This is a genomic window from Desulfobulbus oralis (genome assembly GCF_002952055.1).
Taxonomy (GTDB): domain Bacteria; phylum Desulfobacterota; class Desulfobulbia; order Desulfobulbales; family Desulfobulbaceae; genus Desulfobulbus; species Desulfobulbus oralis.
Map to the genome: position 1 here is coordinate 1086079 of NZ_CP021255.1, position 115343 is coordinate 1201421.

Genomic DNA, 115343 nt, shown 5'->3' on the forward strand with positions numbered 1-115343 from the left:
CGCCGGCCCCCGGGAGCCCTCCAGGCTGCCACGCTGGGAGCTGGCGGCCCGGCAGCCGATTGAGAGCACGTCCCGGGCCCGGAGCGGGATGGGGGCTATGGCGGTGCCGGTGGATGCGGCTGCTGTGCCCGCTTCTCGGCAGGCCGCAGCGGCCCCGGCCCACGCGGCGGTCAGGCTTGTGGCCGACGGCGTGTATGCCCGCTGGGAACTGGCAGCGCGAGGCCTCAGCGAGGGCAGTTCCAGGCTGCTCATCACCGAGGCGAAATGGCCGGCGCCACTGTTCTGGCTGGCCAGACCGGGACAGGCCGGGCGGACGAACAATCAGGTCTGGCTTGTGGCCAAATACGAGTTGCCTGCCGGTCAGGTGTGGCCGGCAGGTCAGGCCGAGTTCAGCGTGGATGGCCAGAGCGTGGGCACGGGAGACTTCACTCCGCAAAAGGGCGAAGCCGAACTCTTCTTCGGGCCCGACCCGCGCGTGACCCTCAGCGTGACCGACGATGACAAGAAGCGCGGCCAAAGCGGCTTTTTCGACAAACGCCGTCACTGGAGCTGGGCCTGGACCTACACCTTCACGAATCGCCACGACAAAGCGGTGACCGTAAGGGTCGAGCGGCCTGACCCATTGATCGTGGACGAGAAGATCACGGTCAGCCACGAAGACGAACCCGCAGCCCGGGTGGACGCCAAAGAACACCGTCTCTTCTGGGAACTGGCGGTTCCGGCAGGCGGCACAGCCAGCCTGCGCCACGGTCTCACCGTGTCCGCCCCGGATGACTATGCCTTGAACCCGGCAGTGCCCTGAGTCCGAACAGTTCCTGTGCGGCGGGCGGCGGGCCGGTGGCGCAATTCGTGGCCGCCGTGCCCGCCCAGACTCGTTTCCGGGTCTCCGGCCGGGCCATGGGACCGACTTTTCCGGAGTTGGCGGGCATCATCTTCATCCTGGAGGGGCCTTGTTCAAAAACCCGGACCGTATCTGTACTCGGACAGGATCATCCCCGCCCACGAACCCCGGCCATCCGGGGCCGCCGGCCCGGAGCCATGCCCAGTCCGGGCTTTCGCGCTTCTTTTTTGTTTACCCGCTCTTTTTGACATGAGGCAAGCCGTCATGCCTGTCTGTAGCCCCCGATTACCCTCCTCTTTTTTCCTGTCCCTTCTGGTCATGCCCTGCCTCTGTCCGGCTGCGGCTGAGACCAGATGGCCAGGCATCCGCGCCGGCGTGCCCTGCCTGCGTACAGGCCCCGGGGAAACTGCCAGGCTGAACGGGCCCGCCATGCCGCCCGAAAGCGTCAACGTGCGGCCGGTGCACAGGTCATGAGCCCGGAGGATCCGCTGGCGGTCCACACGGCGGCCTTTGCCGCCTGGCTGGCCACCGAAAAAAACTATTCGCCCCATACCGTTTCGGCCTATTCCAGCGATCTGGCGGCATTTTTCACCTTCTGCCGCCAGAGCGGCGGCGACGCCGGCACCGCGCCCTGCGTGCGCGCCTTCGCCGCCTCGCTCTATGGCCGCAACTCGGCCCGGTCAATGGCACGCAAGCTTTCGGCACTGCGCAGCTTTTTCCGCTATCTGCAAAAAAACGGCCTGTTCACGGGCGATCCGCTGACCGGCCTGTCCGGCCCCAGGCTGGAGCGGCGTCTGCCCGGCTTTCTCACTGTAGACGAGGTGTTCGCCCTGCTGGAAGCGCCCGGGCCGGAGGACAGCTCTTTCCGGCGTGACCGGGCCATCATGGAAATGCTGTATGCAACCGGCATGCGGGTTTCCGAGCTCACCGGGAGCAATCTGCCGGACTACGATCTGGCCGCAGAAATGGTGCTGGTGCGCGGCAAGGGCAACAAGGAACGTCTGGCGCCCTTTGGCAGCGCAGCCAAAGAGGCGCTGCTGCACTATCTGCCGGAACGGGCGCAGATCCTGGCGGGAACAGCCGGCACTGCCGCAGAGGCGCTCTTCGTGGGCAGCCGCGGCACCCGGCTCAGCAGCCGCAGTGTGGAACGCCTGCTGGTCCGCTACGGCCGGAAGGCCGGCATTGCCGCGACCGTAACGCCCCACGCGCTCCGCCACTCCTTTGCCACCCATCTGCTGGAAATGGGCGCCGACCTGCGCACCGTGCAGGAACTGCTGGGCCACGCCAGCCTGTCCACCACCCAGCAGTACACCCACGTGGATCTGGCCCACCTGACCAGGGTCTACGACGCGGCCCATCCCCAGGCGCAAAAGAACAGGGGCCGCTAGGGCGTTCCATCGCTGTCTTTCCGCTCCCTTGCTTGACGGCACGGGGCGCGGTGCTTAACCTTGGCCGAGCCCTTTCATCCATTCAACCACAAAATATCATGCAACAGGTCCGCTCCACCACCATTCTGGCAGTCCGGCACAGGGGCCAGGTGGCCGTGGCCGGTGACGGCCAGGTCACCCTGGGCAACACCATTGTCAAACATCAGGCCAAAAAGGTGCGCCGTCTGTACAAGGACCGCGTGATTACCGGCTTTGCCGGCGCAACCGCCGATGCCTTCACCCTCTACGACCGGCTGGAACAGAAACTGGAGCAGTTCAACGGCAGCCTGCTCCGCGCCGCCACCGAACTGGCCCGCGACTGGCGTACCGACAAGATGCTCCGGCGCCTGGAGGCCATGCTCATTGCCGTGGATGCGAAGTATTCGCTTTTACTCTCCGGCAACGGCGATGTCATCGAGGCGGACGACGGCATTCTCGCCATCGGCTCCGGCGGCCCCTATGCCCTGGCCGCGGCCCGGGCGCTCATCGCCCATTCGGATCTGGATGCAGAGGGCATTGCCAGAGAGTCGCTGGCCATTGCCGGCAATATCTGCATCTACACCAACAGTGCCATTGTGGTTGAAGTGATATGACGGAAAAAAAGCATCTGGACGCCCTGACCCCGAGGGAAACCGTAGCGGAACTGGACAAATACATTGTCGGCCAGCAGGATGCCAAGCGCTCGGTGGCCATCGCGCTCAGAAACCGCTGGCGGCGGCAACAGGTGGAGCCGGACCTGCGCGACGAAATCGCGCCCAAGAACATCATCATGATTGGCCCCACCGGCGTGGGCAAGACCGAGATTGCCAGACGCCTGGCCCAGCTCGCGCAGAGTCCCTTTCTCAAGGTGGAGGCCTCCAAGTTCACGGAAGTGGGCTATGTGGGGCGGGACGTGGAGTCCATGGTCCGGGATCTGACCCATCTGGCTGTCAACATGGTGGAGCGGGAAGCCGAGGCGGCAGTGCAGGAGAAGGCGGCGGAACGGGCCGAAGAGCGGCTGCTGGACCTGCTGCTGCCGCCCCCCCAGGCCGCGGGCAGGGCAGGCCGGGACAAAAACGTCATCGAACTGGGTTATGGCGGGGATGGCCAGCCCGAAACGCCCAGCACCCGTGAACGTTTCCGCGAGATGCTCAGGAAGGGCGATCTGAATGAACGCAGCATCGAACTGGAAATGACGGCCGGCAGCCCCCCCACGGTAGAGGTCTTCACCGTGCCCGGCATGGAGAGCATGCAGAATTCCATGCAGGAGGCCTTTGCCAAGATGTTCCCAGGCAAGAAGGAACGGCGGCAGGTCAAGGTGCCGGAGGCGCTGGAGTATCTGAAACGGGAGGAGGCGGAAAATCTGGTGGATCAGGCCGACGTGGCGGCCAGGGCCATCCGTCGCACCGAGCAGAGCGGCATCATCTTTCTGGACGAAATCGACAAGATCGCCTCCCGTGGCGGCAGCAGCTCTTCTGCCGAGGTTTCCCGGGAGGGCGTGCAGCGCGACCTCCTGCCCATCGTGGAAGGCACCACGGTCAGCACCAAGTACGGCCCGGTCAAAACAGACCACATCCTGTTCATCGCGGGCGGCGCCTTTCATCTGTGCAAGCCCTCCGACCTCGCGCCGGAGCTGCAGGGCCGCTTTCCCCTCCGGGTCAATCTGCAGGCCCTGGGCGAGGAGGAATTCTACCGCATCCTGACCGAGCCGCAAAATGCGCTGATCCGCCAATATACGGCCCTGCTGGCCACAGAGGGCATAGAGCTGGAATTTAGCGACGAGGCCATTCACGAAATGGCCCGCCTTGCCATGCAGGTGAACCAGAAGACCGAAGACATCGGCGCCCGGAGGCTGCATACCGTGATCGAACGCGTGTTGGACGAAATCTCCTTTGACGCGCCGGAGCGCGAAGGCCGCTTTGTGGTGGAGGCAGACTATGTGCGCCAACGGCTGGAGGGCATCTCCGGCAACGAAGACCTGAGCCGCTATATTCTGTAATGGCCCGGGCCGGGAAAGCGGGCCTGACAGGCGCGGCGGAACCCGCGCGGACAGCGGCGGACATCGGCAGGCGCTTTTCATGTGGGAAAGCGGCCTTCTGGACACCTTGACGGCCGGAAGCTTCGCAGCACTTGCCGCCATCCACAAAAAGCTTTTCGCGGAGATCGACGACCTTGCCGGCCAGCTTCGCACGATCAACCTGGGCCGGGGCAATGGCCACTTCATCCCGGCGCTCGAGCTGCGCGCGGCGCTTGTGCACATAGAGCGCATGCCGCAGGCAGGCCTTGACGACATCCTTGCCAAATATCTGGCCATGAATCTGGCCCATCCCTTTCCCAGGGGCAACGGCCGCAGCATGCGCATCTGGCTCGACCTGATGCTGAAGCGGGAATTGGGCCGGGTCAGGAATCTGCCGGGAGAGCGGGGATACAAAGGAGCGCAGCACGCGAAAGCTAAGGACAGTCCCACAGCTCAAATCCAGGGGCAACAGGGCCCTGCAGACGGCATGCGCAGATCTGCTCCCTGCGCTCGTCTTTTGCCACCTCCAGGAGCACAGCTCCGGCAGACATCTGCGCCAGTCGCTGAGAGAAGTGGCTTTGCCAGGGAACATATGCCCCTTCCCCAAAAAAGGGGGCATTGCCAACAGTTCCTTTCCGGGGCGATGAACGAGCGCGCTTCCGAACCATGCCTGCTGGCTGTCGAAGCCCTGCAATGGCAGGCACCAGGCATGCTCCCAGACAGGCGCCCGGAATTGGCAGGCCTGTCGCCATCGCTACCCCGCTCATCGAGGCTGTTCTCTCCATGGCCGGGCCGATTGCCGCCAAGGCGGCAAACAGGCCAAAGCCCATCTCGGGACTGCCATTAACTCCTTGCCGGCTTGGCCCCCCTTCTATATTTTGAATCGTCACAAAGTACCAAGCATGACCTGTACTCCTCTTTCCTGGTCCCCTGACCCAAAACGCCCGGCTGGAGCCGGCGGATGCGGCTGAACGGGCCTGTCTGAAGCAGGCAAAGCCAGTTGCGGCCGGGAAAAGGATCGAGGCCGGCCCCCTGTCCCCACCAGGGCTGCCGCTTGTTGCCCCCATAACCAAGGAGACGCTCATGACTGAATCCGCGACCGTGTATTACTGCGCCCCCGGCGCCCGCAGCCACGACAACACCCGGCTCGCCAAGGTGGCCCGGCTCTGTGACGCCCTGAATTTGAAAAAGATCATCAAAAAGGGGGAACTCACGGCCATCAAGCTGCACTTTGGCGAAGACGGCAACGACAGCCACCTGCGTCCCTCCTGGGTGCGGGTTGTGGTGGAAAAAATCCTGGCTGCCGGCGGCAAGCCCTTTCTGACCGACACGGCCACCCTCTATTCCGGCAGCCGCCAAAACGCCTATGACCACATGCAGACCGCCTACCGCCACGGCTTCGTGCCCTCGGTCGTGCATGCACCGGTCATTCTGGCGGACGGACTGTATGGCGAAAACGACGTACCGGTCGCCATCAGGGGCAGGCACTTCAGAGAAGCGCACATCGCCACCGAAATCAAACGCGCGCCTGCCATGGTGGTGCTCTCCCACTTCAAGGGCCACGAGATGGCCGGCTTCGGCGGAGCCATCAAGAATCTGGCCATGGGCGGCGCCTCGGCACGCGGCAAGCGCGAGCAGCACGACACGCACGTACAGATCGATCACGACATTTGCATAGGCTGCGGCAGCTGCGTGAAAGTCTGCCCGCAAAAGGCCCTCAGCCTGCAGGAAAAAAAGAGCTGCGTGGACAAGAGCAGGTGCATCGGCTGCTTCGAATGCATTACGGTCTGCCCGCCCAAGGCCATTGACATTGACTGGAATGCGGAAATAGTGCCCTTTACCGAGCGCCTGACCGAATACGCCTGGGCCGTGGTCAAGAGCCACCCGAAACGCATCTGCTTCATCAACTTTCTGATGAACATCACGCCGGATTGCGACTGTGCGGGCTGGAGCGATCTGCCCATGGTGCCGGATCTGGGGATCCTGGCCTCGACCGACCCGGTGGCTCTGGATCAGGCCTGCTTGGATCTGGTGAACCAAGCGCCCTGGATCAATGATGCGGAGAAGGGCAGGCATGTGGATCTGAGCAAGCAGGACAAGTTCACGGTCCGCTGGCCGCATACCCGGGGTGAGGTCCAGCTCGTCCACGGTGAGGCACTGGGCATGGGCACACGAACGTACGAACTGAAAAGGATCTGATTCGTAGGGACCGGCAGCAGGCCGCCCGGACGGCTCTGTTCTGCATGAATTTTTTTGCACAGTGCAGAAAGGCCTGCGTCGGCCGAAAGGCTCCGAGAGGGGCTCGGGATCATGGCGCGGCCCTTTTGCCGGAACGCGGGGACGATCCGCAAACTGGACAACAGCATGGATTGGCTCATTCTCGTGGCTGCGGGCTGCATGGAAACGATCTGGGCCGTGCTTTTGAAGTATACGCACGGCTTCACCCGGTTCTGGCCCACCGCGGCAACCCTGGCTGCAATGGCGGTCAGCTTCTGGCTGCTGGCGCTGGCGCTCAAAACCCTGCCCATGGGCACGGCCTACGTCGTGTGGACGGGTATCGGCGCGGTGGGTGTGGTGGTGGTCGGCATTCTGTGCTTCGGCGAGGCCGTCACCTGGCCCCGGCTCGCCAGCATGGCCCTGATTCTGGTCGGCATTGCGGGCCTGAAGTTCTTTTCCGCCTGGGCGGAGCGAAATGGTAGCGGATCCACAGCATTTTGGGTATGGTGCGGGCCACTACAACACCCACCCGCCAAAAGCGGCAATTTTTCCAAGGAGAACCAAGATGGCAAAGCAAGTGGAAATCAATCAGGGCGATTGTCTGGGCTGCGAAACCTGCGTGGAGCTGTGCCCGGATGTATTCGGTTTCAATGAAGATCTGGGCAAGGCCGAGGTACTGAAGGCCGAAGGCGGCGACGAAAAGGCCGTTGAGGAAGCCGTCGCCTCCTGCCCGGCCGGATGCATCATCTTTGAATGATCGCTTACAATGACCGATGACAGGGCAGGCATCTTCCCGATGCCTGCCTTTTTTATAAGGGCCAGGTAGCAACAGGAAGAGCACCATGATTACAGCCTTCATTCTCATGAACGTCAGGCGGGACGCCATTAATGAAACCGCGCAGAAACTTCAGGGAATCAATGGGATCAGCGAAGTGTACTCGGTCAGCGGCCGATACGATCTGATAGCGATTGCGCGCGTGCCGAGCAGCGATGATCTGGCTGCTCTGGTGACGAGCCGGATGCCCATACTCGACGCCATCCTTGCCACAGAGACCATGCTGGCCTTCAAAAGTTATTCCCGCCACGATCTCGAAGCCATGTTCAGTGTCGGCATGGAATAGGCCGGCGGCAGGGCGCAAAAAAAAGCGCCCCGCCCGAAGAGCGAAGCGCTTTTTGGGTACAGCGCGGAGCGCTGGCTGTTTTTACCGGAAGATGGAGGTGCGCTCCAGTTGATCGCGACGGATCTCATACTCTTTTTGGGAGATCCTGCCGGAGCGGTAATCATCTTCCAGGCGCTTCTTTTCCTTGTGGACGTTGTACTCGTATCCGCCCACGCCGGCGGCTGCACCGCCCAAAGCCCCCAGACCGGCACTACCGGCATGACTGTCGCAACCACTCATGGCTGCGGTCGTGGCCAGCAAAAAAAGGCCAATCACGGCATATGTCATTGTTTTCATACGCGTCTCCTTTCAAGCCAGAAGATTCCGGCACGCCCTGCGAGCAGTCGTGCCCTCAACAAAATGCAGGCATATCATAAAAAGCCTGCTTGTCCCTGTCAACTGCCGATGACAGTCTTGCCCTGCCAGGGGGCCCCGATCTGTTCCGGCTGAACGGCAAAGCGCCGGAGCCATCCGGCAAGGGAACTGCCACAGAGAAGAGCAGACAGACGGCAATAGCTTTTGACAGCGGGCGGGAATCTTTCTATTAAACAGCATCTCAATTCCAACAACCGGCAAACAGGAGCAAGCGATGGACGTGGCGGCAGACGAGAAGGGGCGCGAGGAAAAAGGGGAACAGGCCATGGTGGCGGGCATTCTGGAAGGCAGCCCGGAGGCCGTGGGTGTGGCGGTGATCCGGCTGGACTGCGGATGCCGGAAGATGGCTGCCGTGGACATCCACGGCGAGCCGGCCAGCAAGATTCTCATGTACCGGGATCAGGCCGACAGCATTTGTCCGCAGTGTCAAAAGGACAACGGCGACTTCAGCCGCGTCACCAGGCAATTCATCGTCTGGCAGCAGCCGAGTCCGGATTTCGCCACCCAGCAAATGATTATCCGCAAGGTGCTGGGCGAATAGCCTGTGCCAACAGACCCTGAATCCACAAGCGGGTCTGCGTGTCCCGCCCTTTTGGGGCGGGTTTGCCTGCCCCTGCCCCTGCCCGCTGCCCACGCTGTACCAGCCAGCAGCACCGCACAGAGCCGAATGGCCGGACAGCAGCGGGTGCGCGGCATTTCCCGCTCGATAGCGGTTGCCTGAAGACGAGGCAAAGGATGCATTTTGTATACTGGGGCAAACGAAGCCGGGGAGAACAGGGCCACTGGCACCATCTGTGTCATCATGGCCTGGATGCAGCGGCCGTGACCCAGGCACTGCTGCGGAAAAATCCGCTCTGGCAGGCACGGATACAGGCACTTTCGCCGTATGCTCCCGGGCCAACGAAAGCGCTGCTGCTTTTTCTGGCCGCCTGCCACGATCTGGGGAAATTTGCCGATGCCTTCCAGTTCTGCCTGCCGCCCGAGACGATCTGGACACCAGCCCTGCAACGCAGCCGTCCCGTATGTTTGCCGCCAACGCAGCATCATACCGGGCTTGGCCTGACCATTTGGGCAGAGCTCTGCCCGCAGGATTTTCTGCCCCTGCCCGATGCCTACACCCTGGAGCCGCTTCTGACCGCAGCCTTGGCACACCATGGCTGGCCGCGCCCGCCGCTCGCGGCCAGTCAGGGCGCCAGGCTGGAGCCGCGGGTCAAGGCGGATGTACAGGCCTATCTGCAAGAGGTGGCAGCACTTTTTGCCCTGACACCTTTCCCGGAAGTGGACGACCATGCCCTGAACCGGCTTTCCTTGGTGGCTGCCGGGCTGTTTATTCTGGCTGACTGGGTGGCCTCCAATGCCCGCTGGTTTGGACCGGATCACCACTGGCTTGACGCCAGGACCTATTTCCCGAAGGCGCAGCAGAGAGCCGCGCAGGCACTGGATGATCTGCCCTTTCTGAAAGAAGCCGCACCCGGCAGTGCCAAGGATTTTCACACAATTCTCCCCCATCTGGCCGGATGTATGCCCAGCGCCATGCAGCAGGCCATTCTGGATCTGCCGCAACCCGAGGGGCCGGAACTGCTGATTGTCGAGGACCTGAGCGGTGGCGGCAAAACCGAGGCCGCACTTTTGGCTGCCCGGCGTTTTCTGCAGGGCGGCCAGGGCCGGGGCCTGTATGTGGGCCTGCCCACCATGGCCACGGCAGACGCCATGTACAGGCGCCTGGCGGGCAGCTATCGGACGCTTTTTGCCGGTCCGGCCTCCCTGATACTGGCCCACGGTGCAAGCGCGCTCAACGAGGATTTCCAGGACAGCATCATGCCCGATGCGGGCGACGATGGTCACCTGGAGGCCGGAGGCGCACTCTGCGCGCAATGGCTGGCCGACAACCGCAAGAAGGCGCTCTTGAGTCCCTGCGGCGTGGGCACCATTGATCAGGCCCTGCTGGCGGTGCTCAAGACCCGGCATCAGGCCCTGCGACTCTTCGGCCTGGGCCGCTCGGTGTTCATCGGCGACGAGGTGCACGCCTTTGACGAATACACCGGCACGCTTCTGAAAAATCTCTTGACCTTGCACGCTGCCATGGGCGGCAGCGCCGTGCTGCTGTCGGCCACTCTGCCGCACAAACTGCGTCAGTCCTTTGTGGATGCCTGGCGGACAGGCCGGGTGCAATATGGCGAAAAAGCTCGGGCCGCGCCTTTGATTTCCACGGATTTTCCGCTGCTGACCCGGATAACGGACACAGACAAGTGGGAATTGAGGGTAGGGGAGCCAAACAGTAAGGGCCAAGGCCTGCGCCGCAAGGAGGATGTGCAGGTGCGTCTGGTGCACGAGGAAGACGCTATGTACGCGGCCCTGCAAGCGGCAGTGACAGCAGAATCTTTGTAGATATTACGTGAAAGGGACAAGATGTATGCACCAGAAAACATTTTTGCACGATTGGGCAAAAACGCGCGATGGCAAGCCCGGCATTTCCGTGCGCCAACATCTTTTGGCAGTTACCTGCGTGGCGGAAGAACTCTTACGCCACTTTCCCCGTTTCTGCACCATTCACGGCATACCTGGGTCGATTGTACATTTTTTGGCGGCGGTTCACGATGTGGGAAAAATTTCCCTGGATTTTCTACAAAAAAGCCCCGCCTGGCTGCGTGAGCAGGGGCTTGAGGAACAGGCACACGACAAAAACTGGCCGGGCATTTACCATCGCTGGCATCCTTTGATTTCGCAGGAAAGCCTACAGTTGTTTCTGCAAAACTTGCAACTGCCCGTGGAAAGTGCCTTTATGTGGGGTGCTGTTGTGGGCATCCACCACGGGCGCTTGGTGAAAGCATACACCTCCCGGCCTTTCCGGTCTGATTTGCATAGCAAACCTCTGGAAGACGAACGCCAACAGTGCCTGCGTGAAATGTGGGAGCGCTGCGGCAGCCCTGCCTTGCCCGCGGTCAAAAAAGAAGACACTCGTCTGTGGAGCATTGCCGGACTGATCACCTTGGCCGACTGGATTGGTTCAGACGAGCAATTTTTCCCGGCAGACATTGAACTGTCGGAAGACGAACTGCGCCGCCGGGCCGAAGCAGCGGTGCTGTCCACGGGGCTGGGGCTGCCGCCAATGTGCACGGGGCTATCCTTTGCGGAGATATTTTCGGGTAATAAGCCCTATCCCTTACAGCAAATGGTAGCAGAGACTATTACTGGGCCAGGCATCTATATCATAGAGGCGCCCATGGGAATGGGTAAGACTGAAGCCGTCCTATTTGCCGCCAGCCATCTCTTGCGGCAGGGGCAGGCAAGTGGTTTGTTCTTTGCGCTGCCCACCCAGGCCACCAGTAACCGTATGTTTCTGCGGCTTGCACAGTTTGCCCGTATCATTTGTCCAAAAGCAGCCCCGACCCAGCTCATCCATGGCAATTCCTGGCTGCTTGACGACCTGAAGGAGCTTGCCGTGCCGGCTTCGCCCGATGCTGGTGACAAGGGCTCGCCGCTATCCACTGATTCGCTCTGGTTCAACACCACGCGTCGAGCACTCTTTGCTCCTTTTGGTGTGGGCACCATTGATCAGGCCTTGCTGTCTGTACTAGCGGTCAAGCATTTTCCTCTGCGCCGTTTTGCCCTGACTGGGAAAATCGTCATTCTGGACGAAGTGCATACCTATGATGTGTACACAGGCCGTCTCATTCAACACCTGTGCAATGAATTAGAAAAACTGGGCTGCACGGTCATTGTCCTGTCGGCCACGCTGACCGATACAATGCGTTGCAACTTACTGGGACTGTCCGGCGAAAACGAAGATGCTGGCGTACCGAACACTCGCATTACCGGGCGCGTTCAAGACAAAAAGATTAAACCTGTCTGTCCGCCTTCCAGGCCGGATGTACAGGTGTGCATCGTCCATGCCAGCGAAGCCGAAGCCAGGCAGCAAGCTCTGGATCTGGCCAAACAGGGAGCACAGGTGCTTTGGGTGTGCGATACTGTGGCCCACGCCCAAAACGCCTTCCGATCCTTGCGCGAACAGGCAGACACACCCCTGCCGCTGGGACTGCTCCATTCCCGCTTTCCCTTTTTTATGCGAACACGTCTGGAGGAAATATGGCTGACCCGCTTTGGCCCGCAGGGAACACGACAGGGTGGTGCTATTCTGGTGTCCACCCAAGTAGTAGAGCAGAGCGTGGATCTGGATGCCGATGTGCTTTTCTCCGAACTGGCGCCCACCGATATGCTGTTGCAGCGGTTGGGACGTTTGTGGCGTCATGAGCGCGCCGGCAGGCCCTTGCCAGCGCCCTTGCTCTGTCTGCTGCGCGAGTCGGCCAACCTGGAGGAGCTGTGCAGCATGACTGCCAACGACATCAAAAAAACTTTAGGCGACAAGGCTTTTGTCTATAAACCCTATGTGCTGCTGCGCTCGCTGGAGCAGTGGGAGCCGCTGGGATCTTTGGCTCTGCCGTCTGACATTCGGCCGCTGATGGCCGCCACCTACGCAGACAAGGAATGCCCGCCCGGGTGGGAAGACCTAGCCGACGAAGTCCGGGGCACAGCCGCTGCCGCCAAACAGCTGGCAGACATGGGCGCCAACATCTGGCAAGTGGCGCTGGAAGATGATGCGGGCCTGTGTACTCGCCTTTCAGATAACGAAGACTATACTTTTGTACTGTGCCGCGCCGACACAGGCAAAAGCATTTGTCTCTTGGAGGAATCCATTCTCGTTGTGCTGGACAAAAAAGGAATTTCCCTGCAAGCTGCCAAGCACTTGCACCGCAACACCATAAAAATATCGTCCCGACATTTTGCAGTGCCTCCCAATGATACTCGCCTTGACTCTTGCTTCATTGACGGCTGCATTCTGGTGCATGAAGATGGCCGGGCGGAAGTGGCAGGGCTCAAGCCTGGCCGAGGTCTGGCTTGGGACGAGCAGCTTGGTATTATTCTCAACAAAGAGGGCGTATGAATCTTGCATTTTCCCCTTGGATTCCCTGTATTCGGGATGATGGCAGCTCCTGCCTGGCATCGCTTGCCGATTGTCTGTGCGGTGCGAGCCTTGTGGACGTGGCTGTGCGTCCCCACGAACGCGTGGCCCTGATGCGGCTGTTCCTATGCGTAGCCTATGCGGCCTGCGGCATCCCGGAAAATTACGACGCCTGGTTGACCCTACGGCAGCGTCTGCCCGAAGCCGTGACCCACTACCTGAAACAGTGGCACGACAGTTTTGAGCTGTTCCACCCCAAAAAGCCGTTTTTGCAGGTAGCCGGTTTGTGCAGCGCCTCAAAACCGAAAAACGGTAAAAAGAAAACGGCTGACGATGCCGACGTGGATGGCGCTGGGGAAGGCGGGCAGGTTGCTGCCGCCAAACTGGATTTTGCCTTGGCCGCTGGTAACAATTCCACCTTGTTTGACCATAGCGGCAGCGACCAGGCGCGCACATTTCCTCATGAACGACTCGCGCTGGGCCTCCTAACTTACCAGAACTTCAGCCCAGGTGGCCAGATTGGTTCTGTCATCTGGGGGGACGTCATCACATCCCGTAGCTCCAATGACGCGCCCTGTGCGCCATTGTCCATGCTCCACACCTTTCTGCGCGGACACAATCTGCCGGAAAGCATATGCCTCAACATGGCCAGCGTGGATGAGCTGGATGCGTATACGAGCCTGGGCACAGGCTGGCAAGGCCGACCGCTGTGGGAAATGTTTCCGCACGGGCCGAAAGACAAAGATGCGGTACATAATGCTACAAGGACTTTTCTGGGCCGTCTGGTACCGCTGGCCCGGACCATTTTGCTTGCCAGGGATGGCAGAACCATGCTGCTGGGCAACGGCCTGACCTTCCCATCGTTTACCAGCTCCCAAAACCCATTTCCCGCGGAATTCAGTGCCACGGTTATCACCCACAAGAAAAGGAACAAGGAGGAGCAGACGCTTTTGGGCATTCAGTCTGGCCGGGCGATATGGCGGCAATTGCATGCCCTGACGGTCAAGCGCCATAACGGCGTCGGTGGCTGCATCGCACTGGCACACTGCGACGACAGTGATGCCTCGCTGGGCGCGGATATCGTGGTGGACGGTTTCGCTCGTGATAAGGCCAAGATCGTGGATACTGTGGAATCGGTTTTTCATGTACCAGGCATCATGCTTCGGGATATGGGGCACGCCACCTATGAGGAGGAAGTAAAGAGAGCTGAAGAAATGGAGCGCGAGCTGGGCAATGCTGTGGAAACATGGCGTGCTGTCATTGACGGTGGCTGGGCCTTGCGCCTGAAAATTGCCGGCAAAGATAAGAATAAAGTATGCATTCGACTGCGCGCCCTGGCCTGCCGCAATTACTGGACTGCAGTGGAACACGGCCTTCCGCTCTTGTTTCAGATAGTCGCCTTTTTGGACACGCCGGATTTTCGCCCGAAGCAGCTCGCCTGGAGCAAACTTTTGGGGCGAAGTGCCATGCAGGCCTATGCCTCGGCCTGCAGTCAGGACAACGAACGCCAGCTGCGGGGCTTTGTTGCGGGCAAAAAATTCTTGTGGAGCCGAGCGCGCAAGATACTGGAACAACCAGACAAGGAGGGAGCATGAGCGATTTGATGGACTTTTTGCAGCGCAACGCAGCCAACAAAGGGGTGATGGCGACCTTGCGTTATGCCCTGGCAGACAAGACGGAAATACGGGCCTGGCCCCTGCTGGCAGGTTTGAAAGGTATTGGCCCAAGCCAGCAGGCGAGGGCAGTGCGCACCGTGGCTGCGCTGTTTGCCTATCATCCGCAACCCTGCGACGAGGGCAATATGGGTACGGTCTGTCGCCGTCTCTGCGGCGCAGACGAGCACACCTGGGAAAGCACGGACGGACAGGGCAGAACCGTAGCGCCAGGCCCTATGAGTCGGCGTTTCATGTACCTGCTCAGCGCGGATAGAGAGGAAATTTGCGCCCGAACAGCTCGGGTGGTTTTGTACGCAAAAAGCAAGGAAATCCCTGTCAACTATGCGACTCTGGAAAAAGATCTGGCCTCCTGGCCCAGAGCGCGTGCGGCTTGGGCTTCCACCTTTTGGGGCACTGAACAGACTAAGGAAAAAGTCGGGGAGGAAACGGCATGACATGGCTTGCCCGCATGATTTTGCACAAGGAAGATCTAGCTCGTCGCCATATTTCTGACACCTATGCCTGGCACCGGGTAGTGTGGGATTGTTTTCCAGGCAGACCGGATGCAAACCGGGATTTTCTGCTGCGCCTGGATTGGGTGAATGACTGCTGCCGCGTGTATGTGCTCTCCATGACGGAACCCATCAGGCCGAGCTGGTGCCTGCCTGAGGCCTGGGGCCTGAAAGGTGTTGCGCCTTCATTTTTACAGCACAGCATTTATGGCTTTGACCTCCTGGCCAATCCCACCCGCATGGTACATGTCTTTGACGCAAACGGGCAGCGCCGCAAAAATGGTAGGCGACTGGCCCTGCTGCACGAAGATGAACAGCGGCGTTGGTTGACGGCTAAGGCTGAGCAACACGGCTTCCGACTGGAAGAAAACGCGCCTTTAGGGATCGACGAAATCGGTACACTGCCGTTCAGGCGCAAGCAGTCCACCGGCACCCATATTGGTGTGCGCTTTCGTGGTATGTTGCGCGTCATCGACCGGAAGCTTTTTACTGAGGCTTTTCATTGTGGCATCGGCACGGCCAAGGCCTTTGGCTTTGGCATGTTGCTGCTTCAACCGATTTCCTGATTCTCAATTGCCTAGCAAGAAGAGCAACCTATGAAACACCTTGAACTGCATATACTCCAATCCGTCCCTGTGGCCTGCCTTAATCGTGATGACTTCGGCTCCCCAAAAACAGCCTTCTTTGGCGGCGTACCCCGCGCCCGGGTTTCCAGCCAATGCTGGAAGCGGGCGGCGCGGGAATTGATGCGGGAGGATGTGCCTGAGCGTTTTGGTGGCCAACGAACCCGTTTGGTGATCGCACCCTTGCGCAACCATTTGATGCAACGCGGTCTTTCGCCAGAAGAAGCGCAGCAGGGGGCAGAGGCGCTGGGCACGGCACTGAATAAATTGGACACACCGCCAGAACGCATTAAAACGCTGTTCTTCACCTCTCCACAGGAGCTGGAAATTCTGGCTACTACCTATGCGGAAAAAAGGGATGCCAAGAAAGCGGTGAAATCTCTTGCCAAAGCTGGTTTGAAGGATGCTGCCGACATTGCCCTCTTTGGCCGTATGGTGGCAAATGACCCCTCTCTCACGCTGGAAGGTGCGGCCATGTTCAGCCACGCGCTATCCACCCATCGGGCGGTCAATGAAATTGACTTTTTCGCCGCTGTGGACGACCTCCAGCCGAAAGATGAAGCCGGTGCAGGCATGACCGGCACGCTGGAATTCAATTCCGCCACCTATTACCGCTTTGCCGCACTTAATTTGGATATGCTGGCCGATGCTGTCCATCTGGGACAGCTTGACCGGGCAGAGCGGCAAAAAGTGGTGTGCTCTTTTATGCGCGCTACGCTCTGGGCCATGCCCTCAGCCAGAAAAAATTCCATGAATGCCACCACATTGCCGTCTTTTGTGTTGGTGGTAGTGCGTGAAAAAGGCCATCCGGTGCAACTGGTCAACGCCTTTGAAAAGCCGGTGTGGTATCCGCAGGGTGGGTTGATGGCCGCATCACGGGAAAAGTTGGAACAGGAATATGCCACTCTGCAGGTGACTTGGGGTTTGGCGGCGGCGGCCGAATACCGTATTCCCGACCAGCCTTTGACTAAGGTACTGGAGGAGGTGAAACAGTATGTCGTCTGAAAGCGCCTGCCTGGTTTTGCGACTGGAAGGTCCCCTACAATCTTGGGGCGTGGTCAGTCAGTTCAATCACCGCCTGACCAGCCTGCTGCCCACCCGCAGCGCGGTGACAGGTCTTCTTTGTGCAGCCCTGGGTCTGGAGCGAGGTTCACAGGCGGAGGCAGATTTTCTGACTCGCTGCAACCGCCTGCACATGCGGGCCGTGGTGCTGCCGCTCGTCGTGGAGACTGGAGAAACACAAAAAAACCTGCCTGTGCGCCGTCTGGAAGATTATCACACTGTGAAGGATACACTCAAGGCAAGTGGCGCAATCAAAGACTGCCACATTACGTGGCGGCAGTATCTGCTCGACGCTGCTTTTCGTGTGTTCTTACAGGGCGACCGGGTGACACTGGAAGAGACGGCTGCAGCCCTGCAAGACCCGGTGTGGGGCGTCTGGCTGGGACGCAAGGCCTGTATTCCTTCAGCCCCGGTATTCGCTGGCTTGTACGCCAGTGAAGACGAAGCCTTACAAAGTGCTCTGCCCTTGCCGCTGGAGCGTTATACCGCCGTCCTTGACGCCCCATCCTTTGCGGAAGGCGACGACAGTGTGCCAGATATGCCGCTTTCTTTCGATTCAGCAGGCCGCCGCTTTGGCCTGCGGCGCACACAAACCGTCCACGGACACTGAACCGTGTGTTCCTGTTCTTTGACAACCGAATACAGAGCAAGTTTCCCCGCATCCGCGGGGATGAAAAATGGAGTTCATCGCTATGCGTCTCGATTCCGAAGTGATTGCCATCAAGGAGCGCAGCAGCATGCTTGCCCTGGCCTATGGCCGTCTGGATGTGGAAGACGGCGCCCTGGTGCTGGTTGATGTCAACGGCGTGCGCATGCAGATTCCCGTGGGCGGACTGGCCTGCATCATGCTGGAACCGGGCACCACGGTAACCCATGCAGCCATTGCCCTGGCCGCAGATTGTGGCACCTTGCTGCTCTGGATCGGCGAGGGCGGTGTCCGCCTGTACTCTGCCGGGCAACCCGGCGGTGCCCGGGCAGACCGGCTGCTCTATCAGGCCAGGCTGGCGCTGGATCCTGCGCTGCGCCTGAAGGTGGTGCGCGCCATGTATACCTTACGCTTTGGCGAAGAGCCGCCCAGCCGCCGGAGCGTTGAGCAGCTTCGCGGCATTGAAGGCGCACGGGTCCGGGAGATGTACAAGCAGCTGGCCGCGCGCTATCGCCTGAAATGGGGCCGGCGCAGCTACAACCCGCAGGACTGGGACGCCGCCGACCCGCTCAATCAGGCGCTCAGCGTTGCCAATCACTGCCTCTACGGTGTCTGCGAGGCAGCGGTGCTGGCTGCCGGTTATGCGCCTGCCGTGGGCTTCATCCACACAGGAAAACCGCTCTCCTTTGTGTACGACATTGCGGATCTGTTCAAGTTCGAGACGGTCGTGCCCGCAGCCTTCCGCACGATCGGCGAAAAGCGGGCTGATGTGGCCCGCGAGGTGCGCCTGCGCTGCCGCGATCTGTTTCGCGAGCAGAAGCTACTGAGCCGCATCATCCCGGTGATCGAGGAGGTGCTGGCCGCTGCCGGCGAAAACCTGCCGCAGGCACATCCGGAAGCCGTACCGGTGGCCTTTCCCGACAAGGAGGGACTGGGTGATGTTGGTCATCGTCACTGAACTGGCGCCACCCAGGCTGCGCGGATTTCTGGCACGCTGGCTTTTGGAAGTACGGGCCGGCGTATATGTGGGCAATTACTCGGTTCGCGTCCGAGACCGACTGTGGGCAGTGGTGACCGAGCAGATCGAGGATGGCAATGCGGTCATGGCCTGGAGCGCCAACAACGAATCGGGCTTTTCTTTTGTGACCGCAGGTCGAAACCGACGGGAACCGGTCGATTTTGACGGTTTTTCTCTGGTGCGTTTTTTACCCGAGATACCGGAGGGAAATTAGCAGGAAAAGTTGGTGGATTTTTTTGTGCTGTGTAATTTATTGGTATGTCGTTTTTTTATTGGAAGAGTGTTCCCCGCACCCGCGGGATGAACCGGTCCTTCGCCTCCCGGCGAAGACCACGTTATGCGTGTTCCCCGCACCCGCGGGGATGAACCAGGGTCTTGCCCCATGGGGCGGCCCGCCATCCAGTGTTCCCCGCACCCGCGGGGATGAACCGGCGGTCAGGGCGATCTCGATGGTTTCCCGGTCGGTGTTCCCCGCACCCGCGGGGATGAACCGGTCCTTCGCCTCCCGGCGAAGACCACGTTATGCGTGTTCCCCGCACCCGCGGGGATGAACCAGGGTCTTGCCCCATGGGGCGGCCCGCCATCCAGTGTTCCCCGCACCCGCGGGGATGAACCGGCGGTCAGGGCGATCTCGATGGTTTCCCGGTCGGTGTTCCCCGCACCCGCGGGGATGAACCGTTTAAATCCCCCGCCGGACGAACCGGCGGGGGTGTTCCCCGCACCCGCGGGGATGAACCGCTGGTCTATCATCTGCGGGGCCAGCGCGCTTCGTGTTCCCCGCACCCGCGGGGATGAACCGCCGTCTCTGCGCGACATCACCAAATCCCGCCGGTGTTCCCCGCACCCGCGGGGATGAACCGCAGACGGTATTTGCTCAGCTTTGGGGTGTGGAGTGTTCCCCGCACCCGCGGGGATGAACCGAACAGAATGTAAATATGTTTCAGGATTCTTTGGTGTTCCCCGCACCCGCGGGGATGAACCGTCGTTTCTGGTATTCAGGCAGACTGGCTATGCGTGTTCCCCGCACCCGCGGGGATGAACCGTCGTTTCTGGTATTCAGGCAGACTGGCTATGCGTGTTCCCCGCACCCGCGGGGATGAACCGTGTCCAGAAAGCCAGGCTCCCCCCGCCCATGAGTGTTCCCCGCACCCGCGGGGATGAACCGCTCCATATGAACACTATACCCTAATCGAGCCGGTGTTCCCCGCACCCGCGGGGATGAACCGGGAGGTATCAGGGGTGATTTGTTCGACTGAGTGTGTTCCCCGCACCCGCGGGGATGAACCTTCGTTTCTGCTCCAACTCTATAATATGAAGCAGTGTTCCCCGCACCCGCGGGGATGAACCGACAATGCATCAGCTGTCGGCAGCGCCCAGAAAGTGTTCCCCGCACCCGCGGGGATGAACCGATATCTCTGGCTTCATCCAGAATGGTACACATGTGTTCCCCGCACCCGCGGGGATGAACCGATATTTATGCGCAAGAATTTAGGTTCGCCCTGGTGTTCCCCGCACCCGCGGGGATGAACCGTGGGTAACCTGGATTGGCAACGGCTTGGTAATGTGTTCCCCGCACCCGCGGGGATGAACCGCGCCGAGCTAGCGGTTTTGCGTCCACACAAAAGTGTTCCCCGCACCCGCGGGGATGAACCGGGCTGATTATGGAAGAATGAACCGCCTGAAACGTGTTCCCCGCACCCGCGGGGATGAACCGTGTTATCTCCGCCGAGGCCCAGTCGTCCGGCGGTGTTCCCCGCACCCGCGGGGATGAACCGGGCTGATTATGGAAGAATGAACCGCCTGAAACGTGTTCCCCGCACCCGCGGGGATGAACCGTGTTATCTCCGCCGAGGCCCAGTCGTCCGGCGGTGTTCCCCGCACCCGCGGGGATGAACCGGCCCGGTAATATCACTGCCGCCGCGGGCATACGTGTTCCCCGCACCCGCGGGGATGAACCGCAATGGTCGCATTTGACTCGGGGCAGCTTCGCGTGTTCCCCGCACCCGCGGGGATGAACCGCGACCAGGGCGACCCCGCAAGAACGGACCCCAGTGTTCCCCGCACCCGCGGGGATGAACCGGAGGCGCAGCCATGAGCGAGCAGCTCTCCCTCGTGTTCCCCGCACCCGCGGGGATGAACCGTGGGCAACCTGCAATCCCAGGTTGATGTATGGGTGTTCCCCGCACCCGCGGGGATGAACCGCGCCTGTGGGCCACTCTGACCGGTGGGGATGTGTGTTCCCCGCACCCGCGGGGATGAACCGAGCTGGCCGCCGAGTTGAAAAAGCCCCACGAAGTGTTCCCCGCACCCGCGGGGATGAACCGCTGGAATCCGCCATGGATGCGGTGCTGCAGCTGTGTTCCCCGCACCCGCGGGGATGAACCGCATCTTGCCAATGAGTATGTTGCGCGGCAACAGTGTTCCCCGCACCCGCGGGGATGAACCGATTTGCAGAGGGCGAGGCGGCGGTACGAGGAAGTGTTCCCCGCACCCGCGGGGATGAACCGTCGGCAGGCATTCTTCCAGCTGTTTTTCCAGCGTGTTCCCCGCACCCGCGGGGATGAACCGCAGCTCTTCGCGGTCAGCCAGCAGACCGGCACGTGTTCCCCGCACCCGCGGGGATGAACCGTCTGCATTGAACAATGCAGGCTCCCATGTGAAGTGTTCCCCGCACCCGCGGGGATGAACCGCTGGATCGTCTTTCCAGGTCCCTGCGTGATATGTGTTCCCCGCACCCGCGGGGTGAACCGGGTTTGAGGGAAAATCGTGTCCGCTCGGTGCCGTGTTCCCCGCACCCGCGGGGATGAACCGGCGGAATACGAGGGGCTGGCCGTCACCTTCGGGTGTTCCCCGCACCCGCGGGGATGAACCGCACGTCACTTAACCCCTGATGCCGCAAAGCCTGTGTTCCCCGCACCCGCGGGGATGAACCGGACACCGGATCCCATAGCCTGAGCAAACTGCAGTGTTCCCCGCACCCGCGGGGATGAACCGGTTTGCGGGTCTGCATAACACCGGCTACCAGAGTGTTCCCCGCACCCGCGGGGATGAACCGACTGACGGCAAGGGCAGCCCAGAGTGGCACGCGTGTTCCCCGCACCCGCGGGGATGAACCGTCTGTAATGTTGTCTCTATCGGCGGGGTGGAAGTGTTCCCCGCACCCGCGGGGATGAACCGAAATGGTAACAACCCAAAGCCCAAAAGAAGATGTGTTCCCCGCACCCGCGGGGATGAACCGAATCAGGCACACGCTATCATTTCCGAGTTTTGGTGTTCCCCGCACCCGCGGGGATGAACCGCAGATGAATTTGTCGCAACCTTCCCTGATTTTGTGTTCCCCGCACCCGCGGGGATGAAGCAAAATAAGGGGCAAAGACCGCTCCGGCTCACGAAGCGGCCCGCGACGCATTCCCTGGCGGAGTGGCCTCCCTTGGTGCGGCGCGTCCCTTGGAAGCAAGAATACAGCACGTGAGGGTCAACATCAAGGAATGCCTGAAAGTGTTCCCCGCACCCGCGGGGATGAACCGCTACGAGGGCGGCGCGGAGATAGAGGGCGGGCGTGTTCCCCGCACCCGCGGGGATGAACCGTTGATGAGCACAAAAACGATTAAAAAATGCCCGTGTTCCCCGCACCCGCGGGGATGAACCGCTTGTGACGGTCACAAGCAAAACCACCAGGGCGTGTTCCCCGCACCCGCGGGGATGAACCGTCATCAACGGCGATGACTTGGGACAGAGCCCGGTGTTCCCCGCACCCGCGGGGATGAACCGGCGTGGAAACTGAGCATCAAGGCGGGCAGCTCGTGTTCCCCGCGCCCGCGGGGATGAACCGCCAGGTGCGCTCATCTGGCCAGAGCCATTGTCGTGTTCCCCGCGCCCGCGGGGATGAACCGGAGACGGCCCCGCCCGCCGATTGCCAGCTTGTGTGTTCCCCGCACCCGCGGGGATGAACCGGCCCCGGCCTCGTGCACGAATTCGGGGCCGACGTGTTCCCCGCGCCCGCGGGGATGAACCGACTTATCTACTGCATTATAAAGCATACTCAAAGTGTTCCCCGCACCCGCGGGGATGAACCGACCAGGGCCGCGTCTCTGGCGTCCGGGTACTGGTGTTCCCCGCGCCCGCGGGGATGAACCGGCAAGCATCGAGCAGATGAAGACCCGACTGTCGTGTTCCCCGCGCCCGCGGGGATGAACCGTCAACCCGGTCGCAGGCCGGCGGCGACGAGGGGTGTTCCCCGCACCCGCGGGGATGAACCGTGGTGATCGAGTTGAATTTAAAAAACAACTTGGTGTTCCCCGCGCCCGCGGGGATGAACCGGTGCGCGTTATCGTCATGCGGCCGCCATCGTCGTGTTCCCCGCGCCCGCGGGATGAACCGAGTACGACGAAAGCTGGAAGGAATGGTCAAACGTGTTCCCCGCACCCGCGGGGATGAACCGAGACGGAGCAGAAATGTCCAGACTGCGGCGGCGTGTTCCCCGCACCCGCGGGGATGAACCGACGGGCACGGTAATTCCGGCGATGATGATCAGGTGTTCCCCGCACCCGCGGGGCTGAACCGGCGCAGGCCATGGCCGAGAGTGCTCTTGACCCGTGTTCCCCGCGTCTGCGGGGATGAATCGCTTGCAGGCGAATGGAGTGAAGAAAGCAGCGATCTGAACCGCATTATGCAGGAGCTTCGGATCAGGCTGGGATCGATGTACCGTGAGCAGGTGGCGCGGGAAGTATCTGGCGTGCGCAAGCTGGTTGACAAATACTTCCCGGAGGAGAAACAAAAGAACGCGAACAGCGAGTTTCTCGCGGCACTGCAAAAGTTGTATGATGGTTTACTGTCTGGCGCCACCAAAGCGAATAATCGCGTGTTTTACGATCTGGCCGCGAATATTGCGGTGATGGCTGCCCGGCAGTGCAAGGTGTCGCCGGATTCGCTGACCAGGCATTTGCAGGCCACGGTTGCCCGGTATGCCGAGATCGAGGCTGGCGATTGCCTGCAATCATCAGTACGGCAATTGCGGGAGCTGGCTTTGGGCGAAATCGACCCACGGGAAGCCCTTCTGGACCGGCTTGCACAGTGGAATGCCACGCGGGCCGAGAAGCTGAGCAAAGTGGCGGCAGTGCATGGGGCCAACTGGTATGCTCGCGAGGCGTACAGAAAAGCTGGCGTGAAGCGGCTCAAATGGATCGCCAACGGCAGCAGGTCCTGCAATATTTGTCGTCAGTTGAACGGCAAGATTGTGGGGATAGAGAAGGCTTTTGTCGGCAAGGGCGAGGTTATCCCCGGTGGGGCTGGCAAATGGGACTACACCGCCAGACGAGCCAAAATGCACCCGCCTGTTCATGGCGGTTGCGTGTGCGCGATCATCCCGCTGTATGAGGATTATTGGGTCACGGATGAAAAGACGGATGACCTTGGCCATTTGGTGAATGCGGACAGCGCATTTGTTGATGAGCGGAAATTGACCCAATATTCGCTGAATAAGGAGTCTTTAAACCCGGACGCTCGCAGCAAAGCTGAGATGTTCTCCGATATTTTGGGATTTGAAAAAGAAAATTGGCGATTGCTACAGCAAAAACTCGTTGAAGGCGTGCAGGAATATCGGCCTAATCAGATAAAACACTCCAATGATAACGATCATTATACTATAATGATTCCTGTCAGGGGCCTAAACGGAAATGAAGTGGTTTTGGAAACAGCATGGCAATATTTGGGAAAAAATGATTACCCACAATTGATTACTGCTTATATTCCAGGGAAAAACAGAGAAAGACGATGGCTGTTTTTACTGGATGATTTGGAGGTGTAGGTTATGTTGCCTGAATTTTGCACAGTGCGTCTATTGATTGACCCAGATGCAAGCCAATATGACGATGATGGAGAGGGGTATAACGCCAGGAAGGGCGATATTGGCACTGTTCTTTCTGCCAATAAAGGCACGGACGGAAAGCAGGACTGGTATATAGTCAGTTTTTCTGACCCAGATGCCGATAGTGAACGCTCGAGTACGTTGATGCATTTTTGTGAGCATGAACTTGAATTCGTGCGCTCGTATGAAATGAGCTAAAATATAAAGCCGCTTGACGCGGCCAGCAGTACCAGACATTTCCGGCTTCCCGGAGGCCCGGCCAGGCCAAAAGGGGACGCAAGATAAAAAAAGAGCGCTCGTGTGGGAGCCACACCTTCCACATGCGCGCTCTTTTTTTATGCCGGGTTGAGGATGGAAACAGGAGAAAAGACACCATGAAACACACCACCCGTCCACTTGAGATCAAGTCTTTTGAAGAAACGGGCGTTTTTGAGGGCTACGGCTCGGTCTTCGGCAATGCCGACTGGTATGGCGACGTAGTCATGCCAGGAGCCTTTGCCAACAGCCTTGCCAGAGCGTGTGGTCACGAGGCTTGGGCCATAAAACAAGGCACCTGATATGAAGGGTGGCAGGAAGTGACGCCGTATGCTTCGCGTATCCGGTGGCTATGCCACGCCACCCCCTCAAGTGGGGAAGGCCATTGCTGTCAGGTGCCTGACCCATAAAGCTCCCGGTCGTCACCACGCCGCTCTTGGCGTTTGCTTTTGGGTACAATGAGCGGCGACATCCCCTGTCCCGTCAGCGAATAAAACGCCGATGAATATTTTGCTCCATCTGCCGAAGTCGGGCGGCAGGCCCGCCAGGGCGCGTCCCTTCGCATAATCCAGAATACTGCATTGTTTCTGCCAGGCATGGCCCATTTTAAATAGGCTTTTAATTACGTAAAAACAATGAATTATTTTTTTTGGCAATGCCAGTTATGGCTCAAAAATGGAGGAAAATTTTAAAAATCGTTGACAAATGGTTTAGTGAACCATATAAAGGAGTCAATTCAATATGGTTATTTAAACCATATAAATTCATGGGGAGGCTTCGCTATGGGAAAAGACTTTTTAGCAGGCATGTTTGGAGGGGTGCAGCCCGGTTGTTGCAAGCTGTCCGTAACGGGCGGGATCGCTGTAAAAACCGGAAGCGGCGAATACAAGACGTACAACGTGGAAAAGGGCAAGCTCATTAACTGCGACAATTTTGTATTCGGAGGATTTGACAGCCTGTTCTGGATTGTCCCGACCAGGAAAGTCAAACGAGGCGACATTATCATCTCCGGAGGGAAGCCAAGGTGCGTGGTCGAAGTCGGAGGCGAGGAAATAAAGGTCGTCAATTATGAGGACAACACCATCGAAACCATGATCCCTGAAAGGCATGTGTTTCTGGGAAACGCCTTCTTTTATGGCAAGATAGTCTCCCTGTTCGGCAGCAATCCTGGCAAGGGCAAGGGATTCGGCCGGATCATGAAATACATGATGCTCAGCGGAATGTTGAAAAAACCATCCGGTCAGGGAGGCACAGCAGGCGGCTTCATGGGCGCGGGAGATGGCATGTCCTTGGGAAATATGCTGCCGCTTATGCTCATGTGCGGAAAAGGCGGTCTGGATGAGATATTTGCAGACATGTTTGACCTGGACGCAGGTGATGAGGACGGCAACATGGATGATTTTTCGAAAGAGGAGGCATGACTATGGGATCGGGAGCATGGACATCCGACGACTACGAAGCCTTTGCAAAGAGCCGAGGACGCGTGGTCGACAGCAGCGGGGCTGTGGCAGGCAGCTACAACAACCAGGACATATTTAGGAGCAGAGACATCAGCGCGGCCCTCAATCCGCGTGGAGTGATCAGAGAGTGCTGCGACAGCCCGGAGCATCCCGCCACAGTTCCTGTGATACTGGCCCTGGACGTGACAGGAAGCATGGGCAAGGCGGCTGTTGAGGTCGCCATGAAATTGAACGTGATCATGACGAACCTTTACGACCAGGTCAAGGATGTGGAGTTCATGATCATGGGTATAGGTGATATGGCCTGCGACAAAAGGCCGCTGCAGATGTCGCAGTTTGAATCTGACATACGAATCGCTGATCAACTCGAACAGTTGTACTTCGAATTTGGCGGCGGCGGCAATGGTTGGGAATCCTATTCCCTGGCCTGGTATACCGGGCTGCATCATACGCGACTGGATTGTTGGCAAAGAGGGAAGAAAGGCATCATTATCACCATGGGAGATGAGATGTTGAATCCATATATTCCTGTTCGAGGTATGATGACAAGTATACAGAACGTTCTTGGTGGAAAAATCGACAAAGACATTGATACCGCATCTCTGTATGCGGAAGCGTCGAGAATGTTTGAAATTTTTCACCTGCATATACAGGAGGGTCTTCATAGCTTTGAGGATACGAAATATAGTTTTTCAAAGTATCTGGATAATCAACACCTATTTTCTGTAGATATGGAGATGATATCTGCCATAATTACAAAAATAGTGCTGAGGAATATGGAGCAGAAGATGGCTATGGCTGCCGATATTGGGGGAATTCATCAGGTATCGACAGATATTGATTCCCAAAATATACCTATCATCGGATGGTAACCAAGAAATATTCATGTTGTCTTGGGAGCGGAGCAATCCGCTCCATTTTTGCAGGGAGAAAATTATGACAAAACAAGTGCGGATAGTTATGGGCGCCAACTATGGCGATGAAGGAAAAGGCTTGCTGGTTGACTACTTCGTCAAATCTGCTCTTGCAATGGGGGAATCTTGTATAGTCGTATGCAGTAATGGTGGAGCACAGAGAGGACATACCGTCGTTTCCGATGGCATACGGCATGTGTTTCATCATTTTGGCTCTGGAACACTGGCAGGGGCTGCAACTTATATAGACAGGCATTTTCTTGTAAATCCGATCATATTCCGGGAAGAATACCAACAGTTGGAAAAACTGGGAAAATTACCCATGGTATATATAAGCAGTGCCTGCCGATTTGTGACGCCATTTGATTGTATGATCAATCAGATGCTTGAAGAGAGCAGAGGATCTGACAGGCATGGTACCTGTGGACATGGTATATGGGAAACAATACACAGATACCATGCGCAAGATGATATGTGTAGCACAAGCCTTGAGGAAATCTTAATTTATGGACCGCTATTTCTGAAAAGCGTTCTCAGAAATATCCGTGATAGATTCTTTTTCCCAAGACTTGCTGAATACGGCATAAAAAACAAGGAAATGCCATCTGCAAAGTATCGTGAACTGGCAATGTCAGAAGGTCTGATAAACCATTATGTGGATGACTTTTTTTTCATGATTAACCATTGCACGCTCATGGGCGACCCTTCATTTCTCCGCGAATTTGGCCATGTGGTATTCGAGAATGGTCAAGGCCTTCTGCTGGATGGTGATGAAGAGGAGCGAGATGATGGCATGGAATATAAAACCCCCAGCAGAACGGGTATTCATTATCCTCAGGAAACCATCATGCAATCCTTTGGGCCGGAAGTGCCGATCGAATCATGCTATGTGAGCAGAACCTATGTCACGCGTCATGGTGCCGGAGAATTGGCGGGTGAATGCGGCCGCCATGAACTTAACCCCGGAATCGTTGATGTGACCAATACGTATAATCCTTTTCAGGGAAGCCTGCGTTATGGCCATATGGACATGCAAAAACTTGCAGAACGCATTGCATCACAACCCAAGGTGCGGGAAGAAGCGGTAAACGAAAGCGTCAGTATTGCCCTCACCCATGTGAACGAATACCCGGTGGCTATTCCCCATTCAGGCATTTTCAGGTATATGTCGGATAACGAGGCTGTGGTCTGGGAGGTTTAGCGTTTTGGACAGAAGGTAAAAAATGGCAGAGAGCAAACGGACAGCAGGTGGCCTAGAAGGATATGATCCCTCAATGTTTGATAAGCCGTCAGTAACGGTGGATATCCTCGTCGTAACGGCAGGAAAGAGAAAAAAAGGAGGAAGGGCCGACGAAAGCGGGGATGGCTCGGGGATGAAAACCGCCTCTTTACGGCGGCGAGGTTCCGCGAAAGAACGGGTGGAACCAGCCCTGCAATTGCTTCTGGTCAAGAGAGATAATGAGCCCTTTCGTGATTTCTGGGCTTTGCCCGGCGGTTTTGTTGGCATGCATGATGAGCTCGAAGACACGGCGCGGCGGAAACTTGCCGAGAAAGCGTGCGTTGAAGGGGCGTATATGGAGCAGTTATATACATTCGGAGGAGTGGAGCGCGATCCAAGGATGCGGATCATTTCCGTTGCATATCTGGCTCTCGTCCCGGAAGGTGCGGTTCGGTTCGAGCCGGGAAACACCGTGTCTGATGCAGCGCTTTTCAATGTCGAAAGAAGAGAGGAAGGTATTGTCCTGAGTTCCGCCATGGGCGTGGAAATCAAGCTGGAGTCTCTGGCTTTTGATCATGGGCATATCATATCTGTCGGCCTTGAAAGGATGCGGGGTAAGGTGGATTATACCAGCATCATATTTGAGCTCCTCCGTAGCAAGTCGGACTTCACGCTTCTGGAGCTCAAGAGGGCCTATGACTGTCTGAAAGGCGAAGAAAGCAATTTATCTAATTTTCGGAAGATGATCATGAAACGATATCTGGATCAGGGCTTTATGGAAGAAAGCGGGCATACGACGAAACGAAATTCCGTTCGTGAGGCAAAGTGTTACCGGGTGAGAGCGAAGGATTGAATTTCAGCGTGTCCTGGCAGAAATAAAGATGAAGAATTTTTTATCAATTTGGAACTATTTTATTAACAATATCGAGCTCAGATGTATAAATAACAGGCTCTAGACCATCAGGTATTTGTTATTTTTCATCAATAATTTTATATTGGATGACAGTTGAGGTGACGATCGGTTATAGCGATATGCATACTCTTTGGGATGGAGTTCATAAATTCTACTTTATATTATGAGCTTTGCAATACTGCGTTTTATAAAATTCAGGAATGCCTAGATAACGTTGATATAAAGGTAGATTCAAGTTATAACTGCATTAGTAATGATAATAGCTAATTGAAAAAGTTGCATCAATGTGTATTGCAAGTAAAATTGTGTAAGATGGATTATTAACTCGCCGACTCTTCGTTACTTGGTATTTGAAATTCTTGTAGCATGTTACCTGAAGTATAATTTATCAACTGGGTGCTAGTCGAACTATACATTGGCAATGTGAATCTGTGCCTATGACACCTTGCTATATATCAATATAATTTTATAGCGTCATCAGAATGGTTAACCTATAGAGAAGGATGCATAAATCATGATTTTATGAATCATATATCAATTTATCATGCCCAAACAAACAGTAGCGGAGGAGAAACTATGTCAGAATTTTTAAAACTGCAAACAACACGTCGATCTATCTATGCACTTGGAAAAAACGTGCCTTTCTCGACCTCGGCATTGATTGAACTGATAGAAAGGGCTATCACGCAGACACCATCTGCATTCAATTCACAAACGAGCCGGGCAGTGCTTTTGTTCGGTCAGGAATCTAAAGATTTCTGGAGACACCTCACCGCCAGCGCTTTGGAGAAGATAATGCCGGCAGATGCATTTGAACAAACAAAAGAGAAGCTGGCTGGATTTGCCGCAGGTATTGGGACCATTCTTTTTTTTGAAGATCAGGATGTGATCACCACTTTGGAAGAAAAGTATCCGCGGTATGCTGAGAATTTCAAGCTGTGGTCGGAACAATCGCACGGCATTGCCCTCTATGCGACCTGGTTGGCATTGGCTGAACGAGGTATTGGTATGAGCGTCCAGCACTACAATCCTCTTGTTGATGTGCAGGTAGCCGAAAAGTACGCGTTGCCCCAGAGCTGGCGGCTTCGGGCACAAGCTCCTTTCGGCTCGATCGAAGCTCCTGCGGGTGAAAAGGGATTTATGGACAGGGCAGAGCGCTTCAAGGTGTTCGGGGACTGATTCCCTGCCCGTTTAGCCGGAGGAGCGGCTTCTTGCTCTGCCAGTTGGCCCGGCAGGCCTGTTTGTATGGCATGGGGATATGCTGTCCAGTGGGTTCGTGGCTCGTTTTCAATCGGCTGTTTGTCAATGCCTGTTAAAAATTGGTAAAGGTAATGGTGGTATTCGGTTGCTGCCGGATTGCGCCGGCATATCCGTAGGCTGTTAACAGCTCTTTCAGCAGTTGCAGTACCCTGGCCTGCTCTTCTTCGGGAGGAATGGGCGCAAAACGGGGATTGAAGCCAAAAAATGTCCAGGTCACGCTTGGCGCACCAAAATTGGTGTCATCGTCCATAAAAAACTCATAGTAGCGGCCCTGGTCGTAGAGCAGCCATTCCGCGTGGTAGCCGCCGCCCATGCCTGGCCGCTGCTGGCAGAGTTTAGTGAGCCAGAGCTCGCGTTCGGCATCCCGCGTCCAGTTGTAGGGCGGGGAAGGGAAGCCCTCCATTTTGCGAAAAAGATCAAGCGGGGCAATAAACTTTTTTTCGTCCTCTTTTGAGATGTACTCATTCACTAAGGCCATAATGCTGCCTCCTGAGAAGTGATGAAAAATCTTTGCGTTGGCCCATGGACCACCCTTTCAGGTACCTGTACCACATGCTGTATGCCGGACAAGCAAAAAGGAAGGTTGAAATTTTAAGCGCTTATGTATTCGGGCCTGTTTGATGCCCGTGGCAGCGCCGTCTGCGGCGTACAGCTCTCCTCATTTTGAAGGAATCTCGCCCACAAACGGCTCTCCATTTTCATTTTCCGGCATGGCAGCCTGTTGCGGGCCGCCTGCGGTCACGCGGTGCCGCCTTTATCCAACCGGGGGCTTTCCTGTTGTCATGCGGCAGTCGAACCGGTAGAATGCCGCAGATTCCGCAAAAACTGCCGGCACCTACCCTGTGTTTTTGGCAATCCATCCCATTTGAAAGAGGAGAATGGCCATGCGTTTATTTTGCTGTACTTTGACCCTGTTGCTCTGCACCCTGACGGCTGGCAATGCCCTGGCCGAACACCGGCTTGGCGGCGGCGTCAATTACTGGGTCATGCTTAAGGACCTGGATGACAAGGATTTTGACGATAAGGGGCTGTCGTATCTGGTGAGCTATCAGTACTGGAAGGGGCCTTTTGGCGTGGAGCTGGCTGGGGAGCTGCTGCCCAAACGTCTCGATGAAACCGCTCTGGCGCCGCAGGCCTATCTGCTCTTCGGCGGCACCCTGTATGCCGGCGGAGGCATTGGCATTATCTACAGCGACGGCGACTTTGCCAAACAACCCTTCTTTGCGCTCAAGGCAGGGGTCAATCTGGAGCTGATCCCACACACCTTTGTGGATATTTCCGCCAATTACCGCTTCTCAAACAAGGAAGACCTGCGCGACGAGACCAAGGGCGTGGATACGGACACTGTCTTTCTGGGCGCTGCCTTCCGCTTTGCCCTGTAGAGCCGCGGCCCTGCGGAACGAACCAATACTCCGGCGCTCGGCTGTGGCCGGAGTATTGTTTTGACAGCGCCAGCAGGCGCTGTGCCGATACGGGTTTGCCTAGCCTCTCCCGAGCCCCGGCCGGCGGCCTGCCAGCCCTTCTGCCACGCGCCATCCAGCCATGCATACGCCCCGTTGCCTTTTTCCCCTGTGCTGTCTCTTTTTGACGCTCATGTGCGGCGGCGTTTTTGCCGCTCAGCCGCGACCGGAAAAGGCTGCTGCCATGCGGCCGGAAACACCCGAGCCCAAACGTTTTGCCGTTCGGGACAACCGGCTTTTGGATTTGCGGGCGCCGGGCGCGCCCGTTTTTCTCAGGGGCATGGGCTATTCGCCCTTTCTGATTGGCGAATCGCCGCTGCACGGCGACTCGCCGGCGGATGACGGCCGCTATGCGCTGCATCTGCCCATGATGCGGCAGATGGGCGTCAACTATCTGCACCTGTTCCCCCGCCACATGCCTGCCGGCTTTTTCGCGGCTCTGGACAGGGAGAATTTCGTCTACGGCCAGGACATCTGGCTTTCGCCCTACGAGAGCGACTACCTGGAGCCCGGCTATCAGGAACGGCAGATGGCGATCATCAAAGAGGTGATTGACCACAACTATCGGGTGGGTCGTCCGGAGCGGCTGGTGCTCTTTTCCATTGGCGACGAACTGCGGCCTGCCTCGGTTACGGCCACCAACCGGGCGCATCCCGAGGTCACCGCTTTTACCGGCAAACATGTGGTGGTGCGGCACAGAAATCCCAGTGAAGTCGCCATGGCCATGCTCATCGACAGGGCCATTGACTATGAGCTCAGCCGCTATGGTCAGCGGCACCTGTACTGCCACACCAGCTTTTCCCACATCGGCCCGATCAGCGACCGGCCCGACTTGGAGGTGGCGGCTGAAGACGCGATGCTGCCGGACATGGGCGATCTGATCTGCCTGAATCTCTACACCTATGCCAACGCGGTGCGCAGCTCGGGTCCTGGCCGCAGGACCGGCACCAGCTATCAGGGTTATCTGGAGCAGCTCGCCTGGGAAAGCCACAAGCCGGTGCTCATTGGTCAGGTCGGCTTTTCCACCTCGCCCACAGAGCCGAATCCAAAGGTACCCGGCTTTGGCGGCCACAAGGCGGAGGAGGTGGCCAGGCATTTTGTCCAGATCTGGCGGGATCTGCACACGGCACAGGGCAAGGAGCACTTCTGCGGACTGGCCTTTTTCGAATGGCAGGACGAATGGTGGAAGAGCGGCGAAACCTGGGATGATCCTGCCCATCATGCACCGGAAGACCCTGAGGAGTGGTTCGGCATCTTTGAGCTGGGGCCGGACAATAGGTTGCTGCCCAAGGGCAGGGTGCCGGACACGGTGCGGCGCTTGTATACGGAGCAGGCCGATGCGCATTGAGCCCTTTGAGTGCCGGCTGACGCTGCCGGCCTGGGTCTGGGAGGAAATGGCGGCCCTGCCGGATCGCCTGGAAACCCGGGAGGAGCGGGTGGCTGCTGTCATCCGTTTCGCCCGGCTGAACACGGAGCGGGGAACCGGCGGGCCCTTTGCCGCAGGCGTCTTCGAGCGAGATTCCGGGCAGGTGCTGATGCTGGCGGTCAATCGGGTGGTGCCCCTGGCCTGCTCGTCCCTGCACGCGGAGATCATGGCGCTTTCGCTGGCGCAGGCGCGGCTGGGCTGCTTTGATCTGGGGGCGCAGGGCCTGCCGGTCTTTGAGCTGGTGGTCAACTGGATGCCCTGCGCCATGTGCTTTGGCGCCGTGCTGTGGTCTGGCGTCCGCTCCCTGGTGGTGGCCGGCTCCGGCCCGGAGATGGCGGCCATGACCGGCTTTGATGAAGGCCCCCTGCCGCCGGACTGGCAGGATCAACTCGCCCGGCGGGGCATTGCCTTTCATGGCGATGTGGCCAGGGAGGCGGCGCTCGATGCCTTCCGTGCATTCGTCGCCAGTGGTGCAGCGGTGTACAACGGCAGGCAGGGCAGGCTCTGAGGCGAAGCTCGTCGGGCTCCCGCAGAACCTGCGCGCTGGCCCTTGCCCCGGCCGGGGGCTCGCACCCGCGGGCCTGACCCTTTCTGGATATGTTAACGAGATTGAACAGGAAATATGGCCTGTCCGCCCAGCCGCCCGGGCGGTCAACAGACAGGAGTTCCAAAAGCCATGCACGATATTCCCCTGAATGAACGCATCATTTTCGCCCTTGATTTTTCCACGCCGCAGGAGGCCAGAGCCTGGGTTGACCGTCTGGATGGACAGGTCAGATTTTTCAAGGTAGGACTGCAACTGTTTCTTGCCGGCTGGTGGCCAATCATCGACTACATCACCGACCGGGGCAACAAGGTCATGGTGGATCTCAAGTTTTTTGACATTCCGGAGACGGTTGCCCTGGCGGTGGCACAGTTGCGGGACCGGCATGTGACCTTTGCCACCGTCCACGGCAATGACCCCATCATCCGGGCTGCGGTGGCCAGCCGCGGCGATGATTTGAAAATTCTGGCGGTGACCGTGCTCACCAGTTTCGACGAGACCGACATGCGGGCCATGGGCATGCAGGGCAGGGTGGAGGATCTGGTCCTCATGCGGGCGCGCAAGGCGCTGGACCTGCATTGCGACGGCGTAGTCGCCTCGGCCCGCGAGGCCAGGGTCCTGAGCGGGCTTGACCGGAATTTCATTGTCGTTACGCCCGGCATCCGGCCCGGCGCCAACATCGACGTGATTCAAAACGACGACCAGAAGCGGGTGGCCACGGCCAGAGCGGCCATCAGCGATGGCGCGGACTATGTGGTCATCGGCCGGCCCATCAGCCGTGCCCCCGATCCGCTGGCCGCTGTGGCGGAGATTCAGCGGGAAATCGGCGAAGCGCTGGGTGGCAGGCCTTAGGCCTGCTGCGGCACCCGGGACGAATGCCATGCTCAGGTCGGCGGCAAGCGGGGCAGGTCTTGGCCAACTGTGGGCCTGCCGGGGAGGGGGACTCGGGCAAGGCGCCCTTTACGATCCCGCGATCCCGTTTTCTGCCTGCCATGTGATGGGGCAGCCCACACTGGGCTTCTGGTCAGGCGGTGGCGGCGAGCCGGCCAGCAGCGCCTTCAGGGCCTCTCGCAGCAAGCGGCCGCTCACCGGAATCCGCCTGTTTGGCCGGGCCTCGTCAAAGGCGCCGTGATAGAAGAGGCGGCCTGAAGCGTCGAAGAGAAAAATATCCGGCGTGCACACAGCGCCATAGGCCCTGGCCGTATGCCGGCCTGCATCGTAGAGGTAGCAAAAGGGCAGCTCCCAGTCTGCCGCCACCGCGCTGGTGGCGGCCCGGCTTTCCTCGGGCCGCGTACCGGAATTGGCATTGATGGCCACCGCCCCGATGCCCCTGGCTCCGTATTCCCGGCACAGCATCGCCAGTTCCCGGCGAATCAGCCGCACCAGCGGACAGCGGTTGCAGAGAAAGAGCAGTAACAAACCGGCTGGGCCCCGGCACGCGGCCAGCCGCACCACTTTGCCGCTTGTCGCATCGGGCAGGGCAAAGTCCGGCGCTTCCGCTCCCAGAGGGAGGGCATCTGGCAATGTTTTTTTCATGTTGCGCCTCCTGGCGATGAAGAAAGTGACTGGTGCAAGCCGGGGCTGCCGCGGTGCTTGCGCCTTCCGCCTGGAAAGGGTACATTTCCACCCGTCTCGTCGCAATGCGGATTTCTTCCATTTCAGTTGAAGCATGGAGCGTTATATGCGTGCCCATAACGGTCTTTTTGTGGGACAGTGCAGCGTTGAACTGGTCTACTATCTTCCCCATGCCCTGAAGCCCGGCCAGCGGATGAGGGCGGAACGGCAGGTGGCCTTTGCCGGCGGCACGGCCACCAATGCGGCCATCGCCTTTTCGGCTTTCGACAATGTTTCCAGTCTGGTCACCGGGTTGGGCGAGCACCCCCTGAGCGAAGTCGCGCGTGCCGACATCATGGACCGGGCGGTGGCCTTGATCGATCTGGATTCCCTGCCCCACCGGCCGCCCTCGGTCGGCGTGGTGCTGGTGGATCTGGAGTCCCACGTCTACAGTGTGGCCTATGCCACCACCTATGCGCGCAAGCTGCGCTCCCTGGATCTGGGGGAGGCGATTTTCCACGATGTGGAGGTGGTGCTGCTGGACGGCGCCTATATGCCCCAGGCCCTGGAAGCGGCCAGTATGGCCAGGGAGCGCGGCATTCCGGTGGTGCTGGATGCCGGCGTATGGCGGGAAGGCATGCAACCGCTGCTGCCGCTTGTCGATTATCTGATTGCCTCCCGGGCCTTCCGCCTGCCCAAGTGCAACAATGTGGGCGAAATGTTTGCCGCCCTGCACAGCTTCGGCGTCGGGCATATTGCCGTGACCCGCGGGGAGAAGCCTGTTTTGGCCTATGAAGACGGCGTCATTTCGGAGATCCCGATTGCCAGGGTGCGGGTGCTGGACAGCCTGGGCGCGGGAGACATTCTGCACGGCGCCTTCTGCCACTACATCCTCGAGCGCGATTTCAAAAACGCGCTCGAGATGGCGAGCCGAGCCGCCACCCTGTCCTGCACGGCGCTCGGCCCCCGGGCCTGGATAGAGCAGATCAAATCGCCCTGAACCGGAATATGGATACAGGGCGCCCCGGCCCTGTATCCGGGCAATGCGGCTTCCGGTTGCCTTTTACCGGTCAGGCATCTATAGTTCGCCGCTTTGTCGCCGCATGCTGCTGCTGGCAGGCGGCTCTTTTCATTTTTTGCAACGGACACGCTCATGTACAGAAATTTTAGAATCGTTCCCAACATCATCTTTGGCCGCGGGGCATTCAATCAGCTTGGCGACATTCTGAAACCCAAACGCAGCTCCGGCGGCAGCATGGTTTTCATCATGGACCGGGTCTTTTCGGGCAAGCCCCTGGAATCCCGGCTGCCGGTGGCGGAGCATGACCTGGTCATCCCGGTCAATGTGGATGACGAACCCAAGACCAAATACGTGGATGCGCTCACGGCTCAGGTCAAGGCGCACACAGCCAAAGCCTGTGGCGTTATCGGTATCGGCGGCGGTTCCAGCATGGATCTGGCCAAGGCCGTGGCCCTGATGCTCACCAACCCCGGTTCCTCCGTGGACTACCAGGGCTGGGACCTTATCAGGAATCCGGCGGTCTATCACGTGGCCGTGCCCACGCTGGCCGGCACGGGCGCAGAAATTTCCCGTACCGCCGTGCTGACCGGGCCGGAAAAGAAACTGGGCCTCAACTCGGACTACACGCTGTTCGATCAGGTCCTGCTCGATCCGGAACTCACTGCGGGCGCACCGAAAAATCAGTGGTTTTACACCGGCATGGACTGCTACATCCACGACATCGAGTCGCTGCACGGCACCTACCTGAACGCCTTCAGCAAGGCGTACGGCGAGAAGTCTCTGGAACTGTGCCGCCAGGTTTTTCTGGAGGAGCACGAGGACAGCGCCGACAGGCTGATGATGGCCTCCTATTTCGGCGGCATGAGCATCGCCTATTCCCAGGTCGGCGCCTGCCACGCCCTGTCCTACGGTCTGTCCTTTGTCCTGGGGACGCACCACGGTGTGGGCTGTTGCATCGCCTTCAATGTGCTGGACGACATCTATCCGGAAGGCGTGCGCGAGTTTCGCGAGATGATGACGCGGCAGGAGGTGCCTCTGCCGCAGCAGCTCACCCGGGGCCTGAGCGATCAGGACATGGACACCATGGTCAAGGTGGCCCTGGGCCTGGAACCGCTCTGGGAAAACTGCCTGGGCAAGGATTGGCGCAACCACATGACCCCGGCCCGCGCCCGCGAGCTGTTTAGCCGGATGTAACAGCGGAAAGCATGTACGGAAAAGACCGCCCGGGTCAGGTGGCGGTCTTTTTTCAGGCGTTTTTCAGGAGCTACGGCTGCCAATCAGCCCTGGAACAGCAGCTCCGGGTTGATGTCGCCCACCGTGCCGACGCCGGTGAGCAGCATGGCCTGGGCAAGCTGCGTCCTGATGCCTTCAAAGTAGATCCTGACCCCGTCCAGCCCGCCGCCAATGGCCGCCACGCAGACCGGCCGGCCGATGAAGACCGCATCCGCACCCAAAGCCAGCATCTTCAGGACATCCACGCCGCTGCGCACTCCGCCGTCCACGATGATAGGCACCCGGCCGCGTAGCGCCGCTGCAATGCGCGGCAACACATCGGCCGTGCCCGGGCAGTGATCCAGAATGCGCCCGCCGTGGTTGGACACCACAATGGCGTCCGCACCGGCTGCGACGGCCTTTTCCGCATCCCGGGGTGTCATGATGCCCTTGACGATGAAGGCGCAGTCCTGCCTGTGCACGTGCTCGATCACCCGGGTGAGTTCATGCACGGTCATGGGCGCGACCGGCCGGCCCATCTCGCGCAGGCTCACCAGTCCGGCGGCATCCACATCCATGCCCAGAGCCAGCGGCTTGCAGGCCATCATGCGGTCGATTTTTTCGAACAGCTCCGCGCCTTCCCAGGGCTTGACGAAGGGGATGCCCGGGTGGGATTTCAGGCCTTTTTCCGCGGCATCGATGATAAAGGGCGGCACGCCGTCGCCGCTGCAGCCGACCGTGCCCGCAGCCTCGCAGCCGCCCAGCACTGCCTCGATGTAGTCGTCTTCGCTCACTGCGGCCGTCATGTTGAAGGACACCCCGCCGATGGGGGCTGCCAGAGCCGGCACTTTCAGGTTCATGCCCAGAATCGTGACGCCCGTGTCCGGGACCTTCACGTCGTGCAGGGCTGTCATGTTCAGCGTTACCTGGGCCAGCGCCTCATAGTTGTTCTGGAACGTGCTGCCCGTGCCCAGACCGCCCATGCCCGGCACCTCGCCCACGCAGGCGCGGCCGTTGCAGGCCGGGCAAACCCGGCAATGGCCCTTCATCCGTTCGCGGGCTATGCTTCTGTAGTCTTCGCTCATGTGCTTTTCCGCAGAAATGCGACCTCCCTGTGCAGTTTGTGGGTGCGGCGCCAGAGGCGCCAAAAGGCCTGCACTATAGAAAAGGCCCATCGAAAATGCCAGCCGTTCCGGGAGATAAAGTCTGCCGCTTGCGGCAAGCTTGCCCTCCATTGCCAGCTATTCCAGAGCGTTGCAACATCACCGCCCTGGCATGGTCACAGATGTGTCGCTCGACCTGCGTCGAAGCGCCTGACGCAGTCCATGCAGCATTCCCCGCTACCTCATTGCATGTCCGGGTACGCAACACGGCTGCCATGCGCTGTTTTCTGGGCATGAAACTTATCATGCACGGGATTGCCCTTGCCGGGCGCCGAGGCCTTTGCCGTTGCGCAATGCCTTCCGCCATCTCGGAAAAGCACAGGCACACCGAGAGAGGGCAGAAATTTGTTTTTTGTCTTTGTCATATTGCCTATAATATCTTCGGGATTGAGGCAGCGTTCAGGAAGCCACGCCATCCGCCTTTACCGGGTCGACATTATTAACTTACTATATTTGTAGCTTTATTTGAAAAAATTGTAAATTTGTTCAGCATAAAGATGCTATCAAAGACAGCTAACCTTGACATCGTTAAACACTGGAGGAAAAATGATGCAGAAAAAGTCAAACTCTTATTCAGTACTGATAGTTGTTTGTTCATTATATTTATCAGGATGTGCTGTTGGTAATAAATACAAGATTGAAGATAGTAAAATTCAATTTACCTCTACTGGGAGTTCTACGGTTTCCGTTGGTGCTTTGGATCAACGACCATATGTCATCGAAAAAACCAGTCCTGTTACATACATAGGCATGGTAAGAGGTGGTTTTGGCAATCCATTTAACGCAACCACCAATAATGGGTTGCCATTTTCTGATAACATTAGCAAATCAATATGTTTATCGTTAGCGGATAAAGGATACAATGTCAAACAAGTAATCCTTACCCCTGAATTAACAGAAGAAGAATCCATTAAAAGAATAATTGCACAAGGTCAAGATAAGAATATTATTGTTCTTATTAAAAAATGGGAAAGTGATGTGTTTATGAATTTTAATGTATCTTACGAATTATTATTGAAGGTAATTTCATCAAAAGGTGAAATTATTGCAGAGGCAAAAAATAAGGAAGAAATTAATGCTTCTGGAAGTATTTTCAAAGAACCGATAGGACTATCAAAATCAGAAGTTCCAAGAATATATAAGAAGTCTTTAGAAGAATTGATTAATAATCCCAGAATTATCAACGCATTAAAGTAAATTTCCAGGAATATAGCGTAAGTAGTTTTTCTGTCACGATAATGAGTTAATAAAATATGTAACAAATCGTTCAGGCTGCTTCCTTGAAATGTATATATTGTTAATTTTGATTTTGAAATAAATTTTGGAATAAAATAAATCTGACAAAGCAAATTCACTCGGGTGCTACAGAGCGTCGCTGTGCGCTGCTTTTGTCGCCGCTGATTTGCGGCGTTAGCCCGCAGAGGAAATAAAAATGTCATGCATTCTTAGGGTTAGCGGCAAAAATCTGGAAATTGGTCCTCTGCTCAGACAACTGCCCTTCGCGCCATACCGCATCTGGTGCAAAGGCAGCGTAGACGAAATCAGGAAGAAAGTGTCTGTCGACAGTGGCGCAGCGTTCGAGATCAGCGGCGCAGACCTTGACGAATTTGACCTACAAATTGAAGACGCAACGGCATTCCTCGAAAAGCATGGTGCATCCCTGAAGGCCATGACAGAATTCCCAGGAGTCGAATACGCGGTACTCGACTTTGGGATTGAGGTACGTGATGAGTATGTGGTCTACTCTGATTGCCTGCCGGCAACCTTCATTCAGGCTGCCGCAACTTCGGGCCTCGATATCGAGCTATCGCACTACAGATGTCTCGAAGAAGATGAAAAGGCGGAGAAGAGCTAACCAGTCGATCAAGTCAACCCCGGAAAGCACGCTGTGTCAATATTTAAGCCCAGCGGCGGTCAACTTATCTTATCATAATAATTAAAGAAAATGGGACTCGATTATATTGAACTAATCGTAGAGATTGAGAAGAAATTCGAAATTTCCATTAATGAATCTGAGATTTATCATGCTGATACCGTAGGGAAACTTGCAGAGGTGGTCTATAAAAGATTAAAAAAGGATGCATATGACCCATGCCCTACACAAAAGGGATTTTATATCCTAAGACAGTATCTCATCTTTGAATACAAATTATCGCGAAGTGAATTTAAACCTGATACTAAATTAAATGACATAGTCCCAAAAAGGAGAAGATTGAAAATGTGGAGATCGTTGATTAAAACCATAACCAACGATCCAAATAACATTGAGCTGGAGTTGAGTCTGTGGCCAAAGTTCATTTTTCTTTACTTTTGTCCATTACTCGTGCTTACTCTCATCTTATATCTCTTGCCATGGGAAGCATCATGGCTGGCTATTCTTGCCGCATTTACAACATCATGGATTTTTTCTTGGCTTCTTACACCGTTGAGAAATAAAATTCCAGATACTTGTTCTACCGTAAAAGATCTTATACCCTATATCACAACTAGGGGTATCAAGGTATGGGAGAAAGATGAAGTATATGAAGAAATAAAAAATCTCATAGCAGAAATGTTTTATATAAATCAAGTTTTAATCACACCAGATTCACATATAATTGATGATCTGGGTTTGGCTTGAAAATATTTATTATAGTAAGCCAGTACACCGGGATCGTTGACTTCACCGCTGAACTCGACCTTGGGTGTCCCGCACAAATGAAAGCTCTTGCAACAGTCCTTTCGATTTTTAGCCTTATGGTCTCGGGCTTGTTTTGTTGGCTGGGTTTTTCCTGCCTCAAGGGTGCCCCGGATGACTTCCTTGTCCTTTTCATGGGCACCATTGCTCTGCTTTACGGTATATCGAGTGCCGCTTTCCTGGTTGGCGCATGGTTTTCACCTAAATCCAAGCTCCTCTTGTTATCGAAATGGTCGGCTGCATTCATTCTTGTACTGTGGTCTGTGGGCTTGCTCGACTCAGGAATGGTGAGCGGCTTAGAACTGGTTTCAATTTTCTATGTTGCTTTCGTGCTAATGCTCAATGTAGTTAGCGTTCGCTGTGTGCTTCACATGCGGAGCACTGCTCAACCAGGATCCATAGAATGACAACATGGTATCAAGCATATATTGTTAATATTTCACTTTTTCTGGATGCTTTAAAAATGCTGCATTCAGTTTGCAAGTGCCCCAGTGAGGGGGCAAGGCTAAAAACTGCAGTGAGACTCTGGTAGCTTAAACAATTTTTGCCTCGCTTATTCAGCGGTGAGCTGCCCACCCGAGCATTGCTTCCGTGATCGTGTGCAAGCTGCTGCCCCTTGGGAAGTCCTGTCGCAGCAGACCATGACCGTTTTCGTTGGTGCCGCGCTGCCAGGACGAATGCGGCCTGCAAAAGTACACGCGCAGGCCCAAGCTCCGCTTGTACAGGCATTGGGCCGCAGGGCCGGGTGGCTGGACTTCCGGTCCCGCGGTTTTTTGTATTGCTTGTCGTTTTACTTCTGCCGGAATTCCCAGACCCGGTGAATGCGCGGGTTTCTTCTGAAGTCGGGCGGGATGGTGGCAGCGCTGATTTCTTCTACGAGCGCCTCTTGGGCTATGCGCGCTTCCAGCTCGAATTTGCGGAAATTGGTGGAGAAGATGAGCAGCCCGCCAGGACTGAGATGCTGCATCGCCAGATGCAGGAGCTTGCCGTGGTCGCGCTGGATGTCAAAGGTGGCGCGGGTTTCGCGCCCGGCGTCGCGCTCTTCCGTCCGGAACTGCCCCGGCCTCTCTCCTTTGCCGGCCGGGCCCCTGTCCCACTTGCCGGGCCGTCCGTCCTTTCCGCTCCACCGGCCGCCTTTTGCGTCCCGGTCTGCCCATTTGCCGCTGCTTTTGCCGTTTTGCCACTGTCCGCCCCTGCTGTCCGCCCTGCTCTCCGGCAGCTTGCTCTTGCTGTTGGAAAAGGTGGGCGGATCCCCAAAGATCAGACCGTATTGCTCCTGGCTTTCCCTGAGCCAGCTCAGGCAGTCGGCCTGCACCAGTTGGTGCAGCGGTCCGCCCAGACCGTTCAGGGCCAGATTGGCCGCGGCCCGCGCCAGATAGCTTTCCGAGGCATCCACCGTGGTGGTGGCGCTGGCCCCGCCCAGCGCGGCAAAGACCGTGGCTGTGCCGGTATAGCCGAAGAGATTCAGAAAGCTCCTGCCTGCCGCCAGCTCGCGGATGCGGCAACGGATGGGCCGGTGATCCAGAAACAGACCGGTGTCCAGGTAGTCGGTAAAGTTGACCAGAAAGCGGCCGCCGCCCTCCCGCACCTCAAAGAGGCGGCCCGGCTTGTCGTGCTGCCTCTGGTACTGGCCCGGGCCTTTCTGACGCCTGCGGGTCTTGATGAAGATCTGGTCCCGTTTCGCGCCCATGACTTCGCGCAGAACCGCAATCGCCGTTTGCCGTCGCTCCAGGGCCCTGTTCTCGTCAATGCCTGCGGGCGCGCCGTATTCCTGCACCTGAATCCACTCCTCGTAGCAGTCCACCGCAAAGTTGAAATCCGGCAGATCGGCGTCGTAGAGCCGGAAACAGCTCACCTGCTCGCGCTCCAGCCAGTCCGAGAGGGCGGCAAAATTCTTGCGCAGGCGATTGGCAAAATCCTCGCCCGCGCTGCCGGGTGCCAGTGCCCTGGGCTGCCAGATGGCCACGGCGCCGGTCTTCTCCGGCAGGGCGGGCCGGCTTTCGTGGCCCACCAACAGCCGGCATTTGAGCGGGCCGTTGAAGAGCTGGTGCTCCTGCTCCCAGAGGACTGCCGGCACATCGGCAAATTCGGGGTTGGCGGTGAAAAAGGCCAGTCGCCAGCCCGGAAATCTTTCCCGATAGCAGCGGCCCAGGGCACGGTAGAGGTAGCGGGCGCTTTCCCTGTCCGAGAGCCGTTCGCCGTAGGGCGGATTGGTGATGAGGCAGCCGGCGCGGGCGGGACTTTGCAGTCTGGCCAGTTCGCGCTGGTGGATGACAATGAGGTCTCTCAGGCCGGCGGCAATCACGTTTTTCCTGGCTGCGGCCACGGCCCGCGGATCGGCGTCGTAGCCGATGAACTGCGGCATCTTGTCCGCACCGCCTGTGCCCTCCTTTTCCAGCGCCTCGGCCACCAGATGTTCCCAGAGGCTGGCGTCGTGCCGGTTCCAGCCCATGAAGCCGAAGCGTTTGCGGGTCAGGCCCGGTGCGCTGCCCATGAGCATCAGCGCGGCCTCGATGAGGATCGTGCCGCCGCCGCACATGGGATCGAGCAGAACGGGTTCCGCATCCACATGGTCCAGCCAGCCGGAAAGCCGAACCAGCGCGGCCGCGAGGGTCTCCTTCAGCGGCGCTGCACCGGTGTCCTGGCGATAGCCGCGGCGGTGCAGGCTGTCTCCGGACAGATCCAGAGAAAGCCTGGCGGAGCTGCCCTGAATGTGCAGGTGCAGGCGCACGCTGGGGTTCAGGGTGTCCACATTGGGGCGCCTGCCGAAACGCCGCCGGAACTGGTCCACAATGGCGTCCTTCACGCGCAGCGCGGCAAACTGCGAATGGTCGATGGCCGAGTTGACGAGCGTGCAGGACACGGCAAAGGTTTTGCCCAGGCTCAGGTGTTCATCCCACAGCACTTCGCCGGCGTGCGCGTAGAGGGCGTCGGTATTGGTCGCGTCAAAGCGGGCCAGCTCCAGGAGGATACGGGAGGCAAAGCGCGACCACAGGCAGGCGCGGTAAGCGCTGGCCAGCGAGGCGGCCGTCCAGGTGATGGCGCCGGGGCTCACGCGCGGGTTTTCCGCACCGCACTGGCTCATTTCCTGGGCCACCAGCTTTTCCAGCCCGGTGGCGCAGGTGGCGGCAAAGGCGAAGGTTCTGCTTTTTCTGATGCGGGTATCGTGGTTTGGCTGCATGACGAAGAATGCGAAGATTGCGCGGGAATGGAGAAATCGCCAAAAGCGGCCATACTAGCCCCTTGGGGCGGTTCCGTAAAGGCCGGGGAAGGGTTCAGGCGCCTTCATCTGAAACGTCTGGCGCTGCCTGCGCCTGGACCTTGCATTTTTGGGCATGAACGGCCAAAAGAGGCTAGGCGGGTTTGGGTGCTTCGCTCCTTTTGAGGCCGGTCGACATGGAAAATATCCGGATTGCGGAAATCAGCATTGCCGTCACGCGCAAGACGGTGAAAAATTTCAACCTGAAGGTCAGGATCAGGGACGGCACGGTCGCCATGAGCATGCCGGCGGCCGCGAGCCTGGGCGAGGCGCGGGCCTTTGCCGCAAGCAGGCTGGACTGGCTGCGCCGCTGCCTGGAACGGGCGCGCAGACTGCAGGCCGTGCCGGACCTCTGGGCCAGACCGCTTGCCTATGAAGACGGCGCGGAATGCTGGCTTTGGGGGCGGCGTTTTCGTCTGAAGCTGGAGCGCATGGCCTCGCCCGGTTTCCGGGTGGAGCCCAGGGCCCGGCAGATTGTGCTTTTGCTGCCCGCGGACAGCGCCCCGGCCCTTAAACAGCGCATGCTGGAGCAGTGCTACGCCCGGCAGCTCAGGATCCACGCTTCGGCCCTGCTTGCCCAGTGGTCGCCGCTTTTGGGCGTGCAGGTCACTGGCCTCGGCATCCGCAGGATGCAGAGCCGCTGGGGCAGTTGCACCCCCGCCACAGGCCGCATCCGCCTGGCCCTGGAACTGGCCAAGCGGCGCAGGGAGGCTCTGGAATACGTGGTGCTGCACGAAATGGCCCATTTGCTGGAACCCAATCACAGTCCCCGTTTCTACGCGATTCTCGACCGCCACATGCCGGATTGGCGGAGCAGGCGCGCCCTCAGAGACAGGCCCCTGGAGGATGAGAGCGGCTGAACGGCCCGAAACGCCGTCCGGCGCTCCGGGCCCTGTTCACAGGACAGGCTCTGTGCTCACAGCGGGTAGCTCTCGTGCAGCTCGGGCATCACCACCTGGGTATCCTGCAGCAGGCCGGCAAAGCTCTGCATGGCCTTTTCCTCGCCGTGAACCAGGAAAGTGCGTTTGGCGCCGCTTTCCCGATGCCAGGCCAGCAGCTCCTTCTGGTCAGCGTGGGCGGAGAAGCCGTTGATGGTGTGCACGCTCGCGTTGACCGCGATCTGCTCCTGAAAGACGCGCACCTCATCGGCACCGTCGATGATGGCGCGGGCCAGCGTGCCTTTGGCGGCAAAACCCACGAAGACCAGCGCGCTTGTCTTTTTCCACAGGTGGTTGCGCAGATGGTGCAGAATGCGGCCGCCCGTCGCCATGCCGGAGCCGGCCATGATGACCGCGCCTTCCACATTCTTGAGCGCCATGGAATCGGCATTGCCCTTGGTAAACACCAGGCCGGGCAGGCTCAGGGGGTCGCGGCCGCTCATCAGCACCTTCCAGGTCTCTTCGTCAAAGCATTCCTGATGCCGGCGGAAAATTTCGGTGGCAGAGATGGCCATGGGCGAGTCGAGATAGACCCGAAGGCCTGCCGGCAGCCGGCCCTGCTCCATGCCCTCTCGAAGATAGTAGATGATTTCCTGGCTGCGCTCCAGGGCGAAACTGGGGATGAGCACATTGCCCTGGCCTGCGATGGTCTCGTTGATGACCCCGTAGAGTTCAGCCACCGAGGACTGCAAATCCTTGTGCTCCCGGTCGCCGTAGGTGCTTTCCATGATGACCGTGTCCACCCTGGGCGGCCTGGCCGGATTGGGCAGAATGGCCCGGCCGTCCGAGCCCAGATCGCCCGAGAAGAGCACGCGCCGCCTTTCGCCATTTTCTTCCAGATCCAGCAGGATACAGGCCGAGCCCAGAATATGCCCCGCATCGTAGAGCGTGACGCTCAGGCCAGGCGCCAGCTCGTAGGGCTGTTCCCAGCGGGGCAGATCCATGAAGAAATCCAGCGCGGCCAGGGCATCCACAGTGGTGTAGAGCGGCTCCACGGCGGTGAAGCGCTTTTTGTGTTTGTTGGCCTTGTAGTTCTGGTATCTCGCATCCTCTTCCTGGATGTGCGCCGAATCCAGCATGACCAGCTTGGCCAGTTCGCGGGTGGCGGATGAGCACAGAATGCGGCCCCGGAACCCGTTTTTCACCAGGAGCGGAATGCGGCCACAGTGGTCCAGATGGGCATGGCTCAGGATGAGGAAGTCCACGGCAGCCGGATCAAAGCCAAAGTGTTCGGCCTGATTGGCCGCCGAACCGTTCATGCCCTGATAGAGACCGCAATCCAAAAGGATGCGCCTGCCGCTGCATTCGATCAGATGGCAGGAACCGGTGACGTTGCGGGCCGCGCCGTGAAAGGCAATCTGCATGATACACTCCGCGTGTGTTGGTGGATGAAATCAGCTGACGCCCAGGGCCTCGGGCGGGAAGGGCAGCCAGCGGAAGAGCAGCCGTTCCAGAAGACGGCACTGCCCGAAATGCTTTTCAAGAGACCGGCAACGCGCGGCATCGTGCTCGCCGTAGCGCTGCAGCACATAGTCCAGCCGCTCATCCAGAGACACGATGCTGTGGTGCCGCACCCGCTTGTCGGCATAGTGCACCAGCTCGCGTGGGCCGAAATAGCCGTCTTCGTAGCCGGCCTCGTCAAAAGGGTCCAGGCGGACATGCTGGCCCACGATATAGGCCACTTCAGGGAAGCCTTCCGCCAGACAGATCTCCGCCCCCAGCTCGGCGTGGTGGCAGTTGCCGGCCAGACACGGCGTCTTGGCGATGTCGTGCAGCAGAGCGCCTGCCATGACCAGGCCCATGTCCGCCTGCACGCGGCCCGGCTGCATGGCCAGAAGCCCTGCGTGCAGGGTGACGGCCAGACGCGCCACCACCAGCGAATGCCAGCGGATATTGTCCAGCATCCCATACTTGTACGTGAGCCGGATGCACTCGGCCAAACCCGGTACGCGGGCCCTTGCGCTCACTGCACCGGTCTCTGGTAGTTGTGCACGATGTCCACTGCGAGCCTGACGCTTTCCGGGTCAGTTTCCGGCACCACGCCATGGCCCAGATTGAAGATATAGCCGTGGGCCGCCCGGGCCGCATCCAGCATGGCCCTAATGCGGGTTTCGAGTTGCCTTGCCGGCAGAAAGAGGGCCAGTGGGTCGAGATTGCCCTGCACCGCGAGCGGTTTTTCGGCTGCGTTGACCAGGCTGATGGCCGTGGCCAGCGGCACATGCCAGTCGATGCCCAGAACGTCGGCGTCCAGGTGGCTGGTTGTGGGCAGGAGCGTGGCCCCATGGTTGGCAAAGTAGATCAGGGGAATATCGGTATGCCTGCGCAGTTCGGCCAGCACTTCGCGCACATAGGGCAGGGCAAAGACCGCATAGTCCTCCGGCGCGAGCGCCCCGGCCCAGGTATCGAAGAGCTGCAGGGCCTGGGCCCCGGCCCTGGCCTGCGCGGTCAGATATTTCGCGGTGCAGGCCGTGATTTTCTTCAGGATTTCGTGATAAAGCGCAGGCTCCCGATACATCATCTTCTTGGTCAGCAGAAAATTCCGGGAACTCCTGCCTTCGATGACATAGGTGGCCAGGGTAAAGGGCGCGCCGGCAAAGCCGATCAGGGGCACGGTCAGCTGCTGTCGCAGCAGCCGGATGGTCTCCAGCACGAAAGGCATGTCTGCCTCGGGCTCCGGGATGCGCAGGCGCGCCAGGGCCCGCTGGTCACGCACCGGCTCGGGAAAGACCGGGCCCGCGCCCTTGCGAAATTCCAGCGCAAGGCCCATGGCTTCCATGGGAATCAGAATGTCGGAGAACAGAATGGCTGCGTCCACGTGGAGAATTTCCACTGGCTGCAGCGAGACCTCGGCGCAGAGATCGGGCCGCTTGCACAGCTCCAGAAAGCTGTGCCGCCGCCGCACCCGCTGGTATTCCGGCAGGTAACGGCCGGCCTGACGCATGAACCAGACCGGAATCCGGCCGGTGTTCTGGCCCTTGCAGGCCGAAAGGAAGCTGTTGTTCATGAAGCTGATCAGGGTGGAGAAATTTTGCTGTTATCCCAAATTCGCTATTGTACCGGGGGCAGCGCGGCGATGTCAAAGCCTCACTTGTCCCGTTCCGGCCCTGCATCGATGCTGCCTGCCAGGCCGCGTCTGGGCTGGTAGGCGCAGAAGGGTTCGGCCTCCAGATAGTCGCCGCTCATGGCATAGGCCCGCGCCCGGCAGCCGCCGCAGACCTTCAGGTATTCGCAGGGGCCGCACTTGCCCTTATATTCGGCAAAATTGCGGAGTTCCTGCAAGAGCGGCGCCTGTTCCCAGATCTCCCGGAATGCCTGTTGCCGCACATTGCCTGCTGATTTCGGGAAATAGCTGCACGGCAGCACGTTGCCGTCCACATCGATCAGGCAGATGAGCTGACCCGCGAGGCAGCCCTTGGACCCGCCGGTGGAAAATTTCAGACTCCGGCGCCTGAAGACCTTGCCTTCAGCCTTGGCCCGCTGCAAAACCAGCCGGTAATACTGGGGCGCGCAGGTGGGCCGCATGAGGAGTTCGGTCTCGCTCTTTTCCAGATCATAGTGCCAGTTCAGCATGTTTTCATAGGCCTCTTTGGGGATCAGCTCGCCCATGATTTCCTCGCCCCGTCCCGTGGGTACGATCATGAAGATGTACCAGGCGGTGGCGCCCAGTTTTTTGACGAGCGGATACAGCTTCCTGGCCTCTGCCTCGTTGCGTTTGGTGAACGAGGAATTGATGAGGAAGGGGATGCCATGCTCCCGCAGGAGCGCCGTGGCCCGCATGACTCCTTCGAATGCGCCGTCCTGGCGGCGAAAATCGTCGTGTACCCCGGGGCTGGCCCCGTCCAGGCTGAGCGCCACCATTTTGATGCCGCTGGCCTTCAGCTCGCGGCAAACCGCCCCGGTGACCAGCGAGCCGTTCGAGGCCAGGCACATGCGCAGGCCCAGTTCCGTACCGCAGGCCGCAATGTCGAACACGTCGGGTCGCAAAAGGGGCTCCCCGCCGGAGAGCACCATGACCGGATCGGCGTAACTGCTGATGTCCTCAAGAAGACGTCGGGCCTCGTGCAGATCAAAATCGGGATGCCCCTGCACCTCCATTGCCGAGGCTGAGCGGCAGTGCACGCAACTGAAATTGCAGCGCCTGGTGATTTCCCAGGCAATCCATTTGGGTATGAAATCCATGATGGCCAGTCCTTGACCGATATGAGCATGGCCTGAGCGAAGCCACCTGCAGCTGTTGAATCAAGGCTGCGGCCCTGTGCCCCTGCATTCGCCAGACAGGCCTGCAAAATAACCGCGCCGTTCCAGCTTGTCATCCGGAAATGCCTGGCCGGACCGACAGGGAGGGGCGGATTCCCGGCTTTTCGCTCCGGCCCTTTTGTGGTATATCTGCACCATACGCGTTCAGCGTCCATCCCGTCCCCCCAATACAAGGAGGTTTACCATGCAATCGGTCAACAGCGTCCTGACGCCCATCGATTTCTCCGAAAACGCGGACACCGTTTTCAAGGCGGCGGTTTTTCTGGCCAAAACCTTCAAGGCAGAGCTGCATGTGGTTTTCGTGGTACAGAACTTTGAGGATTACACCGGCTTTTTTGTGCCGCCGATTAACTTGCCCAATCTGGAGGAGGAACTGTACGCTTCGGCCCAGCAGAAGATGGAGTCCTTCATTGCCCAGCATAAGGGACTGTGCGACGAAGCCGGGATTTCCGCTGTGAGCAGCAAGGTGCTGTCCGGCGATGTCGGCGAAGAGGTGGTGAAGTATGCCGAGCAGAAAAAAGTGCAGCTCATCGTCATGGGCACCCACGGCTACAAGGGTCTGGAGCGCATCATGTTTGGCAGCGTGGCTGAAAAGGTGGTCAAAACAGCGCATTGCCCTGTGCTGACCCTGAATCCCTACCGCGACCGCGGCGAAGTGCAGGATTGAGACCGAGCGCCAAGGAGCCGGCGCGTCAGGCCGGAGTCCCTGCCCGGGACTCCGGTTTTTTGCATTGAGGTTTCAGCCTGCCGATGCATCAGCAGGTCCAGCCGTTTTTGAGGACGAAAGCGCGGCAGCCGCTTCAGTTGACCTTGAGCTTGCCGCCGGTGCCCATGCCATGGGGGCCGGTGGCTTCCTGTGCCTGGTAGTTTTTGACGGCCACCACCAGATTGTTGAAGGCGTCGGCCATGGAGGCAACCACCACTTTGCCCTCAGGGGTTCTGGTATAGGCGCCCAATGCGCCGCCGCCTCTCCCGCCCAGGAGACCCATGAGACCGCCAATATCCATGCCGCTGCTGCTGCCCTCGGCCACGGCAACCTGTACGCCGGAGCGGTTGTCAACCAGGGCGAGCATGCTCTGACCGCCTTTTACCTCCATGCTGCTGCCAATCGCCGCGCCGACAGAACCCAGCATGCCCCCAACGCGCTGCCGATGCCTCCCAGGTTGTTGGAATTGAAAATCAGGGTTGGGGTCACGGTGTAATCGGCCGATACCATCTGGCCTTTGCCGAAATTGCTTTTTTTCCGGAGCTCCCCCGCCCGTTGCAGTTCACGCTCGCGTTTTGAACTGCAAGTGGAGCGGATCGCCCGGTTTGCAGGGAATGTTCTGGGCGGCGTTGCCCTGATTGATCGCCACTTCCAGATAGCCGTCGCTGTCAACGAGGAAGCAATAGGCGCCTTTTGGCGCTTCGCTGTAGCAACGTACCCGAAGGTTCACGACTATATTGCATAGGACAATCGAGTACAAGAGCGAGGTGTCGATCCGGTCTCTGTGGGGATGAAAGCTCGTGCGCACGTTGCCGAAACGGTCGATCGAGAGCACTGTGCCGGTGATGCCCGCCGCGTTGCGGGCAGAGACTGACGGTGCCGGCAGCCGAATCAGGCTGTGCAGGGGCAGGGCAGGGCCAAGTTCGCCGGGCCGGGCGCCGGCGGCCAGCCGGCCCGCTGCAGGTGCGAGTATGTCCCGGCCGTGAAAGGTCGGGCTGATGTGCTGGCCGGGCGGCATGAGGATTTCGTGGGCAGCCTCGAGGACGCCGTCTGCCAGAAGCTGGGTCAGCAGGCCGTTGTCCGGCGCTGCAAAGAAGTGCCCCTGACCACTTGCGGCAACGAGCCGTCTGGCGCTGCCCACGCCGGGATCCACCACCGCGAGGTGCACCGTGGCTGCGGGAAAAAAATGCCAGCTCGCGGCGAGGACCCGGCCTGCCGCGGCAATGTCCCAGGCCGGAATGTCGTGGCTCAGATCCACGGGCAGCGCCTGCGGGCAGGTCTGCACAAGCCGGCCTTTGAGCTGGCCGACATAGGCGTCCTGCCAGCCGAAATCGGTGATCAGGGTCACGACGGAAGCTCGGGCCATTGTGCCTCCAAAAAGCCAAAACCCGCCTCGCAACGCGCAGGGCGGGTCGAAAAAAGGAAGAAGTCCTGGTCTCAGTCTTTCCGCAACTTGGCGATAAATCTGTCGGCTTCGCGAATGGCATCTTCCATTTCGCGCACGAGCTGATCCACGTTGTGCTCCAGAGTCACCAGTTCACCCTGCAGCGAGGCTATGGCCTGAGCGTTCAGGTTGTGCTTGAGATAGAGTACCTGATCGTGGAACACGCTGAGCACCGGATGAATCTTGCCGCTGGCCCGTTTCATGGCCGCGATCAGTTGCTCGTATTCGTGCCGGGTGCGTGCCAGCTTGCGCTCGCTGTCCTGCCGCAGGCTGGGGCTGGAGTACTGATCCAGTTCGGTCTGCCATTCCCTGAAAAGCGCTTCGGAAACCGATTCCACCGAAGCTATGCGTTGATGCACCTGCTCGGCCCTGCGGTTGCAGCGCTCATACCCGCTGTTCAGCTCCCTGTACTGGGCTTCCAGATCGCCTGGCCTGAGCTGCACAAGTTCGGAAAACTGCTCCAGGGCCGTCCTGAACTGCTCCTTGGCTTCGGCCTGGGCGTCCCGGGCCGCCTGGACCCGGTCCACCATGATATCGCGTTTGTGCACGCCGAATTTTTCCATGGCGCCGTAATAGGCCCTGGAACAGCCGGACAGCCAGAAAAGCGGCACCAGGAGGCACAACAGCAACACCAGACGGCGCGGGTAGCCCTGAGCATTTTGGTTCATGGCTTTCCCCTTGGCAGGAGAAGCGCCACCTGCGCGGGCTTCATGAGGCGTGGCAGTGCGGGCAGGAACCGCCGCCGGAGCAGGGGGATGGACTCGAACAGGACGGCGCGCCCCCGTGTTCGTGAGAGTAGCCGTCTGCGTACCAGCCGCCGCCCCGGAGCTGAAAGGAGGAGGAAGAAATCAGCTTGCGCACCGGCTGGCCGCAGTACGGGCACACGCTGAGGGGCGCGTCGGTGATATGCTGCTCGACTTCAATGGTTTTTTTGCACTGGCTGCATTCGTACTCGTAAATGGGCATGGCGGAACTCCGGACAAAAGAGGAAGAAAAAGGCCGCAAAGGGCCTGAAAAGCTCAACCGGGTGGCATTATAAAATTGCAATTCAATCTGTCAACCGGTGCTGGCCGCAAAAACAGGCGGGTCTCCGCGATGCAGGTGCAGGAGCGGAACCGGCAGGATGAACAAGGGCAGCCCGCAAGCGCTGCAGGCTGCCCGGAGAGCCGTGTTTCACCCCGGCCGGGGGCCAGTTCAGTACAGGCCGAACTTCTTGAGCAGGCGCAGGGCCAGATAAAAGGAAGCAGCCAGGGTGCCGAACCAGCAGATGCCCAGAAAAAGACTCATGATATGCTCCTTGGTCGTGGTGAATCAGTAGGCTGAATGGCCTTTGGTGTCCTCCTCGCGGATCTTGCTCCGATCCATGAGATGCCAGACATAGGCGATGTAGGCCAGCACCAGGGGAATGAACAGCGCCACATAGGTCATGACCGTGAGGGTATAGGGGCTGGACGAGGCGTTGTAGATGCTCAGACTCGACTGCCAGTCCACCCGGGATGGGTAGAACGGCGTGTTGTTGTAGGCCGGGAGCAGCAGCACGGTCAGAGCGATCAGCACTGTCCCCGGCCCGCCGAACCAGATGCCCTTTCTGGAAGCGTGCCGTGCGGTATGCCAGACGCCATGCGCCTCGGTGGCCAGACCGGCTGCCAGCAGCAGCAGCAGCCACGGGTTGGCGAAGAGATTGCGCAGATATTTGAACCACACCTTGTCGATGGTGGCGGCGCTGCTGGCGTTGTCAAGGATGACAAAGCCCGGCATGATGAGCAGGAACAGCAGCACGATGCCCAAAAAGGGCAGGGACCAGCGGCAGTTCTGCCCGCAGGCGGCCCGCAGGCGGGCCTCCAGTTCCGGTGCTTCGTCCTGGGCGATATTGTTGATGAGGTACATGGCGCCCAGCGTGCGGGCGTTCAGGACCAGAAAGAGGCCCAGGCAGATGTTGAAGATGCTGTAGGGGGAAAGGCTGAGCGCTGCTTCAAGGCCTCTCAGGGGGCTCGTCCAGGTGACGGCGTTGTTGGCATCCAGCGTGAAGGACGCGCCGGTAAAAAAGGTGCCGACTGCCGCACCGATGAGAAAAATGCCGACAGAGCCATTGATGAACAGGAAGAGTTCGTAGACCCGGCTTCCGTAGAGGTTGAGGCTTTTTCTGCGGAATTCGTAGCTCACCGCCTGCAGGACAAAGGTAAAGAGGATGAGCATCCACACCCAGTAGGCGCCGCCAAAGGAGGTGGCATAGAACTTGGGAAAGGAAGCGAAAAGTGCACCGCCGAAAAGCACCAGAGTGGTGAAGGTCAGCTCCCATTTCCGGCCCAGGGAATTGATGACCAGGTCTTTTTCCCTGTCCGTTTTGGCGACCTGCCAGAGCAGGGTCTGCCCGCCCTGCACAAAGGTCATGAAGAGAAAGAGCGCACCGACAAGCGAGCAGAGCAGCCACCAGAGCTGCTGCAGGGTTGAATGGTCCAGGTTGTGAATCATGTCAGTTCTCCTCAGGTCCTATGCTGATCTGTTTGAGCATGATGCAGATTTCGGCAAGCAGGAGGGCGACAAAGAGCACCAGGAAGATAAAAAAGGTGGTTTGCACCGTGCCTGCGGTCAGGTTGGTACTGGCCACGGAGCAGGGCAACAGCCCCTGAATCGTCCAGGGCTGGCGGCCGACTTCGGCCACAATCCAGCCGGCCTGCCCGGCCGTGACGCCCATAAAATAGCCGATGACTCCCAGAGAGAGCAGCCACTTCTTGGTTTCCAGCGTCCCCCGGTACAAAAGGTAGAGGCAGGCCGCAAAGAGCAGCAGAATGAGGCCGGCCAGAGACACCATCACATGGAAGGCGTAGAAGGAGAGGGCCACCGGAGGCACGGCCTCTTCGGGCGTTTTGAGATGGCCGTAGCCCAAAAATTCCCGGTTGCTTTCAAAGTCTGCCAGATGGGTGGCAGCCGCCCGCTGATCGCCGTTTTTCCTGGCGCTTCTGAAGGCATCCAGACTGCTCAGCGCCTGTTGGCCGCGCCTCATTTTTTCGGAGGTCGCCATGATGTTCTGCTGCTCGTTGCCGTTAACCAGGTCCTGCACGCCCGGCACGAAGCCGTCAAAGGAGCGGGTGGCCATAATTGAAAGGAGAAAGGGCAGGCGGATCTCAAAGAGGAAAGCGTCCTCGTCGTTCTGCACGGTTTTTTTCCGGTTCATCACGCCAAAAACCGTGATGCCGGCTCTGCTTTCGCCCTTGTAGAGGCCCTCGATGGCGGCCAGCTTCATGGGCTGGACCTGCGCAATTTCATAGGCGCTCTCATCGCCGTTCAGCATGGTGAAGCCCGAGGCGATGAGCCCCAGCACCGAGGCCACCACGATGGAGCGCTTGGCCAGGAGCTGGTGCCGGCCCCGAAGCAGATACCAAGACGAGACGGAGATGATGAAAAGCGACGCGGTCATCATGGACGAGCTGGTCGTGTGGGTAAACTTGTTGACCGCAAAGGGCGAGAGCGCCACGTCGGCAAAACTCTGCATCTCGAAACGGGCGTTTTCCGGGTTGAAGACCTGGCCCACCGGATGCTGCATCCAGGCGTTGGCCACCAGAATCCACACGGCCGACAGGTTGCTGCCAATGGCCACCATCCAGGTGGAGAAGAGGTGAAAGCCCCTGGAAACCCGGTTCCAGCCAAAGAACATGACGGCGAAAAAGGTGGTTTCCATGAAAAAGGCGATAAGGCCTTCCACAGCCAGCGGTGCGCCGAAGATATCGCCTACCATCCAGGAGTAGTTGGACCAGTTGGTGCCGAACTCGAATTCCAGAATGATGCCGCTTGCCACGCCAATGGCGAAATTGATGCCAAAGAGCTTCATCCAGAATCTAGTCAGCCGCCCCCACTCCTCGTCGCCGGTTTTTACGTAAATTGTGTGAAAGAAAGCGATGAGCCAGGTCATGCCCAGCGTCAACGGCACAAAGAGCCAGTGATACATGGCGGTCAGCGCGAATTGTGCCCGCGCCCAGTTCACCATGCTCAGATCCATGCCTGCAAGCATACGTCCCTCCTCGGTTCAATGGTTCGTGCCGTGGACCGGCCTGGTCAGTTGGTCGGCCACATGATCGGCCCGCTTCTGGTCGGTGTCAAAATGGGTCTGTAAGAAATTGGGAAAGAAGAACAGCCTGAGAATGGCGAACAGGACAAACAGCTTGACGAGCACAATTTTCCAAAGCGTCCGGCCAAGGCGCATCTGTCGGAATCCGTCCCGGTAAAAGCGGAAAACCGCTGCGGACAGCCCCTCCTGTTTGCCGGCAGGTCGCATCTCAGTCGCCTGGCGGACCGGGCTCATCCGGGGGCGCTTCGCCGGAGGGATCAGCCGTCTCCGGCATGACGGTCAGTTCGGGGCAGATCCTGCCACGACTCAGTTCCGCCATGCTCGCCGAGGCCAGCGTGGCCCGCAACTGCCTGCGCGCCTCCTGCCACACCTGATGCACGGCGCAGGTTTCGTGGGCCTCGCAGGTTTCGGGTCGCAGAATGCAGTCGTTCAGGTAAATTTCGCCGATCATGGTTTCCACCACCTCGAGGAGGCTGATGTCGGCTGGATTTTTGGTCAGCACAAAGCCGCCGCGGGCGCCCTGCCGGATTTCGATGAAACCCTTTTTGGCCAGTTGCTGGGCGATCTTGGCGAGGAACAGAGTCGGGATATTGGAACGCTCGGCAATTTCATGTCTGCTGACCAGAGTACCCTGTCCCTTGTTGCAGAGGTAGAGGATACAGCGGACAGCATATTCACCGGCACGCGTGAGTCGCATATTGAATTCTTCCCTGGCTTTTCAAGATAAAAAAAATCTTATAAGAAGCTTTGCCTTTTGCTGCAACAGATTTTCCGCCCAATGTCGGGAGGGCTTGCCGGCACCGGCCCGGCTGCTTACTTTTTTCCCACTTTTGCCTGGACAGGAACAGAAAACCATGGGGGTGAAGTCATGGAAAGGGAACCGGGCGCCTGTGAGCGGCTGAAGCTCGAGCTTGCCGTCAAGCAGAGCCAGCTTGAAGAACTGAAGGTGAAGGCCCGCCTGGCTGCGGCCGAGGTGGAAGCCCGCTTTGCCGAAGACATCGACCGGAAGGAACGGGAGGTGCTGGAGGTGAAAAAACGGCTGCTCGCTGCCGGATACGGTGGTGACAGCGCTGCGGTCTTCTGGGCCGAACTGCGTGAGAGCGCCGTTGGTGCGGCCAGGGCTGTGGCCAGTCTGCTGCGGCGCCTCCTGGACAGGATGTAGCCCCGGATCCGCTCTTGCCTCTGGACAATCTCTTGCCTCTGGACAATGCGCCGGCTATCACGTATATAGGAAGGCGGTCTTTTTCGCCCTTTCCGCATGCGCCGGGCCGCCGCAATCCATGCGGATTCACCTTGCCCTATCCTGATGAAACTGCCTTTTTTCACATGCCTGCCAGTCATAGCCGCCCTTTTTTTCCTGAGCTTTGCGCCCATGGCCCTGGCCCGGGAAAAAACTCCGGAGATCCGGCATATTGTGGTCACGAGCGGCGAAGGTTCCCTGCTTTTGTCCGCCTCCATCCACGGCGCCTTCTCCGAGCGTCTTTTTGACGAGCTGGCCCATGGTTCCGAGCTGACCTTCATTTTTATCGTCGAGCTGGTGCGCCAACGCTCGGGCTGGATCGACGAATCCCTGTGTCAGGCCTCGCTGACCCATGTCCTGCGTTATGACCAGGAACATGAGACCTACATCTTCACGCCCCAGAATGATCCGGCACGTATCCGCCGGACCGCCTCCCTCCAGGAAGCGGTGCAGTGGATGAGCACCTTCAGCGGTCTGCCGGTGATCAGTCTCTCCAATCTGGTGGCCGATGCGCCCTATGCCATCCACATGCAGGTGGTGCTGGAGCCGGGCCTGCTGCCCCCGGGTATTGGCCGCTTCGTCCCCATCAGAAAGCTGGGCGGCCTGCGAACCGACCGCCGTACCATCGAATTCAGATACTGACCCGGCCTGTTCATGCTGACCCCGGAGCAACGCCAGGAAAAACGCCGTCTCATTCGTTGGGTTATCGCCTTTTGCCTGCTCGTTATCCCGGTGCTTGGCTACACGGAGTACCGGTTGCTGGGCGGGCAGCTCCGGTTGCAGCCGCGGCTCGATACTGCGATTTTCTTCGCGCTGATCAACTGCAACGCGCTGCTGCTGCTCCTCATGCTGTATCTGGTGCTGCGGCAGTTGGCCGAGCTGTTCTTCGAGCGCAGGCACCAGCTCTTCGGCTACCGGCTGCGCAGCAAGCTGATTGTCGCCTTTATCGCGCTTTCCTTTTTACCCAGCACCCTGCTGTTTCTCTTTGCCTTTGGCTCGATTTCCGCCTCCATGGACTACTGGTTCAATGCCAAGGTGGAGGAATCGCTCCAGTTTTCCAACAACATGAGTCAGGCCATCTTTGCGGACACCCGCAAGCAGGCTGAATTTGTCAGCATGCAGTTGGCCTACCAGTTCGAGACAGGCCTGCTCAACCCCTATGACCAGACGCTGTTGCGCGATCAGTTGGGCCGGCTGATGGCCGGCACCGTTCCCGGCGCACCGGACAGCATTCAGGTGCTGGATGCCCGCCAGCAGGAAGTGATCTCCCTGCGCAGTCCCCGCCTGCTGCCGGTTATGCTGCCGCCGGTGGCCACCGGCGCCCTGCGGCAGGTGGCGTCTGCCGGCGCGGTGGAGGTGCTGGGCGTGCATGCGCCCGTGGGCGAGCTGGTACAGGCCATTGCGCCGGTGCAGCTTCGTTTGCCCAGGCCCCAGACCTGGTTCGTGGTGGTTTCCCTGCTGATTCCCTCGGCGCGACTTGCCGAGATGCAGGCCATTCAGGCCGGTCTGAACGACTACCAGCACCTGATGATTGTCAATGCGCCGATCAAGCTGAGCCTGAACATCCTGCTCGTGGTCGTGACCATGCTGATCGTGTTCGGTTCCATCTGGCTCGGCCTCTATATCGCCCGTACCCTGACCACGCCGATCCACGATCTGGCGCTGGCGACCCGCCGGGTGGCGGAGGGCGACCTCGAATTCCAGCTTGACCGTACGACTGACGATGAGATGGGCACCCTGGTGGATGCCTTCAATGCCATGACCGCCAATCTCGGCAGTTCCAGAAGGGAACTGGCCCAGACCCATTTCGCGCTGCAGCAGAGCAACGAGGTTTCGGAGCAGCGCCGCAACTATCTGGAAACCATTCTGGAACACGTGCCGGCGGGCGTCATTGCCCTGGACGAGGACGGCACCATCACCACCATCAACCGTTTTGCGGTGGAGCTGCTGGCCATAGATCCGAAGCGCTTCATCGGTCACGATTTTCATCAGGTGCTGCCCCGGCAGCACGCGCTTGTGGTCCAGAGTTTCGTGCAGGAACTCAGGGAGACCGGGAAAGCTGTGGTGGAGCGGCATCTGCGCATGACCATCCGGCGGGACGAGGTGCTGTCTTTGCAGGTCAACGTGGCCCGCATGGTGGACGAGCGCGGTCAAGCCGCAGGCTTTGTCATCGTGTTCGACAATCTCACCGGTCTGGAACAGGCCCAGCGGCTTGCCGCTTGGCAGGAAGTGGCCCGCCGCATTGCCCACGAGATCAAGAATCCGCTCACGCCCATCCAGCTTTCGGCCCAGCGTCTGCGCAAACGCTATCTGCCCGTTCTGACCAGCGGGCAGGAGGTGTTCGAGCAGTGTACGGGCACCATCATCTCGCAGGTGGAAGAGATCCGTAAAATGGCCTCCGAGTTTTCCGAATTCGCCCGCATGCCCAAGCTGAAGAAGGCCGCCGGCGACCTGATCGGTCTGACCACCGAGGCGGTGGGGCTCTACCGGGAGGCACATCCGCATATCCATTTTGACCTGCAGCTTGCGGACAGCCTGCCCGAGCTGTTTTTTGACGCGGTGCAGATCAAGCGGGTGCTGATCAATCTCCTGGACAATGCGGTGACTGCCCTGGACAGAGGTGGCATCATCAGCGTCGCCCTGGCCTGTGATCCGGGCAGGGGCGGCATTGTGCTGCAGGTGGCCGACAACGGGGCCGGCATTCCGAACGAGGTGAAGCTGCGCATTTTCGAGCCCTATTTTTCCACCAGCAAGTCTGGTACCGGCCTGGGCCTGGCCATCTGCCAGACCATTGTGCGCGAGCACGGCGGAGATATTCGCGTGACAGACGCCGATCCAGCGGGTACGGTTTTTTCCGTTTTTCTGCCTCTGGGCTGAAGGGTGGATTGCCGCTTCGCCTTTGACGATCTTTTGTGAGGGAACACATGCTGTCCATAATCGCTGCCCATCCGGTGCTGTTCTGGTTTCTCTTCGGCATCTTCTGTCTGGTGCTGGAACTGGTGATGCCCGGCTTTTTCATCTTTTTTTTCGGTCTGGGCGCGTGGTGCGCGGCACTGGCCGGGCTGGTGCCCCATATTTCAATGTCTGCCCAGATCCTGATCTTCCTGGTGGCCAGCATAGCGCTTTTGATCCTGCTCAGGGCCAAGTTCCAGAAGCTGTTCATCGGCGGAGCGCGGGACGTGGATACCAACGACGATTTCGTACCCCAGGGGGATCTGGTCGAAGTGGTGGAAGACATCGTGCCGCCTGCAGCCGGCAAGGTCAAATACGGCGGCTCCTTTTGGCGGGCCGTATCTGCCCGGCCTGTGGCCAGCGGCGAGCGCGTGCGGGTCGTGGCCAAAAACAATCTGATACTGACCGTTGAAGCGGTGCAGGTCGAAACAACAGAAGGAGAATGATGATGGATAGTTTTCTGGTGGGGCTGCTGGTTTTTGCGGCATTTGTTATCCTGGTACTTGTCAAAACCGCGGTGGTCGTGCCGCAGCGCAGCGAATACGTGGTGGAACGGCTGGGCAAGTACCGCGCCACCCTGGCGGCCGGCTTCCACGTGCTGATTCCCTTTATCGACAAGGTGGCCTACCGCCGGAATCTGAAGGAGGAGCCCCTGGATATTCCGTCCCAGACCTGCATCACGGCGGACAATGTCACCCTGGAGGTGGACGGCGTGCTCTACATGCAGGTGGTCGATTCCAGGCTTTCGGCCTACGGCATTGCGGATTACCACTTCGCGGCCATGCAACTGGCCCAGACGAGCCTGCGCTCCGCCATCGGCAAGATCACCCTGGACAACACCTTCGAGGCCAGGGAAAGCCTGAACCGGCAGGTGGTGGACGCCCTGGACGAGGCGGCCCAGAACTGGGGCGTCAAGGTGCTGCGTTACGAGATCCGGGACATCCAGCCGCCGACGAGCGTGTTGGATTCCATGGAAAAGCAGATGAAGGCAGAGCGCGACAAACGCGCTGAAATTGCCCGTTCCGAAGGCGAACGGCAGGCCAAAATCAACCGGGCCGAGGGTGAAAAGGCCCAGGCCATTGCGCTCTCCGAAGGTGAAAAGATGCGGCGCATCAACGAGGCCGAAGGCCGGGCCCAGGAGATTCTGAAGGTTGCCCAGGCCAGCGCCGAAGGCATCCGCAAGGTGGCGGCGGCGCTGAACGAAGTGGGCGGTCGCGACGCGGCCAATCTGGAGGTGGCCCAGAAATATGTCGAGCAGTTCGGCCATCTGGCCAAGGCGGGCAATACCCTGATTATCCCGGCCAATCTGGCCGATGTGCCCAGCATGGTGGCCACCGTGATGGCCACCCTGAAGACGGACGGGAAGCCCGAGTCGGGCCGGCAACGGGAAACAGCCTGATAGGGTTTTGCGGAAGCGACCTATTCGTGTTGCACCTGCCCCTGTTTGCCTGTCCCTGCATACATGACAATCGTGGTATGTTTGCAGGTCTGAAAAGGGGGAGAGCGGAACAGGAAATCGGGCCGTCTGGCCCGCCAGGAGCGGAACAAACCGGACCAACGTGCGCAGGCGGCACTTCGTGCTATCCGTGGCCGTGACTGCATGCCAACAGGGAGGACAACCATGACGCTGCAACGCTCGCCGTACAGGCGCCCTTTGTGGGGGATGCTCTTGCTGGGCTTTTTTTTCGTTCTGGGCTTTGGCCTGCAGCCCGGCATGGCGGCCGCCGAGGCCGGTTCCGTCGCGGTGCCGCTCCAGGTCGCGGCCGGCACCAATCTGATTCATCTTGCCCAGGAGTACTGCAAGCATCCGGAGGACTGGAGGCACATCGCCAGGATCAACCGGCTGTCGCCGCCCTATATCATCTATGCGGACAGTGAAATCGATGTGCCCATGGAACTGCTGCAGCTCGAGCACCTCTCGCTTCAGGTGGTTACGGTGAGTGGGCGGGCCACGGTGCAGAAGACCGATGGCACCCATGCCGTCCTGCAGCAGGGGGCCAGCGTGGCCCCGGGCGAGACCGTGGTCACCGGCCGGGAGTCCTTTGTGCAGCTCCTGTTTCCCAATGGCGTCTACACCCGGGTGGAGCCGGATTCGACGCTCTCCGTCAGCTACCTGTTCTCGCTGGAGGATGGCAAGATCAAGGCCGAGGCCCTGTTGACCCGTGGCGAGGTCATACACAGCACGCTTGGCAAGAAACTCCGCTTCAACGACAGCATGCGCACCTGTACGCCCGTGGTCATCACCGGCATTCGCGGTACGGAATACCGGCTGAAGGCCGAGGGCGGGGGCGCCACCCGGGTGGAAACCCTGCAGGGTGCGGTGACCGTACGATCTGGTTCCAGAGTGCTTCGGCTGCGTGCCGACGAGGGTATCCGCGCGCGGCAGGGCGGCAGACTGGACGCGCCCCAGGCCCTGCCTCCGCCGCCTGTGGCTGCCGTTGCCAGCCTGTATCGCACGCTGCCGGTCAAAATCCAGCTCCCGAAACGGGCGGATGTCAAAACGGCCCATGTGCGCCTGAGCACGGACGCCGAAGGCCAGAACACGGTGTATGAGCATATTGCGGCCGCAGGCGCGCCCCTCCTTGTGCAGAACGTGCCGGACGGCCGCTATTTTGCCTTTTTCAGCGTAACGGACGGCAGGGGCTTTGAGAGCAGGGAGTGGGCTGCACAGGCCATGACGGTGCGCACCACGCCGCCGGCGCCCATGGTGAGCGTTCCGCGCAACGGGTCCGTTCAGTGGGGCCGGACAGCGACTCTGACCTGGCTCGAGTCCGAACAGGCGGTGGGTTACCGGGTGCAGGTGGCCCGCGACGCGGCCTTCAGGGACATGGTGGACGAAAAGGTCCAGAGCGCGTCCACCTATGTCAGCCCGGATCTGGCGCCCGGCCTGTACCATGGCCGGGTACTGGCCGAAGCCAAAGACGGCTTCCAATCCGACTATTCACCTGTCGTGAGCTGGGAACAGAAGGAAGCCCCGGTCATGGAGGGCATGGAGAGCAGCACCGAGGCCCCGCCCGTGCTCCAATGGAGCGCCATGGGCCCAGGCTGGCTCTATGAGCTGCAGGCAGCGAAGGACAGGGATTTCAGGAAAATGCTGGTTGCGGCCAAGGCACTGGGCGAGCCAGCCTACACCTTTCCGGACAGGCTCGACCCTGGCAGATACTATATCCGCATGCGTGCCATCGACAGCCAGGGACAGGCCACGCCGTGGACGCCCAGCCAGACCCTGACGGTCAAAAATCCGCCACGCACGCTTGAGGGCTGTCTGATCGGCGCGCTCGTTCTGGTGGTCATCCTGCTCTAAGCCATGCGTGCCGTGCTTCGCCGATCGGCCGCGCCGGCCCTGTCCCTGCTCCTCCTGCTGGTTCTGGTCTGGAGCGGGGGCCGGACCATTCTCGTCAATACGGGCATGGACCTGCTCTTCCGGGCCCGGGGAGCGATGCCGCCTGATCAGCGTATCGTCATCGTGGGCGTGGATGACGCCACTTTGGCGGCCTATGGGCGCTGGCCTCTGCCCCGCCGTCTGCACGCCGAACTGCTGGGCCGCCTGGCCGGCGCCCGGGCGCTTGGCCTCGACTTCCTCTTTTCAGAAGCGGCTGCAGACGATGCGCTCCTGAGCGCCGCCCTGGCCAGCGGCCCGCCTGCGGTGCTGGCCGTGGCCCCAGACGGGCGGCAGGGCTTGCTGAAGCCCCATTCCGACATCAGTGGCTATGCGGGCCTGGGCCACATCGAGGCCATGCTCTCCGGCGATGGCATTGTGCGTCAGGTGCGGCTGTCTCCCCTGGAAGAAGTACCGCTTTTCGCCGTCAGTCTGGCCTCTGTTGCCGGACTCGGGAAGGCGCTGGACACTGGCAGCCACGAGCCCAGGTTCATCAACTTTTATGGTCCGGAATCCACCTTCCTCACACTTTCCTACCGGGACGTGCTGGAAGGCAAGTATCCGGACACGGTCTTTGCCGGGCGTTTCGTCCTGGTGGGCGCCCAGGCTTTGGGACTGGGCGATTCCTATATCACCACCTTTACCCGCAAGACGCCCACGCCGGGCATCGAAATTCAGGCTACCATCCTGAGCAATCTCCTGAACAACAGCTTTGTGCGCCCGCTGCCCTGGCTGACACCAATGCTGATCGCCCTGTTTGCCCTGCTGCCTTTGGGTCTGTGGCCTGCCCTGGGCGAACGCCGCAATCTGCTGTGCAACCTGCTCCTGACCGTTCTTGTGCTGGCCGCCGCATTGCAGTTGTTACGCCGGCACTGCTTTTTCGATTATCTGAGCCCCCTGGCCTTTCTCCTCTTCACCTATCTGTTCTACCTGTGCCTGGAACTCTTTGCCGCAGTGCGCCACATTCTGCATCAGACGCAGATGATAGACCAGGAGCTGGACGAACGATTGCGCCTGGTCTATCATGCCGGGCAAGGCCCGTCCGCAGGCCACTGCCCGTTCAGCCCGGCTGGCATTCAGGAACACCTGAAGCGCCTGCAGCGGGCCGCGGCCGCGCTGCGCCTGCAGCACCATTTTCTGGACAACCTTCTGAACCGGGAACTGCCGCCCCTGATCCTCTGGGAAAGCGGGAGCGGGGAGCCGGTTTTCGCCAATGTCGCTTTTCATGCATTCTGGCGCGCCTGCACCGGCCAGGAGGGCGGTGGACTGCCTCGATTTCAGGACTTTGGCGCGCGGATTCCGCTGAAACCGCCCGAAGACTCTGCGGCTGGAGCCGGAACTCGCTCCCGCTTTGACCTGCAGGTGAAAATGCCTGCCGGCACCCGTGACTTCCAGGGCACTGTGCATCGGCTGCTGGCGCCGGAAAGCGGTTTCTGCGGGGATCTCGCCCTGTTGCAGGATATTACCGAAATCAAGGAACTGGAGCGGGTCAAGGATGAGGTGGTGTCCATCGTGTCTCACGAGTTCAAGCAGCCGCTTACGGTCATTCTGGGTTATGGCCAGATGCTCATGGAAGAATTGGAAGGAGCGAACCGCACCTTTGCCCAGAAGATCTGCGGCCAGGCCGGGCGGCTGAACCGGATGATTCGGGACTTTCTGGATATCGCGCGTCTGGAAAGCGGCCGGCAGCAGATCAGGCGGCTGCCCTTTTCGCTGGAGCACATGGTGGCCGAAACCCTGGAGAGCATCCAGAGCTCGGCCGGCAAAAAGGGTATTCTGGTGATACAAGAGGCGTCGGAACACACGAGTCTCTACAGCGGCGACGAGGATCTGCTGATGCATGCGCTCCTGAATCTTTTGGACAATGCCGTCAAGTTCAGCGATGCGGGCACTGTGGTCAAGGTCGTGCTCGTGGAAGAGCCGGAGCGTTTCGTGCTGCGGGTGGTCGATCAGGGGCCGGGTATTCCGGATGCCGAACGGGAACGCATTTTCGGCAAATTCCAGCGCGGTTCGCGCACCGAAAAAGACGAGGGCTTCGGTTTGGGGCTGCACCTGGTCCACCAGATCATAGAGGGCCACGGCGGCAGCATCGAAGCCCTGGCCGTGCCGGTGGGCGCGACCTTCGAGATCGTGCTCCCCAAAGCGGCAGCCGGGGAGGGGACGCAAACGCCGCTGGCCTGATTGTAGGGCCGGGGCCCTGTTCCGCGGAAAAGGAAAGCGTCAGGAAATGGCCTGAGATCAGCGGCAGGAGGCCGCTGCCTGCGGCCCCGGAGCTATCTGCGCCGCTTTTTTTTCTTTCTGCCGCGTTCGGGCCGCTGCCGGGGCGCGGCTGGCCGGAACGCAGGGCTCTCTGCTTCGGTCGGGGCCGTTTGGGCGGGGGGTGCCGCCGTTGTGCCCGCCTCAGCCGGTGCAGCCTCTGCTGTCGAAGCGGGTTCTGTCATCGCCACAGCCTTTGCCCCGGCCTGTTCAGCCGCCGTGACCGCTTCCAGTCTGGCGGACGCGGCAGCCAGCATTTCGTTTGCCCTGGTCCTGGCCAGGGCCAGGATACGTTCGCTCTCCTTGGTGGCCGCGTAGCGTTCGTCGCCTATCTTTTCATATTCGTGGAAGATTTTTTCCCCGGCTTCCCTGCCGATGCGCTCCGCATGCTCCTGGGCGCGCGCGATCAGGGCCCTGCCCAGGGCAATGGCCTTTTCCTTTTCCCTGAGCGCCTCCTCTCTGGCCTGCCTCGCCTTGGCAAATTCCTGTTGAATGCTTGTTCGGGCCGCATCGACGGCGCTTTTCAGCTTGGCCATCTTTTCGTCGTGCAACTGGGCAAAGGCTTCCCTTTTGGCCGCAATTTCAGCGTCAATGTCCACAAGCTTCCGGTAGGGCCGCAACTGCTGCAGCTCGCGGGACATGGTGGCGACCTTTTTGCTCAATATGGACATGGCGTCTTTGGTAACGGCTGACATGGCGGACTCCTTTACTCTTGCAGTAGTGCATTTGCCGGGCGCTTGCAGGAAAACGGCGCTGCCCCGATTATGCCTCAGACCGGCTGATAAATCCAGGGGCCTTTGCGGGCATCGTACAGCGGTCTAGAGTCCCGGAATGCCGATATGCTGCACGCGGATGGCGTTCAATTCCTCTTCATAGGGCAGCAGGCTGCCTGCGGTCCGCTGCACGCGGAAGGCCAGGGCGAAACAGAGCACACGCACCGGATAGTTCCGCGGTTTTTCCTGCAGGTACGGTTGAATGGTAATAAAATCGGTGGCACCGTAGCGCTTCATGATATCCCTGAGGCCGCCGTTTTCCGGGCCAATGTTGTAGGCCAGAAGGCCCAGTATCACGTTGCCGCGCATCTGGGCAAGATAGCTTTTCAGGGTCGCGGCCGCGACAAAGGTGTTGTGGCGCTGATCGGCCAGATCCAGGGCGCCTGCCCCGAGGCTTTGCTGCGCCGCCTGCTGCGCCCCGGCCGGCACGCTGGTAATCTGAAAGAGCCCCTGGCCGCCGTCAGCGCTGTCTCTCGGGTAGAAGGAAGATTCTGCGGCAGCCAGCCCCATCAGGAGATCCGGATCCAGAGCAAAGGCGCTGGCCGCGGCTTCGATGTCGGCGCGGTACAGCCTTGACCGGGTCAGCATCCTGCCCATTTCTTCCCGATCCAGCCTGCGGTAGGCCGCAAAGATCTGGTGTCTCAGGGTGGCCCCCTGCATCTCCGCCTTGCCGCCCACCAGCAGCCGGAACTGGGCAAGCGGCGGGACGAAGAGCGGCTGCTGCGCCAGAAAGCCTGCAGCCGCTGCGAGCGTCAGCGCAAGCAGGGGGGGAGACAGGACATGCCAGCCGTTCAGCCGTACCCTGAGCCCCCACCACAATCGCAGCAGCAAGGTCCCGGCCCCGACAATGCCGCAGACCGTCAGGGCGAACGGCAGACGGTGATAGAGCAGACTTGTGCCGGACAGCGTGGCGGCCGCATAGCCCAGGGTCACCATGAGCGCCAATACGCCTGCGCCCAGCAGGGCGCCTGCCTCGACTCCAGCCAGCATCAGCCGGCAGCCCAGGGCATACTGTTTCTTTTTCTTCTTGCGACCGCGCCTTTTTTTGCCGGCAGTCCTGGTCCCGCTCCCGGCTGGTCGGCGGGCACGCTTATTCTCTGCGGTCGCCGGCTTTGGCAGCGGCGCTGCCCTTGGTGCCGCTGCGTTCTGCTCCGTTTCGCCCCGGGTGGGCGGGCTGGCCGCGTTCTGCCCTGTCCGGTCTTCGCCTGTCTGGCTTGCCGGCATGGCCCGGGCCTGCATGCCGCTGCCCTTTCGAGGCGGCTTGAAGGCTGTCACCGCATAACCGTGAACAGAGGGGCAGGGGAGCCGCCCCGACTATTTGTGCGGGGTATCGGGAAACAGCGTGGCCAGGGTGGAGCTTTTCAGGCGCTTCCAGAAGCTGTGCTGCCCCCGGGCGCGCTGACCTCGCCGTTCTGGGCGAGATAGGCTTTGATGGATTGCACATAGCCCCGGTCTTCGCGGCAAATGTGGTGCGTGAGCCAGCGGCTCAGCATGATGTACAGCTCTTCCGTGATGTCTTCCCCGGCCTGGTAGCGCGCCTGGAAGTCCGGCAGCTTGTTCACGAACTGTTCGTGCAGCCATTTGTGGACCTTCAGCAGGCCATAGCCGGCATCCTGCATCAGCTCTTCCTCGAAGTTGAAATGGGAAACGGAGTAGTCCACCATCTCGGGAATCACCGCGCCCACCGTGTTCATGTCATGTTTCTGGCGCGCCTCATACATCTGGTTCACCAGTTGAACAAGGCGTTTGTGCTGGGCATCGATTACGGCAATACCGGTTTCGAGATCCGGCCCCCATTGCAATGTTTCCATGTGCTCTTCCTGTGCTTGCTGATTGGAGAATCTTCGGTTTTGTGGCCTCACCCTGAGCCCCGAAGCACCGATAGTACAGAAAAGAGTATACAGAAAGACCTGGCTGGGAGCAAATTCAATGGCCGTATTTGCCGCCCGAAACAAAAAAATCCGTATTACAGACCAGGGCTCAGGGGCTGCCTGCCTTCGTCCAGTGCTTCCTTGGCCAGGCCGGTGTCCGGCGGCACGGGATACTCGTTGTTGAAGCAGGCCAGGCAGAAGTGCTCTTTCGGCAGCCCGGTGGCCTCGACCAGACCTTCAAGACTCAGGTAGTGGAGCGAATCCAGACCCAGATAGTCCCGGATGCCCTCGATCGTGTTGCCGGAGGCGACGAGCTTTTTGGGGGAAGGGAAGTCGACGCCATAAAAGCAGCCATAGCGGGTAGGCGGGCAACTGACCACCATGTGGATTTCTTTCGCACCCGCGCGCCTGAGGGACTGCACCCGGCTGCGGCCCGTGGTGCCGCGCACGATGGAATCCTCCACGATGATGACCCTTTTGCCTGCGAGCAGTTCGCGCACCGGGTTCAGCTTGACCCGCACCGAAAAATCCCGCATCGACTGGCTGGGCTGGATAAAGGTGCGGCCCACATAGTGGTTTCTGATCATGCCGAACTCCAGCGGAATGCCCGAGGCCTGCGCGTAACCCAGCGCCGCGTAGTTGCCGGAATCCGGGAAGGGCATGACAATGTCGGCGTCTATTTTCGCTTCCCGGGCGAGCATCGCGCCCATGCGCTTCCGCGCGGCATAGACGTTCAGGCCGAAGACATTGCTGTCGGGCCGGGCGAAATACACGTGCTCGAAGATGCAGAAGCTCCTGCGCGCCGGTGGCCAGGGATGCAGCGACTGCAGGCCTTCGCGGTTGATGATCAGCAGCTCGCCGGGCTCGATTTCGCGGAGATAACGGGCCTCGATCAGATCCAGCGCACAGGTCTCCGAGGCCACCACATAGGCCCCGTTGTCCAGCATGCCCAGACAGAGCGGATGAAAGCCGCCCGGATCACGGACGGCCATCAGGCTGTCTTTGGTCATGAGCAGCAGGGAATAGGCGCCGCGCACCTGGCCCAGCGCCCTGGCAATGGCTTCTGGCAGAGGGTGCCTGACCAGCTCGCGGGCCAGCAGGTGCAGCACGATTTCACTGTCCATGCTGGTCTGGAAAATCGCGCCTTCCGCCTCCAGGCGTTTGTGCAGCGTCATGGAGTTGACCAGGTTGCCGTTGTGGGCAATGGTGAGTTCCATGCCGCGGTGCCGGATCATGAAGGGCTGGACGTTGCCCGGGCTGGAGGCGCCGGTGGTGGAATAGCGCACATGCCCGCTGGCCAGGTGGCCGGGAAGCTGCTGCAGGGTCTGCTCGCTGAACACATCCGGCACGAGCCCCATGGCCTTGCGCAAAACGATGCCCTGGCCGTTTCCCGCCGCGATGCCGGCGCTTTCCTGGCCGCGGTGTTGCAGGGCGTAGAGCCCGAAATAGACCAGCTTGGCGGCATCCCCATGACCGAAAACGCCGCAGATACCGCATTCGTGGCGGGGGCGCCACAGTTCTTCGTCAGGCATATCAGCTCCCATCCAGGGGACAGCTAAAAAAGAAAGGCACAAGAGCCATTCTTGTGCCGGCGTTTCGTGCTTCACGTTGCGCTGTCCCCGAAAAGGGTTTATGAAACAGATTAGTCCGCATTTTTCAAGCGATTCTTGTGATTGAGCCTGAGATGAGCAACAAGAAGATCCGTCTGACCGGCGCTGTCAGGGCAGCCGGCTGAGCGGCCAAACTGGGTCCGGGGTCACTGGGCCAATTGCTTTCCGGGCTGAAGGTGCCCGCTGATCCCCGCCTGCTGGTCGGTCTGGCCACTGGCGACGACGCCGGAGTCTACCTTTTGAACAGCGAGACCGCGCTGATTCAGACCGTGGATTTTTTCACGCCCATGGTGGACGAGCCCTTTGCCTTCGGCCGGATTGCCGCGGCCAACGCGCTCTCGGACGTCTACGCCATGGGCGGCAGGCCGCTTTTGTGCATGAATCTCCTGTGCTGTCCTACAGGCAGCATGGAGGACACGGTTTTTCGGGAAATTCTGGAAGGCGGGCTGGATGCGATCGGCGAGGCTGGAGCGCTCCTGGTGGGGGGGCATTCCGTGGAGGATGCGGAGCTGAAGTACGGGCTGTCTGTGACCGGGGTGGTGCAGCCGGAGCGGCTTTTGACCAATGCGGGCGCCCGTCCCGGGGATGTGCTGCTTTTGACCAAGCCGCTTGGGTGCGGCGTTCTGGCCACGGCGCTGAAAGGCGGTCTGCTGCCGGAAGCTGCCGAGGCCGCCCTGATCCGGGCCATGGCCACGCTGAACCGTGCGCCGATTGCGGTTCTGGAGGGGATGCCGGAAGAACTCCGGGCGGAGGTGCACGCCTGCACCGATGTCACGGGCTTCGGCCTGATCGGCCATGCCCACGAAATGGCCGCAGCCTCGAAGACGAGTCTGCATATCGCAAGCGCGGAGGTGCCGCTTTTGCCGGAGGCGCTCGAGATGGCGGGCATGGGCATGATTCCGGCCGGCGCCTATCGCAACCGGAACCATTACCGCTCTGTCCTGCACTCGACGCTGCCTGAAGATGGGGTGGCCGCCATGCTGGCCTTTGACCCGCAAACATCAGGCGGCCTGCTGCTGGCGCTCTCGGCTGCTGCCGCGGAAGCGCTGCTTTTGGGGCTCGAGGCAGCGGGCTATGGCCAGCCTGCCGCCCTGATCGGCAGGGTGGAGGCGACAGCCGCAGGCCGCATCTTTCTGGAGTGAAGGGCAGCCCTTGCGGGGCCGGTTTCTGGAGCCGCAAGCCTGCAATCGACCAGGCGCTTCGGGATCGGCCGTTGCAGTCTGGGCCGGCTAAAAGGCGTAACCGATCATCAGCCGGATGCCGTTCAGGGGCACATTCGGGTCTGCGCTGCCGGCATTCGAGATGTGGTGATAGCGTGCCTCGAAGAGCAGGGCGTGCAGATCGTCCAGCTGGTAGCGCAGGCCGCCGGCGAACTGGTAATTTCCGTTCCAGTGCGCGCCCATGCCCGGAATGTCGGCAAAGCTGTAGAGGATGCCGCCGCCGCCGAACACGTAGGGCTGCCAGCAGTCGTCGGCCGTAAAGGTGTAGGCAGCCAGCAGGTTCAGCCCTGCCATGGCCGAGGTGTCGAAACCCGGTCCGCCGACTACGGTGAGCGGCAGCTCGATCAGGGTATCGTGCCGGCCCGCCCACCAGCCGGAGCCGATGCCGTCGATGGTCAGATGGCTGTAGCGGGGCGCAAATTCAAAGCTGTGCACCCGCTCCTCGGTCTGGCCCCAGCCCGGAAAGCTCTGGCCGTAACCGAACATGAGGGCCCAGTAGTCGTCCGCCGTGTTCCAGAATTCCGCCCGGGCAGGGATGGCCTGCAGCATTGTCAGGGTGTAGAGGCTCAATAGGAACACAGCACAGGTCAGGCCTTGTTGTTTTCTTTGCATGGTTTTCTCCATTACAGGACAGATCGGGTCTTTCGCTTCAGTATTCCGCAGAAAAAAATATCCTGCGCTGCATTGTCGGCCGGAAGAATGCCCGTGATGACCACGGGTGGCGCCAGCAGCCGTTGTCAGCCAGGGAAAAACAGCATGTGCCCGCAAAGGGCGACATATCAACCTTCCCCATTCCTTAAAGATTGCATGGCGCCGGAGTTGGGGGGCAGCGCGCATCGAAGTCGGTTTGAACGTTTGTTATGGCCTGTCGCGCAAATATGAGACATGCCTGTTGCCAAAGGCTGATTGTGGAGCAGCAGACGTTATTACCGCTTGACAACAGGACGGACCGAAAGCTTTTATGAGTTTGAGAAGTGCCTTTAATTCACGTGGCGGATACGGCAACCCTATGCCTTTTACAGCTAAACCAGCTAACTTGGATCTGCGATCCGAATCAATGTGCTCAGTCTGGCGTCGGAGACTGTTATAGATCTTGCATTTTAGGACTTTACCAAAAGGTGACTTGAAATCTGCAAGCACAAAATCAGTACCGATTTCAATTGCAGAAAGCTTGCCAGATTCAATGCCAGCAATGATATTCTCGATAATCGATGCATTGTCTACAGCATCATGCCCAATCGTTGGCAGCTCAGCATATTCAATCAATCTATCCTGATTATCTGCAATCCATTGCTTCAACTTGTCGATATTGTGGTTGATGTTCTTTGCAGTCATAACAACATGGGTATCGGGTCCATCCTCTCCGCTCCGGCAGGATACCACCGGAAACTCCGCTTTGCCAGGCCGAAACAGCGGGTTTGCACCAGAAGCCCCAGAGGGTGCGGCCTGCACCGTTTTGCCCTTTTTCCCTGTTAGCGCCTCGAATATGCAATTGCCGCCCTTTCCCGAATCACCGCCGCAGCCTGCTTCGCCGGATGACGCGTCATCCGGCCCGGAGACTCCGCTTATCATTGCCCGGGGCAGCCGCGAGGAGCTGGGCAATCTGGTGCTGCTGCTGGCAGCCTTGGGCATTGCCTACACCTGGCGTATGCACAGCGGCCAGCTCCTGGTGGCTGCCAGGGATGCGGAACGGGTCCTTGAAGAGTGGCGGCGCTATGCCGACGAGAACGCCGCTTGGCCAGAGTCCCCAGCCCCGATGCTCGAACAGACAGCCCTGCCGCCCACGCTGCTCTGTATGGCAGCGCTGGCAATCTTTTTTGCCTGCACCGGCCCCTGGACAGAGGGCAATCCCTGGTTTGCCACAGGTGCGGTGGACAGTCAGGCCATTGTGCAGGGCCAGTGGTGGCGGCTGGTAACCGCGCTCACCCTGCACGCGGATTTCAACCATCTTCTGGGCAATGTGCTGATCGGCGGCCTCATGCTCCACCTGCTCTGCCGTCGTATGGGCTATGGCTTGGGCTGGTTCCTGACGCTTGCCGCCGCGGTGCTGGCCAATTGGTGCAATGTGGTATTGCGGCAGGGGCCACATCTCTCGGTAGGTTTTTCCACTGCGGTCTTTGCAGCGATCGGCCTCCTGTGCGGCAGCAGCGTTTACCGGGGCCGCTGGCGGCTCTTCAGGGCGCTGGCCCCTCTGGGGGCGGGTGTGGGGCTGCTGGTCATGCTGGGCATGGAGGGGGAACGCACTGACCTGGGCGCCCATCTCTTCGGCTTTGCCTGTGGCGCGACGCTCGGCCTGGCTTGCCGGCCGGGCCCTTTGTCAGGGCGCCTGCGCCGCGAGCTGAGCCAGTTTCTGGTCTTTGCTCTGGCCTGCACCGTGGTGTTGGCCTCGTGGCATGCGGCGTGGCGATAGCCGCAGAGACTCTGTCATGGCAGGCTTTCTGATCGGGATCGCCTTCCTCTCGGGCCCCTTTTTTTCGCAGGCGCCTTTCCTTCTGCCGGCGCTTTCATCTTTCGGCAAAGTCCCTTGACGCCTTTTCCCGGGCCGCGTACATTGGGCCGACTTGTACCTTCTTCCCAATTAAATAGGGGCCCGCGTCCGAATCGCGTGGCCCGCTGTGCAAACCCGGAGTCCTTTTATGCCCATGAACGAACAACCTCCCTGGGGTCGCAAAAAAAAGCCCAGCGCCCCGGAGGATATTCTGGCTCAGATCATTCAGGCCATCCGTGACTTTTTTGAAGGTCAGGGCAATGGCAAAAACCGGAAAACCGAGGGGCCGGGAGTGGACAAAACCCAGCCGGACAACACCAGGGGCGGCGCTCTGCTCGCTGCCTTTGTGGTTGCGCTGGTCATCCTGCAACTGGGCCTGTCGGCCTTTTTCACCATTGCGCCGGGCGAGGTGGGCGTGGTTCAGCGCTTCGGCAGGTACGACCGGACCACCGAGCCGGGCCTGCACCTGAAGATTCCCTACATCGAGCAGCTCACCAAGGTGGATGTGGAACGGGTGCGCAAGGAGGAATTTGGCTTCCGTTCCAGCGGCCAGGGCCAGAACTCCCGCTTCGACCGTACCGATTACGAAATGGAATCCCTGATGCTGACCGGCGATAAAAACGTCATCGAAATGGCGTGGATCGTCCAGTACAAGGTCAGCGATCCGGTGCACTTTCTCTTCAAGGTGCGGGACGTGCCCCAGGCCGTGCGGGATGTTTCGGAAATGGTCATCCGCCGGCTGGTGGGCAACATGGATTTCGACTATGTGCTCGGCAACCGCGACGCCCTGGCCGCTGCCGCGCGGCAGGAACTGCAGGATGAGCTGAACGACCTGGAGGCCGGCATCAGCGTTTTCACCATCCAGCTGCAGGACATCAACCCGCCGGAGCCGGTCAAGCCGGCCTTCAACGAGGTCAACGAGGCGGATCAGGACATGATGCGGCTCGTGAACGAGGCGGAAAAGGTCTACAACGAGATCATTCCCAAGGCCCGGGGCAGCGCCAAGCAGATCGTGGAAGAGGCGCATGGCTACGCGGTCGAACGCGTGAACCGGGCCCGGGGCGAAGTGGCCCGCTTTCAGGCCATCCTGAAGGAATATCAGGGCTCGGAGCAGGTGACCCGGCAGCGCATGTTCCTGGAAACCATGGAGGAGATCCTGCCCAAAACCGAGCGGCTCTACATCATGGAAGAGGGTCGGAATGCGGCCCTGCCGCTGATCAACCTTTCCGCGCCGCCGCCCCAAAAAACCGAGCAAAAGACCGGGCAACAGCCCTGATGAGAGACGGACCAAACGCCATGAACAACAAATTTTTCTTTCCCGCTGCCCTTGCCGTGGTGGCCTTTCTGCTCTGGAATTCCTGCTTTGTGCTCAGCGAGGGTCAGCAGGCGGTTATCACCCAGTTCGGCAAGCCGATACGCCAGCTTACCGAGGCAGGCCTCAAGTTCAAGAAGCCGTTCATCCAGCAGGTGCACTATTTCGAGAAAAAAATTCTCATCTGGAACGGCGACTCCAACCAGATCCCAACGAACGACAAGACCTATATCTATATGGAAAACACGGCCCGCTGGCGCATCAGCAATGCCTTGCTTTTCATGCAGGCCGTGGGCAGCGAGACGCGGGCACGCACGCTTCTGGACGACATTCTGGACGGCACGGTGCGGGATCTGGTCAACAAGAACGACCTGATTGAAATCATCCGCAGTTCCGACTGGTCCAGGGATTTTACCGACTCGACCGTTCAGCATGCGCCGGAGGACATGAAAAAACCGAAATACGGCCGTGACCAGATCAGCAAGATGGTGGTGGCGGCGGCCTCGAAAATCACGCCGCAGTACGGCATCGAGCTGATTGACGTGATGTTCAAGCGGGTCAACTACATCGATACGGTGCGGGAAAAGGTCTATGACCGCATGATTTCCGAGCGCAAGCGCATTGCCGCCGAAAAGCGCGCCACCGGCGAAGGCCAGAAGGCGGAGATTCTGGGCCGGGTTGACCGGGAATTCCGGGAAATCACCTCGAATGCCAAGAAGCAGGGCCTGGAGATTCGCGGCAAGGCCGATGCCGAAGCCACACATATCTATGCGGCGGCCTACAATGCCGATCCGGAGTTCTACGCCTTTCAGAAGAGCCTGGAAAGCTACCGGAGCGTGCTGGGCGCAAACAGCACCCTGATGCTGAGCCCCAGCTCCGACTTCCTGCGTTATCTGCAGAGTCCGCGGAAACCGTAACAGGGTGGAGCATGTGCTGGAAGCAACCTGGCTAGTCTGCCGGCATGGCCGCCTCGGCGGCAGGGTAGGAGCCCAGAATTTCAAAGTAGGCGCAGATCTGCTTCAGGATATTGCAGGCTTCGTGCACGGGCGGATCTTCGATGTGGCCCACCATGTCGACGAAAAACACGTACTGCCAAAGCTGGTTTTTGGCTGGCCGTGATTCGAGCTTGGTCATGTCGATCCCCTTGGCCGAGAGGATGGTCAGCACTTCGTTGAGCGCACCGGGCCGGTTGATGAGCCCGAAGACCACTGAAGTGCGGTCATTGCCGCAACGGGACGGCGATTTGTCGCCCAGCACGAGGAAGCGGGTCTTGTTGCCCTGAAAGTCCTCAATACCCCGCACCACGACCTGCAACTGGTAGGTGGTTATGGCAAGGCTGCTGGCAATGGCGGCCAGACTCGGATCTTCGGCAGCCATTTTGGCTGCGGTGGCGGTGGAGAAGACTGGCATGGCCGGCACACCCGGCAGATGTTTTCGCAGCCACTGGCGGCACTGGGCCAGGGCCTGGGAATGGGACACGACGGTCTTGATGTCTTCCATGTTGCCGGAGCGGTTCACCAGATTGTGGTTGATGGGCAGCTTGATTTCACCGCAAATCTGCACCTTGTAGAGTAAAAAGGAATCCAGTGAATAGGTGACCGCACCTTCGATGGAATTTTCCACCGGGATAATGCCGTACTGCACCCGTTCGCGCTCCACTTCCTGGAAGACCTCGGGAATGCTCTCCATGGGCTGGTAGCTGGCCGTCTGGCCGAAATACCTGACCCCCGCCTGATGGGTAAAGGTGGCTTCGGGGCCGAGATAGGCGACCGTGGCCTTGCGCTGCGACAGGCGGCAGGTGGTGATGATTTCGTGGAAAATCGAATAGAGGGCCGCGGGCGGGAACACGTCGGCATTGTTTTTGCGCAGCCGCTCGTAGATTTCCAGTTCGCGCTGCGGATCCCACTTGGCGCGTTTGCTTTCATCTTTCAGTTTGCCGATGGTCCTGGCGCAGTCCAGCCGCTCCTTCAGCAGGTCGAGCACGGTATTGTCGATTTCATCGATGCGCTTGCGCACCAGGGCGATGCCGTGTAGTTGTTGCGGGGTCATGGGATGCCGTGGGTGAAGATCGTCATGAGTGATGGCTGTCGAAGTACTGCGACTATACCAGTCCAGCCTGGGCAAGGGAAATGGTATTATGCCCATGGCTGGCAGGTCCGACTCCCATGGCATCGTACCGCACCGGGATTTTTTCATGACATTCAGCACGCCATACTGTACACTTGTCATGGCTTGTCGCGGGTAAAATGTGCCGGACCGCTGCCGGAAAACAATGTGATTTTCAAGCGCTTTGCCTGAATCGCCCTCTGTATGCGGAAGCAAGGAAATCGTGCCATGGAACTCAAACAGTATGCCCCATTACCCCTGGACAGGGACTGGCTCAGCAGTTTTGACACCTACCTGATCGGCGAGGGCACGGATGAGCGCGCCTATGAGAAGCTGGGTGCGCATCTGGTGCACATGCACGACCAGGATGGGGTGGCCTTTGCCGTGTGGGCGCCCAACGCACGGCAGGTTTCGGTGATAGGCGATTTCAACCGGTGGAACCAGCAGAGCCATGCCATGCAGCCCTCGGACAGCGGCATCTGGACCCTGTTCATCCCCGGGCTCAGGGAATTCGACGTCTACAAGTACTGCATTACCACGCAGTCCGGTCAGACCCAGGACAAGGCCGATCCCTACGGCTTTGCCATGGAAGAGCGGCCGCGCACCGGTTCGGTTATCGCGAATCTCGAGCGCTACGAGTGGCAGGACAGCGAATGGATGGCCACGCGGAAGCAGCGCCAGAGTCTGGAATCGCCCATCTCCATTTACGAAGTGCACCTGGGCTCCTGGCGCAAGATGGCCGATGAAAAGTGGGGCCTGCGTTATCTGTCCTACCGGGAACTGGCCGATCAGCTCATCCCCTATGTGCTGGACATGGGCTACACCCACATCGAGATGCTGCCCATTGCCGAGCACCCCTACGAAGGCTCCTGGGGCTATCAGGTGCTGGGCTTTTTCGCGCCGACTTCGCGTTTTGGCCCGCCGCAGGACTTCATGTATTTCGTGGATCGGTGCCACCAGGCCGGGCTGGGCGTCATTCTGGACTGGGTGCCCGCCCATTTTCCGAAGGACGGGGCCGGGCTGAACAACTTTGACGGCACCCAGCTCTACGCGCACGCCAACCCCCTGCAGGGCGAGCATCAGGACTGGGGCACCATGATTTTCAACTACAGCCGCAACGAGGTGCGCTCCTTTTTGATCTCGAACGCCCTGTTCTGGCTGGACAAGTATCATCTGGACGGCCTGCGGGTGGATGCGGTCGCCTCCATGCTCTATCTGGACTATTCCCGCAGGGAGGGTCAGTGGATTCCCAACTGTTACGGCGGCCGTGAAAACCTGGCGGCCATCAGCCTGCTGCAGAAGGTCAACGAGGTGGTGCACGGCGTGTTCCCGGGCATCCTCACCATTGCCGAAGAATCCACTGCCTGGCCGATGGTCTCCCGACCCACGACCTTTGGTGGTCTCGGCTTCAGCCTCAAGTGGAACATGGGCTGGATGCACGATACCCTGGGTTATATGCAGGCCGATCCGATTTATCGCCGCTACAAACACAACCAGATGACCTTCGGGATGCTCTATGCCTTCCACGAGAATTTTGTGCTGCCGCTCAGCCATGATGAAGTGGTGCACGGCAAGGGCTCGCTTCTGAACAAAATGCCGGGCGACGAGTGGCAGAAGTTCGCCAACCTGAGGGTCATGTACGGCTATATGTGGGCCTATGCCGGCAAAAAACTGCTCTTCATGGGCAACGAGTTCGCCCAGTGGCAGGAGTGGAACCATGACGCCGGGCTGGACTGGGCCGCACTGACAGGCGAGCGCCATCGGGGCGTGCAGCGTCTGGTGCGCGACCTGAACCGGGTGTATCGGGATCGTGCGCCCCTGCACGAGGTGGATTTCAACTGGACCGGCTTTTCGTGGATAGAGGCCAATGATGCCGACAATTCGGTTTTCTCCTTTGTCCGCTATGCCAGAGACCGGGAAGACTTTATCGTCGTGGTCTGCAACTTCACACCTGTGGTACGCTCCAATTACCGTATCGGCGTGCCGCGTGCTGCCGGCTATACCGAACTCATCAACTCCGATCTGGAAATCTACGGAGGCGGTGGGGTCAAAAACCCGGAACATATTGAGCTTATTGCAGAAGCCTGGCATAATCAGGAATGCTCCATTGCGCTGACGCTGCCGCCCCTGGCTGCATTGATTCTGCAACCGCTGCGGCCCTGAAAAGAGCGGGAGATTTCATAGGCAACGCAAAACCTGATAACGTAACAGCATAAATTTTTCTTTTGGAGGGGACACGATGGACAAAAAGGGGACTTTAATTGTAGCAGCCGTGGTGTTGATTTTGTACTTTGCAGTGGCGATACGTATCCAGACAGGGGGCCGGGAAGAGACTGATGTACAGCCGTGCCCGGCTCTGGCTTCGCAGTCCGAGCCCGCGCCATCGGCAGCAACAGCGTTGCCGGAAGAGGAAACGGCAACAGCGTTGTCGGGAGAGGAAACGGCAACAGCGGCCAAGGAGGCTGCAGCGGAGGTGCAGATTGAAGTGGTGCAAGAGGCTCCGAGAGAGTCTGCTCCTGCTGCCGAGGAAGAGCAGGTCGTGACGCAGCCTGCATTAGGCAACTCCGCCGAGGAGCAGGCGGATCGCTCTGGCGCGATCGCGATCAATATCGGCGAAAGGGCGGCCAGCCCGGCCGATACGCTGGCAGCGCGGGATCGGGAGCTGGCAGAGGCGCAGCGGGTCATCGCTGTGCGCAACCAGCAACTGATGAGGATGCACGAGCGGATTGCCGAGCTGGAACAGGAGGTTCAGGCGCTGAAGACAACCAAAGGCGAGCTTTTGGATATTATGAGCCACCGGGGCCTGGACCAGAGAGAGGCGGCCCACCGGATGCCACCCCGGAGGGGCTGCCGCTGCGGCATGGGTGCTGCGCCCCCTGCTCCCGAACAGGAGCAGGTGCCTGCGGCAGCCGTGCCCAGTGATGAAAAAAGGACGGTTCCGGCGAACAGGCTCAAGCTGATTGATCCTTTTAGCGCCGAACAGAACATACAGCAGAGCCCGGAAGGGAGCAGATAACAGCTCGTTCATGTGGAAGACAAAAGGAGGGCAGGGCAGGAACCCTGACCTCCTTTTTTGATGCCCTCTGCTGTGCCGGAGATGCGGCCGGATTGCCGGCCTTGCCCCGCAAGATGGGGCAGGGCGGGAAAGCTGCGTGGCATGTCCAGCGAGTGCAGGACGAAATGGCCCCAGCGGCCTTCGTGCTTTATATCGCTGCCGCCCGTGCCGCAACAGCCCGCATATTCTCCCGAACCTGCTGATACTCCTCCATGCTCAGCCCCGCGCCCAGGGCAACTCTTTCCGCCATTGCCGCGCTCAGAAAATCCTCCGGCTCATGGGCGTCGGAATCCACGCTCAAAAGCGCGCCGGCAGCCCTGGCCATCTTTGCCACATGGCCGTTGGTCAGACTGTGGCCGCCCCGGGAGGACAGTTCCAGTAAAACGCCCTGTTCCGCTGCCAGCCTGGCCTCATCCAGCGTGATGAAGCCTGGATGGGCCAGCAGATCCACGCCGGCCTCCAGTGCGGCCCGGTTCGTGCCGGGCGCCACGGGCTCCACCGGCGTTTCGCCGTGCACCACCACGATCTGAGCGCCCAGCCGGCGGCTTTCGGCCGTCAGCTCGGCGATATGCGACGGAGGCACGTGGGTCAGCTCCACCCCCACGATCAGTCTGGTTTTATTGCAGGCGTTCAGCGCCTTGGCCACACGCAGAAGGTTGGGAATCAGGGTGCCGATATTTGAGTCATCCGCATGATCGGTAATGGCGATGGCCTCGTAGCCCAGCACTTCGACCCGGCGCACATGCTCGGAGGGCATCAGGGCGCCGTCACTGAAAAGGCTGTGGGTATGTAGATCAATCATGGCGATTACACGTGTTGATTCGGCAGATGGTGGAGCAGGGCTTAGGAGAGTTTCAGCCTGTTTGGCGCGGTGGTAAAGTCATAGACTTTTACATTGTCCTGTGCAAACTGGGCTTTCAAGACGCTGGCTGTATATTTCTCTCCGGTCATGAGCCATTCAGGCGCATCAAACAAGGCAACAGTTGGTGCTACCACCTCGTAAAATGAATAGGGGAATGAGGCATTGCCATGGTGCCCAGTTTGCACATAGTCAGCGTGCAACTGTTTGCCATATGCCTGCACTAAGTATGCCCCCAGCGAATCCGTATGAGTATCACCACAGAAGAGCATACTTTTCATTTTTCCTGATATCTTTAACATTAACGAACAGTTATTAGGTATGTCGCCACTCCCGTATTGATAAACAATATCATCATAAGCATTCAATACATCGATGCGAAGATTATCGATATTCAAAGTTTGATTACGTTTGAGAAAATGGATATTTTCTCTGCCTTTTGTAATTTCTCTAAATTTTATAAATGATTCCGGTGTATCCCAATACTTTTTTACCTGTGCAAAAACATCAGGGTCAAGGGGGGTAGCATAGATATTGTCAATATTTATCCCCTGGGGATCTGCAAATATTTCATTAAATGCATCAACATGATCGCCATGATAATGTGTTAAGAACCAATGCGCTACATGTCCGCCGCCATTAACAATTACATTTCTTACCTGTTCAGTATTTTCTTTGTTACCCCCATCAATGACTATCATCTGCCCATCAATTTTACGCTGTATTGTATAAAACATTCCTTGACGGCCACTTTCGTCATTGTACTGTGTTACGGTCCACTCGTGATGATTTCCTGCTTTTGCATTTTCTTCGGCTGCAAGAGCGTCCTTGCCCAGTGTCCCTGTGGCAAGGGCTGCTGCCGTCAGAGTCGAATACCTGATAAAATCACGCCTTGTGATGCTCATATGGTTTTCCCTTTTTCTGGCTTGCATGGTGGTTGTCAAGCGGCTGAAAAATAGTCTGTTTTCAGGCTATTCGGAAGGCGAAAAGTTTTGATTCAGCACGGCTGATGCAGATCAGTTTACCAGCCCGTTGCACAACTCGCAATTCCTGCCACAATGGGCACAATGTTTTTGTCCATTTTTCCCTATCGGTTGACCTGTGCGTCCCAGGCCCGGCAAGGGTGGCGGCCGCAGCCTCTTTGCATGACCTGCAGGCAAATTTTCCAAAGCCAGAGTCATGATGCATTCAACTTGCAAATGCAGCAGTGAGGGCAAGGTTAAAAAAAACCTCAGCGGTAGTCTGGTAGGTTAAACATCTGCGAGGCCGCTTATTCAGCCGTTCTGCTGCGTTTTTGAGCAGTTCTTCCGTGATCTTGTGCAAGCTGATGCCCCTTGGGAGGTACTGTCGCAACAGGTCACCCTCATTCTCGCTGGTGCCGCGCTGCCAGGGCGAATGCGGCCTGCAAAGGTACGCGCGCAGGCCGCTTGCCCGCTCCAGCTCCCTGAACCAGGCCATTTCCGAGTCATTATCAAGCGTCAAACTCTGCCGCAGGTCTGGTGGTATCTCGTACAAATGCGGAACAAGCTCCTCGCCCGAGGCGGCGGCCGTTTTGTTTTGGGCCTTGGCCAGCACCAGAAAGCGATTTGTGCGCTCCTTGCAACTGAGCAGAGCTGCCTGACCCCTGAAGGCGCAGACCAGATCCGCCTCCACTCCCCAAAGCGGGTCCTGTCGGCAACAGGCTGTGGCCGCTGAGATATGTCAATACACTCGGGAAACAGGCGTCCGCCCCGGTCGGAACTGCTTTGCCGCCTGCGGCGTCGGTGGGCGCGGCGCAAATGACGATAGCCGGCATCGCCAGGCTGTGCGGTGGCAGAGAACCAGCGGGAGATGGTCTCGGGCTGATGCGCATGAATTGATCCTCTGGATAGTTCAGGCGACCGGATCGGAGCGGCTCATGCAGCGGTCTTGGCGTGGCTCCCGGCAAAGGCTTGTATGGCTTCGGCCGAGATATGTGGCGATTTTTCGGCAACTCAGCCCATGGCTACAAATAATTCGATCACAATCCGTTCTTTCAGGGTCAGATGGATGCGGGCATGGCGGGCTCCTTCTGGCTGCTTGGTGCTTGGCACTGCCAAGTCTACCAGAATCCCGCCCTGTCCTTGTCACCTTTTCTCACCCTGACCGAGCGGTGCATTTGCAAGTAGAATCTACTCTGGCGCAGGAGATTTTGCAGTCGTTCGTAAAAGAGATGACCCTTGCTCTGCGGTATTTTTTCATACGAAAGCCACAGGCTCTTCTGCTCTGCCTTCCTCCGGCCAAGACTCATACTGCCTCCTCAACAAAGTTTGATCGCCTGTGCACCATTACCAGCCCGTTGAAGAAAGGTTGATTTTTCGAAGGGGATGCAAAAGTGGCACTTGTGCCCCTGCCTGTCAGTTGTGCCATCTCGAAATGACCATCATGACACAATCTGGAGTATCAGCCGCATTCGGCAGCCAAATGACCAATATGAGCAGGCTCAGCTCATCAATTCGGACAAAAATCAGCCCTGCTCCAGCATCGGCCCAGCCCCTGGGGCTGCCAAAATCAAACAAGGCCCGCAGCAGAATCCCCAAATTGAAGCCGGCAATGTGGATGATGTAGCGCTTCTCCACATTGGCCAGCCCGCGAAGATGCACCCGCCGCATGCCGCCCCGGTCAAGACAGTGGGCAAAACTGCGCTCTACCCGTTCGCCCCGCGCCCGCATCAGCGCCTTGCCCGTACCGGAACTGATCCGCTTCCTGTTCCCGTACACCGCTTCCCGGGCCGCCCTATCCCCATGCCAGCGCAATCGCCCCTTGTGTCCAGGTTCACTGATCGCCTTGCCTAGAGAGTTTTTCAACGGGCAGGTAATGCGTGCACCGTTCTGGGCCAGACCGGAGTGACTGGTATAGAAGTTGTTGTTGCATTGCTCAAGTTGCAGCATCTTCATATTTTTACCTGCAAAGAGAATTTTTTGACAGGTATGGATTGCAGAATTTTTACTTAAATTTCTATATGTTAACTGTATTGTCGGTAATTTTTATTGACCGCTTCTCACGGATACAGGTATATTTACACGAAAGATCAGATTGATATTTCAAATATAAGGTTTTGCTATGCGAATGCCAGCACTCAGTTTGATACAGTGGCAAAAACGATTCGGTACGGAATAGACTCTGCGGCAGAGTTCTACTCAAAGTGCGAAGGCCATATAGTTTTCAATGTTCTGAATGCGGCAACACCAAAGCATCGTTCATTGCCTCGCGCAGGCTCTACCAACACGCACGCTGCCGACATCAAGTCTCCATAAGTGCCGGAACTCTGTTTCATGCCGCCAGGATATCCCTGGTCAAATGGTTCTGGGCCATTTACCTCATGCCTCCCCGGATAAAGGCGACATCTCCGTCCTGCGGGCAGCCAACACCCTGGGTGTTTCCTGATCCACTGTCCGCAACATGCTGCGGAAAATCCGCCAAGCCGTGGCCCACCGAGACAGCATGTACAGGCTTGCCAATCTGATTGAACTTGACGATGCCTTTGAGCATGTGCCGCAAAAGCGTTGAAGCCTTCCTTGGCCGGCATTTACGGACTGCCCAGACAGTGAAGCTGATCTTGCCCGCTCTGAGCGCTGTTGACAAAGAGCATGAGCACCTCAAGAAAGTGACGCCGCCGGAAGAGGCTCGAACCTGCTTGCCTTTGGTGCATATCATGACTGGTAACATGAAGAAATTCATCAACGGAACTTTTCACGGTATTTCTTCGCATTATCTCCAGGAATATCTTGATGAGTTCTGCCACCTCTTTAACCGCAGGTTTTGGGTACCATAGCTGCCCTTACGCCTGCTCAATGCCTGTCTGGATCATAGACCCGTGAAAATTGCCGAGTTTCTTTGAGAACCACTTATCGTTTTCATCAGGGAGTTATCAGTATGTACAGACAACACATTGGGACCGCTATTCTGGCTTTTGCCACCCTGCTGCTGGAACTCTCCATGATCCGGGCCTTTGACGTCATTTTGGATCCGGTTATGGGCTATATGGTGATAACCATTGCCATGTTTGCCTTGGGCTTGGGTGGAATTTATGTTTACCTTTTCAAGGCAGTGCGCATCAATGTGGCAAAGGCGCTGCCTCTGTTGACTCTGGCCTATGCCCTGTCTACCGTGCTGGTGCTGCCGATTTTAAACGCATTGCCCTTTGATCTGAATTTTTCTGGAAATATTCTGGTGCAGCTGGCCGCCTGGATAGGCATGTATTGTACCATCGTGGTACCTTTCTTCCTTTCGGGTATAATTCTATCCCTGGTCTTTTCCCTCCATGCCAATGCTATCGCCAGCCTGTACTGTGCCGATTTAAGCGGCACGGGTCTGGCCTGCCTGCTGCTGATGGTGCTGATCCCCATTTTTGGGCCAGGAGGGATGCTGTTTTTTCTAGCTGGCCTGCTGTGTTTGGCTGCCGCCTTTTTTTCCACACTGTCGGCCCGGCGCTGTCTTTTATTTCTTCCTGCAGCAGTGGTATTGATAGCTTGGCCCTTTGTACACGGGCAATATATTGAATTTGCGGATCATGCGAACAAGCGTAACACGGAAGCCATGAAATCCCGAGGCCTGCGCGAGTATGTCAAATGGGACCCGGTTTCCAAGGTGGAAGTCTATGCCGAGAGCGAGACATTCAAACATTTTGCCCTGGACGGTGGCCAGCAGTCCTCATGGATGGTTCGTTTTGATGGCGATTTTGCCACGTTGAAAAAGGAGATTGACGAGTATCCGCAGAGCTTTTATTTCGGCGTCAAGTCTCTGGCCTATTTCCTGAAACGGGGCACACCGGTGGATGCCCTTATTCTGGGTGCTGCGGTGGGCGATGAGCCCTGTGCTGCTTTGGTTTTTGGTGCTCACGAGGTGGATGCCATCGAAATGGTCGGTGCTATGGTGCGGGCTGCCAAAGGACGCTATGCAGCCTTTTCCGGCAACCTGTTTAACCATCCCCAAGTACATTACCGAACCGGCGAGGCGCGCACCTTTCTGCGGGCAACAGCCAAACAATACGACATTATCCAGATGTTCAGCAATCACAGCAGTTCCAGCATTGCCCAGGGCAATGGAGCGCTGGAGGCGGTGTATTTGCAGACCGTGGAGGCTTATCTCGAATATTTCAGCCACCTGAAGCCTAGGCTCAGGCCTCATTAATTGCCAAAAAGCAGAAAAGTTGGTTAGTTGTGCTCAAGGAGGACGCCATGAGCCAACTTTTCTACCTTTCTGCCGAACAACTCGAACGTATCAAGCCCTTCTTCCCACGTTCACATGGTATTCCGCGGGTCGATGACCGGAAAGTCATCAGCGGCATCATTTATGTCATCAAGCATGGCCTGCAGTGGAAAGATGCGCCGCGCGAGTATGGCCCGTACAAGACGCTCTACAATCGTTTTTTGCGCTGGAGCCAGATGGGCATCTTCAACAACATTTTTACCGAATTGGCAAAAACAGCGGGACAGGATGGCCAGGTGATGATCGATGCGACCCACCTCAAGGCGCATCGTACCGCCGCCAGTTTGCTCAAAAAAGGGCTCTTTCCCGCTGCATCGGCCGCACAAAGGGCGGGCTGAACTCCAAACTCCATGCCCTTTGCGACGGCCACGGCAGGCCCCTGGCCATGAAGCTCACGGCAGGCCAGGTAAGCGACTACAAAGGAGCCGCCCTGCTTATGGATGCCATAGATGCTTTGCCCGAGGCCAGGGCGCTGCTGGCGGACCGTGGTTATGACGCCGACTGGTTCCGTGATGCCCTGCGTGCCAGAGGCATTACGCCCTGCATCCCGCCCAGAAGGAGCCGGAAGCGACCCTGCTCGTACGATCAAAATCTGTATAAACAGCGGCACAAGATCGAGATCATGTTTGGCAGGATCAAGGACTGGCGGAGAATAGCCATGCGTTATGACCGCTGCGCACATACCTTCTTTTCAGCTCTATGCCTCGCGGCTTCCGTCATATTCTATCTCGATTAATGAGGCCTGAGCCTAATGGCATCCTGTCGATGAACCGGCATTTTTACCCACGCATGCTGACCACTGCGGCCCTGGCCTGGCATCGTCTAGGGAAAGCTGATTTTCCCAGGCACGTGCTGGTTCTTGAGTATAACACCCCCAACACTCTGCCGGCCGTTCTCATCAAAATGACGCCTTGGACTGCCACGGAGGTACAGGAGAGCCTGGACTATCTGAACCGGGCACCGCTGAAGTGGGAACGTACGCCTTCTATGCCTTCGCCGCTCATTACCCGGCAGCATCCATACGAAAGCGCCTTTCGTTGCGGTGAACAGAGCATAAGCGAATTGTCTCTGCTCTTCGGTACCTATGGGCAAAAAAGCCTGCCTTATCCGATAACTGTGCGCTTTTCAGTGGATGGAAGCGAACAAAGCGCAGAGTTTCAACTTGATGGCCGGCACGTTCGCGACAACGCTATGGTACGCTTTCCGCTGGATGCCCCGTGGCAGGATGTGTGGGGCAAACAGATTCGGGTCAGTGTCCGGACAGAAAACGATGCCCCGGAACAAGGCTTTTCCGTTTGGCAGAACCCGGGGAGGCGACCCGTAACCACACTCAGACCCTTATCCGAAGAACTTTTCAGCATTGCCTTCAACCCGCTTGATCTGGAACACAACCGGGTGCCAGCCGCCTTGTTAGCGCAACCCTTTCCCAAAACTTTGGCCGCTCAGGCCGATTTCAGACTGGATCCGGTGTTTGATAACCAGCCTTTTTTCAACATGGTCAGAAAAACCACGCGCGCTCTCACGGTCGGACAGTCCCCCTTTCTGGACAGCGGCACAGCACAGGTGCTGAATGCCCAGCTTTTACCCGTACTGTCCAAGGATATTGTCGGTTTCTTTGTGGTAGGCAGTGTTTCTGTGCTGTTTGCGGCATTGTTCATCTTTCTGCCCCTGCACCGGACCAAAAGGGGTGAGAAAAGCTGGCCGGCTATGTCTTGGTTTCTGCTTTATTTCTCGTGCCTGGGCGCTGGTTTCATCATGATAGAATTGACGCTGATCCAGTTGTGCACCCGGTTGATTGGTCATCCCGCCTATACCTATGCAGCCGTGCTGTTTGCCCTTTTGGTTTCTGCTGCCATTGGGTCGTTTATATCCAAAAAAATGCTGGCCAGCCATCCCGGCAGATGGCCATGGATCTTTGTGGCCTTGGTGCTGTACGGAGCCATTTTTCTGGCCTGCCATCAGGCCGTCTTTACCCACCTGCTCCAGTACACACTGCCGCTGCGCTGGATCGCCGCTACCCTGGTCATTTTCCCGCTGGGCCTTTTCATGGGCATGCCCTTTCCGCTGGGCATTGCGACGCTCGGCCGGATTTATTCCGGCGGCATTGCCTGGGCCTGGGGCATGAACGGCTTTTTTACGGTACTTGGCGGCTTCCTGAGTCTGGTGTGTGCCTTTTTTCTGGGCTTCAAGATGACGGTGATGATTGCCTTGGGCATCTACTGTCTGGCCCTTATAGCCTACGCTGTGATTGCCGGTATCGACCGCCAGGCAACAAAGTTAGCGCCTGTCTACAAGCATCAGACTGCCGGAGCGGAGAAAGGGCTCTTTGAGCCTTGAAACATTTTGCATGTGTTTTGGGCAATGTCCAACCATTGATTCATCAATTCTGGCAAGCCCACGAAATACAGGCCGAACTGGCCCCGAAACCGGGAGGCGGCAAAAAATGGTGGTCTTCGGATGCCCTGTGTGTCATCATCGAGATTGCCCGGCACACTCGGAATACGGGGAATCAGGCGGCTGGCTACAGGAAGGCACGGTCATTACAATGCATGGGGCGATCGGCTAAGCCAGTACCTGCCCAAGGAAAAAATTGCGTTGGATAACACATGAGTACCTCTGAGGCCATTGGCCGCTTCTATCAAGCCCATTTGCCGGGCGCTGCTCTGCACAACAAGATTCTGCGCGCGCCCTGCCCCTTTTGCGCCACTCAGGCCGGAAACCGGGAGGCGGGCGAACTCGTGGTGCTGCTCAACCAGGACAGCTTTTTTTACGGCCACTTCCGCTGCAGCAGGCGCTGCGTGCCGGGCGGATTTCCGCTGCATTTCGCCCGTCTTCTGGGCCTGCCGCTCACCGGCGTTCCGGGTTTCGAGCCGGATCGTGAATACCCGGGCCGCGACCGGCAGTATCCGGCTGCCAATCTCAATCAGGAAGTGGCGAATTTTTGCGACAAACTGACCGAAGAGCTGGAGGCGGATTTCCGGCGCGAGGCCATTTCGCCCGAGGTCCTGCACGAAATGCGCATCGGGTCCAATGGCCGCTATCTGGTGTATCCCTACTTTCAGGCCAACGGCAGTTGTTATGCCGCCCGCTGTGTGCATCCCGAGCGGGAAGACGACAGCTTCTGGTACGGGGACGAGCACTTTTACGGCCCGGAATTTCAGCTTTTTAATGCCGAGGAAATTGACCGCTGCGAAAACGGCTGCCTCTTTGTGGTGGAAGGCGAGCGCAATCTGCTGGTGCTGCGGCAGTTGGGTTTTCCGGGTATTGCGGTGCCCGGGGCCGCGGTGCTGGACGAGCTCGACCCGGCGCGACTCCAGTGGGTGAACACCATCTTTCTTTTGATGCGCAACAACGTGGAATCTGAAGCCATGGCCCGCAGTTTCGCCACCCGCTGCGGCTTCAAGGTGCGCATCCTGCGCTGGCCCGAAGGCGCGGCCCGCGACCTGGACCTCTGCCAGATGGCGGCGGAAAATCCGGCGGCAGTGGGCAAAAGGGTGGCGCTCATGATCCGCTCGGCCAGGGCCTTTTCACCTTTTCCCAGCCCGGAACTCGAGTTTCACCGCTTTCAGGAGCAGCTCGTGCGGGAAGGCGGCGAGAGCTACCGAAAGCTTCACACCGGTTTTGCCAGGCTGGACGCGGCCATTGGCGGTGTGCATGGCATCAACATTCTGGGCGGCACGCCCAAGGCCGGCAAATCCACCTTCTTCATTCAGGTGGCCTCGGACATGGCCCTGCGCCACATCCCGGTGATTTACTATGACTTTGAAAACGGCCGGCAGAAGATTTACCTGCGCATTCTGGCACGACTGGCGCGGCTGCGCACCGATCAGATCCGGCTGGGCGACATGGACGATGCGGGCCGCAGCCGCTATGACCAGGCGGTGCAGCGCCTTGAAGCATGCCTGCGCTGGCTCAGGGTGGTGAACGACCGCAAGCTCTCGCCCGAAATCATGCGGCGGCACATCGATTTCATCCGCAACGAAACCCGGGCCGACTACACGGTGGTGGTTGTGGACAGCCTGCACAAGCTGCCCTTCAAGGATATCTCGCAGAAGCGTTCCGGCATTGACGGCTGGCTCCGCCAGCTCGAGGCCATCCGCGACGAGCTGGGCGCCGGCTTTCTGGTGATTTCCGAACTGGAGCGCAAGGACGGCCAGTTCGAGCAGCATCCGCAACTGGGCTCCTTCAAGGGTTCGGGCGACATCGGCTATTCGGCGGACAACGCGATGGTTTTGAGTACCCGGTGGGACCCCTTTGCGGACGAGGAGCCGGACAGCCGCGTCAACGAGCTATGGCTGGTCGCCAGCCGCGAGCACCCCCCGGGCAGGGTGGCGGAGTACAGGCTGGATTACCCGTTTTGGGGCTTTATCGAGCAGGAGCACGGAAAATGAAAAGGCTACAGGCGCCGGGCCTTGTCCCTGCTCCGCGGCGAACAAACAGGGAGCGGGATGCAGATGCGCCGCCGGAGCACTCCAGGGGGACCAACCGACAGCCGCCAGCGAAGGAACATCCCCTGCCAAATCCACTGGAGCGCCGCCCGCAGGTCGGACTGACAGCAGGCCTTTCCGGCCGTCGGGTCTCCGGGCCCTTTCCTCGGTGCTTTTGTGCGCCTTTTTTCAGCCGCTCTGCATGCCGTATTTGCTCGCATAGCCCCTGGGCGTGATCATGCGGTTCTGCCAGATAAAGGTCTGGGAATTGCCGATGATGAGCGTGCTCTGCATGCCGATGTCAGCCTCCAGCATGCTGGCTATGGTGGCCAGGTGCACGCTCTCGTTTTCCCGGCTGGCTGCGGTGACCAGACCGACCGGGGTTTCCGCCTTGCGGTGGCGCAGGAAAATGTCCCTGACCCGTTCGATCTGGCTCGTGCGTTTTTTGGATTTCGGGTTGTAGATCACGGTCACAAAATCCGCACTGGCCGCGGCTTCCAGCCGCCTTGCGATCAGGTCCCAGGGCGTCAGCAAATCGGAAAGGCTCACGGCCGCGAAGTCGTGCATGAGCGGCGCGCCCAGGATGGCGGCGCAGGCGTTCAGCGCGGCAATGCCCGGGATGATTTCAATGGCGCAGTGGCACCCCTTGGCCTTCGCCAGTTCAAAGACCAGCCCGGCCATCGCGTAAATGCCCGGGTCGCCGCCGCAGACCAGCGCCACCTCGTGGCCCCCGTCCGCCAGCTCCAGCGCCCTGCCGCAGCGGTCCATCTCCTGCATCATGCTGGAGGACAGCAGCTCTGCCGCCGGATTCAGGCTGTCTTTGGCCTGCTCCAGATAGGCCTTGTAACCGATGATGGTATCGGCTGTTTGGAGTGCCGCAAGGGCGCGCGGGGCCATCAGATCGGCGGCGCCCGGCCCGATGCCCAGCACCCGGACCACGCCCGTTTTTTTCGTTTCTGTGCTCATGGCTTTTCGTTTCCCGGTTGAGGAGTAGGCCGCGGCTTGCGGGCCACGGCCACGGTGACATTCGGCCATTTCGTTTTGGGCACCAGCAGCACGGCGCCCGGCCCTGCGGCCAAAAGCGCCGCCGGTTCGGCCACCGCATAGGCGCCGGTGGCCCGGAAAACCGCATCGGATGAAGAGGCGGCCGGAACCGCATTCAGCAGCTCGCGACTGAAAAAGACGAGCGGCAGCCGCTCATGTTCGGCAAAGTCCAGCAGTCCCGTCTCGTCGGCCTTCAGGTCAATGCTGGCGAGCCCGGCTACGGCCTGCCCTGCCAGATGGTGGCGGGCCAGGGTTTCGGCCACTGCCGCCGCAATTTCCGCCCGGGGCGTGCCCCGGTTGCAGCCCAGGCCGATACAGAGCGCCCTGGGGTGGAGCAGGGCGGCCAGGCCCAGCGCTTCGCGGTGGCAACTGAGCAGTAGGTCGGCGTCTTCCCGCCTGTCCACCGGATGCAGGTCAGGCGGCAGCCCCCGCATCTTCCGGCGCTCTGCCTGCAGACGGGGTTCGGGCATCTGCGTTTCTGCACCTGCACTGTCATCGCAAAAGCCCTCCAGCCCGGGTTCGCACCAGAGCCGCAGACTGCCCCGATCGGCCAGAAGCCCCATGGCATGGGTCAGGGCGGCCTTGCTGGCGGGCACAAGCTGCCGCGCCTGGCACCAGAGGTCGAGTGCGGTCAGGCCCTGCACGTCGGAGGAGGTGGTCAGCACCGCCTGCCCGCCGGTGAGCGCTGCCACGCGCCGGGCCAGGGCATTGGCGCCGCCGATATGGCCGGACAGCAGGGCGATCACGAAGCGGCCCCGCTCGTCCAGCACCAGAACCGCCGGGTCCCGGTACTTGTCGGCAAGCAGCGGCGCAATCTGACGCACCACAATGCCGCTTGCCATGATGCAGACCAGTGCGCCGCATTCCTGCCAGCATGTCTCAAAGGCTGCACGCACACGACCCCTGCAGGCCACGAGCCGGGCCGGGAGCGCGGCGGCGAGCTTTTCGCCCAGGGCCAGGGCCCCGCTGGTCAGCGCCAGAATGGCAATGTGTTCAGCCGCGGCAGCCATGGGAAAAGTCCGCGGCATAAAGGCGGCTTGCGGTTTCCGCGCTGCCCAGGGCAGGGCCGACCAGAATCATCGCGGTCTTGCTGATGCCGGCAGCCGCCACCTTTTCGGCAATATCCCCAAGCGTGCCGCGCAGAATGCGCTCGTCCGGCCAGGAAGCCCTGGCCACCACCGCGACCGGGGTGGCGTGCGTGTAGACGCCGCCTGCCAGCAGATCCGCGACCACGGAATCCATCAGACCCACGCTCAGGAAAATGCACATGCTGGCCCCGATGGCGGCAAGCCTCTGCAGGGATTCCCTTTCCGGCACCGGGGTGCGGCCCTCCTGCCGGGTGAGGATCACGGTCTGGGTCATCTCCGGCACGGTCAGTTCGGCCTGCACCGCCGCTGCGGCCGCAAAGGCGGAACTCACTCCCGGCACCACCTCGCAGGCAATGCGCTCGCGGGCGAGCCATTGCATCTGCTCGCGAACGGCCCCGTACATGGCCGGGTCCCCGGTGTGCAGCCGTACCACCTGTTTCCCCGCCCGGCAGGCCGGAATCATCAGTGCCATAATTTCCGCTAGGGTCAGGCCCGCGCTGTCATGACATTCGGCCCGGATGCCTGCCAGGAGAGCTGGATTGACCAGGGAACCGGCATACACCACCAGATCCGCCCCGTCCAGAAGACGCCGCCCCTTCAGGGTCAGGAGCTCAGGGTCTCCGGGGCCTGCGCCCACAAACCAGATTTTCTCTGTCTTCATTGTTGCACCAGAGTCTGTTTTCTGCGTATCAGGAGCGTGGAAAAATAGTGGAGTTTCCGGCCCCGCGCAACCCGGATATCCGTATACACCCGCTCCTCCGGCAGGCCCGCGCATTCGACCAGAACCGACTGCTCCACCAGGCCCAGCTCCTCCAAAAGATCCAGCAGCGCGTCGAAGCGCCGGTGCACCTTCATCAGCACCACGGCGTCGAGCCGGGTGAGAATGTCGCGCAGGCGTTCGTCCTCAAAGGCTGCGGGCACCACGGCAAAGATGTCGTCGCCGAGCGCCAGCGGCCGCATCTGCCCGGCCGAGCAGGCGGACATGGCCGTGATGCCCGGCACGATGCGGACCGTCACTTCGGGGCGTTCGTCTTTGATGAGCGTCAGCAGATAAAAGGCCGTGGAGTAGAGACCCACATCGCCAAGGGTGGGAAAGGCCACATCCCGACCCGCATCCAGCCGGGCCAGGACCGCGTCGGCAGCCGCCCGCCAGACGGCCAACTGCTCCGGATCGGTCTTCCGGCCGAGATGCACCGGCTTCATGGCAAATTCCAGGTGGAGAATTTCCGGCCTGGCCTCGGGCAAGGCCGCCTGCGCAATGGCGAGCGCCGTGCTCTCGCCCCTGCTGCTGTGCCGGGCCAGTGGTGCGGCCCAGACCGGGGATGCGGCCAAAATGCGCAGGGCCTTGACCGTGACCAGTTCCGGGTCGCCGGGGCCGACACCCACCAAAAAAAGCGTGCCTTTTTGTGTTGTGCTCATTTTGTCCCTGTGATGATGGTGATGGGGTTGAGGCTTTGCGCCTTCTGCTCCGGCCCGCTGTGCGTAACGCTCAGCGTGCTGGCCGTGACCGTGAAGCCCAGCTTCGCAAGCACCGTGCAGGCCTCCTGTTTTGTCTTTTCCAGCACCGCGTTGACCACGATGCGGCCATCTTCGGCGAGCCGCGCCGCACTGGCCTCGAGAATGGCTGCAAGCCGGCCGCCGCTCCCGCCGATGAAAACCCGGTCCGGCGGCGGCAGGGCGGCCAGGGCTGCCGGCGCTTCGCCGTTGACCAGGCGGATGTTGTAGGCGCCAAAGGTCCGGATATTGGCCCGGATATTGGCCTGTTCCTCCGGGTTTTTCTCGATGATGCCGATGAGGAGCCCGGGGGCCAGGGCGGCCGCCTCCAGGGAGACGCTGCCGGAACCGCCGCCGATGTCCCAGAGTACGCCGCGTTCGGGCAGGCGCAGGCTGTGCAGGCTGGCGGCACGGACCGCATCTTTGGTGATCAGGCCGCGGGAATGCCGGATTTCCCCGGCGGTGAGGCCAAAACGCGGTGCGGCGCACAGGGCTTTCTGCAAGCTCAGGAGCAGGACGTTGAGGGGTGAAAAGCTGCGGCCCGCCATGTCGTTCAGGGTGCCGGCGCTGATCTTCTCCCCGGAGAGCCCCAGGTTTTCCGCGACCTGCAGCCTGCAGGCGACCAGCCGCCCGTGGTCTGCGCAATCCTCCAGCAGGCGGGCCAGCGTGCGGGCCAGCGCATCCGGACTGTGGCGCGGATCGGTCAGGCAGAGCACCCGGCCCAGGCGGCAGCAGCGGGCCAAAAGCCGTCTGGCTGCGGTGGGCAGATCCGCCTCGCTCCCGTGCAGGCTCAGGATGTCCAGATCGTCCCAGGGGCTTTTGAAACGTGCGCAGGCCAGTTGCAGGGCGGACAGCGCCGGATGCACCCGCACCGCCTCCGGGCCGAAGCGCTCTATCAGCCTGCGGCCAATGCCGAAGAAGAGCGGATCGCCGCTCGCCAGGACCGCCACGCTCCGGGGGAGGGCAGCTTCAATGGCCGTGCACAGGGATTCAATGGGCGTGACCGGGATTCGCCGGGCCGTCACCCCCTCCAGCATGGCCGCCTGCCTTTTGGCATGGGCCACCAAAACGCAGGAGGCCAGAAGGCCGCGCCGCTCCTCGGTGAGCTCTTCGCCGGCAATGCCGATCAGTTCAATGGGGCACATGCAGCAGCACCCCCTCCGCGCTGGTCACCAGATACAGCTCGACCGGCAGGCCCGACCAGAGTTCGGTCTGCGCCTGCGCCTGCCTGGCCACCGCAAGCACCAGATCATCCCGCCCCGCTGCCCGCAGTTCCTCAAAAATGTGGCGCGCCGTGTTGGCCTCCGAGAGCCGCTCCACCTCCGGCGCCTCCAGACCCAGCCGGCCCAGCAGCCGGGCCGCGTCCCGCACCTCCAGGGCGCCGTTGCGCACATGGGTTTGCGGCACGGCCAGCGCCGCCTTGACGAGCTTGGCCCACATGGCCGCAAGATGTATCCTGGCAAAGCCGTGGCGACCCGCAGCCTTGAGCGCGTATTCCAGGTAATCGCCCATCATCACGAGAGCCTCCTCGGGCATGCGCAGTTTTTGCTGCACTGCCGCCTCCGAGCTGCGGCCGGTGGAGAGCACGATTTCGGCGAGCCCCGCGGCCCTGGCCACATCCATCGCAGCCTCGATGGTGTCGGTCCAGGCCTTGGCCGAGATGGGCCGCACAATGCCGGTGGTGCCCAGAATGGAGAGGCCGCCCACGATGCCCAGGCGGTGGTTTATGGTCTTTTCCGCAAGAATTTCGCCGTGTTCCACAAAAACCCGCACCGTGAGCGCCGGCCGTTCCGCTGCCGGCATGACCTCATCCAGCGCCGCCAGAATCATCCTGCGCGGCACCGGGTTGATGGCCGCCTCGCCGACCGGGAGCGCCAGGCCCGGCTTGGTGACCTCGCCCACGCCATGGCCGCGCGCGAAGGAGACCGCGCCGGGGGCACCCTCCTCCTGCCGGAAGAGTTCCACCCCGACCTCCGAGCCATTGGTGACATCCGGATCGTCGCCCGCGTCTTTGACGATGGAAACCAGCGCGATTTCCCCATGTTTCTGCACGCGGCAGAGTTCAAAGGCGTGGCGCTCGCCCCCGGGCAGGGGGATCTCCACCGCATCCGGCACCGTCTTGCCGGAAAGCAGGAGCAGGGCCGCCTTGGCTGCCGCTGCCGCGCAGGCTCCGGTCGTGTAGCCGCTCCGCAAAGTCTTCTTTCCTGTGCTGGCCATCATCCATACCCCCAGATTTTCCGCGGGCAGCAGGGACGGCTCCGGATTTGCAGAGCCCTGCACCGCAGGCCCGGAGCCCCCAGAGATCCGCGAACCGCCTTATGGCGTCTTTTGCGCCGCCAGCCTGAGCAGCGCGTTCAGGGCCGCCACCGCCACGGGGGTGCCGCCCTTGCGCCCCAAGGCGGTGATGAAAGGATAGGGCTTGCCGCTCAGAATTTCCTTGGATTCCGCGGCATTGACAAAGCCAACCGGCACGCCCAGCACCAGATCCGGCGCGAACTCGCCCGCTGCCATCATGTCCATGACTTTGAGGAGCGCGGTCGGCGCATTGCCCACCGCCACAATGCCCACGTTGTCCTGTCGTGCCCTCAGCATGGCCGCCTCGGCCCGGGTGCTGCCCTGCTCTTTCGCGAGCTCTGCGGTTTCCGGCTCGTTCATGCGGCAGACGACCCGCCCGCCAAAGGGCGCGAGCAGGCGGGCCGAGATCCCGGCCGCGGCCATCTGTACATCCACCAGAATGTTTCTGCCCGCACGAATGGCGGCGATTCCGGCCTCGATGGCCCTGGGATGGAAACGAAGATGCTCCTTGAAGGCAAAGTCGCCGGTGGCGTGGATGATCCGCCGGAGCACCTGGAACTCACCCGGCGGCAGGCCGGTTTCGCCCAGTTCCGCCGCAATGATCCGGAAACTTTCAGCCTCGATGTCTGCCGGAGCCACATGCTGGATTTGCACCATATTGCTGCCTCGTTTTCAGTTTTGTCTGACGAAGGCCCGGCAGGCCTGCACAAGGGCAGCCGCGGCCTCTGGCGTGCGGCCCCAGTGCAGATGAATGTAACCGGCCAGGGTCTTGTCCCTGGTGTAGCCGCCGTCCTGCCATGCCCCGCCCTGTGGCGGGGACGAAAGACTGGAATAGTGGAACTCGTGGCCGAAAAGCCGCATGCCGGCCGGGCCGAAGAAGGTGGCCCGGCACTGCTCCGGCTCACGGTAGCCCAGGCTGCGGAGCCGTGGATTCATGACACAGGCGAAAGGGAAGACGCCTGCCATGGGCCAGGTGAGGCCGTCCAGGTCCTGGAGCGTTTCGCAGAGGTACATGAAACCGCCGCACTCGCCGTAAACCGGCGCGCCTCGCCGGCTGAAGTCCAGAACGGCCGCCCGCAGCGCCGTGTTTCCAGACAGCCTTTCCGCGAACAGTTCCGGATAGCCGCCGCCCAGATAGAGGCCGCCCAGACCTGCCGGCAGCTCCGCATCCGCCAGTGGGCTGAAGAAGAGCAGTTCCGCTCCTGCCCGGCGGAGCAGCTCCAGATTGTCCTCGTAGTAAAAGCAGAAGGCCGCGTCCCTGGCCACACCCAGACGGACCGGCCCGCAGTCCCGTGCATCGTTGTCCAGCCCGGGCTCTGCCTGCCCCCTGCAGGGACGGAGCAGGCCCGCTCCGGGCGGGGCTGCCGGCTGCACCGCTGCCCTTTCGGCAAGCGCCAGGATTCCGGTCATGTCCAGGTGCTCCTCCACGAGCGCGGCCAGCCGCTCCAGCGCCGCCGGGCCAAGGGGCTCCTCCTCGCCCATGTTCAGACCCAGATGCCGGGACGGAATGGCGATCCGCTCCTCCCGGGGCAAAAAGCCCACAATCGGCACCCCGGTCTGCGCCATGGCGCCCCGGATCAGGGCCTCATGGCGGGCCGAAGCCACCCGGTTGCAAATCACCCCGGAGAGGCTGAGCTCCGGATCCAGCGTGGCAAAGCCCTTGACCACCGCCGCAACGCTTTCCGCAGCCGAACGTACATCCACCACCAGGAGCACCGGCAGCCCCAGCGTTTTCGCCAGATGCGCCGCCGAGCCCGTGCCGCCGTCGAAAAGCCCCATCACGCCCTCAACCACGGCGATGCCGTGATCGCCGGGCGGATTATGGCGGCCAAAGCTCGTGCGCACAAAGTCCTCGCCGCACATGCGGCAGTCCAGGTTGTAGGACAGCGTGCCGCAGACCATCCTGTGCAGGCTGGGATCGATGAAGTCCGGCCCGCACTTGAAGGGGCGAACCGTGAGCCCGCGCCGCTTCAGGGCGGCCATCAGGCCCAGCGTGACCGTGGTTTTGCCGCAGCCGGAATGGGTGCCGGCAATGAGCAGCGCCGGGGCGTTCATGGTTGTTCGGCCCTGACTGCAAAGTCCGGATAGAGCAGACGACGCAATGTTTCGATGCCCTCCAGAAGCTGCATCGTGGGCCGCGAAACCAGGGCCTCGTCCACCAGCAGAACCCGACCCTCCCGGACCGCGCGGATGACGGCAAAGCCCGGCTCGGCCCGGATTTCCTCCACGGTCACCGGGTTCATGCGGCCCTTTTGCGCGAGGTACACGTCAATTTCGTCCGCCCTGGCCAGGATGCGCTCCTTGCCATAGCTCGCGATATTGGTGTTGCGCACCTGCTTCGCGTCTGCAGCCACGTTGATGCCGCCCGCGGATTCCAGCACGAAGATCGCCATGGAATCCGGATTGAAGGTCTTCATCTGGCGGTGCATGGCCTCGAAAAAAACCCGTGGCCGTCTGGCCGGAAGCTGCGCCTGTTCGGCCCGGAGCCGCGCCACGGCCTTTTGGAAGTCCCCGATCATGGTCTCCGCCCTGTCCGCAGCGCCGCCAAGCGCTCCCAGATCGCGCCAGTAGGCGGCCAGCTCCTTTTGGGTCAGCGGCTGCAGCGAGACCACGGTGACGCCGTTTTGCTCCAGGGTGGCCACCAGATGGGGATAGCCGCGGCTGATCATGGGGCGGATCAGCACCAGATCCGGTTTGAGGGCCAGGAGCCGCTCCGGGTCGTCCTGAAAGCGGAGCTGCGGCAGCTCGCCCCTGAGCGGGTCACCGCTGCCCACGGCCACGATCCTGTCCTTCAGGCCAAGCTGGATAAGGTTTTCCGTGTGCGCCGGATAGAGCGAAATGATGCGGCAGAAGGGCCGGTCAAAATGGATGGTCCTGCCGTCGCTGTCCCTCAGCTCTTGGGCGAAAGCGGGCGTGCTGCAGAGCAGCAGCAGTATGCAGAGCAGGCGAAAAAGGCTTGTCATCATGCTGTCCTCGATGCAGATGTCTTTGGGAAGCCGCGGCTGTGCGGCAGTCAGGGTGCAGCGGCTGCCCTCTCCCGGGGCGCCAGTCTCAGGCTGACCTGCAGCGCGTGGGTGAAGGCATCGGCCCGGATTGCACTGTCCACGCCGTACACGGCGCGGATGTTTTCCGGCGTGAGGATGTCGGCCACCGGGCCCTGAACCAGACAGCGCCCCCCGTGCAGGAACAGGAGTTCATCGCAGAAGCGGGCTGCCAGATTCAGGTCGTGCAGCACGGCCACCACCGTCAGTCCGCCTGCCCGCACCTTGTCCCGGAGCAGGTGCAGCAGGGCCAGCGTATGCCCCACATCCAGGCTGGCCGTGGCCTCGTCCAAAAGCAGCGCCTCCGGCTTCTGCGCCAGCGCCCGGGCCACGGCCACGCGCTGCTGTTCCCCGCCGGACAGCCTGGTGACGGGCCGCTCTGCCAGCGCCAGTACGCCGGTCTGCGCCATCACCAGGTCCAGCCAGTCCTGATCGGCCCCGGTGGGCAGAGCAAAGCGGCCCAGATGCGGATGCAGGCCCATGGCCACCACTGCCCGTACGCTGAAGTCAAAGCCCAGGCCGAAGTGCTGGGGCACCAGCGCCAGTTGCCGGGCCAGTTGCCGGCGGCGCCACTTGGCCAGCAACTGCTCCCGGAACCAGATCCGGCCCCGTGTCGGCGTGAGCAGGCCGGCCAGGAGATCCAGGAGCGTACTCTTGCCGCTGCCGTTCGGCCCCAGGATGCCGGTGCACAGGCCGGATTGCAGCACGCAGTTCAGGTCGTGCAGCGCCGGCTTGCCCCGGTAGGCGAAATCGACCCCCTCCAGCCGCCAGAGCGGGCTTTGTCGCTCCTTACAGGCCGCCATGGCGCTGTCGTTTTTTGAAAAGAAAACAGAAAAAGGGGCCGCCCAGCAGGGCGGTCAACACGCCGATCGGCACCTCGGAAGGCAGCACCGCCCGGGTGAGGGTATCGGCCAGCAGGAGGAGCAGGGCGCCGGCGAGAAAGCTCGCGGGCAGGAGCAGGCGGTTGTCCGGCCCCAGGAGCTGGCGCAGCAGATGCGGGACAATCAGGCCCACGAAGCCGATGACACCGGATACCGATACTGCGAGCGCTGTCAGCAGGCTGCACAGCGCCACCAGCCCCAGGCGCAGTCTTTTCGTGGCCACGCCCAGACTGGCCGCGGCCCGGTCGCCCATGGCCATGATGTTGAGGTCGCGGCCAAAGGCGCAGAGGAGCAGCGCGCCCAGGAGGGTGACCGGGGCCAGACCGGCGAGCTGGCTCCAGCTCGCGCCCGCCAGACTCCCCATCAGCCAGAAGATGATGAGCCCCACCTGTTCGTCGGCCAGAAATTTGCAGAAACCAATGGCTGCCGACAGAATGGCCGAGACGATGACACCGGAGAGGATGAGGCTTGTGGACGAGAGCCGGCTGTCGCCCGTGGCCAGATAGAGGACCAGGGCCAGGGTGGCCATGCCGCCCAGAAAGGCGAACACCGGCACCGACACCGCGGTGGGCAGCGCAAGGCCCAGGATTTGCAGCACAATGACCAGGGAAGCGCCAAAGGCCGCTCCTGTGGAAATGCCCAGCGTGTAGGGATCGGCGAGCGGATTCAGCAGCAGGGCCTGAAAGACCGCGCCGCAGAGCGCCAGCGAGCCGCCCACCAGCAGCGCCGAGAGGATTCTGGGCAGGCGGACGCTCATGAGCACGCTGACCGTGGCGGCATCGATACCTGCGGGCTGCTGCCCCAGCAGTGCCGCGCCGTAGACCCGGAGCGCATCGCAGAACGGGACCCTGAGAAAGCCCAGGGCACCCGAAAAGACCGCTCCCAGCATGACGGCCAGGGCCAGCAGCGAGAGGGTCAGGCCGGCCTTGCCCGGATGCGCTACAGGGGCGGGCATCAGCACAGCTCCAGTCCGGCATCGAGGGCCGCCTCTGCCGCGTGTCTCGCAAAAAGAGCGGCAAAGGCCGGATTCTCGCCCAGCCCTGACAGCACAGGCAAAACCGAGAACCCGTCCCCTTCAAGCCGGGAGCGCCAGGAATTTTCCTGTGCACCTGCCATATCCTCTGTGGCGTGGCCCCGGCGGTGACGAGAAAGGGCTTGAGCACCACCCGGCGGCAACGCTGGTGCAGGAGCTGGGCCCGTACCCCGGCAAAATCCGGAAAGCCTTCCACCGTGGCAATGAAGACCGGCACCTCAGGCGCCAGCCGCCGCATGGCCGCCGCAAACTCCAGGTACAGCCCGCCTGCCGGATAGTAGGGATTGCCATGCCCCATGTAGACGAGCGCCGCCTCTTCCCTGCGGGCCAGCTCAAGATCGCCCGCCAGGGCCTCGGCGGCAGCGGCGATATCCTGCGAATAGGGGTGCTTCAGATCGTAGGCGCCCAGGGCGGGCCGGCCCAGGGCCAGATGCTTGAAGGGCTGCCAGCGGGGTTTCATGGTTTTGATGGCCGCCAGGGCGTTTACGTAGCTGCCGAGGTCGTGAAATTCCTCGGCCGGCACGACGTGTGCAGGCTGGACGACGATATTGCCGTGGCCCCTGTCCTGCAGATTGGCAATGGCAGCCAGGGGCCCCTGTACGCTGTACAGATACTCGGGAATTTCCGGATGCCTGGCGCGAAAGGCCGGGTCCTGGGCACGCTTTTGCCAGACCTGACGGACCTGATTGGAGGTGAAGGAGACGACCAGTGGTGTCTTGGGAAAGGCCCTGCGCAGCGCCTGCTCTATGCCCACAAGGCCGTTCAGGCCCGATTGTACGGTAGTGCCAAAGAGGGCCAGCACCAGGGCGGTGCGGCTGTCCAGCGTGGCGGCGCTTTGTTTGTGCATGACGTTTTCCGGGCAGAAAAAACGGGCCCTTATGCGAATCCAGGAAGGCCCGCTGTGGCGGCCGGGAGCTGAGCCCGCATCTGCCGCGCAACGGCGGGACTGTTTCGGGTTGTTGCCGGACTCCCTGGGTATCTCTTCTCTTCTGGACACCTGAACAGCGACTACAAAGTACCACAGGCCGCTTTTCCAGTCAATCGAGGAGCAGCGCCTGTCCGCGGGCGCCTTGCCGTCGCCCCTGAACCGAAAGACCGCTTGACTTTTTGAGGCAAGCCCGGTATCCAGAATACCCGGTACATAGGCCTATTCGGGGTTTGCATGGCCTGTGCCCCGAAGTGTTCCGCAGGGCCTTGACCCTCGCCGCGAAAGGCGTTCCTCAACACCAGGAGAAAGCACATGAAAGCACCAGTACGTGTTGCCGTGACCGGCGCTGCCGGTCAAATCAGCTACTCCCTCATCTTCCGCATCGCCAGCGGCAGCATGTTGGGCCCCGATCAGCCGGTCATTCTGCAGTTGCTGGAGATCCCTCCCGCGATGAACGCACTTCAGGGTGTGCTTATGGAGTTGAAGGATTGCGCCTTTCCGCTGGTGGCCGGCGTCATCCCGAGCGATGATCCGAACGTTGCCTTCAAGGACGCGGATTTTGCACTGCTGGTTGGTTCCCGGCCGCGTGGGCCGGGCATGGAGCGCTCCGACCTGCTCAAGGCCAACGGCGCCATCTTCACGGTGCAGGGCAAGGCGCTGAGTGACCACGCCAATCCGGACTGCAGGGTACTGGTGGTCGGTAATCCGGCCAATACCAATGCCCTGATCCTTCTGAAGAGCGCCCCCAAACTGAATCCGCGTCACATCACCTCCATGACGCGCCTGGACCACAACCGTTCCATGGCCCAGATCGCAGACAAGGTGGGCTGCCATTCCTCGGATGTCGAGCAGGTCGTCGTGTGGGGCAACCATTCCTCCACCCAGTATCCTGACATCAGCTATGCCACCGCCGCCGGCAAGCCGGTCAGGACTGCTGTTGCCGACGACTGGTACAAAAATGACTTCATTCCCACGGTGCAGAAACGTGGCGCGGCCATTATCAAGGCCCGGGGTGCTTCCTCCGCCGCCTCCGCCGCCAACGCGGCAGTCGAGCATATGCGTGACTGGGCCCTGGGCAGCAAGGGCCAGTGGGTCAGCATGGGCGTGTACAGCAAGGGCAATCCCTATGGCATTGACGAAGACCTGATGTTTTCCTTCCCCATCACCTGCGAGCATGGCGAGTGGCAAATCGTCGGCGGTCTGGATCGCGATGCCTTCAGCATGGACATGATCAAAAAGACCGAGCAGGAACTGCAGGCCGAACGGGAAGCCATCGCCGATATGTTCAAGTAGTTTCACCGTAAAGGCAATGACCAGGGGGTGCTCATGAGGGCGCCCCCTTTTTTTGTCAGGTTTCACAGGACAGACAGCCTTGAGCACGCTTGTACAGGAAATCGCCAAACGCCGCACCTTCGGCATCATCAGCCACCCGGACGCGGGCAAAACCACCTTGACCGAAAAGCTGCTGCTCTTTGGCGGAGCCATCCAGATGGCCGGCGCGGTCAAATCCCGCAAAACCGCCCTGCACGCCACCAGCGACTGGATGGCCGTGGAGCGGGAACGCGGCATTTCGGTCAGCACCTCGGTGATGAAATTCCATTACCGGGATTTTGAAATCAATCTGCTGGACACACCGGGCCACCAGGATTTTTCCGAAGACACCTACCGGGTGCTGACTGCGGTGGATTCAGCCCTCATGGTGATTGACAGCGGCAAGGGTGTGGAGACCCAGACCCGGAAGCTGATGGAAGTGTGCCGGATGCGCAACACGCCCATCATCACCTTTGTCAACAAGCTGGACCGGGACGGACTGGAACCGCTGGCTTTGCTGGAAGACATCGAAGACAAGCTGCAGATCGAGTGCGCGCCCCTCTCCTGGCCCATCGGCATGGGCAAGGGCTTCAAGGGCGTCTATGACCTGCGACAGCGACAGATCGCCCTGTTTACGCCCAGCCGCGATACCCGGCCCGAGGACTGTGTGGTGCTGCGTGATCTGGCCAGCCCGGAGCTGGACCGGCTCGTGGGTGCGGATGCGGCCGCTCGTCTGCGCGACGATGTGGCGCTTTTGCAGGGCGCGGCCAATCCCTTTGACTTTGACGAGTACCGCAGGGCCGGGCAGACGCCGGTCTTTTTCGGCAGCGCCATCAACAACTTCGGCGTGCGCGAGCTGCTGGACGCCTTTGTGGAACTGGCCCCGCCGCCCGGCCCCCGTGCCACCCTGACCCGCACGGTTGCCCCGGAGGAGGAGGCCTTTACCGGCTTCACCTTCAAAATCCAGGCGAACATGGACCCGGCCCATCGCGACCGTATCGCCTTTTTCCGCATCTGCTCCGGCAAATTCACCCGGGGCATGAAGGTGATGCATCACCGGCTGGGCAAGGAAATCGGTCTCGGCAATGTCACGGTCTTCATGGCGCAGGAGCGCTCGAACGTGGACGAGGCCTGGCCCGGCGACATCATTGGCATTCACAACCACGGCACCATCAAGATCGGCGATACGTTCACGGACCGGGAACCGCTCAAGTTCACGGGCATCCCCAATTTCGCACCCGAGCATTTCAGGCGTGTGGTGCTGAACAATCCGCTGGGCATCAAAAAATTGCAGAAAGGTCTGCTCCAGATGGCAGAGGAGGGCGCTGTGCAGGTCTTCCGCCCCCTGGTGGGCAACGATTATATTCTGGGCGCGGTGGGCATCCTGCAGTTTGAAATCACCATGGCGCGGCTGAAGGACGAGTACGGCGTGGAGGCCGGCTCCGAGCCGCTGAATTTCGGGCTGGCGCGCTGGGTCGAGTGCGAGGATCCCAAAGTACTTGCGGAGTTCGAGAAAAAAAACCAGTTCAATCTGGCCTACGACGCGGAAGGTCGTTTGAGCTATCTGGCTGAAGGCGAGTGGCGGCTTGCCCATACGCAGGAGCTGTTTCCGGATGTGGTGTTCCTGAAAACCCGTGAATCGGCCTGAACGCAGCGGGCATGCCGGAAAATCGGGCCTGCCCGGCCCGAAAAGGCCGGAAATCCTCTTGCAAATTTCCCGCAGGTCATTTATAGATGCTCCCGTCTGCCCCGGAAGGGCAAAGGATTCCGGCAGACATCACCTCAAGAAGGGGCCGTTAGCTCAGCTGGTAGAGCAGTTGACTCTTAATCAATTGGTCTGGGGTTCGAATCCCTAACGGCCCACCAGAATTTACCCTGGATTTTACTGGGGTTTCAGATACAGACCCGCAGTCCTGCAGGGGATTGCGGGTTTTTTCGTGCCTGCTTCCGTCTTTTCGTTGCTTACCCTGCTTTTCGTTTTTTGTTTTCGTTTACGCCTGTTTTCTATAAATTTACGCCCAGATTTACGCCCGGGCGTAAAGCCGGATTTACTCGCTGGATTGCCAAACTCAAAGCAACAGGCAAATTGAAAACATTTGCGAGGCCTGTTATGCAGCCGATGAGCCGCCTGGTCCCTGGCGGCACAGAGCAGATTGGCCTCCCAGTCCCCAAAGTGGGTTCTGCCTGCAAGAGGCTGTGGCCGCCGGCTATATCGATACGCCCGGGCAACCGGCCTCTGCCCCGGCCGTACCTGCCTTGTCGCCTGCGGTGCCGGTGGGCGCGGCGCAAAGGACGGAAACTGGTACCGCCAGGCTGTACGGCTGCAGAGATCCAGTGGCAGATGCTCTCCCTCTGATGCGCAAGCCTGCATCCTCTGGATAGTGCAGCCGCAGACGGCCCGCAATCTGTTCGGGCGAGCAGTCGCTACGGAAGCTGCCCATCGACCCGGGCGCTCAGATCGGAGCGGCTCATGCGGCGGTCATGGCGCGGCAGTCAGCAGGCCGGGCACGAAGCCGGGTTTGGCCGGATCTGGAGCTGCCCTGGCGCTCATTTCTCTATCTGTTTGTATTGTTCTGCGGCAAAAAGCGCCTCCGCCAGCTCGCCCACGTTGGCGATGGCCACGAGCGCCATGCCCCTGACCCGCTTTTTTTGTTCCTGCACCTGTCGCCAGGCGGCAACGGGCAGCAGGAAGCGCGTAAAGCCCAGTCTAGCCGCTTCCTTCAGGCGCTGCTCCATTTGCCCCACGGCGCGCACCTCGCCGGCCAGGCCGATTTCGCCGCAAACCACGGTATGGGCGTCGATCGGTCGTTCCAGATAGCTGGATAGCAGGGCCGCAGCCACGCCCAGGTCCAGGGCGGGTTCGTCAATGCGGATGCCGCCCGCTATATTTAAAAAGATGTCGTGATCGATCAGGTTGATGCCCTGCTTTTTCTCCAGCACCGCGGTCAACAGCGCCAGTCTCTGGGCATCCACGCCAATGGCCGTGCGCCGGCCCGAACCGCCGTTCGAGCGACTCACCAGGGCCTGCACTTCCACCATAATGGGCCGGGTGCCCTCCATACTGGGCAGCACCACCGAACCGGCCGCTCCTTCCGGCCGCTCGGCCAGAAAAAGCGCGGAGGGGTTTGCCACTTCCGCGAGTCCCTGCTCTCTCATGGTGAACACGCCGATTTCATTGGTGGAGCCGAAGCGGTTTTTTACGGTGCGCAGGAGACGAAACATCTGACCGCGGTCGCCCTCAAAGTAGAGGACCGTGTCCACCATATGCTCCAGCACTCGCGGTCCGGCCAGGCTGCCGTCCTTGGTGACGTGGCCTACCAGAAAAACCGGGATATTCTCCCTTTTCGCGAGGGCCAGGAGCCGCGCCGCACTCTCCCGTACCTGGGTAATGGAGCCCGGGGTGGAGGCCACCTCCTCGCTGCTCACGGTCTGAATGGAGTCCACGGCCAGCAGCACGGGCCGCATTTTTGCAGCCAGCTCCACAATGGCTTCCACGCAGGTTTCTGTGGAAACGGCAATGCCAGACTCCGCAAGCCCGAGTCTGCCGGCACGCATCCGAATCTGGCTGAGCGACTCCTCGCCCGTCACATACAGCACCTGACCGTAAGCGGCCGCCACACCTGTCATGAATTGCAGCAGCAAGGTGGATTTGCCAATGCCCGGATCACCGCCGATCAACACCAGAGAGCCCGGCACAATGCCGCCGCCCAGCACCCGGTCCAGCTCGGCGATGCCCGTGACAAGGCGCTGGCTGTCCTCCGGCGCAGGTCCCCCACCGTTCACCAGCGCCTGCGCTTCCGCCCCGGTGTGCCTTCTGGCGGCAGGTGGCGTGGCTGCGCTTTCCACCAGGCTGTCCCAGGCGCCGCAGTCCGGGCAGCGGCCCAGCCATTTCCGGCTTTCAAAGCCACACTGCCGGCAGCGGAAAAGGGTTTTGGTTTTACCGGGCTGCGTCATCATCTTGTCCTGAGCGGTTTCGCGCCTTGCCGGGGAATGCCTCACGGAGCGGGCCGTCGTGCAGCCACAGGCAGGCGCAGATGCAGTATAGGCAGGCCGAGGTCGGGATATTGGCGGTCCGCATGCTTGCCGCCACAAAGGGATTTTTCCACGACCAGTAGGCCCAGTACACGCCATCCACCGACCACCATGCGCCCACAAGGGCCAGTGGCAGCCAGACCCAGCGTCTGCGCACCAGCGCCCGGCTGCTGATGGGTGCGAAAATATAGGTGAAAAGGGCCATCAGGAAACTGAGCGGCACATCCCAGTCCAAAGCGCCGACCCTGTACGCGCCAAAAACCAGAATGCTCACGCCGCAGGCCAGCGTGAAGAGCTTCCAGAGGCGCAGGTAGTCGCGCAGGGAAATCAGGGGGGCGGCTGTTTGTGTTGTCATCGCCAAAACCAGCTCCTGTTGCAGCGCTCAAAAGAGCCCGGACAGCACGCCAAAACCCGGATCGGGGCGCAGCGGATGCGCGGCCAGCTTTCGGGGCAGGCCTTTGCGCACAGGCATTTGTCCATCTTTTACTCGCCATCTGCAATGCCCGACTTGTTCAGCGGGCTGCTGTACCAAAAAGAGCCCCTTTCCCAAACGAGAAAGGGGCTCTGCAGCGAAAACGGTGTTGCTCACTTCACAAAGTACTGAGGCTTCACCACATTGCCCATACTCTTTTTCAGTGCGAGCAGCCCTTCTTTCTGCTCCGCATACACCCGGAACAGACGTTCGGAGGCGTTTTCTTCCTGCTTCCAGGCCTCGGTCTGCATATCGATACGGTCAACAATGTTGTCGATATACAGGGAGAACTGCATGGTGTAGAGGCTTTCCGGGTACTCCTTGTCGATCCTCTCCCTGAAGAGCTTTTTCAGGTCTTCGTATTTCGGGATCATGCCAATCGGAGTTTCCAGCGCCTGCACATCGCCATTGGCGTACAGCTCCAGCCAGCCCAGCCAGACGTGCACGTCGCGCTTCTCGCCCAAAAGGCCCTTGCCGCTGCCGCCGCGCGCCTCATGGGTCAGGAAGTAGTTCAGACCAGCCATGACCGGTTTCTCCTTCAGGGCGTCTGAATTGTAGAAATTGAACTGGGCCTGCAGATACTCGGGCAGCGGCGGTGCGACAAAAGGCGCGTTGGCCCAGGGCTGGCGCTTGACGCCGGTGGCGCCCATTTCCGTGGCCGTGGCCTTGGACACGATGGACGCGCCGATGGCTACGCCCGCATCCATGCTCCTGGCAACCCAGATGGGCGGCATGGTGTTGCTGTCGCGGCCGGAGTAGGTGATGACCTTGATCTGTACCCCTTTGGGATCGGAGTTGCGCGCCTTGTCGTGGTTTTCGATGGCCTCGGCTTTCAGGGTGCAGCGGGAATTCGGATGGGACATGGGCACATCCTGCATGTCTTTGGTCCACTGGCCCTGATAGTTGTTGCCCCAGGCCGGGATTTCCTCGCCGTCGCCTTCCCAGCGCGGCTTTTTGTTCTCGTCAATCAGGACATTGGAGAAGATGACTTCCGTGCCTTCTTCCCGCAGGCACTTGATGAGGTAGGGATCGCCTTCCCTGTTCACGTCCTTCAGAATGCCGAAAATGCCGACTTCCGGGTTCACGGCGCGGAGCGTGCCGTCTTCCGCGATCCACATTTGGGCCAGATCGTCGCCCACAAAGCGGTCGCCGGCCATGGCGGTCGTGGTTTTGCCGCAGCCGGATGGCGCCGCGCCGGCGCAGAAGGTGATGCGGCCGCCGGGGCCATTGATGCCGGTGATGAACATGTGCTCGGAGAGTTCCTTGCCCGGGAACTTGTAGAGGGCACAGTCGGTGGCAAAGCGGTGATTGCCCTTCTTCATCATCAGGGTATTGCCGGCATAGGTGCAGTAGCTGGAATAGGTGGTCTGCCAGCTCCGGTCCATATAGATGCGGGCCTTGGGCATGTCTTCCGAGCGGTTGCTGCCTTCGGCGTGCAGGTTGGTGAAGAACTCGCCGCGGCGGGCGACCTCCTTGTTGAAGTCGGTGTAGCAGTTGCGGTAGAGCAGGCCGGCGGAGTGCATGACATAGGTGGAGCTGGACATCTCGATGGCCGGGATGGCGGAGTGCGCTCCTACCGGCCCGCGGATGTAGAAGCCCACAAACATGGTTTTGCCGCGCATAATGCCGCGCATGTACTGCTTCATGTAGTTATGGGATTCCTGGCGTGGTTCTTTTTTGGCCAGTGAAGACAGTCCTTCGTCTTCGTTGACGATGTAGAAGGTCTGGGCCACGATACGGCCCTGATCCTCAGGCAGGTCAAAATGATAGGTATGCCCCTTGATGGCCAGCTCCTTTTCCTCGCCCTTTTCCAGACTGAGTTTGCGCACAGTGGCCATATCCTCGTCGCTGCCGGTGTGAATGAAAACATTGTCCGGGTCGCAGAGGGCGATGGCATTGGCCACCCGCAAAAGCGCCTCTTCGCAGGTGATGGCGGCCAGCCTTTTCTGATGCTCCGGATTGAGCTTCTGCCTGAAGATTTCCTGGGCCTGGGCGATAGTTTTAACGCCGCCCAGATCCGAGAGAATGTCCACTCCTTCTTTGTACTTCAGCATGGGATCCTCCTTTAGGAACTGTATGATGAACAAGGTACGGTTTTGGGTGACCTGTTGAGAACCAGCTTAAACTCCTTTCCAGAAATCTGCAATTATGACTTCCGGTTATCTGGCTTTTTCCCGGCCTGCCGGCGGGAATGCAGCGGATTGCCGCACGATTCCTGCCCTGCATACAAAACTGCGCTCCGCTGCCGACCCGCTGTTGGGGGAGGAGGATTCCGGCTGGCATGCGCCGATTCATTTGCCGGAAGGAATGGCATCTTTTCCTGTCCGGATGCCCAGTTTGCGCATACGGTGTTGCAGGGTGCCGCGTGGAATGCCCAGTTGCGCCGCTGCGCCGTTCGGGCCGGATATCCTGCCGCCTGTGCAGGCGAGCGCCTTTTCGATCAGGCGGCGTTCATTTTCCGCCAGAGTGGGCAGTGCCTCGTCCGTCGCAGCGAGGTGTGGGATATTCGAGCTGCCGGCCTGCGCCATGGGCCTCTGTTCGAGGGACAAGGGATTATGCAGGCGCAAGGTTTCGCGCACAAAGTTTTCGGTCACGGCTCCATGCAGAGAATGCAGGAGAATCCGGGTGACCACGTTCCGCAACTCCCGAATATTGCCAGGCCAGGGGTGTCCCTGGAGAGCCTGCAGCACGGAGGGGGCAAGATGGGGCGGTGTGATTTCGTGCTGTTTGGCAAACTGGTGGACGAAATACTCTGTGAAGAGGGGAATGTCATTTTTGCGTGTGCGCAGGGGCGGCATGGGCAGGATCACAGAGCCCAGACGATAATAGAGGTCAGGGCGAAGCCGGCCTTCCCTCATAGCCAGTTCAGGATCAATATTGGTGGCCGCAATCAGGCGGATGTCCACCTCGACCGAGGTGGTCTCTCCCACGCGTTCAAAGGAATTTTCTTCAAGGACCTGCAGGAGTTTGCTCTGCATCTCCGGGGCCAGCTCCCCAATTTCGTCCAGAAAAAGTGTGCCGTGCTGGGCCAGTTCAACGCGACCAATGCGTTTGGTCGTGGCCCCGGTGAAGGCGCCCCTGGCATGACCGAACATCTCGCTCTCGAACAGGCTGGGGGCGATCGAGGGACAGTTGACCTTGACGAAGTTTTCTTCGTGCCGGGGGCTGTGCCGGTGCAGCCAGTGGGCCAGTACGCTCTTGCCGGTGCCGGTCTCGCCGGTAATGAGCACGGGGATGTTCAGCTTGGCGACCTGGTTGGCAATACCCATGACCCTGGACATGGATGGAGTTTTCAGCAGCCGGCTGGCCAGCTCGGCATCGTTCGGCGCCAGGGTTGCCCGGGATTTGTTGTCCCGTTCGTCGGCAAGAACGGCATAGAGGAACGTGGTGACGACCGGACAGAGGCCGATGAGAAAACGCAGAATTTCCACTACATTGCCGGGCTGCCGCACAAAGGAGACGTGCAGGGTGGCGATCACTTCCCGGTTGATGATGAGTGGCAGGGCAATGGTGGCGTTCAGACCTACCGAGGAGAGGGGCATGGGACCGTCACCCAGGTTCTGCGCGGCCAGATCGTTGATGAGCACCGGCTTTTTTGAGGCAATAGCCAGGCCTGCCACTGTGTTGCGCGCTACCCTGGTGTTGGCCAGCGATTCCACCACCGTGCCGTCGGCGGCGGTGAAGAGGTTGAGAAATTCCCGCTCCGCGTCATAGAGATTGATGCAGCAGCGGTCATAATGAAAGAAGGTGCGCAACTGCTCGGTCAGTACCTGAAAAAATGCGTTTCTGTCCATCTGGTCGCCAATGACGCCAGCCAGGTGCTGCACTACCTGTCCCACGGCGGATGCCGGGTTGCCCAATCCGCTATCTGCATTTTCCATATCTGTTTGCTATATTCTTGTGTCGGTACTCGTATGCGGACATTTATGCCCATATATAATCAGAATTGTTCAAAAGAACAATTACCTCCTGCTCCCGTTCATGGATTCGTATAAAAAATTCTTTATTTTCCATATGTTGCACTATCGGTGATGTGTGGCACAGGTTTTGCTGATGAAACTGTAACAACGAGGGCCGCAGGCAGGTGTGCAGAAGGCGAGGGCGCCCACTGCCAGGGCATGAAACCTGAACAACGGTAGACAGGGAAAGGAGAAGGCAATGACAACCCATTTTGTGGTGCACGAACCCGGCGACAGCGTCGGCGTTGTCGTGGTTGAGGGAATCAAAAAAGGCGACAAGCTCAATGGCTGGGTCATGGACGGCGATTCGACCATGGAGTTTGAAACCTTGAGTGACATTCCGATTGGACACAAGATTGCGCTCAAAGATCTGGCGGTGGGCGATACCGTCATCAAATACGGCACGGATATCGGCAAGGTAGTGCAGCCCATCAGGCGCGGCGAGCACCTGCACGTGCACAACATTAAAACCAAGAGATGGTAATTCCGATGAACAATACATTTATGGGCTATCGGCGCGATAACGGTCGTGTCGGCATTCGCAACCATGTGATCATCCTGCCTTTGGACGATCTTTCCAATGCCGCCTGCGAAGCGGTGGCCAACAATGTGAAGGGGGCCCTGGCCCTGCCGCATGCCTACGGTCGCCTGCAGTTCGGCGAAGATCTGGAACTGCACTTCCGCACCATGATCGGCACGGGCTGCAACCCCAATGTAGCGGCTGCTGTGGTTATCGGCATCGAGCCGCAGTGGACCCAGCGCATTGTGGACGGCATAGCCAAAACCGGCAAGCCGGTGGCTGGCTTTGCCATCGAGCAGCACGGTGATCTGGAGACCATTTGTGCAGCCTCCCGCAAAGCCAAGGAGTTCGTGCACTACGCCACCGAACTGCAGCGCTGCGAATGCGGGGTGCACGAACTCTGGGTTTCCACCAAATGCGGCGAGTCCGACACCACCTCGGGCATTGCTGCCAATCCCACCGTGGGCAATGCCTTTGACAAGCTGTGGGAGGCCGGCGCCACCACACTCTTTGGCGAGACGACGGAGATTACCGGCGGCGAGCATCTGGTCATGGCCCGCTGTGTGGACGAAAATGTTCGTACCCAGTTCAAGGCCTTTTTCGACCGCTATGCCAAGGTGGTGGATGATCATAAGACCAATGACCTTTGCGATTCCCAACCGACCAAGGGCAATATCGAAGGCGGGCTGAGCACCATTGAGGAAAAGGCGCTGGGCAATGTTCAGAAGATCGGTCGCAAAGCCCCGATCATCGGCTGTCTGGACAAGGCTGAAGTGCCCACGGGTCCTGGTTTGTGGTTCATGGACTCTTCATCGGCTGCCGCCGAAATGGTGACTTTGTGTGCCGCTTCCGGCTTTGTGGCACACTTTTTCCCCACCGGTCAGGGCAACATCATTGGCAACCCCATTCTGCCGGTCATCAAACTCTCCGCCAACCCGCGCACCGTGCGCACCATGAGCGAGCACATCGACGTGGACGTTTCCGGCATCCTGCGCAGGGAAATTAACCTGGATCAGGCAGGCGACAAGCTCCTGGCAATGCTTTTCCGCACCTGCAACGGCCGCAACACCTGTGCGGAAGTTCTGGGGCATCGTGAGTTTATCATGACCAAACTGTACGAAAGCGCCTGACATATTTGAGGGAAGATATGGCTGTCACCTATTTGAAAAGGGCGAGTAAAACGCCGGAAACGGAAAGCGCCACAGCTCAGCATGTGGTCAATGAAATGCTGGCTGAAATTCTTCAGCACGGCGAAGAGGCTGTGCGCAGCTATGCTCTGAAGCTGGACAAGTGGTCTGGTGCTATCATCATGACCGAAGCGGAAATCCGAAGAACCATCGAGAAGGTGCCTGCCGGCGTCAAAAAGGACATCGATTTTGGGGTGAAACAGGTGCATGATTTTGCCCTGGCGCAAAAAGATTCCATAAAAGATTTCAGCGTCGAACTGTACCCCGGTGTCACCGCGGGGCAGCGTGTCATCCCGGTCAATGTGGTCGGCTGCTACGCTCCCGCCGGCCGCTATGCGCACATCGCCTCGGCCTACATGACCGTGGCCACGGCCAAGGCAGCCGGCGTGAAGAGCATTGTCGCCTGCTCCAGCCCCTTCCGGGGCGGGGGCATGCATCCCTATCTCCTGTATGCCTTCAGAGCTGCCGGCGCGGACATCATCATGACCTTGGGCGGCGTGCAAGCCATTGCCAGCATGGCCTACGGCCTGTTCACCGGCAGGGAAGCCGACGTGCTGGTTGGACCTGGCAACAAGTTCGTGGCCGAAGCCAAGCGCGTCCTGTTCGGCAAGGTGGGCATAGACGTCTTTGCCGGGCCTTCGGAAATCCTTGTACTGGCCGACGAAACCGCTGATCCGGAAATCGTGGCCTGCGATCTGGTCGGCCAGGGCGAGCACGGCGTGGAAAGCCCGGTTTGGCTGATCACCACCAGCCGACCTCTGGCTGACAAGGTGATGCGGCGCGTGCCCGAACTCATCGACAAACTGCCGCCTCTGGCCAAGGAGGCGGCAAGCGGGGGCTGGCGTGACTATGGCGAAGTCATCCTGTGCGACACCCGCGAAGAGGCGGCGGCCAAATCGGACGAATACGCGCCCGAGCATCTGGAAGTGCAAGCTGCGGATCTGGACTGGTGGCTGGAAAAGCTCACGGCCTACGGATCGCTCTTTCTGGGCGAGGAAAGCACCGTGGCCTACGGCGACAAGTGCAGCGGCCCGAACCACGTGCTGCCCACCAGACGCGCGGCCAAGTACTCTGGCGGCCTGTCGGTGCACAAGTTCGTCAAGACCCTGACCTGGCAGCGGATGACGAAAGATGCGGCCGTGCACATCGGCGGCGTCGCGGCGCGCATCTCCCGG

103 protein-coding genes, 1 tRNA gene, 6 pseudogenes and 2 CRISPR repeat arrays (2 of these 112 only partly in view) are annotated in these 115343 nt (G+C 59.8%); of the genes and pseudogenes, 63 read left to right on the top strand and 47 right to left on the bottom strand.

The annotated features are described in order from the left end of the window. From CAY53_RS04795 to CAY53_RS04835, 9 genes and pseudogenes are all read left to right on the top strand, one after another. Positions 1-802, top strand: partial view of a DUF4139 domain-containing protein gene (locus CAY53_RS04795; protein ID WP_104936160.1) — the 3' portion only. Its footprint begins 776 nt before the window's first position; the window shows 802 of its 1578 coding nt (coding positions 777-1578); the start codon falls outside the window, past its left edge; the stop codon is at positions 800-802. A gap of 509 nt (positions 803-1311) precedes the next feature. Continuing rightward, entirely contained in the window at positions 1312-2229 is a 918-nt protein-coding gene (gene xerA, locus CAY53_RS04800; RefSeq protein ID WP_104937442.1) for a site-specific tyrosine recombinase/integron integrase, read from the top strand. A gap of 98 nt (positions 2230-2327) precedes the next feature. Next, a complete protein-coding gene (gene hslV, locus CAY53_RS04805; protein WP_104936161.1) occupies positions 2328-2861 on the top strand; it encodes an ATP-dependent protease subunit HslV in 534 nt (177 codons plus the stop codon). Then, complete coding sequence (gene hslU, locus CAY53_RS04810; protein WP_104936162.1) at positions 2858-4246, top strand: ATP-dependent protease ATPase subunit HslU; 1389 nt, start codon at positions 2858-2860, stop codon at positions 4244-4246. Before hslV ends, hslU begins: the two co-directional genes overlap by 4 nt. A 79-nt stretch (positions 4247-4325) precedes the next feature. Continuing rightward, positions 4326-5111 (top strand): Fic family protein, encoded by a 786-nt coding sequence (locus CAY53_RS04815; protein WP_104936163.1) that lies wholly within the window; start codon positions 4326-4328, stop codon positions 5109-5111. A 236-nt stretch (positions 5112-5347) separates the two neighbouring features. Continuing rightward, a complete protein-coding gene (locus tag CAY53_RS04820) occupies positions 5348-6463 on the top strand; it encodes a DUF362 domain-containing protein (protein WP_104936164.1) in 1116 nt (371 codons plus the stop codon). Positions 6464-6628: 165 nt separating this feature from the next. Further along, positions 6629-6943 (top strand): annotated as a pseudogene (gene sugE / locus CAY53_RS13880) (quaternary ammonium compound efflux SMR transporter SugE); the annotation flags it as partial. A 103-nt stretch (positions 6944-7046) separates the two neighbouring features. Further along, entirely contained in the window at positions 7047-7238 is a 192-nt protein-coding gene (locus CAY53_RS04830; protein ID WP_104936165.1) for a ferredoxin, read from the top strand. An 85-nt stretch (positions 7239-7323) separates the two neighbouring features. Then, positions 7324-7602: an Lrp/AsnC family transcriptional regulator gene (locus CAY53_RS04835; RefSeq protein ID WP_104936166.1), complete on the top strand. Its 279-nt coding sequence runs from the start codon at positions 7324-7326 to the stop codon at positions 7600-7602. 81 nt (positions 7603-7683) lie between these two features. On the opposite strand, the gene CAY53_RS04840 is transcribed toward CAY53_RS04835, so the two are convergent. Next, positions 7684-7938 carry a hypothetical protein gene (locus CAY53_RS04840; RefSeq protein ID WP_104936167.1) on the bottom strand — a complete coding sequence of 85 codons (255 nt, stop codon included), beginning with the start codon at positions 7936-7938 and terminating at the stop codon, positions 7684-7686. A 292-nt stretch (positions 7939-8230) separates the two neighbouring features. Here CAY53_RS04840 and CAY53_RS04845 point away from each other — a divergent pair, with 292 nt between their 5' ends. From CAY53_RS04845 to CAY53_RS04905, 13 genes and pseudogenes are all read left to right on the top strand, one after another. Further along, entirely contained in the window at positions 8231-8557 is a 327-nt protein-coding gene (locus CAY53_RS04845; RefSeq protein ID WP_104936168.1) for a hypothetical protein, read from the top strand. 194 nt (positions 8558-8751) lie between these two features. Then, entirely contained in the window at positions 8752-10404 is a 1653-nt protein-coding gene (locus tag CAY53_RS04850; protein WP_104936169.1) for a CRISPR-associated endonuclease Cas3'', read from the top strand. 25 nt (positions 10405-10429) lie between these two features. Further along, entirely contained in the window at positions 10430-12958 is a 2529-nt protein-coding gene (locus tag CAY53_RS04855; RefSeq protein WP_104936170.1) for a CRISPR-associated helicase/endonuclease Cas3, read from the top strand. Then, positions 12955-14571: a type I-E CRISPR-associated protein Cse1/CasA gene (locus CAY53_RS04860; protein ID WP_104936171.1), complete on the top strand. Its 1617-nt coding sequence runs from the start codon at positions 12955-12957 to the stop codon at positions 14569-14571. Before CAY53_RS04855 ends, CAY53_RS04860 begins: the two co-directional genes overlap by 4 nt. Further along, a complete protein-coding gene (gene casB, locus CAY53_RS04865) occupies positions 14568-15086 on the top strand; it encodes a type I-E CRISPR-associated protein Cse2/CasB (protein ID WP_104936172.1) in 519 nt (172 codons plus the stop codon). Before CAY53_RS04860 ends, casB begins: the two co-directional genes overlap by 4 nt. Continuing rightward, positions 15083-15709: a type I-E CRISPR-associated protein Cas6/Cse3/CasE gene (gene cas6e / locus CAY53_RS04870; protein ID WP_104936173.1), complete on the top strand. Its 627-nt coding sequence runs from the start codon at positions 15083-15085 to the stop codon at positions 15707-15709. Before casB ends, cas6e begins: the two co-directional genes overlap by 4 nt. Before the next feature lie 30 nt (positions 15710-15739). Further along, positions 15740-16771, top strand: coding sequence for a type I-E CRISPR-associated protein Cas7/Cse4/CasC (cas7e, locus tag CAY53_RS04875; protein ID WP_104936174.1), 1032 nt, complete (start codon positions 15740-15742; stop codon positions 16769-16771). Further along, the gene (gene cas5e / locus CAY53_RS04880) at positions 16761-17438 is read left to right on the top strand and encodes a type I-E CRISPR-associated protein Cas5/CasD (RefSeq protein ID WP_104936175.1); all 678 of its coding nucleotides are present in this window, start codon (positions 16761-16763) and stop codon (positions 17436-17438) included. Before cas7e ends, cas5e begins: the two co-directional genes overlap by 11 nt. 82 nt (positions 17439-17520) lie before the next feature. Then, the gene (gene cas1e / locus CAY53_RS04885) at positions 17521-18432 is read left to right on the top strand and encodes a type I-E CRISPR-associated endonuclease Cas1e (RefSeq protein WP_181040429.1); all 912 of its coding nucleotides are present in this window, start codon (positions 17521-17523) and stop codon (positions 18430-18432) included. Next, a complete protein-coding gene (cas2e, locus tag CAY53_RS04890; RefSeq protein ID WP_104936176.1) occupies positions 18413-18706 on the top strand; it encodes a type I-E CRISPR-associated endoribonuclease Cas2e in 294 nt (97 codons plus the stop codon). The genes cas1e and cas2e overlap by 20 nt, the downstream gene beginning before the upstream one ends. 127 nt (positions 18707-18833) lie before the next feature. Next, positions 18834-21853: direct repeats of the CRISPR family, unit length 29 nt; unit sequence GTGTTCCCCGCACCCGCGGGGATGAACCG. 137 nt (positions 21854-21990) lie between these two features. Further along, positions 21991-22813: direct repeats of the CRISPR family, unit length 29 nt; unit sequence GTGTTCCCCGCACCCGCGGGGATGAACCG. 267 nt (positions 22814-23080) lie between these two features. After that, on the top strand, positions 23081-24298 hold the full coding sequence (locus CAY53_RS04895; RefSeq protein ID WP_425430772.1) for a DUF6883 domain-containing protein: 1218 nt from the start codon (positions 23081-23083) through the stop codon (positions 24296-24298). Between the two features lie 3 nt (positions 24299-24301). Next, positions 24302-24556 (top strand): hypothetical protein, encoded by a 255-nt coding sequence (locus CAY53_RS12515; protein WP_146106406.1) that lies wholly within the window; start codon positions 24302-24304, stop codon positions 24554-24556. A 176-nt stretch (positions 24557-24732) separates the two neighbouring features. After that, positions 24733-24873: pseudogene (locus CAY53_RS04905) on the top strand (HK97 family phage prohead protease); the annotation flags it as partial. A gap of 226 nt (positions 24874-25099) precedes the next feature. Here CAY53_RS04905 and CAY53_RS14080 read toward each other — a convergent pair. Continuing rightward, positions 25100-25196: pseudogene (locus tag CAY53_RS14080) on the bottom strand (transposase); the annotation flags it as partial. A gap of 199 nt (positions 25197-25395) precedes the next feature. Here CAY53_RS14080 and CAY53_RS04910 point away from each other — a divergent pair. The 5 genes from CAY53_RS04910 (at position 25396) to CAY53_RS04930 (ending at position 30298) form a co-directional block, all read left to right on the top strand. After that, positions 25396-26034, top strand: a complete 639-nt coding sequence (locus CAY53_RS04910) for a hypothetical protein (protein ID WP_104936179.1) — start codon at positions 25396-25398, stop codon at positions 26032-26034. Between the two features lie 2 nt (positions 26035-26036). Further along, on the top strand, positions 26037-26945 hold the full coding sequence (locus CAY53_RS04915) for a hypothetical protein (protein WP_104936180.1): 909 nt from the start codon (positions 26037-26039) through the stop codon (positions 26943-26945). Between the two features lie 64 nt (positions 26946-27009). After that, positions 27010-28188 (top strand): adenylosuccinate synthetase, encoded by a 1179-nt coding sequence (locus CAY53_RS04920; RefSeq protein ID WP_181040430.1) that lies wholly within the window; start codon positions 27010-27012, stop codon positions 28186-28188. Positions 28189-28210: 22 nt separating this feature from the next. Beyond that, positions 28211-29059, top strand: a complete 849-nt coding sequence (locus CAY53_RS04925) for an NUDIX hydrolase (protein WP_104936182.1) — start codon at positions 28211-28213, stop codon at positions 29057-29059. Positions 29060-29695: 636 nt separating this feature from the next. Beyond that, the gene (locus CAY53_RS04930; protein WP_104936183.1) at positions 29696-30298 is read left to right on the top strand and encodes a nitroreductase family protein; all 603 of its coding nucleotides are present in this window, start codon (positions 29696-29698) and stop codon (positions 30296-30298) included. A 133-nt stretch (positions 30299-30431) separates the two neighbouring features. Here the strand turns inward: CAY53_RS04930 and CAY53_RS04935 are convergent, their stop codons facing one another. Next, on the bottom strand, positions 30432-30857 hold the full coding sequence (locus CAY53_RS04935; protein WP_104936184.1) for a hypothetical protein: 426 nt from the start codon (positions 30855-30857) through the stop codon (positions 30432-30434). Between the two features lie 406 nt (positions 30858-31263). Here CAY53_RS04935 and CAY53_RS04940 point away from each other — a divergent pair, with 406 nt between their 5' ends. From CAY53_RS04940 to pyrF, 4 genes are all read left to right on the top strand, one after another. Beyond that, a complete protein-coding gene (locus CAY53_RS04940) occupies positions 31264-31761 on the top strand; it encodes a hypothetical protein (RefSeq protein ID WP_146106407.1) in 498 nt (165 codons plus the stop codon). 160 nt (positions 31762-31921) lie between these two features. Beyond that, a complete protein-coding gene (locus tag CAY53_RS04945; RefSeq protein ID WP_245874888.1) occupies positions 31922-33187 on the top strand; it encodes a hypothetical protein in 1266 nt (421 codons plus the stop codon). Continuing rightward, positions 33177-33773, top strand: coding sequence for a nucleoside deaminase (locus CAY53_RS04950; protein WP_017865722.1), 597 nt, complete (start codon positions 33177-33179; stop codon positions 33771-33773). Before CAY53_RS04945 ends, CAY53_RS04950 begins: the two co-directional genes overlap by 11 nt. 168 nt (positions 33774-33941) lie before the next feature. Beyond that, on the top strand, positions 33942-34661 hold the full coding sequence (gene pyrF, locus CAY53_RS04955; RefSeq protein ID WP_104936186.1) for an orotidine-5'-phosphate decarboxylase: 720 nt from the start codon (positions 33942-33944) through the stop codon (positions 34659-34661). Positions 34662-34769: 108 nt separating this feature from the next. Here pyrF and CAY53_RS04960 read toward each other — a convergent pair whose 3' ends face one another. Next, on the bottom strand, positions 34770-35345 hold the full coding sequence (locus tag CAY53_RS04960) for a thioredoxin family protein (RefSeq protein WP_104936187.1): 576 nt from the start codon (positions 35343-35345) through the stop codon (positions 34770-34772). A gap of 145 nt (positions 35346-35490) precedes the next feature. Here CAY53_RS04960 and CAY53_RS04965 point away from each other — a divergent pair, with 145 nt between their 5' ends. Beyond that, on the top strand, positions 35491-36363 hold the full coding sequence (locus tag CAY53_RS04965) for a PfkB family carbohydrate kinase (protein WP_181040431.1): 873 nt from the start codon (positions 35491-35493) through the stop codon (positions 36361-36363). A 153-nt stretch (positions 36364-36516) separates the two neighbouring features. After that, positions 36517-37578, top strand: a complete 1062-nt coding sequence (locus CAY53_RS04970; RefSeq protein WP_104936189.1) for an iron-containing alcohol dehydrogenase family protein — start codon at positions 36517-36519, stop codon at positions 37576-37578. A gap of 83 nt (positions 37579-37661) precedes the next feature. Here CAY53_RS04970 and CAY53_RS04975 read toward each other — a convergent pair whose 3' ends face one another. Then, positions 37662-38681 carry an alpha-hydroxy-acid oxidizing protein gene (locus CAY53_RS04975; RefSeq protein WP_104937446.1) on the bottom strand — a complete coding sequence of 340 codons (1020 nt, stop codon included), beginning with the start codon at positions 38679-38681 and terminating at the stop codon, positions 37662-37664. Between the two features lie 624 nt (positions 38682-39305). On the opposite strand from CAY53_RS04975, the gene CAY53_RS12520 reads away from it, so the two are divergent. The 4 genes from CAY53_RS12520 (at position 39306) to CAY53_RS04990 (ending at position 41843) form a co-directional block, all read left to right on the top strand. Further along, complete coding sequence (locus CAY53_RS12520) at positions 39306-39956, top strand: hypothetical protein (protein WP_146106408.1); 651 nt, start codon at positions 39306-39308, stop codon at positions 39954-39956. A gap of 235 nt (positions 39957-40191) precedes the next feature. After that, the gene (locus CAY53_RS04980; RefSeq protein WP_104936190.1) at positions 40192-40614 is read left to right on the top strand and encodes a hypothetical protein; all 423 of its coding nucleotides are present in this window, start codon (positions 40192-40194) and stop codon (positions 40612-40614) included. Between the two features lie 90 nt (positions 40615-40704). Beyond that, complete coding sequence (locus CAY53_RS04985) at positions 40705-41379, top strand: phosphopantetheine-binding protein (protein ID WP_104936191.1); 675 nt, start codon at positions 40705-40707, stop codon at positions 41377-41379. Then, positions 41376-41843 (top strand): hypothetical protein, encoded by a 468-nt coding sequence (locus CAY53_RS04990; RefSeq protein ID WP_104936192.1) that lies wholly within the window; start codon positions 41376-41378, stop codon positions 41841-41843. The genes CAY53_RS04985 and CAY53_RS04990 overlap by 4 nt, the downstream gene beginning before the upstream one ends. A gap of 195 nt (positions 41844-42038) precedes the next feature. On the opposite strand, the pseudogene CAY53_RS04995 reads toward CAY53_RS04990, so the two are convergent. Together CAY53_RS04995 and rlmKL are read right to left on the bottom strand one after the other, a co-directional pair. Beyond that, positions 42039-42155, bottom strand: a pseudogene (locus CAY53_RS04995) (IS30 family transposase); the annotation flags it as partial. Between the two features lie 71 nt (positions 42156-42226). Next, a complete protein-coding gene (rlmKL, locus tag CAY53_RS05000; RefSeq protein WP_245874889.1) occupies positions 42227-44617 on the bottom strand; it encodes a bifunctional 23S rRNA (guanine(2069)-N(7))-methyltransferase RlmK/23S rRNA (guanine(2445)-N(2))-methyltransferase RlmL in 2391 nt (796 codons plus the stop codon). A 215-nt stretch (positions 44618-44832) separates the two neighbouring features. Here rlmKL and CAY53_RS05005 point away from each other — a divergent pair, with 215 nt between their 5' ends. Further along, entirely contained in the window at positions 44833-45555 is a 723-nt protein-coding gene (locus CAY53_RS05005; RefSeq protein ID WP_104936193.1) for a M48 family metallopeptidase, read from the top strand. A gap of 56 nt (positions 45556-45611) precedes the next feature. Here the strand turns inward: CAY53_RS05005 and CAY53_RS05010 are convergent, their stop codons facing one another. The 4 genes from CAY53_RS05010 to CAY53_RS05025 form a co-directional block, all read right to left on the bottom strand. Next, positions 45612-46997, bottom strand: coding sequence for an MBL fold metallo-hydrolase RNA specificity domain-containing protein (locus CAY53_RS05010; protein ID WP_104936194.1), 1386 nt, complete (start codon positions 46995-46997; stop codon positions 45612-45614). A gap of 30 nt (positions 46998-47027) precedes the next feature. After that, complete coding sequence (locus tag CAY53_RS05015) at positions 47028-47600, bottom strand: HDIG domain-containing metalloprotein (RefSeq protein WP_245874890.1); 573 nt, start codon at positions 47598-47600, stop codon at positions 47028-47030. Then, positions 47597-48637 (bottom strand): uroporphyrinogen decarboxylase, encoded by a 1041-nt coding sequence (gene hemE / locus CAY53_RS05020; RefSeq protein WP_104936196.1) that lies wholly within the window; start codon positions 48635-48637, stop codon positions 47597-47599. The genes CAY53_RS05015 and hemE overlap by 4 nt, the downstream gene beginning before the upstream one ends. 80 nt (positions 48638-48717) lie before the next feature. Then, entirely contained in the window at positions 48718-49812 is a 1095-nt protein-coding gene (locus CAY53_RS05025) for a radical SAM/SPASM domain-containing protein (protein WP_104936197.1), read from the bottom strand. 262 nt (positions 49813-50074) lie between these two features. Here CAY53_RS05025 and CAY53_RS05030 point away from each other — a divergent pair, with 262 nt between their 5' ends. Beyond that, complete coding sequence (locus CAY53_RS05030; RefSeq protein WP_104936198.1) at positions 50075-50557, top strand: universal stress protein; 483 nt, start codon at positions 50075-50077, stop codon at positions 50555-50557. 133 nt (positions 50558-50690) lie between these two features. Here the strand turns inward: CAY53_RS05030 and CAY53_RS05035 are convergent, their stop codons facing one another. From CAY53_RS05035 to CAY53_RS05070, 8 genes are all read right to left on the bottom strand, one after another. Then, entirely contained in the window at positions 50691-51023 is a 333-nt protein-coding gene (locus CAY53_RS05035) for a hypothetical protein (protein WP_104936199.1), read from the bottom strand. 135 nt (positions 51024-51158) lie between these two features. After that, on the bottom strand, positions 51159-51962 hold the full coding sequence (locus CAY53_RS05040) for an SAM hydrolase/SAM-dependent halogenase family protein (RefSeq protein WP_104936200.1): 804 nt from the start codon (positions 51960-51962) through the stop codon (positions 51159-51161). Positions 51963-52033: 71 nt separating this feature from the next. Further along, on the bottom strand, positions 52034-52708 hold the full coding sequence (locus CAY53_RS05045) for a DUF2959 domain-containing protein (RefSeq protein ID WP_104936201.1): 675 nt from the start codon (positions 52706-52708) through the stop codon (positions 52034-52036). Positions 52709-52748: 40 nt separating this feature from the next. Next, a complete protein-coding gene (locus CAY53_RS05050) occupies positions 52749-53006 on the bottom strand; it encodes an FmdB family zinc ribbon protein (RefSeq protein WP_017865527.1) in 258 nt (85 codons plus the stop codon). 345 nt (positions 53007-53351) lie between these two features. After that, on the bottom strand, positions 53352-54512 hold the full coding sequence (locus CAY53_RS05055) for a cytochrome d ubiquinol oxidase subunit II (RefSeq protein ID WP_104936202.1): 1161 nt from the start codon (positions 54510-54512) through the stop codon (positions 53352-53354). Between the two features lies 1 nt (position 54513). Continuing rightward, positions 54514-56049: a cytochrome ubiquinol oxidase subunit I gene (locus tag CAY53_RS05060; protein WP_104936203.1), complete on the bottom strand. Its 1536-nt coding sequence runs from the start codon at positions 56047-56049 to the stop codon at positions 54514-54516. Positions 56050-56064: 15 nt separating this feature from the next. Then, positions 56065-56313 carry a DUF4492 domain-containing protein gene (locus CAY53_RS05065; protein WP_104936204.1) on the bottom strand — a complete coding sequence of 83 codons (249 nt, stop codon included), beginning with the start codon at positions 56311-56313 and terminating at the stop codon, positions 56065-56067. A 1-nt stretch (position 56314) separates the two neighbouring features. Then, positions 56315-56803 carry an RrF2 family transcriptional regulator gene (locus CAY53_RS05070; protein WP_104936205.1) on the bottom strand — a complete coding sequence of 163 codons (489 nt, stop codon included), beginning with the start codon at positions 56801-56803 and terminating at the stop codon, positions 56315-56317. 171 nt (positions 56804-56974) lie between these two features. Here CAY53_RS05070 and CAY53_RS05075 point away from each other — a divergent pair, with 171 nt between their 5' ends. The 7 genes from CAY53_RS05075 (at position 56975) to CAY53_RS05105 (ending at position 65858) form a co-directional block, all read left to right on the top strand. After that, positions 56975-57268, top strand: a complete 294-nt coding sequence (locus CAY53_RS05075; RefSeq protein WP_245874891.1) for a hypothetical protein — start codon at positions 56975-56977, stop codon at positions 57266-57268. A gap of 210 nt (positions 57269-57478) precedes the next feature. Next, complete coding sequence (locus tag CAY53_RS05080; RefSeq protein ID WP_219842729.1) at positions 57479-57988, top strand: DUF4390 domain-containing protein; 510 nt, start codon at positions 57479-57481, stop codon at positions 57986-57988. Between the two features lie 12 nt (positions 57989-58000). Then, positions 58001-60223, top strand: coding sequence for a sensor histidine kinase (locus CAY53_RS05085; RefSeq protein WP_104936208.1), 2223 nt, complete (start codon positions 58001-58003; stop codon positions 60221-60223). 47 nt (positions 60224-60270) lie between these two features. Next, complete coding sequence (locus CAY53_RS05090) at positions 60271-60744, top strand: NfeD family protein (protein ID WP_017865537.1); 474 nt, start codon at positions 60271-60273, stop codon at positions 60742-60744. A 2-nt stretch (positions 60745-60746) separates the two neighbouring features. Further along, complete coding sequence (locus CAY53_RS05095; protein ID WP_104936209.1) at positions 60747-61697, top strand: SPFH domain-containing protein; 951 nt, start codon at positions 60747-60749, stop codon at positions 61695-61697. Between the two features lie 222 nt (positions 61698-61919). After that, positions 61920-63602, top strand: a complete 1683-nt coding sequence (locus CAY53_RS05100; RefSeq protein WP_181040433.1) for a FecR domain-containing protein — start codon at positions 61920-61922, stop codon at positions 63600-63602. A 3-nt stretch (positions 63603-63605) separates the two neighbouring features. Further along, positions 63606-65858: a CHASE2 domain-containing protein gene (locus tag CAY53_RS05105; protein WP_104936211.1), complete on the top strand. Its 2253-nt coding sequence runs from the start codon at positions 63606-63608 to the stop codon at positions 65856-65858. Positions 65859-65950: 92 nt separating this feature from the next. Here CAY53_RS05105 and CAY53_RS05110 read toward each other — a convergent pair whose 3' ends face one another. The 4 genes from CAY53_RS05110 to purF form a co-directional block, all read right to left on the bottom strand. Beyond that, on the bottom strand, positions 65951-66628 hold the full coding sequence (locus CAY53_RS05110; protein ID WP_104936212.1) for a hypothetical protein: 678 nt from the start codon (positions 66626-66628) through the stop codon (positions 65951-65953). A 123-nt stretch (positions 66629-66751) separates the two neighbouring features. Next, entirely contained in the window at positions 66752-67930 is a 1179-nt protein-coding gene (locus CAY53_RS05115; protein WP_104937448.1) for a transglycosylase SLT domain-containing protein, read from the bottom strand. 137 nt (positions 67931-68067) lie between these two features. Continuing rightward, complete coding sequence (locus CAY53_RS05120; RefSeq protein ID WP_104936213.1) at positions 68068-68517, bottom strand: bacteriohemerythrin; 450 nt, start codon at positions 68515-68517, stop codon at positions 68068-68070. A gap of 155 nt (positions 68518-68672) precedes the next feature. Then, a complete protein-coding gene (purF, locus tag CAY53_RS05125; protein ID WP_219842730.1) occupies positions 68673-70109 on the bottom strand; it encodes an amidophosphoribosyltransferase in 1437 nt (478 codons plus the stop codon). 152 nt (positions 70110-70261) lie between these two features. Here purF and selD point away from each other — a divergent pair, with 152 nt between their 5' ends. Then, on the top strand, positions 70262-71329 hold the full coding sequence (gene selD / locus CAY53_RS05130; RefSeq protein ID WP_104936215.1) for a selenide, water dikinase SelD: 1068 nt from the start codon (positions 70262-70264) through the stop codon (positions 71327-71329). 87 nt (positions 71330-71416) lie between these two features. On the opposite strand, the gene CAY53_RS05135 is transcribed toward selD, so the two are convergent. Both CAY53_RS05135 and CAY53_RS12525 read right to left on the bottom strand, forming a co-directional pair. Beyond that, positions 71417-72019: an acyloxyacyl hydrolase gene (locus tag CAY53_RS05135; RefSeq protein ID WP_181040434.1), complete on the bottom strand. Its 603-nt coding sequence runs from the start codon at positions 72017-72019 to the stop codon at positions 71417-71419. A 246-nt stretch (positions 72020-72265) separates the two neighbouring features. Then, positions 72266-72859, bottom strand: coding sequence for a hypothetical protein (locus tag CAY53_RS12525; protein ID WP_181040435.1), 594 nt, complete (start codon positions 72857-72859; stop codon positions 72266-72268). Positions 72860-72893: 34 nt separating this feature from the next. Between CAY53_RS12525 and CAY53_RS05140 the strand changes: the two genes are divergently transcribed. The 3 genes from CAY53_RS05140 (at position 72894) to hflC (ending at position 76124) form a co-directional block, all read left to right on the top strand. Beyond that, positions 72894-73817: a rhomboid family intramembrane serine protease gene (locus CAY53_RS05140; protein ID WP_181040436.1), complete on the top strand. Its 924-nt coding sequence runs from the start codon at positions 72894-72896 to the stop codon at positions 73815-73817. A gap of 232 nt (positions 73818-74049) precedes the next feature. Beyond that, complete coding sequence (hflK, locus tag CAY53_RS05145) at positions 74050-75171, top strand: FtsH protease activity modulator HflK (protein ID WP_245874893.1); 1122 nt, start codon at positions 74050-74052, stop codon at positions 75169-75171. A 20-nt stretch (positions 75172-75191) separates the two neighbouring features. After that, on the top strand, positions 75192-76124 hold the full coding sequence (gene hflC, locus CAY53_RS05150) for a protease modulator HflC (protein ID WP_104937449.1): 933 nt from the start codon (positions 75192-75194) through the stop codon (positions 76122-76124). A gap of 31 nt (positions 76125-76155) precedes the next feature. On the opposite strand, the gene pheA is transcribed toward hflC, so the two are convergent. After that, positions 76156-77403, bottom strand: coding sequence for a prephenate dehydratase (gene pheA, locus CAY53_RS05155; RefSeq protein ID WP_245874894.1), 1248 nt, complete (start codon positions 77401-77403; stop codon positions 76156-76158). A 138-nt stretch (positions 77404-77541) separates the two neighbouring features. Between pheA and glgB the strand changes: the two genes are divergently transcribed. Together glgB and CAY53_RS05165 are read left to right on the top strand one after the other, a co-directional pair. Next, a complete protein-coding gene (gene glgB / locus CAY53_RS05160) occupies positions 77542-79476 on the top strand; it encodes a 1,4-alpha-glucan branching protein GlgB (protein ID WP_104936220.1) in 1935 nt (644 codons plus the stop codon). A 262-nt stretch (positions 79477-79738) separates the two neighbouring features. Continuing rightward, on the top strand, positions 79739-80329 hold the full coding sequence (locus CAY53_RS05165) for a hypothetical protein (RefSeq protein WP_245874895.1): 591 nt from the start codon (positions 79739-79741) through the stop codon (positions 80327-80329). Positions 80330-80516: 187 nt separating this feature from the next. On the opposite strand, the gene CAY53_RS05170 is transcribed toward CAY53_RS05165, so the two are convergent. The 5 genes from CAY53_RS05170 to CAY53_RS05190 all read right to left on the bottom strand — a co-directional run bounded on the left by CAY53_RS05170 (position 80517) and on the right by CAY53_RS05190 (position 84142). Beyond that, complete coding sequence (locus CAY53_RS05170) at positions 80517-81170, bottom strand: histidinol phosphate phosphatase domain-containing protein (protein WP_104936222.1); 654 nt, start codon at positions 81168-81170, stop codon at positions 80517-80519. Between the two features lie 41 nt (positions 81171-81211). After that, the gene (locus CAY53_RS05175) at positions 81212-82132 is read right to left on the bottom strand and encodes a twin-arginine translocation signal domain-containing protein (RefSeq protein WP_245874896.1); all 921 of its coding nucleotides are present in this window, start codon (positions 82130-82132) and stop codon (positions 81212-81214) included. 283 nt (positions 82133-82415) lie between these two features. Then, on the bottom strand, positions 82416-82880 hold the full coding sequence (locus tag CAY53_RS05180) for an IS30 family transposase (RefSeq protein WP_104936224.1): 465 nt from the start codon (positions 82878-82880) through the stop codon (positions 82416-82418). A 427-nt stretch (positions 82881-83307) separates the two neighbouring features. Continuing rightward, on the bottom strand, positions 83308-83496 hold the full coding sequence (locus CAY53_RS05185; RefSeq protein ID WP_104936225.1) for a hypothetical protein: 189 nt from the start codon (positions 83494-83496) through the stop codon (positions 83308-83310). Positions 83497-83602: 106 nt separating this feature from the next. Continuing rightward, a complete protein-coding gene (locus CAY53_RS05190) occupies positions 83603-84142 on the bottom strand; it encodes a transposase (RefSeq protein WP_104936226.1) in 540 nt (179 codons plus the stop codon). A gap of 227 nt (positions 84143-84369) precedes the next feature. Here CAY53_RS05190 and CAY53_RS13425 point away from each other — a divergent pair. From CAY53_RS13425 to CAY53_RS05215, 5 genes and pseudogenes are all read left to right on the top strand, one after another. Beyond that, positions 84370-85086: pseudogene (locus tag CAY53_RS13425) on the top strand (IS1595 family transposase); the annotation flags it as partial. A gap of 269 nt (positions 85087-85355) precedes the next feature. Continuing rightward, positions 85356-86378: a spermidine synthase family protein gene (locus CAY53_RS05200; RefSeq protein WP_181040438.1), complete on the top strand. Its 1023-nt coding sequence runs from the start codon at positions 85356-85358 to the stop codon at positions 86376-86378. Positions 86379-86425: 47 nt separating this feature from the next. After that, a protein-coding gene (locus CAY53_RS05205; RefSeq protein WP_245874806.1) for an IS5 family transposase occupies positions 86426-87192 on the top strand; the annotation gives its coding sequence in 2 pieces (ribosomal slippage) (positions 86426-86759 and positions 86759-87192; 768 coding nt in all). 29 nt (positions 87193-87221) lie between these two features. Then, positions 87222-88793, top strand: a complete 1572-nt coding sequence (locus CAY53_RS05210; protein ID WP_104936229.1) for an MFS transporter — start codon at positions 87222-87224, stop codon at positions 88791-88793. Between the two features lie 269 nt (positions 88794-89062). Continuing rightward, complete coding sequence (locus CAY53_RS05215; RefSeq protein WP_104936230.1) at positions 89063-90847, top strand: DnaB-like helicase C-terminal domain-containing protein; 1785 nt, start codon at positions 89063-89065, stop codon at positions 90845-90847. A 225-nt stretch (positions 90848-91072) separates the two neighbouring features. Here CAY53_RS05215 and cobJ read toward each other — a convergent pair whose 3' ends face one another. The 12 genes and pseudogenes from cobJ to CAY53_RS14085 form a co-directional block, all read right to left on the bottom strand. Continuing rightward, positions 91073-91849, bottom strand: a complete 777-nt coding sequence (gene cobJ / locus CAY53_RS05220; protein ID WP_104936231.1) for a precorrin-3B C(17)-methyltransferase — start codon at positions 91847-91849, stop codon at positions 91073-91075. Beyond that, positions 91846-92937, bottom strand: coding sequence for a cobalt-precorrin 5A hydrolase (locus tag CAY53_RS05225; protein WP_104936232.1), 1092 nt, complete (start codon positions 92935-92937; stop codon positions 91846-91848). Before CAY53_RS05225 ends, cobJ begins: the two co-directional genes overlap by 4 nt. Further along, complete coding sequence (cobM, locus tag CAY53_RS05230) at positions 92921-93676, bottom strand: precorrin-4 C(11)-methyltransferase (protein WP_104936233.1); 756 nt, start codon at positions 93674-93676, stop codon at positions 92921-92923. Before cobM ends, CAY53_RS05225 begins: the two co-directional genes overlap by 17 nt. Then, positions 93673-94434: a precorrin-2 C(20)-methyltransferase gene (cobI, locus tag CAY53_RS05235; RefSeq protein ID WP_104936234.1), complete on the bottom strand. Its 762-nt coding sequence runs from the start codon at positions 94432-94434 to the stop codon at positions 93673-93675. Before cobI ends, cobM begins: the two co-directional genes overlap by 4 nt. Beyond that, on the bottom strand, positions 94431-95654 hold the full coding sequence (cbiE, locus tag CAY53_RS05240; RefSeq protein WP_104936235.1) for a precorrin-6y C5,15-methyltransferase (decarboxylating) subunit CbiE: 1224 nt from the start codon (positions 95652-95654) through the stop codon (positions 94431-94433). Before cbiE ends, cobI begins: the two co-directional genes overlap by 4 nt. Then, positions 95641-96726: a cobalt-precorrin-5B (C(1))-methyltransferase gene (locus tag CAY53_RS05245; RefSeq protein WP_425430776.1), complete on the bottom strand. Its 1086-nt coding sequence runs from the start codon at positions 96724-96726 to the stop codon at positions 95641-95643. Before CAY53_RS05245 ends, cbiE begins: the two co-directional genes overlap by 14 nt. Before the next feature lie 99 nt (positions 96727-96825). After that, positions 96826-97461, bottom strand: coding sequence for a precorrin-8X methylmutase (locus tag CAY53_RS05250; protein WP_104936236.1), 636 nt, complete (start codon positions 97459-97461; stop codon positions 96826-96828). 15 nt (positions 97462-97476) lie between these two features. After that, the gene (locus tag CAY53_RS05255) at positions 97477-98859 is read right to left on the bottom strand and encodes a cobyrinic acid a,c-diamide synthase CobB (protein ID WP_104936237.1); all 1383 of its coding nucleotides are present in this window, start codon (positions 98857-98859) and stop codon (positions 97477-97479) included. Then, positions 98856-99770 (bottom strand): ABC transporter substrate-binding protein, encoded by a 915-nt coding sequence (locus CAY53_RS05260; protein ID WP_245874897.1) that lies wholly within the window; start codon positions 99768-99770, stop codon positions 98856-98858. Before CAY53_RS05260 ends, CAY53_RS05255 begins: the two co-directional genes overlap by 4 nt. A 47-nt stretch (positions 99771-99817) precedes the next feature. Next, the gene (locus CAY53_RS05265; RefSeq protein ID WP_104936238.1) at positions 99818-100648 is read right to left on the bottom strand and encodes an ABC transporter ATP-binding protein; all 831 of its coding nucleotides are present in this window, start codon (positions 100646-100648) and stop codon (positions 99818-99820) included. Next, positions 100635-101681, bottom strand: a complete 1047-nt coding sequence (locus CAY53_RS05270) for a FecCD family ABC transporter permease (protein ID WP_181040439.1) — start codon at positions 101679-101681, stop codon at positions 100635-100637. The genes CAY53_RS05265 and CAY53_RS05270 overlap by 14 nt, the downstream gene beginning before the upstream one ends. After that, a pseudogene (locus tag CAY53_RS14085) lies at positions 101681-102606 on the bottom strand (sirohydrochlorin cobaltochelatase). Before CAY53_RS14085 ends, CAY53_RS05270 begins: the two are co-directional and overlap by 1 nt. Before the next feature lie 393 nt (positions 102607-102999). Between CAY53_RS14085 and CAY53_RS05285 the strand changes: the two are divergent. The 3 genes from CAY53_RS05285 to CAY53_RS05295 all read left to right on the top strand — a co-directional run bounded on the left by CAY53_RS05285 (position 103000) and on the right by CAY53_RS05295 (position 105864). Then, positions 103000-103980 carry a malate dehydrogenase gene (locus CAY53_RS05285; RefSeq protein WP_104936240.1) on the top strand — a complete coding sequence of 327 codons (981 nt, stop codon included), beginning with the start codon at positions 103000-103002 and terminating at the stop codon, positions 103978-103980. A 79-nt stretch (positions 103981-104059) separates the two neighbouring features. Next, positions 104060-105646 (top strand): peptide chain release factor 3, encoded by a 1587-nt coding sequence (locus CAY53_RS05290; RefSeq protein WP_104936241.1) that lies wholly within the window; start codon positions 104060-104062, stop codon positions 105644-105646. 142 nt (positions 105647-105788) lie between these two features. Then, positions 105789-105864: transfer RNA gene (locus CAY53_RS05295), tRNA-Lys, on the top strand. Between the two features lie 681 nt (positions 105865-106545). On the opposite strand, the gene radA is transcribed toward CAY53_RS05295, so the two are convergent. From radA to CAY53_RS05315, 4 genes are all read right to left on the bottom strand, one after another. Beyond that, positions 106546-107952, bottom strand: coding sequence for a DNA repair protein RadA (gene radA, locus CAY53_RS05300; RefSeq protein WP_104937453.1), 1407 nt, complete (start codon positions 107950-107952; stop codon positions 106546-106548). Beyond that, positions 107936-108385 carry a hypothetical protein gene (locus tag CAY53_RS05305; RefSeq protein WP_104936242.1) on the bottom strand — a complete coding sequence of 150 codons (450 nt, stop codon included), beginning with the start codon at positions 108383-108385 and terminating at the stop codon, positions 107936-107938. The genes radA and CAY53_RS05305 overlap by 17 nt, the downstream gene beginning before the upstream one ends. Positions 108386-108615: 230 nt before the next feature. Then, positions 108616-110556 (bottom strand): phosphoenolpyruvate carboxykinase (GTP), encoded by a 1941-nt coding sequence (locus CAY53_RS05310; RefSeq protein WP_104936243.1) that lies wholly within the window; start codon positions 110554-110556, stop codon positions 108616-108618. A 237-nt stretch (positions 110557-110793) separates the two neighbouring features. Then, positions 110794-112383 (bottom strand): sigma-54-dependent Fis family transcriptional regulator, encoded by a 1590-nt coding sequence (locus CAY53_RS05315; RefSeq protein ID WP_104936244.1) that lies wholly within the window; start codon positions 112381-112383, stop codon positions 110794-110796. Between the two features lie 277 nt (positions 112384-112660). Between CAY53_RS05315 and CAY53_RS05320 the strand changes: the two genes are divergently transcribed. The 3 genes in view from CAY53_RS05320 to hpsN are tightly spaced (at most 17 nt apart) and all read left to right on the top strand, a layout consistent with a single transcriptional unit that may run on beyond the window. Continuing rightward, complete coding sequence (locus CAY53_RS05320) at positions 112661-112945, top strand: UxaA family hydrolase (protein ID WP_104936245.1); 285 nt, start codon at positions 112661-112663, stop codon at positions 112943-112945. Positions 112946-112950: 5 nt separating this feature from the next. After that, positions 112951-114111 carry a UxaA family hydrolase gene (locus tag CAY53_RS05325; RefSeq protein WP_104936246.1) on the top strand — a complete coding sequence of 387 codons (1161 nt, stop codon included), beginning with the start codon at positions 112951-112953 and terminating at the stop codon, positions 114109-114111. A 17-nt stretch (positions 114112-114128) separates the two neighbouring features. Then, positions 114129-115343 carry the 5' portion of a sulfopropanediol 3-dehydrogenase gene (gene hpsN / locus CAY53_RS05330; protein ID WP_104936247.1) on the top strand. 99 nt of this gene lie beyond the right edge of the window, so only the first 1215 of its 1314 coding nucleotides appear in the window; it begins with the start codon at positions 114129-114131; its stop codon lies off the right edge, out of view.

Coding starts and splice junctions, on each gene's coding strand:
- xerA (WP_104937442.1), top strand. CDS start 1,312: ATGAGCCCGGAGGATCCGCTGGCGGTCCACACGGCGGCCTTTGCCGCC.
- hslV (WP_104936161.1), top strand. CDS start 2,328: ATGCAACAGGTCCGCTCCACCACCATTCTGGCAGTCCGGCACAGGGGC.
- hslU (WP_104936162.1), top strand. CDS start 2,858: ATGACGGAAAAAAAGCATCTGGACGCCCTGACCCCGAGGGAAACCGTA.
- CAY53_RS04815 (WP_104936163.1), top strand. CDS start 4,326: ATGTGGGAAAGCGGCCTTCTGGACACCTTGACGGCCGGAAGCTTCGCA.
- CAY53_RS04820 (WP_104936164.1), top strand. CDS start 5,348: ATGACTGAATCCGCGACCGTGTATTACTGCGCCCCCGGCGCCCGCAGC.
- CAY53_RS04830 (WP_104936165.1), top strand. CDS start 7,047: ATGGCAAAGCAAGTGGAAATCAATCAGGGCGATTGTCTGGGCTGCGAA.
- CAY53_RS04835 (WP_104936166.1), top strand. CDS start 7,324: ATGATTACAGCCTTCATTCTCATGAACGTCAGGCGGGACGCCATTAAT.
- CAY53_RS04840 (WP_104936167.1), bottom strand. CDS start 7,938: ATGAAAACAATGACATATGCCGTGATTGGCCTTTTTTTGCTGGCCACG.
- CAY53_RS04845 (WP_104936168.1), top strand. CDS start 8,231: ATGGACGTGGCGGCAGACGAGAAGGGGCGCGAGGAAAAAGGGGAACAG.
- CAY53_RS04850 (WP_104936169.1), top strand. CDS start 8,752: ATGCATTTTGTATACTGGGGCAAACGAAGCCGGGGAGAACAGGGCCAC.
- CAY53_RS04855 (WP_104936170.1), top strand. CDS start 10,430: ATGCACCAGAAAACATTTTTGCACGATTGGGCAAAAACGCGCGATGGC.
- CAY53_RS04860 (WP_104936171.1), top strand. CDS start 12,955: ATGAATCTTGCATTTTCCCCTTGGATTCCCTGTATTCGGGATGATGGC.
- casB (WP_104936172.1), top strand. CDS start 14,568: ATGAGCGATTTGATGGACTTTTTGCAGCGCAACGCAGCCAACAAAGGG.
- cas6e (WP_104936173.1), top strand. CDS start 15,083: ATGACATGGCTTGCCCGCATGATTTTGCACAAGGAAGATCTAGCTCGT.
- cas7e (WP_104936174.1), top strand. CDS start 15,740: ATGAAACACCTTGAACTGCATATACTCCAATCCGTCCCTGTGGCCTGC.
- cas5e (WP_104936175.1), top strand. CDS start 16,761: ATGTCGTCTGAAAGCGCCTGCCTGGTTTTGCGACTGGAAGGTCCCCTA.
- cas1e (WP_181040429.1), top strand. CDS start 17,521: ATGCGTCTCGATTCCGAAGTGATTGCCATCAAGGAGCGCAGCAGCATG.
- cas2e (WP_104936176.1), top strand. CDS start 18,413: ATGTTGGTCATCGTCACTGAACTGGCGCCACCCAGGCTGCGCGGATTT.
- CAY53_RS12515 (WP_146106406.1), top strand. CDS start 24,302: ATGTTGCCTGAATTTTGCACAGTGCGTCTATTGATTGACCCAGATGCA.
- CAY53_RS04910 (WP_104936179.1), top strand. CDS start 25,396: ATGGGAAAAGACTTTTTAGCAGGCATGTTTGGAGGGGTGCAGCCCGGT.
- CAY53_RS04915 (WP_104936180.1), top strand. CDS start 26,037: ATGGGATCGGGAGCATGGACATCCGACGACTACGAAGCCTTTGCAAAG.
- CAY53_RS04920 (WP_181040430.1), top strand. CDS start 27,010: ATGACAAAACAAGTGCGGATAGTTATGGGCGCCAACTATGGCGATGAA.
- CAY53_RS04925 (WP_104936182.1), top strand. CDS start 28,211: ATGGCAGAGAGCAAACGGACAGCAGGTGGCCTAGAAGGATATGATCCC.
- CAY53_RS04930 (WP_104936183.1), top strand. CDS start 29,696: ATGTCAGAATTTTTAAAACTGCAAACAACACGTCGATCTATCTATGCA.
- CAY53_RS04935 (WP_104936184.1), bottom strand. CDS start 30,857: ATGGCCTTAGTGAATGAGTACATCTCAAAAGAGGACGAAAAAAAGTTT.
- CAY53_RS04940 (WP_146106407.1), top strand. CDS start 31,264: ATGCGTTTATTTTGCTGTACTTTGACCCTGTTGCTCTGCACCCTGACG.
- CAY53_RS04945 (WP_245874888.1), top strand. CDS start 31,922: ATGCATACGCCCCGTTGCCTTTTTCCCCTGTGCTGTCTCTTTTTGACG.
- CAY53_RS04950 (WP_017865722.1), top strand. CDS start 33,177: ATGCGCATTGAGCCCTTTGAGTGCCGGCTGACGCTGCCGGCCTGGGTC.
- pyrF (WP_104936186.1), top strand. CDS start 33,942: ATGCACGATATTCCCCTGAATGAACGCATCATTTTCGCCCTTGATTTT.
- CAY53_RS04960 (WP_104936187.1), bottom strand. CDS start 35,345: ATGAAAAAAACATTGCCAGATGCCCTCCCTCTGGGAGCGGAAGCGCCG.
- CAY53_RS04965 (WP_181040431.1), top strand. CDS start 35,491: ATGCGTGCCCATAACGGTCTTTTTGTGGGACAGTGCAGCGTTGAACTG.
- CAY53_RS04970 (WP_104936189.1), top strand. CDS start 36,517: ATGTACAGAAATTTTAGAATCGTTCCCAACATCATCTTTGGCCGCGGG.
- CAY53_RS04975 (WP_104937446.1), bottom strand. CDS start 38,681: ATGAGCGAAGACTACAGAAGCATAGCCCGCGAACGGATGAAGGGCCAT.
- CAY53_RS12520 (WP_146106408.1), top strand. CDS start 39,306: ATGATGCAGAAAAAGTCAAACTCTTATTCAGTACTGATAGTTGTTTGT.
- CAY53_RS04980 (WP_104936190.1), top strand. CDS start 40,192: ATGTCATGCATTCTTAGGGTTAGCGGCAAAAATCTGGAAATTGGTCCT.
- CAY53_RS04985 (WP_104936191.1), top strand. CDS start 40,705: ATGGGACTCGATTATATTGAACTAATCGTAGAGATTGAGAAGAAATTC.
- rlmKL (WP_245874889.1), bottom strand. CDS start 44,617: ATGCAGCCAAACCACGATACCCGCATCAGAAAAAGCAGAACCTTCGCC.
- CAY53_RS05005 (WP_104936193.1), top strand. CDS start 44,833: ATGGAAAATATCCGGATTGCGGAAATCAGCATTGCCGTCACGCGCAAG.
- CAY53_RS05010 (WP_104936194.1), bottom strand. CDS start 46,997: ATGCAGATTGCCTTTCACGGCGCGGCCCGCAACGTCACCGGTTCCTGC.
- hemE (WP_104936196.1), bottom strand. CDS start 48,637: ATGAACAACAGCTTCCTTTCGGCCTGCAAGGGCCAGAACACCGGCCGG.
- CAY53_RS05025 (WP_104936197.1), bottom strand. CDS start 49,812: ATGGATTTCATACCCAAATGGATTGCCTGGGAAATCACCAGGCGCTGC.
- CAY53_RS05030 (WP_104936198.1), top strand. CDS start 50,075: ATGCAATCGGTCAACAGCGTCCTGACGCCCATCGATTTCTCCGAAAAC.
- CAY53_RS05035 (WP_104936199.1), bottom strand. CDS start 51,023: ATGCTGGGTTCTGTCGGCGCGGCGATTGGCAGCAGCATGGAGGTAAAA.
- CAY53_RS05040 (WP_104936200.1), bottom strand. CDS start 51,962: ATGGCCCGAGCTTCCGTCGTGACCCTGATCACCGATTTCGGCTGGCAG.
- CAY53_RS05045 (WP_104936201.1), bottom strand. CDS start 52,708: ATGAACCAAAATGCTCAGGGCTACCCGCGCCGTCTGGTGTTGCTGTTG.
- CAY53_RS05050 (WP_017865527.1), bottom strand. CDS start 53,006: ATGCCCATTTACGAGTACGAATGCAGCCAGTGCAAAAAAACCATTGAA.
- CAY53_RS05055 (WP_104936202.1), bottom strand. CDS start 54,512: ATGATTCACAACCTGGACCATTCAACCCTGCAGCAGCTCTGGTGGCTG.
- CAY53_RS05060 (WP_104936203.1), bottom strand. CDS start 56,049: ATGCTTGCAGGCATGGATCTGAGCATGGTGAACTGGGCGCGGGCACAA.
- CAY53_RS05065 (WP_104936204.1), bottom strand. CDS start 56,313: ATGCGACCTGCCGGCAAACAGGAGGGGCTGTCCGCAGCGGTTTTCCGC.
- CAY53_RS05070 (WP_104936205.1), bottom strand. CDS start 56,803: ATGCGACTCACGCGTGCCGGTGAATATGCTGTCCGCTGTATCCTCTAC.
- CAY53_RS05075 (WP_245874891.1), top strand. CDS start 56,975: ATGGAAAGGGAACCGGGCGCCTGTGAGCGGCTGAAGCTCGAGCTTGCC.
- CAY53_RS05080 (WP_219842729.1), top strand. CDS start 57,479: ATGGCCCTGGCCCGGGAAAAAACTCCGGAGATCCGGCATATTGTGGTC.
- CAY53_RS05085 (WP_104936208.1), top strand. CDS start 58,001: ATGCTGACCCCGGAGCAACGCCAGGAAAAACGCCGTCTCATTCGTTGG.
- CAY53_RS05090 (WP_017865537.1), top strand. CDS start 60,271: ATGCTGTCCATAATCGCTGCCCATCCGGTGCTGTTCTGGTTTCTCTTC.
- CAY53_RS05095 (WP_104936209.1), top strand. CDS start 60,747: ATGGATAGTTTTCTGGTGGGGCTGCTGGTTTTTGCGGCATTTGTTATC.
- CAY53_RS05100 (WP_181040433.1), top strand. CDS start 61,920: ATGACGCTGCAACGCTCGCCGTACAGGCGCCCTTTGTGGGGGATGCTC.
- CAY53_RS05105 (WP_104936211.1), top strand. CDS start 63,606: ATGCGTGCCGTGCTTCGCCGATCGGCCGCGCCGGCCCTGTCCCTGCTC.
- CAY53_RS05110 (WP_104936212.1), bottom strand. CDS start 66,628: ATGTCAGCCGTTACCAAAGACGCCATGTCCATATTGAGCAAAAAGGTC.
- CAY53_RS05115 (WP_104937448.1), bottom strand. CDS start 67,930: ATGCCGGCAAGCCAGACAGGCGAAGACCGGACAGGGCAGAACGCGGCC.
- CAY53_RS05120 (WP_104936213.1), bottom strand. CDS start 68,517: ATGGAAACATTGCAATGGGGGCCGGATCTCGAAACCGGTATTGCCGTA.
- purF (WP_219842730.1), bottom strand. CDS start 70,109: ATGCCTGACGAAGAACTGTGGCGCCCCCGCCACGAATGCGGTATCTGC.
- CAY53_RS05135 (WP_181040434.1), bottom strand. CDS start 72,019: ATGCAAAGAAAACAACAAGGCCTGACCTGTGCTGTGTTCCTATTGAGC.
- CAY53_RS05140 (WP_181040436.1), top strand. CDS start 72,894: ATGCAATTGCCGCCCTTTCCCGAATCACCGCCGCAGCCTGCTTCGCCG.
- hflK (WP_245874893.1), top strand. CDS start 74,050: ATGAACGAACAACCTCCCTGGGGTCGCAAAAAAAAGCCCAGCGCCCCG.
- hflC (WP_104937449.1), top strand. CDS start 75,192: ATGAACAACAAATTTTTCTTTCCCGCTGCCCTTGCCGTGGTGGCCTTT.
- pheA (WP_245874894.1), bottom strand. CDS start 77,403: ATGAAAAAATCCCGGTGCGGTACGATGCCATGGGAGTCGGACCTGCCA.
- glgB (WP_104936220.1), top strand. CDS start 77,542: ATGGAACTCAAACAGTATGCCCCATTACCCCTGGACAGGGACTGGCTC.
- CAY53_RS05170 (WP_104936222.1), bottom strand. CDS start 81,170: ATGATTGATCTACATACCCACAGCCTTTTCAGTGACGGCGCCCTGATG.
- CAY53_RS05175 (WP_245874896.1), bottom strand. CDS start 82,132: ATGAGCATCACAAGGCGTGATTTTATCAGGTATTCGACTCTGACGGCA.
- CAY53_RS05185 (WP_104936225.1), bottom strand. CDS start 83,496: ATGAGTCTTGGCCGGAGGAAGGCAGAGCAGAAGAGCCTGTGGCTTTCG.
- CAY53_RS05190 (WP_104936226.1), bottom strand. CDS start 84,142: ATGAAGATGCTGCAACTTGAGCAATGCAACAACAACTTCTATACCAGT.
- CAY53_RS05210 (WP_104936229.1), top strand. CDS start 87,222: ATGAACCGGCATTTTTACCCACGCATGCTGACCACTGCGGCCCTGGCC.
- CAY53_RS05215 (WP_104936230.1), top strand. CDS start 89,063: ATGAGTACCTCTGAGGCCATTGGCCGCTTCTATCAAGCCCATTTGCCG.
- cobJ (WP_104936231.1), bottom strand. CDS start 91,849: ATGAGCACAGAAACGAAAAAAACGGGCGTGGTCCGGGTGCTGGGCATC.
- CAY53_RS05225 (WP_104936232.1), bottom strand. CDS start 92,937: ATGGCTGCCGCGGCTGAACACATTGCCATTCTGGCGCTGACCAGCGGG.
- cobM (WP_104936233.1), bottom strand. CDS start 93,676: ATGAAGACAGAGAAAATCTGGTTTGTGGGCGCAGGCCCCGGAGACCCT.
- cobI (WP_104936234.1), bottom strand. CDS start 94,434: ATGAGCACAACACAAAAAGGCACGCTTTTTTTGGTGGGTGTCGGCCCC.
- cbiE (WP_104936235.1), bottom strand. CDS start 95,654: ATGTGCCCCATTGAACTGATCGGCATTGCCGGCGAAGAGCTCACCGAG.
- CAY53_RS05245 (WP_425430776.1), bottom strand. CDS start 96,726: ATGGCCAGCACAGGAAAGAAGACTTTGCGGAGCGGCTACACGACCGGA.
- CAY53_RS05250 (WP_104936236.1), bottom strand. CDS start 97,461: ATGGTGCAAATCCAGCATGTGGCTCCGGCAGACATCGAGGCTGAAAGT.
- CAY53_RS05255 (WP_104936237.1), bottom strand. CDS start 98,859: ATGAACGCCCCGGCGCTGCTCATTGCCGGCACCCATTCCGGCTGCGGC.
- CAY53_RS05260 (WP_245874897.1), bottom strand. CDS start 99,770: ATGATGACAAGCCTTTTTCGCCTGCTCTGCATACTGCTGCTGCTCTGC.
- CAY53_RS05265 (WP_104936238.1), bottom strand. CDS start 100,648: ATGGCGGCCTGTAAGGAGCGACAAAGCCCGCTCTGGCGGCTGGAGGGG.
- CAY53_RS05270 (WP_181040439.1), bottom strand. CDS start 101,681: ATGCCCGCCCCTGTAGCGCATCCGGGCAAGGCCGGCCTGACCCTCTCG.
- CAY53_RS05285 (WP_104936240.1), top strand. CDS start 103,000: ATGAAAGCACCAGTACGTGTTGCCGTGACCGGCGCTGCCGGTCAAATC.
- radA (WP_104937453.1), bottom strand. CDS start 107,952: ATGACGCAGCCCGGTAAAACCAAAACCCTTTTCCGCTGCCGGCAGTGT.
- CAY53_RS05305 (WP_104936242.1), bottom strand. CDS start 108,385: ATGACAACACAAACAGCCGCCCCCCTGATTTCCCTGCGCGACTACCTG.
- CAY53_RS05310 (WP_104936243.1), bottom strand. CDS start 110,556: ATGCTGAAGTACAAAGAAGGAGTGGACATTCTCTCGGATCTGGGCGGC.
- CAY53_RS05315 (WP_104936244.1), bottom strand. CDS start 112,383: ATGGAAAATGCAGATAGCGGATTGGGCAACCCGGCATCCGCCGTGGGA.
- CAY53_RS05320 (WP_104936245.1), top strand. CDS start 112,661: ATGACAACCCATTTTGTGGTGCACGAACCCGGCGACAGCGTCGGCGTT.
- CAY53_RS05325 (WP_104936246.1), top strand. CDS start 112,951: ATGAACAATACATTTATGGGCTATCGGCGCGATAACGGTCGTGTCGGC.